Below are 115,343 nucleotides of genomic sequence, written 5' to 3' on the forward strand. Positions count from 1 at the left end.
ATGGCCAGGGCGGCCCGCCTCGCCCGCCTCGGCGAGCCCGGCGCGGTCGCCGATCTCGAGCAGACCCGGGCACGCTTCGCCGGCTTGCTGCAGACCCTCGGCCAGGGCGGCAGCCATGCCGGCGCCACGCTGCCGCCGCTGCCCGCGAGCATGCGGCCCCTGCTGCAGGACCTCGACGCCGAGTGGCAGAAAAACGCCACGCTGGCGGCGCGCCTTGCCGCCCAAGGCGCGCCGCTCGCCGGCACCAGCGCTGCCGTGCGCGCGATCAACGCGGCCAGCGGCGCCCTCGCCGACGCGGCCGACCAGTTCGGTCGCCGTGTGGCGGCGATGAACGGAGACGCTTCTGCGCTGCGTGCGGCCCACGCCCTCCTGCTCCATGCCCAGCGCGCCACCCTGCAGGCAAACACCCTTTTCTCCGCGGATGCAGACCCGGCGGCGGCGGCCAAGGTGCTCGCCGGCGAGGCCGAGCAGCTGCGTCAGCGCTTGGCCGAACTCGAACGCCCGAGCAACGGCAGCGTCCTCGACGAGAGCCTGCGCGCGCTCGGGTCCGCCGCGGCACCGATCCTCCAGGCGATCGAGCGCATCGGCGCCGACGCGGGCGCGCTGCAGCAGGCGAACGCCGCGAGCGCCGGCCTCGCGGCGAACACCCCCGCCCTGCTCGCCGCGAGCACGGCCCTCGGCACGGCGCTCGCCGGGCGCACCGGCGGCTTCGGTCCGCTGCATGCGGGCGCGGCGCTCGCCGCCCTGCTCGCCGTGTTCGTGCTGGCGCAGATGGCGCGCGCCTACGCCGCCGACGCCGCGGCGCGGCGCCTCGTCTCGGAGGCCGAGCGCCGCCAGGCCGAGGATGAGCGCAACCTCACCCAGCAGGCCATCCTGCGCCTGATGAACGAGATGGGCGACCTCGCCGACGGCGACCTCACGGTGCGCGCCACGGTCACCGAGGACATCACCGGCGCGATCGCCGACTCGGTGAACTACACCATCGAGGAGCTCTCGGTGCTGGTACGCCGAATCAACGACGCCGCCACGCGGGTGACCTCGGCCACCGAGTCGGCGCGCCGTACCTCGACCGAGCTGCTCGCCGCCACCGACCGCCAGTCGCAGGAGATCGAGGAAGCCGGCGCCACCGCCGAGCGCATGGCGCAGTCGATGACCGACTCCTCCGCGCGCGCGCTGCAGTCCGCCCAGGTGGCGCGGCGCTCGCTGGAGTCCGCGCGCAAGGGCGCGGACGCGGTGCAGAACAGCATCCGCGGCATGAACGACATCCGCAGCCAGATCCAGGAGACCGCCAAGCGCATCAAGCGCCTCGGCGAATCCTCGCAGGAGATCGGCGAGATCGTCGAGCTCATCTCCGACATCACCGAGCAGACCAACGTGCTCGCGCTCAACGCCGCCATCCAGGCCGCCACCGCCGGCGAGGCCGGGCGCGGCTTCACCGTCGTCGCCGAGGAAGTGCAGCGCCTCGCCGAACGCTCGGCCGAGGCGACCAAGCAGATCGCCGCGATCGTCAAGACCATCCAGACCGACACCCAGGACGCGGTGGGTGCGATGGAGAGCGCCACCCGCAACGTGGTCGAGGGCGCGCAGCTCTCCGACGCCGCCGGCCAGGCGCTCGCCGAGATCGACCAGGTCTCCACCGAAACCGCCAGCCTGATCGAGCGCATCTCGGCCGACGTGCAGGAACAGGCCGCGACCGCCGGCCGCGTCGCCGCGGCGATGAAGGACATTCTCGCCGTCACCGAACAGACCTCGCTCGGCACCCGCCAGACCGCCGTGTCGATCGACCAGCTCGCCGAGCTGGCGGTGGAGCTGAAGGGCTCGGTCTCGGGCTTCAAGGTCTGACCACGCTGGCTGTCGCCCGGAAGAACAGCATGACACACGCCACCGAGCCGGACCTGGGACCGCTGACCTGGGTGAAGGGCGAGATCGACGCCGCGCTGGGGCGCGCGCGCGAAATCCTCGAGCGCGGCTGCGCAGGCAGCGAAGCCGCCGGCCTGCAGTTCGCGCAATCGCACCTGCACCAGGTGCGCGGCGCCCTCGACATCGTCGGCCTCGACGGCCTGACGCTGTTCACCGACGCCCTCGAGCAGCTGCTCGGGGCGATGGCGCGCGGCGAGGTCCCGGCCGACGCCGCGCGCCACGCGCTCGCCCTGCGCGCGCTGGCGATGGTGGGCAACTACCTCGAGGAGCTCGCCGACGGCGCGCCCGACCAGCCGCTGCGGCTGGCCGCGCGCTACCTCGAGCTCGCCGCAGCGCGCGGGCAGCACGACGCCAGCGCCGCCGACCTCTTCCATCCCGATCTTTCGCGCCGCCCGCCTGCGCGTGCGGCGCCGCCGGCGGACACGACCGGGAGCGAGGCGCGGGAGCTGCGCGCGGCACGCAGCCGCTTCGAGCGCGGTCTGCTGGAGTGGCTGCGCAAGGGCGCGGCGGGCGAAGGCGCGCGCGTCATGCGCGACGCGATCGCCGAGGTCGAGGCGCAGCAGCGCAGCCCGGCTGCGCGCAGTCTGTGGTGGGCCAGCCTCGCGTTCTACGACGCCCTGATCCACGGCGGGCTGCAGCCCGACCCGGCGGTGAAGCGCCTGTGCACCCAGCTCGACGCCCAGTTCCGCCGCCTGCTGAGCGGCACGCCCTCGGTGCCGGACCGTCTGCTGCGCGAACTCCTCTACCAGATCGCGCGCGCCCCGGTGCGCACTGAACAGCAGCGTGCGGTACGCGCGTGCTGGCAGCTCGACGCGCAGATCCCGGAGCCGGGGCTGGAGGTCGGCGAGACACCGATCGCGCCGCTGCTCGACGCCCTCGCCGCCCGCCTCGGCGAGGCGCGCGCGCATTGGGAAGCCTTCTGCGCCGGCACCGCGGTGGCCCTGCCCCGCTTCGAGGATGCAGTCGCGGCGATGAGCGCCCCCGCCGAGGCGCTCGGCCGCCCGGGCGTGCGCATCCTGTGCGCCGCACTGCTCGACTTCGCGCGCTGGCTGCGCCGCGATCCGCTGCAGTTCGTCGAGACCTCGGGCATGGAGGTCGCCACCGCGCTGCTGAGCCTCGAAGGCGCGCTCGACCGTCGTCCGCCGCCCGCCGGATTCGGCGCGCGCGCGGAACAGATCGCCGCCCGTCTGCTCGCCCTGCAGCGCGGCGAGCCCCTGTCCGCGGGCGCGATCGTCGCAGCACCGGCGGATGCCCGCCAGGCGCAGGAGCGCGCCGCGCTCGAGCAGGTGGCGAAGGAGATGCTCGCCAGCCTCGCCCACGTCGAACAGGTGCTGGACGACTTCTTCCGCAACCAGGCCAGGCGCGAGCCCCTGCTGCAGCTCCACCAGCCGCTGCAGCAGATCATCGGTGCCCTGAGCATGCTCGGCGAGACCGACGCGCTCGCCCTGGTGCGCAACGCCGCGATCCACATCGCCAGCCTCGCGCGCGAGGACAGCCGCGCCGGCCAGGCCGAGTTCGAACGCCTCGCGCGCGACCTCTCCGCGCTCGGCTTCTACATCGAGGCGATGCCGCGCGGCGGCGCCCGCCTGGAAGAACTGCTCGACCCGAGCCTGGGGCTCCAGGGCAGGCCGGCTGCACAGGAGGACGCGGCAGCGCCCGCTGCCGCGATCGCCGCCACACCTGTGGCGGCACCGGCACCGACGCCCGCGACCGAAGCCGCCGCGGCGGCGCCCGTCGAGATGCCCGAGCCGCCGCCGCCCGCGGCCGCGGAGCCGCCTCCACAAGACCTGGACGCCGCGGCGACGCAGGTCGCAGCGGCCCACCCGGAGAGCCCCGAAAACCTGTTCGGCCTCGACTTCCCCGATCTCGACTTCAGCCCCCTCGAAGAACTCGAGACACCTGCCGCAATGCCGCAGGCCGCGACAGAGCCCGTCGGCACCGATGCGCGGGCGCCTGCCGCCGCCCCCGAACTCGCCGCCACGGTCGCCGCGGAGAGCGCAGCCGCCCCGATGGCCGCAGGGGCGGCGCCGGTGGGCGCGGAGATCGACGCCGAACTGCTGGCGATCTTCATCGAGGAGGCGCACGAGGTGCTCGCCGGGATCGCGGCCGGGCTCGAAGCACTCCGCGACGGCACGGACGAGCCCGCGCAACTGGTCACCATCCGGCGCGGCTTCCACACCCTCAAGGGTAGCGGGCGCATGGTCGGGCTCGTCCAGCTCGGCGACACCGCGTGGGCGGTGGAGCAGGCGCTGAACCGCTGGCTGCAACTCGACTGGGCGCTCACCCCCGCCTTGTTCGCCCTCGTCGCCGAGGGCCATCGGGTGTTCTCCGCCTGGGTGGCGCAACTCGAACATGGCGAGGCCGGCGGTGGCGACACCGCGGCTCTGATCGCCGAGGCGAGACGGCTCCACGAAGCGGCCGAGCCGGTGCACGACGCCGGCATCACCACGCCGAGCGGAGCGCTCCCGCCCCTCCCCGAGCCGATCGAGGAGATCGAGGCGGAACCCGCCGCCATGGCCCCCGCCTCCGCGCCGATGCAGATCGACAGCGTGGACTTCCTGCTCGACGGCGAGATCGGCGGAGCCCCGCCGGCCCCCCCAGCGGGCACGGAGGAGACCACGCCCGTGTTCCCCGCCGCGATCGCGGCGAGCGCAACCGAAGAAGAGCTGATCGAATTCATCGAGCCGCTCGACGAGGGCGCCCCGATCGCGCTGGAAGCCTTCGAGTTCTTCCCGGCGCAGCCGGACGAAGTGAGAATCGAAGGCGGACACGACGAGGTCGCCCCCGCACAGGCGCCCGCCGCAACGCAGGACGACGCGCCCGCCAGCGATGTCGTCGCCAGCCCCGCTGGCGACACCCTGCGCATCGGCGACGGCGAGATCTCGCGTGCGCTGCACGCGCTCTACTGCAGCGAATCGGCCCAGCACCTGGCCGCGCTCGAGCAGGCGCTGCGCGCGCTGCACGCGGGCGACGAGCCCCCCTCGACCGCCGCGATACGCGCCGCCCATACCCTGGCCGGCATCTCGGGCACCGTGCGCGCAGAGGCCGCGCATCGCCTCGGCCGCGCCCTGGAGCACCGGCTGGAACGCCTCGCCGACGCCGCCCGGGCTCCGGACGGGAACGAGCTGGCGCTGTTCGGCGAGGCCCTCGACGCCCTGCGCGCGATGCGCGACGAGATCGCCGCGGGCGGCACGCCGGCGGCGGAGGATGCACTCGTCGCACGCCTGGACGCTCGCGCCGACGAAGACAGCGCAGGCCTGGCCGACCTGCCCGAGGTCCTCGCTCCCGACATCGCCCTCGCTCCCGACATCGCCCTCGCTGTCGACGCGCAGACCGCACTCGACGGCGCGCGCGCCGCCGACCACGCGACACCTCCGCCAGCGGCTCCCGCGAGCCTACCCGCAGCGGTCCCCGCGGCGGAGGCGGGCGCCGTGGACAGTGCGCAGGACGACATCGACAGCCAGCTGCTGCCGATCTTCCTCGAAGAGGCCGCCGAGACCATCGGCGAGCTCCACGCCACCCTGCGCCGCTGGCGCATGCAGGCCGACGACGAAGAGGCGCCGCGTGCGGTCGCGCGCCTGCTGCACTCGCTCAAGGGCAGCGCGCGCATGGCGGGCGCGATGCGCCTCGGCGCCCACCTGCACGAACTCGAATCGCGCCTGGAGGACGGCCTCGCCGCGCGCGAGGCGGCGGCCGGGCTGGCCGAAGCGCTCGCGCACGGCATCGACCGCTGCGAGCAGGTCATCGACGAGCTCGCCCTCGGCGAAGCGGCCCTCCAGGCGCCGGCCGCCCCGATCCGCGCCGAGGAAGCCGGCGCCGGCGCGGAGGCGGCGCCCGAGGTCGAGCCGCTCGCCTCCCCGACCCTGCGTGTGCGCGCCGAGCGGATCGACCGCTTCGTCAACCAGGCCGGCGAGATCGGCGTCGCGCGCAGCCGGGTCGAGGGCGAGCTGCGCAGCCTGCGGCGCTCGCTGCTCGATCTCACCGAGAACGTGATCCGCCTGCGCAACCAGCTGCGCGAGGTCGAGATCCAGGCCGAGGTGCAGATGCAATCGCGCATCGCGCAGGCCGGCACCCAGCACACCGATTTCGATCCGCTCGAGCTCGACCGCTACACCCGCCTGCAGGAGCTCACGCGGATGATGGCCGAGAGCGTCAACGACGTGACCACCGTGCAGCAGGGCCTGCTGCACAACCTGGACGGCGCGGAGCTCGCCCTCGGCAGCCAGGCGCGCATGGCGCGCGAGCTGCAGCAAGGGCTGATGCAGGTGCGCATGCTGCCCTTCGACAACCTTGCCAGCCGGCTCTACCGGGTGGTGCGGCAGAGCGCGCGCGAGCTCGGCAAGCGTGCCGCGCTCGACCTTCGCGGCGGACGCATCGAGGTCGACCGCAGTGTGCTCGAGCAGATGGCCGCGCCGCTCGAACACCTGCTGCGCAACGCGGTCGCGCATGGCATCGAGGCCCCGGCCGCGCGCCTGGCCGCCGGCAAGGCCGAGACCGGCAACATCGAGCTGACGGTGCGCCAGGAGGGCAACGAGATCGCCATCGAGATCGCCGACGACGGCGCCGGGCTCGACCTCGAGCGCATCGCGGCGCAGGCGCGCGCGCGCGGTCTGCTCGGCGCCGACGAGCGCGTCGACGAGCGCCGCCTGGTGAACCTGATCTTCGTCTCCGGCTTCAGCACCGCGCGCGAGGTCTCCGCGGTCTCCGGCCGCGGCGTCGGCATGGACGTGGTGAAGGCGCAAACCGCCGCCGCCGGTGGCCGCGTCGAGGTCGCCAGCCGGCCCGGCGCCGGCACCCGCTTCTCGATCCGCCTGCCGCTCACCCTCGCGGTAACCCAAACCTTGCTGGTGGAGGCGCTCGGCCGCAGCTGGGCCGTTCCCGCCAACATGATCGTGCAGGCCATGGAGCTCAAGCCCGACGCGCTGCAGGCCATGCAGCGGGCGCACGGCATCGAATGGCAGGGCGAGCATTATCCCTACCGCTATCTGCCGCGCCTGCTCGGCGATCGCGAGGCGCGCCCCGCCGAGGCGCGCTACAGCTGGGTGCTGCTGCTGCGCGCCGGCGCGCAGACGCTCGCGCTGCATGTCGACGGGCTGCGCGGCAACCAGGAAGTCATCGTCAAGAACGCCGGCCCGCAGCTCACCCGCGTCGTCGGCATGAGCGGCGCGACCGTGCTTGGCGACGGCGAGATCGTGCTGATCCTCAACCCGGTCGCGCTCGGCGCGCGCGCCGCCACCACCATGGACGAGGCGCACGCGGGGTTGTTCGGTCCCGCTGCCGAGGCGCCGCCGCCGCTGCACCTGCCCACGGTGATGGTGGTGGACGACTCGCTGACCGTGCGCAAGATCACCGGTCGCCTGCTCGAGCGCGAGGGCTATCGCGTGCTCACCGCCAAGGACGGCGTGGACGCGCTCGAGCAGCTCATCGACCTGAAGCCCGACGTGGTGCTCACCGACATCGAGATGCCGCGCATGGACGGCTTCGACCTCGTCCGCAACATCCGCGCCGACGCGCGCCTGCACGACCTGCCGGTGGTGGTGATCACCTCGCGCCTGGCGGAGAAGCACCGCCGTTACGCCCTGGAGGTCGGCGCCGACCACTACCTCGGCAAGCCCTACCAGGAAGAGGAGCTGCTCGCGCTGGTGGCGCGCTACGCACAGGCGGGCAAGGGCTGAGGGGGGCCTCGCTCTTTCTGCGGTGCCAGCCGGGATGCGGCAACGGATGCGCCTCGACGCCCTCCGAACCGCCGCCGATCTCGACTTGCGTCGCTCCTGCGCCCCCGGCGTGGAAGCACGCTGCAGGAGCGACGCAAGTCGAGATATTGCAGTGGAAGACCGCTCCGTCCCGGCGTCTACGCGCCCAGCGCGCGCGCCATGCGCGCGAGCGCTTCGTCCAGCGTCGCGCGCGGGCAGCCGAAGTTGAGCCGCACGAAGCCCGGCGCGCCGAAGGCCGCGCCATCCGAGAGTCCGACGCCGGCGGCCTCGAAGAAGGCCATCGGGTCGGAGACCCCGCGCGCCGCCATCATCGCGCGGCAGTCGACCCAGGCCAGGTAGGTCGCTTCGGGGCGCGTCGTCGTCAGGCCGGGCATCGCCGCGACGGCCTCCAGCACGCGCTCGCGGTTGCCGCGCAGGTAATCCAGCAGCGCCCGCCGCCAGGCATCGCCGTCGCGGTAGGCGGCCTCCGCCGCGACCATGCCGAGCACGTTCACATGCGGCACGATGCCGCGCATGGCGTGGCGGTAGCGCCGGCGCAGCGCGGGGTCGGGAATGATCGCGAAGGCGCAGTACAGCGCCGGGATGTTCCAGGTCTTGGACGGCGCCATCAGGGTGATCGTGCGCCGCGCGATAGCCTCGTCGAGCGCGGCGAGCGGGCGGTGCGTGCGATCGGCGTCGAGCACCAGGCCGCAGTGGATCTCGTCCGAGCACACCAGCAGGTCGTGGCGCGCGGCGAAGTCGGCGAGCCGGCGCAGTTCGGCTTCGTCGAACACCCGGCCGACCGGGTTGTGCGGGCTGCACAGCAGCAGCAGCCGGGTCGTGGGCGTGCAGGCGGCCTCGAGCGCGTCCCAGTCCCATTGCCAGCGGCCGTCGCCCAGCACCAGTTCGGCGCGCTGCAGCACGCGGCCGGTGTTGGCCGGGGCGGTAAGGAAAGGCGGATACACCGGGGTGGCGGTGAGCACGCCGTCGCCCGCTTCGCCGGCGATGGCGCAGGCGAGGTTGAAGCCGGCGACCACGCCCGGCAGCCACACCAGCCAGTCGGGCTGGATCGTCCATCCGTGATCCCGCCGCAGGCCTTCGACCACGGCCTGCTCGAGCGCGGGCCAGGCATCGGTGTAGCCGAACACACCATGGTCGATGCGCCGGTGCAGGGCCTCGATGACCGCCGGCGGCGCGGCGAAGTCCATGTCGGCGACCCACAGCGGCAGCACGTCGCGGCCGGCGTAGCGGCCCCATTTTTCGCTCGGCAGGCTGCGGCGGTCGATGAGGCGGTCGAAGTCGAAGGCGGGGGCGGTCATGGCGGGGCGTCCGGTGAAGGGTGACGGGGCGTCATTGTCCCGCATTCCCCCGAGCGCTCGCTGCCCCGCGGGAGCGACGCAAGTCGCGATCCGGCGCCCGGACGGCGCACCGAATCCCCGGGCTGACGCCTATGTGCCTTGCGCGTCGTTCTTCACCACGCCGAAACGTTGCAGCGTGCGCTCACGCGCAGCGGCGTGATCCACGATCGGTCCGGGGTAATCGACGCCGATCTTCGTCCGGCACGCGGTCTGGTCGATGCCGCCCATGGTCCAGGGGGCGTGGATGAACTTGTCGGGCACGCGCGCGAGTTCGGGCAGGTAGCGGCGGATGAAGCGGCCCTCGGGGTCGAACTTCTCGGACTGAGTGACCGGGTTGAAGATGCGGAACCAGGGCTGGGCGTCGCAGCCGGTCGAGGCCGCCCACTGCCAGCCGCCGTTGTTGGCGGCGAGGTCGTAGTCGTTGAGCCGGATGGCGAAGTAACGCTCGCCCAGGCGCCAGTCGACGCCGAGGTCCTTGGTGAGGAAGGAGGCGACGATCATGCGCAGGCGGTTGTGCATCCAGCCAGTCTGGTCGAGCTGGCGCATCGCCGCATCGACGATCGGATAGCCGGTGCGCGCCTCGCACCAGGCGGCGAAGAGCTCGGGCGCGTCGTCCCACTGCACGGCGTCGTACTCGGGACGGAAGGCACGGTCCACCACCTGCGGGTGGTGCCACAGGATCTGGTGGTAGAAGTCGCGCCAGATCAGCTCCGACAGCCAGGTCTCCGCCCCCTCGCCGCCGCGCGCGCGGGCGTGGGCGGCGAGCTGGCGGATCGACACGGTGCCGAAGCGCAGGTGGGTGGACAGATAGCTGACGCCTTTCACCGCCGGGAAGTCGCGCGCGCGCTTGTAGCGCTCGATGCGCGCGGCGAAGTCGTCGAACAGGCGCTTGCCGCCGCTCATGCCCACAGGCATGTTCAGCTCGGCGAGGTTGGTGGGCGCGAAGCCGATGTCGGCCAGCCCGGGCAGGGTCTCGCCGGCGGGCTTCGGCGCCAGGTGCGCGGCGTACTTCTCCACCGCATACGAGCTGACCTGGAAATCGTCCACCGCCTTCAGCCAGGCGTTCTTGTAAGGCGTGAACACGCTGTAGGGCTTGCCCGTCTGGGTGAGCACCTCGTCACGCTCGAAGACCACCTGGTCCTTGAAGTCCTCGTAACCGATGCCGTCCTCGGCGAGTCGCTGCGCGACCCGGCTGTCGCGCAGGATCGCGTCGGGTTCGTAGTCGCGGTTGGCGAAGACCTTGTCGACGCCAAGCTCGGCGGCCAGGCGCGGGATCTCGTCCTCGGCGCGGCCATGGCGGACGATCAGCCCGCCACCCGTGCCACCCGCGGCACGCGCCATGGCGTCGAGCGCCGCATCCAGCTCGGCCAGGCTGGCGTGGATGAACTCGACGCGGCGGTCGGCGCGCGCGGGCAGCGCGTCAAGGATGGCGGTATCGAAGACGAAGGCGCAATGCACGCGCGCGGCGAAGCGCAGGGCGTGGTGGAGCGCAGCGTGATCGAAGCTGCGCAGGTCGCGGCGGAACCAGACGAGGGCGGAAGACATTTTTTTGTCCAGGACAAAGATGCGCAATTATGACGCATCCGCCACCGTGCCGCCGCAGTCCGGACAAGCGCGAGGCCGCGGGGCCGGAGTGGCGGGCGCCAACTTCAGGAGCGCCGAGGCAGAGGGCGTCGCGGGGGAATCAAGGCGACGCATGTCCGAGGCGCGCAGCGTCGAGTTTGCGTCGTCGCCCCCGCGGCGCCCTCCGCCGAGGGCAGCCCGCAGCGAAGCACAGGGCCGCGAGTGCAGGCGGCGCCCGCCACTCCGGCCCCGCGGCCGCGCAGCACGCGATCGCCCACGCCGCACGCCACACCATCCACCCAGGAAGGGAATTGACGATGCCGGCGACCGATCGCTGCAATCGCGACTTGCGTCGCTCCCACAGAAACCACGCGCGGCCTGCCCGACGGCGGGAGGACCCGCTCGCGCACGCCCCCACGCCAAGAAGACCGGCGTTCGGCGTAGAATGCCGCGCATGGAAACGCCCACGGCCAACTTCACGCACCACTTCCTGATCGCCATGCCCAACATGGTCGATCCGCACTTCGCGCGCACGCTCACCTACATCGCAGAACACAACGAACAGGGCGCGCTCGGCATCATCGTGAACCGGCCGATCGACATGACCCTGGCCAGCCTCTTCGAGCGCATCGAAGTGCCGCTCGAGGCCGAGGGCTTCGCCGCGCAGCCGGTGTATTTCGGCGGCCCGGTGCAGACCGACCGCGGCTTCGTGCTGCACCGCCCGCTCGGCGACTGGCACTCCACGCTCAAGGTCACCGACGAGATCGGCCTCACCAGCAGCCGCGACGTGCTGCAGGCCATCGGCGCCGGTGGCGAACCCAAGGACGTCATCGTCACGCTCGGCTACGCCGGCTGGGCTGCCGGCCAGCTCGAGCAGGAGCTCCTCGACAACGCCTGGCTCACCGTCCCCGCCGACCTCGAGATCGTGTTCGAGCTGCCGCCCGAGGAACGCCTGGTCGCCGCCATGCAGAAGCTCGGCATCGACTTCACCAACCTGAGCGATGTCGCCGGACATGCCTGAGGCGGCCACGGCCGCCCCGTCCCCTGCGGACACCCGCTTCCCCCGGCCCGCCCCGGACACGCTCCCCGCGCGTGGCACCGTGCTCGGTTTCGACTTCGGCCTCGCCCGCATCGGCGTCGCCAGCGGCGAACTCGAGACCGGCCTGGCCAGCGCGCTCACCACCGTGCACGCCGAGGCGAACGACGCACGCTTCGCCGCCATCGCCAGGCTCATTGCCGAATGGCGGCCGGTCGCGCTGGTGGTCGGCATTCCCACCCATCTGGACGGCCGCGAGCACGAGCTCACCGCGCGCTGCCGCCGCTTCGCCAACCAGCTCCACGGCCGCCACGCCCTGCCGGTGTTCACCGCCGACGAGCGCCTGTCCTCGGTCGCCGCCGAAGCCGAGCTCGCCGAGGCCGGCCGCAAGGACTGGCGCGAGCGCAAGGCGGTGCTCGACGCCGCCGCCGCCCGCATCCTCCTGCAAACCTTCCTGGACACACGACGCCATGAAAGACCTTGATGCCGAAGCCCTGTGCCGGCAGCTCGCCGAGCAGATCCGCCCCCACGTCGGCCCCGCCACCGCGCTCGTCGGCATCTACACCGGCGGCCTGTGGCTGGCCGAGCGCCTGCACGCCGAGCTGGGCATCGCCCAGCCGCTGGGCGCGATCGACGTCTCCTTCTACCGCGACGACTACGCCAGCAAGGGTCTGCACGCCAGCCCGAAGAAGACCGAGATCCCCTTCGACGTAGACGGCGCGCACGTGATCCTGGTCGACGACGTGCTCTACACCGGCCGCACCACCCGCGCCGCGCTCAACGAGCTGTTCGACTTCGGCCGCCCGGCCCGGGTCGAGCTCGCCGTGCTGGTCGACCGCGGCGGGCGCGAACTGCCGGTCGCCGCGCGCTACTGCGCCCACACCCTGTCCGTGCCGCTCGCGCGCGAGCAGAACCTCGAGCTGCAGCGCGACCAGGCCGGCCACTTGGGCCTCGAGCTGACACGTCGCGCCTGAGCCGGAGCCGCCCTCCCCTTCCCCCTGCCCACCGCTGATTTCGAGGCACGCCCGATGCGAAACCCCCAGCTCAACCAGCACGGCGAACTGCAGCACCTGCTCACGCTCGACGGTCTGCCGCGCAACATCCTGAACGCCATCCTCGACACCGCCGCGCCCTTCACCGAGGTGGCCGAGCGCGAGGTCAAGAAGCTGCCGCTCTTGCGCGGCAAGAGCGTGTTCAACCTGTTCTTCGAGAACTCCACACGCACCCGCACCACCTTCGAGATCGCCGCCAAGCGCCTCTCGGCCGACGTGGTGAACCTCAACATCAACACCAGCTCGGCCGCCAAGGGCGAGAGCCTGCTCGACACGGTCGACAACCTGTGCGCGATGCAGGCCGACATGTTCGTCGTGCGCCACGCCGCCAGCGGTGCGCCGATGCTGATCGCCCAGCACCTGCAGAACACCGGGCGCGACCACATCCACGTGGTCAACGCCGGCGACGGCCGCCATGCGCACCCGACGCAGGGCCTGCTCGACATGTACACCATCCGCCACTTCAAGAAGGACTTCACCAACCTGACCGTGGCGATCGTCGGCGACGTGCTGCACTCGCGTGTGGCGCGCAGCCAGATCGCCGCGCTGACCACGCTCGGCGTGCCCGAAGTACGCGTGATCGGCCCCCGGACCCTGCTGCCCACCGAGGTCGAGAAGCTTGGCGTGCGCGTGTTCCACGACATGCGCGAGGGGCTGAAAGGGGTGGACGTGGTGATGATGCTGCGCCTGCAGAACGAGCGCATGAACGGCGCGCTGCTGCCCACGCCGCAGGAGTACTACAAGATCTGGGGCCTCACCGCCGAGAAGCTCGCGCTCGCCAGGCCCGACGCGATCGTGATGCACCCCGGCCCGATGAACCGCGGCGTGGAGATCGACTCCGCGGTGGCCGATGGCGCGCAGGCGGTCATCCTGCCCCAGGTCACCTTCGGCATCGCCGTGCGCATGGCGGTGATGAGCATGCTCGGCAGCCGCTGAAGCCGCGGACAGCACAGGAACAAGGACCCACGCATGAACATCCTGATTTCCAACGGCCGCGTCGTCGATCCGGCCAATCGCACCGATGCGGTGCAGAACGTCTACGTCGCAGGAGGCAAGATCGTCGCCCTCGGCCAGGCGCCGGACGGCTTCGTCGCCGAGCGCACGATCGACGCCGGCGGTCTCGTGGTCGCCCCCGGCTTCATCGACCTCGCCGCGCGCCTGCGCGAACCCGGCTACGAGTACCGCGCCACGCTCGAATCCGAAATGGAGGCGGCGATGGCCGGCGGCGTCACCAGCCTGGCGATCCCGCCCGACACCGACCCCGTGCTCGACGAGCCCGGCCTGGTCGAGATGCTGACCTATCGCGCCAAGAAGCTGAACCGCGCCCACATCTATCCGGTCGGCGCACTCACCATCGGCCTTCAGGGCGAGCGCCTGTCCGAGATGGCCGAACTGGTCGAGGCCGGCTGCGTCGCCTTCTCGCAGGCCAACGTGCCGCTGGTCGACAACACCGTGCTGATGCGCGCGCTGCAATACGCCGCCACTTTCGGCTTCCGCGTCTGGCTGCAGCCGCTGGCGCCCTTCCTGTCGCAGGTGGGCCACGCCCACGACGGCGAGGTGGCGACGCGGCTGGGCCTGTCGGGCATCCCGGTCGCCGCCGAAACCGTGGCGCTCTACACCTACCTCGAGCTCGCGCGCATCACCGGCGCCCGCCTGCACATCACCCGCCTGTCCTCGGCCGCCGGCCTCGCGCTCATCGACCAGGCGCGCGCAGAAGGCATGGACGTGACCTGCGACGTGTCGATCAACCATGTGCACCTGTGCGACATGGACATCGGCTACTTCAACCCCAACTGCCACCTCGTCCCGCCGCTGCGCAGCCAGCGCGACCGCGAGGCCCTCGCCCGGGGCCTGGCCGAGGGCCGCATCGACGCGCTGTGCTCGGACCACACCCCGGTGGACGACGACGCCAAGCAGACGCCGTTCTCCGAATCCGAACCCGGCGCCACCGGCCTCGAGCTGCTGCTGCCGCTGACGCTGAAGTGGGCCGACCGCGCCGGGCTGGCGCTGCTGGACGGGCTGGCCCGCATCACCTCGGACGCGGCGAAGATCGTCGGCATCACCAAGGCCGGCCACCTCTCGGTGGGCGCGCGCGCCGACGTGTGCGTGTTCGACCCCGCGACCCACGTCACCATCACCCGCGAGGGCCTCCGGAGCCAGGGCAAGAACACGCCCTTCCTCGGCATGGAGCTGCCGGGCAAGGTGCGCTACACGCTGGTCGAGGGGCAGGTGATGTTCGAGGGCTGAGCCCGGTCAGGCAAACGCCCGCCGGCCCGGCTCGCAAAAAGGGGCAGCCGCTACCGGCCGCCCCTTTTTGCGCTTGAAGCCGGTGCGGAAATCAGCCCCCGAACAGCAGCGGCGCGAAACCGTTGCGCGCGCCGGCGAGCACCATCAGCACGATCTGCAGCACCAGCAGCAGCACCAGCGGCGACAGGTCGACGTTGGCGATGCTCGGGATCACGCGCCGGAACGGGCGCAGGAAGGGCGCGGCGATCGAGTGCAGCAGCGGCGCCAGCGGCGCGTGCGGGCTCACCCAGGACAGCACCGCCGAGCCCAGCACCACCGCGAACACCAGGTAGATCATCATGCGCAGCAGCTCGATCAGGCCCACCCCCCACAGGCCGGCGAGCACGGCGGCGGTGTTGCCGCTGAAGGCCGCGCCGCGCAGGCTGAGCTCGAACATCACCAGCAGTACCTGAACCAGCCAGGCGGGCAGCAGGCTCGCCATGTCGAGACCGAACAGCCCGGGGATGAAGCGGCGCAGCGGGCGCACGATCCAGTCGGTGGTGCTGACCACGAACTGGCCGAGCTGGTTGCGGAAGGAGATGCGCTGCCACTGCATGAAGAAGCGCGCGAGCAGCATCAGCGTGAGGAAGCTGGCGGCGACGTCGATCACCAGCAGCAGGATGTTGGCGAGCATGGTTCAGTCCTTGCCGAGTTCGGCGCCGAGCTCGCGCCCACGCGCTTCGGCCGCCTGCACCGCGGCGACGAGTTCGTCGTGCCAGCCGGCCGCCGCCAGGCTGGCGAGCGCGGCCTCGGTGGTGCCGCCCTTGGAGGTGACCTTCTGGCGCAGCACGGCGGGGGCGTCTTCCGAGCCCGCCGCCAGCCTCGCCGCGCCGAGCACGGTGTCGATCGCCAGCCGGCGCGCGCCGGCCTCGTCGAAGCCGAGGCTGCGCCCGGCGGATTCGAGCGCCTCGATGAAGTGGAAGACGTAGGCCGGGCCGCTGCCCGAGATCGCGGTGACCGCGTCCATCTGCGCCTCGTCGTCGGCCCACACCGTGCTGCCGACCGCGCCCAGGATGCGCCCGGCGGTCTCGCGGCCGGCGGCGTCCACCGAAGGGTCGGCGTACAGGCCGGTGACGCCGGCGCCGATCAGCGCCGGTGTGTTGGGCATGCAGCGCACCAGGCGGGCATGGGGCGCACCCGGCGCACCCAGCCAGCGCCCGAGGTCGGCCAGGCGCAGGCCGGCGGCGATGCTGATGACGAGCTGGCCGCACAGGCGCCCGGCGATCGGTGCCAGCGCAGCCTTCATCTGCTGCGGCTTGACCGCGAGCACGAGCACGTCGCAGGCGAGCGCCGCGTCGTCGAAGGACTCGACCGCACGCACGCCGAAGCGCTGCGCGAGCGCGTCGCGCGCCGCCTCGCCGAGTTCGACGACCTGGATGCCGGCGACGGCGAAGCCGCGCTCGAGCATGCCGCCGATGAGGGCGGTGGCCATGTTGCCGCCGCCGAGGAAGGTGATCTTCATGGATGGACCTGCTGGTTGGGGCCGGAGCACACGCGGACGCGCATCAGGCCGTAGGGGTCGGGGTCGGCGCGGTTCGGGCACGCTCGCCGAAGATCGCCGTGCCCACGCGCACGATGCTCGCGCCCTCGGCGATCGCCGGCTCGAGGTCGTGCGACATGCCCATCGACAAGGTGTCGAGCGCGAGTCCGGCGGCGCGCAGCTCGTCGTGGAGCCCGCGCAGCACGGCGAAGCGCGCGCGCAGCACGGCCTCGTCCGCGCTCGGTTCGGGGATGCACATGAGGCCGCGCAGGCGCAGCCGCGGCAGGGCGGCGACCGCGTGCGCGAGCGCGCCGGCCTCGTCCGGCGCCACGCCGCTCTTGCTGTCCTCGCCGCTGACATTGACCTGGATGCACACGTCGAGCGGCGGCAGATGCACGTCGCGCTGCGCCGACAGGCGCTCGGCGATCTTCAGGCGGTCGATGCCATGCACCCAGTCGAAGGCGTTCGCCACCGGGCGCGTCTTGTTGCTCTGCAGCGGGCCGATGAAATGCCATTCGAGCCCGAGCGCGCGCAGCGCCTCGACCTTGTCCACGCCTTCCTGCACGTAGTTCTCGCCGAAGGCACGCTGCCCGGCGGCGGCGGCCTCGCGCACCGCCTCCGCCGGCCAGGTCTTGCTCACCGCGAGCAGCTTCACGTCCGCAGGGTCGCGCCCGGCACGTCGTGCGGCGGCGGCGATGCGGGCGCGCACCGCGTCGAGGCGTGCAGCGATCGTCGTCATGGTCCGTGGCCTATTTCCTGGGATTTCGGGGCGGCAAAAGTATAGCATCGCTCCATCGCCCACCCCGAGGCCGACCCCGAGCGCCGCCCGCGCAGGCGGCCGTGTCGCCATTCGCGCCGGAATACCATGGACATCACCGAACTGCTCGCCTTCGCGGTCAAGAACAAGGCCTCCGACCTCCACCTCTCCGCCGGCCTGCCGCCGATGATCCGCGTGCACGGCGACGTGCGCCGGATCAACCTGCCGCCGCTCGAGCACAAGGAGGTGCATGCCATGGTGTACGACATCATGAACGACGCGCAGCGCAAGCAGCTCGAGGAGACCTGGGAGTGCGACTTCTCCTTCGCCGTGCCCAACCTCGCGCGCTTCCGCGTCAACGCCTTCCAGCAGAACCGCGGCGCAGGCGCGGTGTTCCGCACCATTCCGAGCAAGGTGCTGACCCTGGAGGAGCTCAACTGCCCGAAGATCTTCAAGGAGATCGCCCACCAGCCGCGCGGCATCGTGCTGGTGACCGGGCCGACCGGCTCGGGCAAGTCCACCACGCTGGCGGCGATGCTCGACTACGTGAACGAAAACGAGTACGGCCACATCCTCACCGTGGAGGACCCGATCGAGTTCGTGCACGAATCCAAGCGCTGCCTGGTGAACCAGCGCGAGGTGCACCGCGACACCATGTCCTTCAACAACGCGCTGCGCGCTGCGCTGCGCGAGGACCCCGACGTGATCCTGGTGGGCGAGATGCGCGACCTCGAGACCATCCGCCTCGCCCTCACCGCCGCCGAGACCGGCCACCTGGTGTTCGGCACCCTGCACACCTCATCCGCGGCCAAGACCATCGACCGGATCGTCGACGTCTTCCCCGCGGCCGAGAAGGACATGGTGCGCTCGATGCTTTCGGAGTCCCTGCGCGCAGTGATCTCGCAGACCCTGCTCAAGACCAAGGACGGCCAGGGCCGGGTCGCGGCGCACGAGATCATGATCGGCACCCCGGCGATCCGCAACCTCATCCGCGAGAACAAGATCGCGCAGATGTATTCCTCGATCCAGACCGGCCAGAATATCGGCATGCAGACCCTCGACCAGTGCCTCGTCGACCTGGTCCGGCGCAACGTCGTGTCGGCCGCGGAAGCACGCGTGAAGGCGCAGAACAAGGACAGCTTCGCCGCCTGAGCGGCATCCACCCGCCCGTCCCGGGCAGGAGCACGCAGACCATGGAACGCGACCAGGCCCTCAAGTTCATGCACGACCTGCTGCGGCTGATGCTGCAGAAGAACGGCTCGGACCTCTTCATCACCGCCGGCTTCCCGCCTGCGATCAAGGTCGACGGCCGCATCGTGCCGCAGTCGAACCAGATCCTGCAGCCGCAGCACACCACCGAGCTGGCGCGCGCGATCATGAACGACCGCCAGGCCGCCGACTTCGAGACCCACAAGGAGTGCAACTTCGGCATCTCGCCGGCGGGCATCGGCCGCTTCCGCGCCAATGCCTTCGTGCAGCAGGGCCGCGTCGCCCTGGTGCTGCGCACCATCCCGCAGAAGATCCCCAATTTCAAGGAGCTCGGCCTGCCGCCGGTGCTCACCGAGATCGCGCTCGCCAAGCGCGGGCTGGTGATCTTCGTCGGCGGCACCGGCACCGGCAAGACCACCTCGCTCGCATCCCTGGTCGATTACCGCAACGAGAACACCTACGGCCACATCATCACCATCGAGGACCCGATCGAGTTCGTGCACCAGCACAAGAACTGCATCGTGTCCCAGCGCGAGATCGGCATCGACACCGAGTCCTGGATGTCTGCGCTCAAGAACACCCTGCGTCAGGCGCCCGACGTGATCCTGATGGGCGAGATCCGCGACCGCGAGACCATGGACTACGCGATCGCCTTCGCCGAGACCGGCCACCTGTGCCTGGCCACCCTTCACGCCAACAGCGCCAACCAGGCGATCGACCGCATCATCAATTTCTTCCCGGAAGACCGCCGCCAGCAGCTGCTGATGGACCTGTCGCTGAACCTGCGCGCGATGGTCTCGCAGCGCCTGCTGCCGATGAAGGACCGCAAGGGCCGCGTACCGGCGGTGGAGGTGATGCTCAACTCGCCGCTGATCGCCGACCTGGTCTTCAAGGGCAACGTGCCCGAGATCAAGGACGTGATGAAGCGCTCGCGCGAGCTCGGCATGCAGACCTTCGACCAGTCGCTGTTCCAGCTCTACGAGGACGACCTGATCGGCTACGAGGACGCGCTGCGCAACGCCGACTCGGTGAACGACCTGCGCCTGCAGATCAAGCTCAACAGCCGCCACGGCGACCCCCTCGCGGCCGGCGGCGGCATCCAGAACCTCGGCATCCTGTAGGGCGGGACACCGCGCGCTTTGTTACTCCTGCGGACGCGGCGTGCGCTCGCGGTTGCTGCCGGCCACCATGCGGTACTCGAACAGGCGGCATTCGAGCGCGCCGTTGAAGAGCGGCGTGCGCCGGCTCGCCTTCAAGCCGATGCGCTTGGGCAGCTCGGGGTCGGCGCTGAACAGATAGCAGCGCCAGCCGCCCCAGCGCTGCTTGAGCGCGTCGCCCAGGCGGGGATAGAAGGCGAGGAGTTCCTCCGCCTCGCCGATACGCACCCCGTAGGGCGGATTCGCCACCATCACCCCCGCGGCGGCCGGCGGCGTGCGCTCGAGAACGTCGGCGCGGTCCAGGCGCACGCAGTCGGCCAGCCCGGCCGCGTCGAGGTTCATGCGGCTGCGCCGCACCCACTCGCCGACCACGTCCGAACCGAAGATCGGCAGCACGCGCGCCGGCTTGCGGCGCTGCTCGGCGGCGCGGCGCAGCGCCGCCCAGGCGCCGCGGTCGTGGATGCGCAGGCGCTCGAAGGCGAAACCGCGCCCGAGGCCCGGCGCGATGTCGAGCGCCATCTGCGCGGCCTCGATCAGGAAGGTGCCGCTGCCGCACATCGGATCGACGAAGGCCTCGTCCGGCTGCCAGCCTGTGAGGCGCAGGATGCCGGCGGCGAGGTTCTCCTTCAGCGGCGCCTCCACCGCAGCAGGCTTGTAGCCACGCTTGTAGAGCGGCTCGCCGGTGGTGTCGACATATAGCGTGGCGGTGTCGACGGTGAGGAACAGGTGGATGCGCACCGCCGGGTCGGCGGTATCCACGTTCGGCCGCCGTCCGGCCACCGTGCGGAAGTGGTCGCACACCGCGTCCTTCACCCGCAGGGTGATGAACTCGAGGCTCTTGAGCGGCGACTTCTGCGCGGTGACGTAGATGCGGATGGTGTCGTCGGCGGTGAACCACTTCGCCCAGGTGACGCTATAGGCGAGCTTGTAGATGTCGACCTCGGCGCGATAGCGCCCCTGCCCCACCCGCCACAGCACGCGGGTGGCGAGCCGGCTCTCGAGGTTGGCGCGCCGGCAGGCGTCCCAGTTGCCCTCCCAGCTCACCCCGCCATGCACCGCGCGCGCCGCGCGCGCGCCGAAAGTCACCAGCTCTTCGGCCAGCAGCGCCTCGAGGCCGCGCGGGCAGGGGGAAAAGAAGGTTTCGGCCATGTCGGGCTCCGGGCGGACAAAAACGGATTGTACCTAGGAGTCTGCGCGGCAGAAGCCAAGCGTCGGTGAGTTAAGTCCTCGCGGGCGTTTCGGGGCCGGTAGACTGTCGAGATGACGAGCTATCTGCCCTATTGCCCGCAGCAGCAGATGCTGCTGCCCCAGGCGCTGCAGGAGTGGCTACCCGAAGGCCACTTGGCGTACTTCATCAGCGACGCGGTCGACGGGTTGGATCTGAGCGCGTTCCACGCCCGGTATGCCGGTGGCGGACCGCGCAACCAGCCGTTTCATCCGGCCATGATGGTCAAGGTGCTGCTGTATGCGTACGCCACGGGCGTGTTCAGTTCGCGCAAGATCGCGCGCAAGCTGCACGAGGATGTGGCGTTCCGGGTCCTGGCGGCAGACAACTTCCCGGCCCACCGCACGCTGAGCGACTTTCGCGCGGTCCATTTGAAGGAGCTGAGCGAGTTGTTCGTGCAGGTGGTGCGACTGGCCCGCGAGATGGGGCTGGTCAAGCTCGGGACGGTGGCCATCGACGGCACCAAGGTCAAGGCAAACGCCAGCCGCCACAAGGCGATGAGTTACGGCCATATGGTGAAGGCGGAGGCCGAGTTGAAACGGCAGATCGAGGCGCTGCTCAATCGGGCCAAGGCCGCCGACGACGCCGAGCGGAACGAGCCCGAGTGGGATGTGCCGGCCGAGATCGCGCGGCGCGAGGCGCGGCTGACGGCGATTGCTGAAGCCCGGGCGCGGCTCGAGCAGCGCCAGCGCGAGGCCGATCAGGCGCGCGGGCGCAGCGACGATGACGAGCGTCGCCCGCGCGGCGGTGACGGCAAACCGAAGGGCGGGCGCTACAAGCGCGACTTTGGAGTGCCCGAGGACAAGGCGCAGGAGAACTTCACCGATCCGGACAGCCGCATCATGAAGCGCGCCGGCGGCGGTTTCGATCCGAGCTACAACGCCCAGACGGCGGTCGACGAGACCGCCCACATCATCGTGGCGGCCGAGCTGACCAACAACGCCAGCGACGCCGGGCAACTGGCGGGGGTACTGCAGGCCGTGCGCGACAACGTCGAACACCGACCGCGCCAGGCGCTGGCCGACACCGGCTACCGCTCGGAGCAAACGTTCCGGGAACTCGACGGGTGCGGGACCGAACTGGTGGTGGCGCTGGGCCGGGAAGGTAAGCGCCGACTCGGCTTCGATCGCGAACGCAATCCGCACACCGCGCAGATGGCCGACAAGCTCGAGAGCGAGGCGGGCAAGAGCGCCTACCGAAAACGGAAATGGATCGCCGAACCGCCCAACGGCTGGATCAAGAACGTGTTGGGATTCCGGCAGTTCAGCCTGCGGGGCCTGGAGCGCGTCAAAGCGGAGTGGAAGCTCGTCTGTATGGCGCTGAACCTGCGCAGGATGAGCACATTGAGGACGGCATGACGGGAAAAGGGGGCAAACCTGTCCCCGTTGCCGTCCGGCATGCGCGCCGCGCCGTCGCAAAGCAACTTGACCACGGCCTCAGTCTCGTGCCGCACCTCGCGGTTCGCCAATCATTCTGCTAGAAAACACGCTCTGGAGTTCTGCCGCGCAGACTCCTAGTGGGCCCATGCGCCGCAGCGCGATCCCCGGGAAGCCGACAAAACGCGGCCCCGCAGGCATGCGATGCCGGTCGGGGCCGAAGCGTCCCGGGCCGAAGGGATGGGCGGCCCGGACGAGGGAGAGGAGATGGCGGGCCCGCTCAGGGGTGCCCGGACTTGCCCGCCTTGACGTCGTGGTACCACTGCTCGTGGTGCTCGCGCGCCCAGGTCTCGTCGACGTAGCCGGTCTTCATCGACTCGTAGGCGCCTTCGGCGCCGAGCGTGCCCATGTAGATGTGGCCGAAGGCCAGCCCCAGCATCAGGATGGCGCCGATCGCATGCACGATGTTCGCGGTCTGCATGTCGGCACGGCTCCAGTCACCCAGGTTCGGGAAGTCCATGATCAGGCCGGAGATCGCCACGGTGAGGCCGAGGAAGGTGACGCCGAACCAGAACCAGGTCTTCTCGCCGAAGTTGAAGCGTCCCGAAGGCACGTGGCTGCCGTCGAGCAGGCCGCCGGCGCGGCGGATCCACTGCGCGTCGATCGGCCGCCAGACGTTGTCGCGCAGGAAGGCGAAGAACATCAGCACCACGAAGACCCCGAACAGCGGACCGACGTAGTTGTGCACCAGCTTGCCGGCGTTGAGCAGCAGGCCCAGCCCGCCATGGCCGATGAGCGGCAGCAGCACGTGCTTGCCGAACAGGATCGCCACTCCGGTGACGGCAAGCAGCAGGAAGCTGATCGCCGTGCCCCAGTGCACGAAGCGCTCGAAAGCCGAGAAGCGCAGCATCTTGCGCCCGGTCTTCTGCCCGTGCAGCTTCATCGTGCCCTTGACCAGCCAGAACAGCAGGATGGCCGAAGGCACGAGAATGAGCAGCCAGCCGCCGTAGAGCGTGACCGGGCCGTTGCGAAGCTGGCGCCAGGTGTTGCCCTCGCTCTGGATCAGCACACCGGCCTCGGGGCTGCGCGAGAGGGTGAAGTGCTCCTCGCCCGAGCGCACCGCGCGCCACACCGGCGCGTTGTTGAGCGGGCGCTCGACCTGGCGCTCGGCCTGGTCCGCCGCGGTACTGCCGTGCTGCGGCGCTGCCGCCTGCAGCGGCAGCGCCGTCGCCCACAGCATGAGCGCGAGCAGCAGCACGGCGAGCCAGCCGCCGCGCTGCCCCCGCATCGCGTGTGTCGTCATGACGATCTCCTCACTGGATGCGGTTGTACTCGTTCTGGCCGCGGGAACGCTCCTTGAGCGCCTTCTCCCAGGCCGCGCGGTCGCCCTTGAACTCGCCGCCTTCCCAGGGGCGGGCGTCGGTCTTGCCGCGGTACTGGCCCTGCTCGTACACCGTGACCTGCGGCACCTCGCTGCAGGCCGACAGGCCGAGCAGCGCAGCGCCGGCCAGCGTCGCGAGCGCGATCGACTTCAGCTTGCCGGTACTCATGACTGCCCCTCCCGCTTGCGTTCCTGGTTGCGTTCCTGTTTGCGCTCACCGCCGCCGTAGGCCGCATCCCAGCCCCACACCTCGGCGCCGGTGCCGCGGCGCAGCACGCGCTCGCGGAAGATGTTGGCCACCACGTCGGCGTCGCCGGCGATCAGCGCCTTGGTCGAGCACATCTCGGCGCACAGCGGCAACTTGCCCTGGGCGAGGCGGTTGGAGCCGTACTTCTCGTACTCGGCGGCCGAGCCGGTCTCCTCGGGGCCGCCGGCGCAGAAGGTGCATTTGTCCATCTTGCCGCGCGCACCGAAAGCCGCCGGGCCGTTGGGGAACTGCGGCGCGCCGAACGGACAGGCATAGAAGCAGTAGCCGCAGCCGATGCACTTGTCCTTGTCGTGGAGCACCACGCCGTCTTCGGTCTTGTAGAAGCAGTCGGTCGGGCACACCGCCATGCAGGGCGCGTCCGAGCAGTGCATGCAGGCCACCGAGATCGAGCGCTCGCCCGGCACGCCGTCGTTCATCGTCACCACCCGGCGGCGGTTCACGCCCCAGGGCACCTCGTGCTCGTTCTTGCACGCGGTGACGCAGCCGTTGCATTCGATGCAGCGCTCGGCGTCACAGAGGAATTTCATGCGTCCCATTGTCTATTCTCCTCAGGCCTTGCTCACGCGGCACAGGGTGGTCTTGGTTTCCTGCATCATGGTCACCGAGTCGTAGCCGTAGGTGGTGGCGGTGTTGACCGCCTCGCCGCGCACGACCGGGGCCGCACCCGCGGGGTAGAACTCGAGCATGTCCTTGCCCTGCCACCAGCCGGAGAAGTGGAAGGGCAGGAAGACCGTGCCCGGCGCCACGCGCTGGGTGACCTGGGCGCGCACCTTGAGCCTCGCCTTGGTGGGCGACTCGACCCAGATGTACTCGCCATTGCGGAAGCCCGCGTCGTTGGCGTCCTTCGGATTCACCTCGGCGAACATCTCCTGCTGCAGCTCGGCCAGCCAGGGGTTGGAGCGGGTCTCCTCGCCGCCGCCCTCGTACTCGACCAGGCGTCCGGAGGTCATCACCAGCGGGTAGTCCTTCGAGATGTCCTTCACCTTCTCCTGCATCGACTTGTACAGGGTGGGCAGGCGCCAGAACTTCATCTTGTCGTCGTGGGTCGGGTACTTGGCGACCATGTCCGGGCGCGGCGAGTAGATCGGCTCGCGGTGCTGCGGGATGGGGTCGGGGAAGTTCCACACCACCGCGCGCGCCCTGGCGTTGCCGAAGGGGTGGCAGCCGTGGTTCTTCATCGCCACGCGGATGATCCCGCCCGAGGGGTCGGTCTTCCAGTTCTTGCCCTCGGCCGCGGCCTTCTCGGCGTCGGTGAGCTCGTCCCACCAGCCCAGTTTCTTCAACAGCACGTGGTCGAACTCGGGGTAGCCCATCTGCAGGTCGGCGCCCTTGGAGGCCGAGCCCGCGCCGGCGAGCAGCGACACACCGTCCTTCTCCACGCCGAAGTTGGCGCGGAAATTGCCACCGCCGTCCATCACGTGCTTGGAGGTGTCGTAGAGGTTGGGCGTGCCGGGGTGCTTCATCTCGGGCGTGCCGTAACACGGCCACGGCAGGCCGAAGTACTCGCCGTCGCAGGGGCCGCCCACCGCCTTCAGCGTCTTGACGTCGAAGGTGTGCATGTTCTTCATGTGCAGCTTGAGGCGCTCGGGCGACTGGCCGGTGTAGCCGATCGTCCAGGTGCCGCGGTTGATCTCGCGCAGCGTGTCCTCGATGCTCGGCTCGTCCCAGCCCTGGGCATCCTTCTCGAGCTTGATGTTCTTCACGAACTGCTCGGCCCAGCCGAACTTCTTCGCGAAGGCGTACATGATGGTGTGATCGGGCTTGGACTCGAAGAGGGGCTCGATGACCTTCTCGCGCCACTGGATCGAGCGGTTCGACGCGGTCGCCGAGCCGTGGGTCTCGAACTGGGTGCAGGCCGGCAGCAGGTACACGCCGTCCTTCCGCACCATCGCCGCCATCGCCGCGGTGGCCGACGGATAGGGGTCGATCACCACCAGGGTGTCGAGCTTCTTCATCGCCTCGACCATCTCGGCGCCGCGCGTCTGCGAGTTGGGCGCATGACCCCAATACACCACCGCGCGCAGGTTGCCGGCGGGCTGGTCGATGAGGTCCTTGTTCTCGAGCACGCCGTCGATCCAGCGCGACACGGTGATGCCGGACTTCTCCATCAGCTCCTGCGAGACGTAGCGACCCTTGACCCACTCGTAGTCCACGCCCCACACGTTCGCCCAGTGCTTCCACGAGCCGGTGGCGAGGCCGTAGTAGCCGGGCAGGGAGTCGGGGTTGGGGCCGACGTCGGTCGCGCCCTGCACGTTGTCGTGGCCGCGGAAGATGTTGGCGCCGCCGCCCGACTTGCCGATGTTGCCGAGCGCGAGCTGCAGGATGCAGGAGGCGCGCACCATCGCGTTGCCGATCGAGTGCTGGGTCTGGCCCATGCACCAGACGATGGTGCTCGGGCGGTTCTCGGCCATGGTGCGGGCGGCGAGCAGCATCTGCTCCGCGGGCACACCGCAGGCTTCTTCCACCTTGTCCGGCGTCCACTTGGCGAGCACTTCCTCGCGGATCTTGTCCATGCCGAACACGCGGTCGTCGATGTACTGCTTGTCTTCCCAGCCGTTCTGGAAGATGTGGTACAGCAGGCCGAACAGGAAGGGAACGTCGGTGCCGGAGCGGATGCGGATGTACTGGTGGGCCTTGGCCGCGGTGCGGGTGAAGCGCGGGTCAACGACGATCATCTTGGCGCCGTTTTCCTTGGCGTGCAGGATGTGCAACAAGGACACCGGGTGCGCCTCGGCCGCGTTCGAGCCGATGAACAGCATCGCCTTGGCGTTCTGCATATCGTTGTAGGAGTTCGTCATCGCGCCGTAGCCCCAGGTGTTCGCCACGCCCGCCACGGTGGTGGAGTGGCAGATGCGCGCCTGGTGGTCGGTGTTGTTGGTGCCCCAGAAGGAGACGAACTTGCGCAGCAGGTAGGCCTGCTCGTTGTTATGTTTCGACGATCCGATGAAATACACCGCGTCGGGGCCGGACTCCTCGCGGATCTTCAGCAGGCGGTCGCCGACCTCGTTGAGCGCCTGCTCCCACGAGATCTTCTGGTACTTGCCGTCGACCAGCTTCATCGGATACTTCAGGCGGTATTCACCGTGGCCATGCTCGCGCAGCGCAGCGCCCTTGGCGCAGTGCGACCCGAGGTTGATCGGCGAGTCGAACACCGGCTCCTGATGCACCCACACGCCGTTGCGCACCACCGCGTCGGCGGCACAGCCCACCGAGCAGTGGGTGCACACGGTGCGGCGGATCTCGGCCTTGCCCTCGGCGCGCGACACGCCCGCGGGCGCCGCGGCGTCGGCGGCGCCGATGAAGTTGTAGGGCAGCTGGGTGGCGAGCGCGCCGGCGCCCACGCCCAGGCCGGAGCGCTTCAGGAAGGCGCGGCGGTCCATGGTCTGGCCGAGCTGGCGCGCGGCGGCGCCGCGCAGGCGACGCGCGCTGGTGGCGGCGGTCGCGGATTTCTTCGTCAACATCCTCGCGTCCTCCTCAGATCCGCGTCGTGCGGTAGTAATTGCGCATGTGCTCGCTCACGCCCTGGTCGGCGACCTCGCGGCGCGCCTCCTCGACCACCTTGGCGGTGACAGGCGACGCCTGGGCGGCGGTCGCGGCCAGCGTGGCGGCGCCAGCGGCACTGCCGGCACCGATCGCGGCCAGGAAGTTGCGGCGCGACAGCTTGGTGTTTTCGTCCTTCATCCTCGCTCTCCCCTCATTCGCGGCGCAGGCGCCCGCCCGCCCCGCATCGTGTCCATGGCGGCCGCGCTCAGCGCGCTTCCGCCTCCAGCATGTCGAACGCCTCGCGCTCGATGTCCATGAAGGCCGCCAGCAGGCCGCCGACCTTCGCGTAGAAATCCGCCCCCGGCGCCGCCGCAAGCGCGCCGGCGAACTGCGCGTACCAGGGCGCGAGGTGGCGGCCGAAGAAGCGCCGCTGGCGCGCCAGCCCCGCGTCGTCCGGCCCGGTCAGCACCAGGTGGCGCATGACCTCGGCGAGTGCGGCGATGTGGTCCTCGGTCTCGGTCACGCCCGCGCGGCGGCCCAGGCCGAGTTCGGCGAGGTCGTCGCGCAGCTCGGCGAGCGGCTCTTCCTGCAGGAAGCCGGTCAGGTACCAGGAGCCGTTGCACATCACCTCGGGCTTGCCGACGCTGACGAACAAGGCGTCGAACTCCTCGGCCACCGCCTGCAGCGGCATCGTCTGCGCCGCCGCGCCCAAAGCGGCCCAGGCACGCGGCAGCTCGCCGCCCTCGCCGCCGAGCGTCCGCCCCGCCTGCGCGAGCGCCGCGAGCAGCGCAGCGTCGGGCGCGGCGTGGAACAGACGGGCGATCAGCGCGTAGTGCTCGGCGCGCGCGCGGTCCTCGTCCGACCAGGTCGGCTGGGGCTGGATGGAAATGCTGGCGTTCGCGGCTGCGCTCATTCGGAGTCGTTCATTCAGTGAGGTCCCAGGCCTTGACGGCCGTTTCGGCCTTCATCATGTCGATCACCCGGCAGTCGGCGCACATGCGCAGGCGCGCGCGCTCGGCCTCGCCGGCGAACATGGCGTGGCCGGACAGGCGGGCGATCATGGATTCGATCAGCGGCGCGGCGCCCATGGCCTTGCCGCAGGCGGTGCAGTGGAAGATGTCGGCTTCGCGCAGGGCGCGCGCGCGGCGCGCACCTTCGGTGCCGTACTCGCCCGGCAGCAGGCGCGGCTCGAGCGTGATCGCGGACTCCGGGCAGGACGCCTCGCACAGGCCGCACTGCAGGCAGTTCTTCTCGACGAACTCGAGGCGGTAGGCGTCGCTGGCGGCGCGCAGCGCGCCCGCCGGACAGGCGCCGGTACAGGACATGCACAAGGTACAGGCGTCGGATGCGATCACCTGGCCGAAGGGTGCGCCCGCGTTGAGCGCGATCGCCGCCGGCAGGCCCGCAGGCGTGGTCGTGGCAGGCGCGTGGGCGACCAGATGGCGGAGCGCGAAGTCCAGCGTCTCGCGCTTCTTCGCCAGCAACCGGAAACGCGCGGGTTCGGCGACGGTCATCGCCGGAGCCCAGTCGTACAGTGCGCGCTCGAGCGCCTGCCAGTCGTCGGCGTCGGCCTCGATCACGCGCAGGTGTTCGCCGCCGTAACCCAGGGCGGAGAGGATGGCCTGGCCATGACCCGCCTGCGCCTCGAGCGGCGCGGCGTCGTGGCTGCCGGCGGCGAGCACCGCCACCTGGCAGGCGCCGAGCGCGAGGCTGCCGAGCATCAGGTCCAGCCCGACCGCGTCGGCGCTCCACACCTCGACCGGGATCACCCGCGCCGGCAGGCCGCGGCCGCGGCGCGCGAGGCGGGCGATCGCGGCGCTGCCGGCCTCGGCGGAATGAAACAGCAGGCAGGCGTCGGTGCCGCCGGCGCGCGCGTATTCGGCGAGCAGGGTCTTCACGCGCTGGCCGAGCTCGGGCACGCGCGGATACTGGAAGGACAGCGCGCCCGAGGGACACACCGTGCTGCAGGTGCCGCAGCCCTTGCACAGATACGGGTCGACCGCGATCACGTCGCCGTTCGAGCGGATCGCCGCGGTGGAACAGGACTCGATGCAGTTGCTGCAGCCGGTCTTCTTCGCCCGGCTGTGCGCACACAGGGCGGCCTCGAAGGCTACGTAGCGCGGCTTCTCGAACTCGCCGACGAACTCCCCCAGCGCCTGCACCGCGAGCGCCTGCTCGAAGGGATCGCGCCCAGGCGCGGCGTAGCCGTCGGGCAGCTCGACGCGACGCAGCAGCGGCTCGGCCGACAGGTCGAGCACGAGGTCGAAGCGTTCGCTGCGCGCGCTGTCCTGGCGCGCGAAGTCGATCGCGCCGATCTCGCCACAGGCGGCGACGCAGGCGCCGTGGCTGCGACAGGCGTCGACATCGACCTGCAGGTCCCAGCCGATCGCGCCCTCGGGACAGGCCTTGACGCAGGCGTTGCAGCGCACGCACAGCTCGAGATCGATCGGGTTGTGCTGCGTCCACTCCAGCTCGAAGGCGCCGAGGTGGCCGCCGAGCCGCACCGGCCTGCCCGACCACACCGGGTACGCGTTGACCGCCGGCAGCTCCACGTCCTTCGAGCGCGCGGTGATCAGCACCGCCGGCTCGAAGCTGCCGGCCAGGCGCTCCGCCCAGCCCAGCGCCGCGCCCGCCTCGCCGATGATCAGCAGGCTGCGCCCGGCGCTCATCTGCACCGCAGCCACCGGCTCGGGGTCGGCCAAGGTGGTGGCCGCCGCGATCAGCGCGGCGAGCTTGGGCGTTGCCGCCGCGGACTCGGCCGACCAGCCGGCGTGCTCGCGCAGGTTGAAGAAGCGGATGCGCTCGCCCGCGCCGGCTTCCTCCGCGAGTTCGCCGAAGAGCGCGGTTTCCTGCGTACAGGCGACATGCACGGTCTTCCCGCCTGCGAGCGAAGTTTGCAGCGCCGGGAGTTCGACGCCGCAGAGCGCGTGATGACACTGCATCGCGACATCCGTGCCCGCGGCAAGACGCCCGGCGTCGAGCGCGAAGCTGCGGTTGCAATCGCACAGGTGGATACGGGAGGTCGGGTCGCGGCGTTCGCTCATGTGTTCTTCCATCGATTCCCTTACGCAAAGCAGTTCATAGGCCAGCCGGAGACTCAGGGAAGACCGCAGGAATCCCCGAAAAGCCATGCCTCGGCGATATCCGGAATCGACGCACGACAATTTGTCGCTCAGGGTGCGTTTTGTCCCGACTCTTGCGGCGGCTCCGACGACACCGCGCCCGACAGATCGTCGACGCATCGCCCACCCGGAGCAGTCGCAGCTTGCGCAGGCGCGCACTCCACCGCAGCGGCCGGTTCCGCGGTGGTCCCCCGTCCCCGCTCGCCGTCGACGGGCGCCGCGTCGACAAGCGCCGTCGCCCCCTCGGGAGCGGGCTGTGCCGTCGCGTCGTCCATCAGCCATTCGCGCGCATGCTGGAGCTTCGCCAGGATCTCCGGCGGGATCGGGTCGGGCTGCGAGTAGTCGTCGATGTAGATGTCCAGCCCGTCCATGCGATTGAAGTGCGGGTCGGAGAACAGTTTCTGCAAGGCCTTGCGACGCAGCGCCTCGCCCACCTCTTCCTTCAGGAAGGCGGTGAAATCCGAGGACAGCGACAAGCTCTCGACCGGCGGCAATTGCGCCTCGGCGCCCCCCGCCGCATCCGCCGCCGCATCCGGTGTGGCCGGCGCGCGCGGCAGCGGATCCGCTGCGTGCGTGCGCAGCGGCGCGGGCGGAGCGCCCGCCGGCTGCGCTGCAGCCTCGGCCTGCGCTACCGCGGCGAGCTTGCGCCGCGACCAGCGCGAGAGAAAGCCGCGGCTCACGTCCGTCTCCGGTCCAGCCCGAGCGGATCGTTGCGCTTGACCTTCTTCTTCGGCTCCGGCTGGTAATGCGTGTTCACGAAATCCCCCACCCAGTCGGCGATCTCGCGCGGCATCGCCACGCCATCGACCTGCTCGCCCGAGTCCAGCCAGCGCGCGGCCTCGCCATAGCTCACCGAAACCGTCGCCGGCCGGGCGAGCTCGCCGTCCATGCGCCACAGCACGAAGACCTTGGGGATGGGCGCGGTGAGGTTGGCGAAGTAGTTCTCCGCCTCGTCGCGGAAGAGCTCGAGCGCGAAGCCCCCGCAGCGCCACTGGCTGCGCTCGGGCTCGTCGACGATGCGCCGTGGCGCCGGCGCGGCGTCGTCGAAGGCCGGCACGACCCCCACCGCCTCCCAGGCGGCATCGACCCAGGGGTTGTTCAGGCGGCGGCGCTCCATGATCACCGCGATGGGGAATTCTTTCATCCTGCTGCACCCGCAAAGGAAGGTCCATGTCTTTCTTAGCATAAGCGCCCGCCGCGCCGTGCGCGAGCGTGGAAACCCGCGGCACGGACCTCAGGCGCCGCGATCGCGACTCGCGTCGCTCCCACCAAGCGGCCGCCGCACCTTCGGAAATCGCGACTTGCGTCGCTCCCACGATGTCCGACCGCCGCGCGTGCGGGAATCGCCACGTGAGTCGCGATCCGCGGTAGCGAATTCCGTGTCGGGGCGAGGCCGCGAGTGCAGGCGGCGCGCGCCGCCGTGGTCCCGAGGGCGGATCACCGCAGCGACCGCACGGCCGGATTGGAGCCGCGACTCCGCCCATGCCTCGCCGGACTTGCGGCTACAATCGCCTGCTCGCGCATCCCCGGCCCCGCCCCGATGACCCCTCCCCACCGTCCCCTGCTGAGCCAGGCCCGCCGTCCACTCACCATCGAGATCCCCGCGGTCGATGAACGCGGCGACACGGTGCCGACCTCGATCGCCGGCGAGCATCCACTCACGCTCTACGTCGACAAGCGCGAGATCGTCACCCTGATGACGCTCGGCGCCGCCCCCGAGGCGCTCGCCATCGGCTGGCTGCGCAACCAGCGCCTGGTGCGCAGCCTGGACGAGATCGCCGCGGTGCAGGTGGACTGGGATACCGACGCGGTCGCGATCACCACGCGCGCCGGCATGCAGGACGCCGAGCGCAAGCTCGGCAGCCGCACGGTCACGACCGGCTGCGGCCAGGGCACGGTGTTCGGCGGACTCATGGACGAGATCGACCAGATCCGCCTGCCGCACGATCGCCAGCTGCGGCAATCCACCCTCTACGCCCTGATGGACGCCGTGCGCCACCACGAGTCCATCTACAAGCAGGCCGGCGCGGTGCACGGCTGCGCGCTCGCCAGGGCCACGCCCGGCGGCTGCGAGATCCTGATGTTCTTCGAGGACGTCGGCCGCCACAACGCGGTGGACGCGATCGCCGGCCAGATGTGGCTCGACGGGCTCGATGGCAGCGACAAGATCTTCTACACCACCGGCCGGCTCACCTCCGAGATGGTGATCAAGACCGCGCAGATGGGCATTCCCTTCCTCGTCTCGCGCTCCGGCCTCACCCACATGGGCTGGCAGATCGCGCAGAAGATCGGCCTCACCATGATCGGCCGCGCCCAGGGCAAGCACTACCTGCTGTTCTCCGGCGCCGACCGCTTCGAGCGCGACTGAAGCGCCACCCCCTCCCACGCACGAAGAGCTCCCACCATGCCTCCCTCCCCAGCCCCCCGCCCCGCCGACCGCCGCATCACCGGGATCCTGCTCGCCGGCGGCCAGGGCAGCCGCATGGGCGGTGTGGACAAGGGCCTGGTCGAGCTCGCCGGGCGGCCGATGGCGGCACACGCGCTCGAGCGCCTCGCCCCCCAGGTCGACGCGCTGCTCATCAACGCCAACCAGAACCTTCCGGCCTGGCAGGCCTTCGGCCATCCGGTGTTCGGCGACGACATCGGCGGCTTCGCCGGCCCGCTCGCCGGGCTCCATGCCGGGCTCCTGCGCGCGCAGCATCCCTTCGTCGTCACCGCGCCCTGCGACTCCCCGTTCCTGCCCGCGGATCTGGTCGAGCGCCTGGCCGCCGCACTCCACGCCGCCGACGCCCAGCTCGCCGTCGCCAAGACCTTCGGGCAGCCGCACCCGGTGTTCTGCCTGTGCCGGCGCAATCTCGCCGATCACCTCGGTGCCTTCCTCGCCGCCGGCGGACGCAAGATCGACCGCTGGTACGGCAGCCTGAAGGTGGTCGAGGTCGCCTTCGACGACGAGGAGGCCGCCTTCCGCAACGTCAACACCCGCGACGAGCTGGCCGAGGCCGCCCGCGACCTGCCCGCCGCCGCCGCGGGCGCGCCGCGCGGATGAGCGCGCGCCCCGCGCAGCCGGCAGGCACCGACGCGGCATCCGCGACCTGCCTCAACGCACGCGAGGCCGCGGCCTTCCTGCAGCTCAACGAGAAGAAGCTCTACGAACTCGCCAACAGCCGCGAGATTCCCGCCGCCCGCGTGGGCGGCAAGTGGCTGTTCCCGCGCGCACTGCTCGAGGAGTGGCTGCTCGAGCAGGCGCATGGCGGCGCACTCAGCGACCGGCTGTTGATCACCGGCAGCGACGACCCACTGCTGGCCGCCACGGTGGGCGCGCTCGCTCCCGTGCTGGGGGGCGATGCCTTCGTCGCCTACAGCCCCACCGGCACCCTGCCCGGGCTCGAGCTGCTCGCGCGCCGCCGCGCCAGCGTGTGTGCGCTGCACTGGGGCGGGGTGGAGCACAGCCTGCAGCAGCACGCCATGCTGCTGCGCCGCTTCGCCCCGCATCGCCATTGGGCGCTGGTGCGCCTGGCGCTGCGCGAGCAGGGCGTGATCCTGCGCCGCGGCCTGGCGGTCGACGGCATCGAGACGCTCGCCGCCTTCGACTATCGCTGGGCGATGCGCCAGGCCGGCGCGGGTTCGGCGCACTTTCTCGAGTCCGTGCTCGCCAGCCGCGGTTTCTCGGCGGCCGACTGCAGCGTGGTCGCCACCGCCCGCAGCGAGCGCGAGGCCGCGGCCCTGGTCGCACGCGAGGACGCCGACTGCGCGCCCGGCACGCGCGCCGCAGCGACCGAGTTCGGCCTCGGCTTCCTGCCCTTGGGCTGGGAGGCCTTCGACCTCGCGCTGCCGCGCGACGTGATGTTCCGCCGCCTCTTCCAGGATCTGCTCGCCGCGCACGGCGACGCGCGCTCTCAGGCGCTGGCGCACCGGCTCGGCGGCTACGACCTCGGCCCGCTCGGGCGCGTGCTCGGCCTCGACTGAGGGCGCGGCACGCGCGGCCTCAGTGCAGCTTGACGTGGGGCTCGGTGCGGCGCGTGATCATGCGCGCCAAGGTGTCGAGCGTCACCTTCACCCAGCCGTGCAGCGCCAGTTCGTGCATCTTGTACAAGGAGGCATACATCAGGCGCGCGAACCAGCCCTCGATGAACAGGTCGCCCCTGGCGAGCCCGCCCATCATGTTGCCCACCGTGCTGAACTCGCCCAGCGACACCAGCGAACCGAAGTCCCGGTAGCGGTAGTCCTGCACCGGCTTGCCGGCGAGGCGGCGCTGCAGCTGCGTGTACAGATGCGAGGCCTGCTGGTGCGCGGCCTGCGCGCGCGGGGGCACGAAGCCGTCCTTTTCCGGCCACGGGCAGGCGGCGCAGTCGCCCATCGCGAAGATGTCGTCGTCTACCGAACTCTGCAGGGTCTGCCGCACCACGAGCTGGTTGATGCGATTGGTCTCCAGCCCGTCGAGCCGGGTGAGGAAATCGGGCGCCTTCACCCCGGCCGCCCACACCACCAGCTCGGCGGGCAGGACGCGACCGTCGGCCAGGCGCACGCCATCGGGCAGCACCTCGGCCACGCGTGCGTCGGTATTCACTTCCACACCCAGCTTGCGCAGCAAGCGCTCGGTCGATCGCGACAGGCGCTCGGGCAAGGCCGGCAGCACGCGCGGCGCGGCTTCGATCAGGGTGAGCCGGACGTCCTTTTCGGCATCGACGCGGTCCAGCCCGTACGCCACCACCTCGCGCGTGGTGTGGTGCAACTCGGCGGCAAGCTCGACGCCGGTAGCGCCGGCACCGATGATCGCCACATGCAACTGCCCGGGGCGCAGCGGCGAACGCTGGGCGTGGGCGCGCACGCACGCATTGACCATGCGCACATGGAAACGCCGCGCATCGGCGACGGTCTCGAGCTTGAGCGCATGCTCGCGCACCCCCGGCGTGCCGAAATCGTTGCTGAGACTGCCGACCGCGATCACCAGCGTGTCGTAGGGGAAGGAACGCGCGGGCGTGACCTCCTTGCCGTCTTCATCGACGAAGGGGGCGACGTGGATCTCGCGCCGGCTGCGGTCGAGCCCGATCATCTGCCCGATGCGGAAGCGGAAGCCATGCCAGTGCGCCTGCGCCAGGTAGGGCACCTCGTGATCGCCGATGTCCATGCTGCCGGCAGCGATCTCGTGGAGCTTGGGCTTCCACACGTGGGTGCGCTTGCTGTCGACGAGGGTGACCTCGACCCGCCCGCCGCGGCCGAACTTGCGCCCCAGGCGTGTCGCCAGCTCCAGTCCGCCGGCGCCCCCGCCGACAATGACGATGCGGTGGGGCGTCCCCGCCGTGGTCTTTTCGATCCTCATTACCGTCTCTCGAGAAAATAATTAATCTCGAGAATCCTAACAGAGCATTCGCCCTGCCATACCGGGCGTTCGCATGGATGCAACAGACTGGACCGACCTCGCCCGCACTACAGGTGCAGATGGTCCGCGATGAAGTCGGCCACCTGCACCGGGTCGTTGAGGTCCAGCCGCGGCAGCGGTGCGGGCAACTCGGCGTCGGTCGCGATGGCGACGATGTGCGGATCGTGCGGATACAGCAGCGGCTCGGCGAGCCCCCGGCGATGCACCTCGATCTTGGGGATCGCCGCGCGCTTGAAGCCCTCGACCAACACCAGATCGCACGGTCCGAGGTGGGCAAGCAGCTCGTCGAGCGTCGCCTCGGGCCCGCCGCGCAGCTCGCGTGTCAGCGACCAGCGCTGGTCCGAGCTCACCATGACCTCGCGGCAGCCGGCCTGGCGATGGCGCCAGGAGTCCTTGCCGGCGTGGTCGATGTCGAAGCTGTGGTGGGCGTGCTTGACCAGCGACACCACCAGGCCGCGCGCGCTCAGCGCCGCGATCACCTGCTCCACCAGCGTCGTCTTGCCGCTGCCGGACCAGCCGGCGAAACCCATCACTTTCATGTCGCTTCCGTTTGTCCTGTTCCGTTCTCCCGTCCGCCGGGCGGCGGCGCGGGGTCCTTGCGATACACCGGCTCGGCGAGCAGGCTCACCGTGAAGGCCGCGCCCCGCCCGGGCGCGCTGTCCACCTCGATGCGGCCGCCGTAGCGCTCGACCAGGGTGTGGCTGATCGACAGCCCCAGCCCGGTGCCTTGGCGCTTCTTGGTGGTAAAGAAGGGATCGAAGATGCGCGCCAGGTCCTCGGCACGGATGCCGCCGCCGGTGTCGCGCACCGTGATGCGCACGCCGCGCGCATCCTGCCGCGGGTCGCGGTCGACCGTCTCCAGCGTCAGCGTACCGCCGGCCGGCATGGCCTGCACGGCGTTGACGATGAGGTTGATCAGCACCTGCTGCAGCTCCTGCAGGTTGATCTGCACCCGCGCGGTGGCGGCCAGGCGCTGCACCACCTTCACCTCGGCGCGCGCCAGATGCTGGCGCGTCAGCACCAGGCAGTCGGCGAGCGCGGCGTTCACGTCGACGTCCTCGACGTAGCCGGCGAACTCGCCCGGACGGGCGAACTGCAGCAGCTTGGTGACGATCAGGCGGATGCGCCCGACCTGCTCGTGGATCAGGCGGATCTCGTTGGCCACCGGCTGCGCCGCGGGGCCGAGTTCCTCGCGCAGCAGGTCGAGATTGCCCTGGATCACCGCGGTGGGATTGCTGATCTCGTGCGCGACGCCGGCGGTGAGCTCGCCGATCGCGGCGAGCTTCTCGCTCATCACCAGGCGGTGCTGTGCGGCGCGCAGCTCGGCGTTGGCGTCGGCGAGGTCGGCGGTGCGCTCGGCGACCTTGCGGTCGAGCGAGGCGTTGAGCGCCTGCAGCTCGGAGCGGCGCGCGGCCTGGTCGTCGAGCAGGTGGTCGAAGGCGGTAGCCAGGCGGCCGAGCTCGTCGCGGCTGGCGACGTCGCCGACGCGCGCCTGCTCGTCGCCGGCGTCGATGCGGCCGATGGTGGCGTGCATGCGCTCGATCGGGCGGAAGATGCCGCGCGCCCAATACAGCGTCAGCAGCGCGCCGGCGGCGCTGACCAGCAGCGCGAGCGCGCCGACCACCAGCAGGGCCATGCGCTTGGCGGCGCGGAAGGGCGCCTCGAGGAAGCCGACGTAGAGCATGCCGACGCGTTCGCCACGGCTGTCCACCACCGGCTCGTAAGCCGACACGTACCAGTCGTTGACCACGAAGGCGGTCTCCAGCCAGGTACGCCCGTGGTCGAGCACATGCGTGCGGACCTCGTCCGAGGCGCGCGTGCCGAGCGCGCGCGCGCCCTCGAACAGGCGCACGTTGGTGGCGATGCGCACATCGTCGACGAAGAGCGTGGCGGTGCCCTCGCTGCCCTCGGGCAGGCTGCCCTCGCGGTAGACGATGGCGTTGAGGGTATCGACGAAGTCGAGGTTGCCATTGAGCAGCACGCCGCCTTCGAGCACCGCGACCAGGTTGCCCGCGGCGTCGAGCACCGGGGCCGCCGCGTGCACCACCAGGCCGCGCTCCTCCTCGCCGCGCGAATCCGGCCGCGCGCGCGCCGTGGCCACCAGGGCAAGGCGGGCACGCTCACGCATGCCGGCGTCGATCGCCGCGAGCTCGGCGGGTGCGAAGCGCTCGACGACGCTGCCGCCGCGGGCGCGGATCGCCTGCTGCACGACGGGCCATCCACCACGCGCGCTCCCCGCCGCCAGCGCGGTCGACGCATGCAGCACGCGGCCATTGACGTCGAGCAGGTTGAGGAAGTCGAGCGCGAGTCCGCCCTTGCGCGCACCGAGCAGCGCGGCCACCGCTTCCGGACTCTCGTGCGCCAGGGTCTGCGCGAGCGCATGCGAGCCGGCGAGCCCCTGCACGCCGTTGCCGACGCCGTCGATCACGCGCTCGAAGTAACCGTGCGCGGTCGCCAGGTCGCTGGCGACCCGCGACACCATCAGGCGGTGGTAGTAGACCTCGCCCCAGTACCACAGCACGCCCATGATCAGCGGGAAGCCCAGCATCAGCGGCGCGAGCACGAGGGCGAGCAGCTTGGCGCGTACCGAGCCGCGCAGGCGTTCGGCGAGCCTCATCGCCCCGCTCCCGCACCGGGCCCCGCCATCCGGCGCAGCCTGCTCGCCCCGACCCCCGCCACGCTCAGGCCCGCCGCTCCGCACGCGCGGCCGCGGCGTCCTCGAGCGCCCACTCGGCGAACTTGCGCTCCAGGGTCTTGCGCGACACGCCCAGCCGGCGCGCGGCCTCGGTCTTGTTGCCCTCGCAGGCGGCGGTCACACGCTCGATGTGGCGGCGCTCGACCTCGGCCAGGCTCGCCTCCAGCTCGCCCGCCGGCGTCGGCAGGGCGGTCGGTGCGGCGGTCGGTGCGGCGCTCGGCTGCGCCGGGAAGTGGCCGAGAATCAGCGAACGCTCGATGTAGTTGCGCAGTTCGCGCACGTTGCCAGGCCAGGTGTAGCCGGCGAGCCGGCTCACCACCTCGTGCGAGAGCGGCAGCGGCGGCACGCCGAGCTGGACGGAAAACTGCTGCATGAAGTGGCGCATCAGCTCGGGGATGTCCTCGGTACGGTCGCGCAGCGGCGGCAGGCCGATGTCCACCACCGCGAGGCGGTAGTAGAGGTCCTCGCGGAAGCGTCCGGCGCGCACCTCGGCGGCGAGGTCGCGGTTGGAGGCGGCGATGATGCGTACATCCACCGGCAGCTCGCGCTCGGAACCGACCGGGCGCAGCTTGCGCTCCTCGAGTACCCGCAGCAGCCGGGTCTGCATCGCCAGCGGCAGCTCGCTGATCTCGTCGAGGAAGAGCGTGCCGCCGTGGGCGTAGTAGAACAGGCCGTTGCGGTTCTCGGTGGCGCCGGTGAAGGCGCCCTTGACGTGGCCGAAGAGCTCGCTCTCGATCAGCTCGGAGGCGATCGCCGCGCAGTTGAGCGGCACGAAGGGACGCTGCGCGCGCGGGCTGGTCCGGTGCAACGCGCGCGCCACCACCTCCTTGCCGGTACCGGATTCGCCCAGCAGCAGCACCGTGCTCGGCATCTGCCCGACGCGGCGCACCAGCGCGCGCAGCTGCTCCATCGCGGGCGAGTGGCCGATCAGCCCGGTGGGCTCGGCGCCCAGGCCGGCGAGCTCGCGGCGCAGCACGAAGTTCTCGCGCGCCAGGCCGGCACGCTCGAAGCAGCGCTTGATCGAGTTGAGGATCTGGTCGACGCGGAAGGGCTTGAGGATGAAGTCCGAGGCGCCGCCGCGCAGCGCGTCGATCGCGGTCTCCATGTCGGCGAAGGCGGTGATCAGGATCACGTCGCCGGCATAACCATGCTCGCGCAGCTCGTGCAGCCACTCGATCCCCGACTTGCCAGGCAGGGCGATGTCGAGGACCAGCAGGTCGAAATGCAGACGCGCCATCAGCACCGCGGCGTGCTCGGCATCGGCGGCCGACTGCACCATGCCGCAGCGGCGCGCGAGCGTGCGCTCGAGGAAATTGCGCATGCCCTCCTCGTCGTCGACCACCAGCACCGAGTGCGCCGGCCACTGGTAGTCGGCGAGCTCCACCGGGCGCGCGGGCTCGGCGCGCCCGACTCCGCCTTGCGCGAGCGCCTTCGCCTCGTCGCCCCGCACGCCGCGCGCCATCTGCACGTCGTCCCCGCCGCCCCCGATCCGTTTCGCGACCATGTTCAGAAGGGCTTCAAGACCACGAGGAACACCACCACGAACAGCACCAGCACCGGGATCTCGTTGAAATAGCGGTACCACACGTGGCTGCGCGTGTTGCGTCCCTCGGCGAAGGCGCGCATCAGGCGGCCGCAATACAGGTGGTAGGCGATCAGGAACACCACCAGCAGGGTCTTGGCGTGCAGCCAGCCGCCGGCGAAGTCGTAGCCGAACCACAGCCACAGGCCGAGGCCCACGGCGAGGATGCCGAGCGGCGTCATGAAGCGGTAGAGCTTCATCTCCATCATCGCCAGGCGCTCGCGGGTGGCGGCGTCCTCGACCATGGCGTGGTTGACGAACAGGCGCGGCAGGTAGAACAGGCCTGCGAACCAGCTCACGACGAAGACGATGTGAAAGGCCTTGAGGGTCAGCATGCGGGAAAGGGCTCCAGGTTCGATCGGGGAAGTTCGCCCGCGGCGCGGCAAAGCGCCGCGGTTCAGACGGGAACGGTCGCGGCGCGCAAGCCGTCGGCCACCGTCGGATAGCGCAGGTGCAGGCGCAGTTCCCGCTTCAGCCGGCGGTTGTCGAGGCGGCGCGACTCGCTCATGAAGGACAGCGCGAGCGGCGACAGGTGGCGGACGATCTCGGCGCGTGCCATGCGTGGCGGGCGCGCCAGGCCGAAACGCTCGGCGACCGCGTCGAAGTACTCGCCCATGCGCAGGCCGGAGTCGTCGCTGGCGTTGTAGGCCCGCCCCGGCCCGGCACGGAACAGCGCCAGGCAGGCGATGCGGGCGAGGTCCTCGGCGTGGATGTGGTTGGTGTGCACATCCTCGTCGGCGGCGAGCACCGGATCGCCGCGACGCAGGCGCTCGAGCGGCAGACGGTCGGCGGCGTAGATGCCGGGCGCGCGCAGCAGGGCGACCCGCACCCGGTTACGGCGGCCGAAGGCGCGCAGGCGGCGCTCGGCATCCACCCGTCGGCGGCCGCGCGCGGTCTGCGCCCGGCACGGCCGCGTCTCATCCACCCGGACACCTGCGCAGTCGCCGTAAACCCCTGTCGTGCTTATGTATACCACCCCCTGTGGTAGACTCGATCGACCTACCAGCGCGGCCAGCAGCCGCGCCATGCGCGGGTCGCCCTCGCCCGTCTGCGGCGGCGGCGCGAAGTGCAGCACCGCGTCGGCGATGCCGGCCAGGCGGCGCAGGCTGCGGCGGTCGTCGAGGTCGCCCGCGACCGGCACCGCGCCGAGCGCACGCAGTTCGGCGGCCGCCTCGGGCTGGCGGACGAGCGCGAAGACACGAAAGCGACGCACCAGCCATGGCAGCGCGCGGCGGGCGACGTCGCCGCTGCCGACGATCAGTATCCTTTTCATCGTTCGATTATCTCACGCACCATGAGCCACCGGATTTCCCTCCAGCCCGGCAACCACTCCTTCGAGGCCGACGACGACCAGACCGTGCTCGAGGCCGCGCTCGCCGCCGGCCTGCTGCTGCCGCACGGCTGCCGCGACGGCGCCTGCGGCGCCTGCAAGGGTCGCGTGCTCGAGGGCGAGGTCGAGCACGGCGAGCACTCGCCCGGCGCACTGAGCGAGGCCGAGCGCGCCGAGGGTCTGGCGCTGTTCTGCTGCGCGAAGCCGCTCGGCGACGTGATGGTGCAGGCACGCAGCGTGACGCGCGCCGGCGACATCCAGGTGAAGAAGCTGCCCTGCCGCGTGCAGAAGCTCGAGCGCCTGGCCGAGGACGTGATGCGGATCGAGCTCAAGCTGCCCGCGAGCGAGAACTTCGCCTTCCGCGCCGGCCAGTACATCGACATCCTGCTCGCCGACGGCCAGCGCCGCAGCTTCTCGATCGCCAACGCCCCGCACGACGCCCGCCATCTCGAGCTGCATGTGCGCCGCATCGACGGCGGCCGTTTCACCGGCCACGTCTTCGAGACCATGATGGAAAAGGAGATCCTGCGCTTCGAAGGGCCGCTGGGCAGCTTCTTCCTGCGCGAGGACTCCGCGCGTCCGATCGTGCTGGTGGCCGGCGGCACCGGCTTCGCACCGATCAAGGGCATCGTCGAGCACGCGATCCGGCTCGGCCTGCAGCGCCCGATCACGCTGTATTGGGGTGCGCGCCGGCGCGACGGGCTGTATCTCGACGCGCTCGCACGCGCCTGGGAGGCGGTGCTGCCCGGCCTGCGCTACGTCCCGGTGCTCTCCGACGAGGCCTGGGCGGGACGCGGCGGCCTGGTGCACCAGGCGGTACTCGAAGACTTCGCCGACCTTTCCGCGCACGAGGTCTATGTCTGCGGCGCCCCCGCGATGGTCGATGCCGCACGCGCCAGCTTTCACAGCGAACGCGGCCTGCCCGAGGACGCGTTCTTCGCCGACGCCTTCACCTTCGCCCAGCCCTCCGCCCGATGACCCGGAACGCCCGATGAGCCAGACCACCCTGCTGACCCGCGAGCCGGTCGTCAACAAGAACCGCGCGATCACCGCCAACCGCCTGATCGCCCACGGCCCCAACATCGCCTCGGTGGTCGAGGCGCTCTCCGCCCAGGCCGCGGTGTGGCCGACCCACCATCCGGTGTTCGTCAGCCTCGGCCGCCTGGTGCCGACGCCCGAGATCATGGAGTGGGCGATCCCCGGGAACGTGGCGATCGAGATCCCGGTGCAGACGCTCGCCCATCCGCACACCCAGGCGCTGATGGCGCGCCTGCGCGATGCCGGCATCGGCATGTGCCTCACCTGGTTCCAGCCCGAGGTCGCCCTGCCCGCCGGCCACGACTGGCGTTTCGTGCTCATCGACGCGCGCCGCCACCCTGCGCCCACCGGCTCGCCCGGCCTGAGCCTGGCCTGGGGCCTGGCTGACATCGGCGCCTTCCGCCAGGCCGTCGCGGCGGGCTACGACGGTGCCTCGGGCTGGTTCTTCCTGCACGGCAACCCGCCCGCCAAGAGCCTCACGCCGGGGCATGCGCAGATCGTGCGGCTGCTCAACCTGGTGCGCAACAATGGCGACATCCGCGAGATCGAGGGCGTCCTCAAGCAGGACGTGGCGCTCTCCTTCAAGCTGCTGCGCTACATCAACTCGGCCGGCTTCGGCCTCATGGTCGAGATCCAGTCCTTCCGCCACGCGGTCAGCATCCTCGGCTACGACGCCCTCAACAAATGGCTGTCGCTGCTGCTGGTCACCGCCAGCCGCGACCCCAGCGCCCCCGCGCTGATGCAGACCGCGATCGCGCGCGGCCGCTTCATGGAAGAGATCGGCGGCGGCTTCTTCGATGCCGTAGAGCGCGACAACCTCTTCATCACCGGCGCCTTCTCGCTGCTGCACACCCTGCTCGGCACCTCGATCCAGACCCTGCTCGAAGAGATGAACCTGCCGCCGCGGGTGAGCGAGGCGCTCCTCTACGGCCAAGGCGACTTCGCCCCCTTCCTGCACCTTGCGCAGTGCTGCGAGAGCTTCGACCCCAAGGCCTTGCAGGCGGCGGTGGACCAGCTCCACCTGAGCTGCGAGCAGGTCAATCGCGCACAGCTGGTCGGGCTCGGTTTCGCCGACAGCCTGCACGGCTGAACCTCGTCCAGCGCCGCACCCCGTTCGTCATTCCCGCTCGACCGCCACATCGTTCACGGCAAGGGGAAGGGCCGACGGGCTAGAATCCGTCGGCCCTTTTTCCAACCGTCCATCGCATGTTCGCCGCCAATTTCAGCGCCTTCGAGCTCCAGCCCCTGCCCGACGGCGCGTCGACGATCCTGCGCATGCTCGCCGCGCAGACGCCGAACTGGGCGGAGATCGCGCTCGTGGCCGCACGCGACCCCGCGCTGAGCCTGGCGCTGCTGCTGGCCGATCCGCTGCGCGCGGGCGAACTCCAGGACGGCCTCAATGCCGCCCTGCGGCGCCGCCTCGAGCGCATCGGCACCGACCTGCTGCGCGCCTGGCTGCTCGGTCTGGGCCACGTCGGCAACCAACCGGACGAAACCGCCGACGCCGCACTGCTGCGTGCCGAATGCGCGCTCCACCTCGCGATCGAGACCGAATATCCGCGCCCCGACGAGGCCTACCTCGCCGGCCTGTGGTTCGGCCTGCCGCGCTCGGCGGGGTGGGTTTCCGGGCGCCGGCCGACGCTGCCGGCCCTTGTCGCCGACTGCGGCCTGCCCGCGAGCCTGGCCGACGCGCTCGAGTTCGACGGCATGGATCCGGCCTGCGCGGGCGCGATGCATCCGCTGCTCGGCCTGCTCGCCGCCGCACGCCGGCTCGCCGGTGGCGACTGGCAGGAGCGCATCACGGAAGTCGCCGAGCTGACCGGACTCGAGAGCGCGAGCGTGGTGGCGCTGCGCACCGACGTCGGCTACATCCTGTCCGGGCATGCGTCCTACCCCGCCCTGCCCGGCCTGCCCAGCGCGGGCACGGGCGCGGCCTGCCCGACCCTGCGCCTCACGGACGACCCCTACCGCTACGCCGGCATGCTCGGCCTGCTCACCGCCGCCTTCGTCGACCTGGACGCGACGACCATCCGCGACCGCCTGGCGATCGCCTGCCCGCTGTTTGGCCTGCACACCCCGCCGGTGCTGCTCGGCAGCGGCGAGGACGGTCGCCTGCGCCCGCTGCTCGGCGCCGCGGCGGGCAGCCCCGACCTGCTGATCGGCGAGCTGCGCCTGCGCCTGGACGACGAGACCAGCTGCATCGCCCTCGGCGCGCGCAGCGAGCAACCCTGCTCGCATTTCGGTGACGGCGGCCCGCCCGGGCGCAGCGTCGCCGACTGGCAGGTCGCACGCTGGCTCGGCCAGCCGGGCTTCCACGTCATCCCTCTGGGCGGCGCGGGCGACACCAGCGTGGCCCTCGTCGCCACCGCCTCCGCGCAGGCGCTCGACAGCGAGCTGCGCTGGCGCTACGCCGCCCTGCTCGGTGCCGCGGCGCGCGCGCTGCGCAGCCACGCCCGCCAGCGCGATGCGATCGCCGAGCGCGAGGCCGCGCTGCACCAGCGCTTCCGCGACCATGTGCGCCGCATCGCCCACGAGGCCAGCAACCCGCTCACGGTGCTCAAGACCCGCATCGACATGCTCGCCCAGGAGCGCTCCGGCGACAGCACGCTGCAAGACGAGATGAGCCTGCTCAACGCCGAACTCGACCGCATCGACAAACTCCTGCGCAGCGCCGCCGAACTGCCTGCCGAGACGGCCGAGATGCGCACCTGCCGGGTGCCCGAGCTGCTGCTGGACATGCGCACGCTGTACGGCGAGCCGCTCTTCGGCAGCCGCCAGATCCAGCTCGAGTTGCGCGCCGCGCGCGACGTGCCGCCGGCCGCGATCCCCGCATCGGCGCTCAAGCAGGTGCTGCTCAACCTGCTGCGCAACGCCTCCGAAGCGCTCCAGCCCGGCCAGCGCCTGGTCGTCTCGGTGCTGCCGCTGGTCAATGTCGACGGCCGCAACTGCCTGGAGATCCGCTTCGTCGACAACGGCCCCGGCCTGCCGGTGGAACGCGCCCAGGATCCGCTCAGCCCGCGCCCGAGCGCAAAGGGGGCGGAGCACCAGGGCCTCGGCCTCTCGGTGGTGCGCGAGATCCTCGCACAATGGGGCGGCACCCTGCTGTGCCGCACCCAGGCGGGCGCCGGCACGAGCTTCCAGATCTTCGTTCCGCTGGAACAAAGCGCCTGAGTGTTGCATCATGCGGCCGAACAAGCCCTCCACATCGCAGCCTCCGGGAGCCATGGTCACTCCGGCCGACAACGGGTTAAGGCCTCGGATCGACGCCACCGCCGGCGACGACGCCGACAGCGTCCGCATCCTGATCGTCGATGACGATCCGGCCCTGCGCCGCACCTTTCCGCATGCACTCGCCCGCCCCGGGCGCCTCTTCGACGAATGCGGCAGCATCGGCGAGGCGATCGGCCGCCTGGAGAAGCAGCGCTACGCGCTGATCCTGCTCGACTACCGTCTCCCCGACGCCAACGGCCTCGCGCTGCTCGACTGGCTGTCCGACCACCAGCGCGACGAGGCGGTGATCATCATCAGCGGCGAGGACGCGATCGACGCGGCGATCGGCGCGCTGCGCGGCGGCGCCGACGACTACGTGCGCAAGCCCTATCACGTGGCGCAGCTGCAGCGCGCGGTCGACGGCGCCCTGCACAAGGGCACGCTCGAACGCGCCAACAAGCTGATGAGCCAGCGCCTGAAGGACTCGGAGCGCCTGCACCGCTACCTGGTGGAGAGCTCGCCCGACATGATCTTCACCCTCGACGGCAGCGGCCGCTTCACCTACATCAACCCGCGCATCAAGGCCCTGCTGGGCTACGACCGCAGCGCGCTGGTCAAGCGCCCCTTCACCACCCTGGTGATGCCCGAGGACCTCGACCGCATCGACACCCTGCTCAGCCAGCCGAGCAGCCTGCCCGGCGAGAGCTTCCACGTCGAACTGCGCCTGCGCTCGCGGCGCGACGGTGGTGGCGAGGGCGGCAGCGTCACCGTATCGCTGACCGGCATCCCGATGGTCACGCAGGAGAACGACCGCCGCGTGATCGGCCTCTACGGCGTGGCGCGCGACATCTCCGAGCGCAAGCGCGCCGAGGAGATCATCTCCTTCCAGGCCTATCACGACCAGCTCACCCACCTGCCCAACCGGGTGCTGTTCAAGGACCGCCTCGAACTCGCGATCGCGCAGGCGCAGCGCCGCACCGGCGCGCTCGCGGTGATGTTCATCGACATCGACCGCTTCAAGCTGGTCAATGACACCTTCGGCCACGCCGAGGGCGACCTGCTGCTGCGTGCGATCGCGAGCCGGCTGTCGGCCACGCTGCGCCGCGGCGACACACTCGCCCGCCTCGGCGGCGACGAATTCACCGTGCTGCTCCCGGACATCAACCAGCCCGAGGACGCCGAGGTCATCGCGCGCAAGGTGCTCGACGCACTCGCCACCCCGGTGCGGCTCAGCCAGGGCGAATTCCGTGCCACGGTCAGCGTCGGCATCGCGCTCTTCCCGCGCGACGGCACCACTGCCGAGGACCTCACCCGCCACGCCGACGCGGCGATGTACCAGGTCAAGCGCTCCGGCAAGAACGCCTTCCGCTTCTTCGACCCCGAGCTCAACACCCGCCATCGCGACCGCATCGCGCTGGAGAACGACCTGCGCGGCGCGGTCGCCCGCGGCGAGCTCGACCTGCATTACCAGCCCCAGGTCAGCCTGGCGACGCGCGGCATCGTCGGCCTCGAGGCCTTGTTGCGCTGGAACCATCCGGGCCTGGGCGCGATTCCGCCCGCGACCTTCATCCAGGTGGCCGAAGAGGTCGGCCTCATCAGCGAGATCAGCAACTGGGTGCTGGAGACGGCCTGCGCGCAGCTCGCACGCTGGCAGGCGGAGGGCGTCGGCGCCCCGCGCGTGTCGATCAACCTGTCGGCCTGCGACTTCCAGCGCGGCGACGTGGTCGGCAGGATCCGCGCCTGCCTCGACCGCCACGGCGTGGCACCGTCGTGCCTCGAGGTGGAGATCACCGAGGGCCTGATGATGGACGACACCGCCGACATCGCCGCCAAGGTGCGCGCGCTGCGCGAGGCCGGCATCAGCGTGGCGATCGACGACTTCGGCACCGGCTACTCGGCACTCGCCTACCTGCAGCGCTTCCCGGTCAGCACGCTGAAGATCGACCGCAGCTTCGTGCGTGACCTCGAAGGCCCGATGACCAACCCGATCATCTCGGCCATCACCGGCATCGCACGCGGCTTCGATCTCGACCTCGTCGCCGAAGGCGTGGAGAATCTCGAGCAGGCCGACGCGCTGCGCGCGCTCGGCTGCGAGGTGATGCAGGGCTACCTGTTCGCCCGCCCCGCCCCGGCCGGCGAGGTGCCGGGCTGGCTGCGCCAGCCCGAACGGCTCTTCCTCGGCGCCGGCAGCGCGGACCTGCAGGCCGCACCGGCGTAAAAAAGCCGGCTTGCGCCGGCTTCGGAGGCACGCGGGCCGGCAGCGCCGGCCCGGAATGCGGCATTACTTGAGCGTCAGGATCCAGTCGACGAGCGCCTTGGCGTCGGCGGCATTGACCTGCGGGTTGGGAGGCATCGGGACCTTGCCCCAGGCGCCCACGCCGCCCTTCTGCACCTTGTCGGCGAGCATCGCCGCGGCATCGGCCTGGCCGGCGTACTTGGCGGCGACTTCCTTGTAGGAAGGGCCGACCAGCTTCTTGTCCACCGCGTGACAGGCCAGGCAGTTCTTGGACTTGGCCAGCGCCTCGGACGCGAAAGCGGGCGAAGCGGAGAGGAGACCAGCAGCGACCGCAGCAGCAACGAGAGCCTTCATATTCCTTACCTCTTGGTGTTGGTTGTTACCGGCAGGTATTAAACCACCGCATGCGCCGGTTTGGGCAGGGCCCGCATACGATGTTGCACATTTGCCGCGCCTGCGCTCACTGGCGCACTTCCATGGCCTCGTCCGCCCGCAGCCCCGCCCGGCTGGCGCGGAAGGGATTGATGTCCAGCCCGCCGCGGCGGGTGTAGCGCGCCCACACCGCAAGCTCCTGCGGCTTGCAGCGCGCCATGAGGTCGCAGAACACGCGCTCCACGCACTGCTCGTGGAACTCGTTGTGGCCGCGGAAGGACACCACGTAGCGCAGCAGGCCCTCGCGGTCGATCGCCGCCCCGCGGTAGCGCACGACCAGGGTACCCCAGTCGGGCTGGCCGGTGACCAGGCAGTTCGACTTGAGCAGGTGCGAGTACAGCGTCTCCTCCACCTCCGGTCCCGCGGCGCGCAGCGTCTCCGGGCAGGGCTGGTAGCGCCCGATGTCGATCTCGAGCGCGTCGATGCAGACGCCCTCGGGGTAGCCGAAGCTGCGCCCGGGGCGTTCCTGCAGCGGCCGCAACACCACCGCCACCGCGGCGCCGGCCGCCGCCGAAAGGTCGCGCGCGATGGTCGCGCGCACTTCCTCGACACTCGCGCAGCGCTGCTGGTTGAACGAGTTCAGGTAGAGCTTGAGCGACTTGGACTCGATCAGTCGCGGCGAAGCCGCCGGTACGCGGAACTCGCCGAGGGCCACCACCGGCTTGCCGCGCGCGTCCAGCCAGGAGAGTTCGTAGGCGTTCCACAAGTCCTCGCCGCAGAAGGGCAGCATGTCGGCGCGCAGACCGAGCTCGTCGCGCTTGAGCTGGCGCGAAATCGGGAACAGCAGCTCGGGCGCGTAGGTGTCGCGGTAGGCGACCGCCTGACCGAGCGGGGAGGATTCGGCGCCGTGGCGGCGCGGGGTGTCGGTGTTCATTCGTGCGGATCCCGCAAGACTTCAGAGGCGATTCGGGGCGAACAGGGATGCCAGATCGACATGGGCCTCGATCGCGTCGGCGAGGCGGTCGAGATCGGCTTCGCGGCGAGCGGCGAGGTCGACCGGCCCGGATCCTTCCAGCGCCTCCGCGTCCAGCCCCGCCCAGGCGAGCAGCGCCGCCAAGGCCGCGGGGGCGTCGAACAGGCCGTGGACGTAGGTGCCGAGGATCTGCCCGTCCGCAGAGCGCGCGCCGTCGGGCCGGGTCGGCATGGCCTCGTCGCCGTGCGCCAACCACAGCGCCGGCCTCGCCAGCGCCGGGCCGGAGCTCACGCCCATGTGGATCTCGTAGCCGGTGACGGCCGCACCGGGTTCACCTGCACACTCGGACCCGTCTTCGCGCGACAGGTTCGCGAGGCGGCCGCGCAGGTTGCGCAGCTGCTTGTGTTGTTCGAGCACCGTGTCCACCTCGAGCAGGCCCAGCCCGGCCATCGTTCCCGGCGCGCCTTCGAGGCCCAGCGGGTCGGACAGCTCGCGGCCGAGCATCTGGAAGCCGCCGCAGATGCCAATCAGCTTGCCGCCATAGCGCAGGTGGCGGCGGATCGCTGTCTCCCAGCCCTGCGCGCGCAGCCAGGCGAGGTCGGCCTGCACGCTCTTGGAGCCGGGCAGCACGATCAGGTCGGCAGGCGGGATCGCCTGCCCGGGGCCGATCCAGCGGAAATCCACCTGCGGGTGCAATCGCAGCGGATCGAGGTCGGTATGGTTGGAGATGCGCGAGTACACCGGCGCGATCACGCGCAGCGCAGCCTCGCCCGCGCGCACGTCGACGGCGCTGTCGGCGAGCGCGTCCTCGGCGTCGAGGAAGAGCCCGTGCAGGTAAGGCAGCACGCCGAACACCGGCCGCCCCGTGCGCGCCTCCAGCCAGTCGAGGCCGGACTGCAGCAGGCCGAGGTCGCCGCGGAAGCGGTTGATGACGAAGCCCTTGACGCGCGCCTGCTCGGAGGGCGAGAGCAGCTCGAGGGTGCCGACGAGGTGGGCGAACACGCCGCCGCGGTCGATGTCCGCAACCAGCACCACTGGCACGTCGGCGGCTTCGGCGAAACCCATGTTGGCGATGTCGCGGTCGCGCAGGTTGATCTCGGCCGGGCTGCCGGCGCCCTCGACCAGCACCGCCGCGTAGGCGCTGCACAGGCGGTCCCAGCTCTGCATCACCGCGGCCATCGCGGTGGGCTTGTAGGCGTGGTAGTCGCGCGCCGACAGGCTGGCGACGGCGCGGCCGTGGATGACGACCTGGGCGCCGATGTCGGTGGAAGGCTTGAGCAGCACCGGATTGAAGTCGGTATGCGGGGCGACGCCGGCGGCGAGCGCCTGCAGGGCCTGGGCGCGGCCGATCTCGCCGCCGTCGATGGTGACGGCGGAGTTGAGCGCCATGTTCTGCGGCTTGAACGGGGCGACCTTGATGCCCCGTCGGCACAGCACGCGGGCGAGTCCGGCGACCAGCGTGGTCTTGCCGGCGTCGGAGGTGGTGCCTTGCACCATCAGCGTGATCGGGGGGGACATGGCGTAGAATCCTGCGGGTTTTGCTCGAAGGGGCGGGATTATCGCCGATTCGGGAGGGTACGGTGGGCGCCCGGGCTTGCGCAGGCTGCCCGGCCCGGCGCGGGCGGGGCCGTGGTGCTTGCGGTTGTGTTCGCTGCTTGGGGTGACTCGCCCAAGTTCCTTTATTGACTGTTCCGATGCCCTCTTCATTGCTGCTCGTCCTCACGCTCAAGATGGCCGCCGGCCTGCTCGCCGATCGCGTATTCGGCGAGGCGAGGCGCTTCCATCCGCTGGTCGGCTTCGGGCGCTGGGCGGGCTGGGTCGAGCGGGCCTGCCGCCGGCTGTTCTTCGGCACCAACGAGACCGGCATGCGCCTGGCAGGATTGCTCGCCTGGGCGCTCGCCGTGCTGCCTTGGGTGGCGCTCGCGCTGTGGCTGCGTACGCTCCATCCGCACGCGCACTGGGGGGTGGACAGCGCGCTGCTCTACTTCGCCCTCGGCGGACGCAGCCTGGCCGAGCACGCGCTGGCGGTGGCGACGCCGCTCGCCGCCGGCGACCTTGACGCGGCGCGCGCGCGGGTGGGCTGGATCGTGAGCCGCGACACCCGCGCGCTCGACGCGGAGGGCGTGGCCAAGGCGGCCACCGAGTCGGTGCTGGAGAACGGCAACGACGCGGTGTTCGGCGCGCTGCTGTGGTTCGTGCTCGGTGGCGGCGCGGGGGTGGTGCTGTTCCGCCTGGCGAACACGCTCGATGCGATGTGGGGCTACCGCACGCCGCGCCACCTGCACTTCGGCTGGGCTGCGGCGCGCATCGACGATCTGCTCGGCTGGCTGCCGGCGCGCCTCACCGCGCTCACCTACGCCTGGCTCGGAGACACCCGGCGGGCGCTCGCGTGCTGGCGCACGCAGGCGCCCGCCTGGGACAGTCCGAACGCCGGGCCGGTGATGGCGGCGGGTGCGGGCGCGCTCGGCGTGCGCCTGGGCGGCGCGGCGACCTACCACGGCCGCGCGGAGCACCGCCCGGCACTGGGCGAGGGCCGTGGCGCCGACGTCGACGCCATCCGCGCGGCGGTAGCCCTGGTGCGGCGTGGTGCGCTGCTGTGGCTGGGGCTGACCGCGGTCCTCGGCGTCGCGACGACGCTGGCGGGAGGCGGCGGTGCTTGAGCACGGCGGCCGCCTGCGCCGCGCCGCCGAGCACTACGGTATCGCGCTTGCCGACTGGATGGACCTGTCCACCGGGATCAGCCCGTGGGCCTATCCGGTGCCGCCGGTGCCGGAAACGGCCTGGCAGCGCCTGCCCGAGGACGACGACGGCCTGGAGGAAGCCGCCGCGCGCTATTACGGCAGCGCCGAATTGCTCGCGGTGGCGGGTTCTCAGCCGGCGATCCAGGCCCTGCCGGCGGTCCTGCCCGGCGCACGCGTCCGCCTGCTGGCGCCAGGCTACGCCGAGCACGCCCACGCCTGGCGCGAGCGCCGGCCACGGTCGATCGACGCGGAGGAGGTCGAGGGTGCGATCGACGACAGCGACGTGGTGGTGCTGGTGCAGCCCAACAACCCGACCGGCGTGCATTTCGACCGCGATCGCCTGCTCGACTGGCATGCCCGGCTCGCCCGCCGCGGCGGCTGGCTGGTGGTGGACGAGGCCTTCGCCGACACCACGCCTGCGCACAGCCTGGTGCCGATCGCCGGTCGCCCCGGCCTGGTGGTGCTGCGCTCGCTGGGCAAGTTTTTCGGTCTGGCCGGGGCGCGCGTGGGCTTCGTGTTCGCACCCACCGAGGTCCGCACGGCGCTCGCCGAACGCCTCGGGCCGTGGACGCTCGCCGGTCCGGCACGCTGGGCGGCGCACCACGCGCTCGCCGACACCGCCTGGCAGGCCGCGCAGCGCGCCCGGCTGGACGCCGCGGGCGCGCGCCTGCACCGCCTGCTGCAGGCGCATGGACTGGAAAGCTGCGGGCCGGCCTTGTTCCAGTACGTCCGCCTGCCGCACGCGGCGCAGGTGCACGCGGCCTTCGCCCGCCGCGGCATCCTGCTGCGCCGCTTCGACGCCCCGCCCGCGCTGCGCTTCGGCCTGCCCGCGGACGAGCCTCGCTGGGCGAGGCTGGAGGCCGCCCTCGCAGACTGCCCGAATCTCCTCAAGGAGCCGTGATGAGTTCTCTCCCCTGCCGTCTTTCCGATGCAGCGGCCTCGGCCGCAGCGGCCACGCTGCTCGCCCTCGGCGGCCCCGCCTCCGCCGCGGGCGTCGAGCTGGTGGACGACACCGGCCGCAAGCTCGCGCTGGCCGCGCCGGCGCAGCGCATCGTCAGCCTCGCCCCGCACGTCACCGAGATGCTGTTCGCCGCCGGCGCGGGCGAGCGCGTGGTGGGCGCGGTGGACTACAGCGACTACCCCGAGGCGGCACAGCGCATCGCGCGTGTGGGCGGCTACACCCGGATCGACCTCGAGGCGGTCGCGGCGCTGCGCCCGGACCTGGTGATCGGCTGGCAGAGCGGCAACCGCGAAGGCGATCTCGCCCGCCTGCAGGCGCTCGGCATCCCGGTCTACCTGAGCGAGCCGCGCAACCTGGAAGACGTGGCGCGCAACCTGGAGCGACTCGGGCAGCTCGCCGGCAGCGAACCCGCCGCCCAGGCCGCGGCGAGCGCCTTCCGCGCGCGCCGCGAGCACCTCGCCGCCACGTATTCGGCACGCGACAAGGTGCGCGTTTTCTACCAGATCTGGGATCGCCCGCTGATGACGGTGAACGACCACCACCTGATCGCCGACGTGATCCGCCTCTGTGGCGGCGCCAACGTGTTCGGCGAGGTCGCCCACCTGACGCCGACGATCGGCGTCGAGGCGGTGCTCGCGGCCAACCCCGAGGTGATCGTGGCCTCGGGCATGGGCGAGGCCCGTCCGGAGTGGCTCGACCAGTGGTCGCGCTGGCCGCAGCTCGAGGCCGCGCGCCGCGACAACCTGTTCTTCATCCCGCCCGAGCTCATCCAGCGCCATACGCCGCGCATCCTCGACGGCGCGGCGCGCCTGTGCGGCCAGGTCGAGACCGCACGCAAGCGCCGCGGCGCCGCCTCCGCGGCGCTCACGCCCCCTGCAGCACCCGCTCCGGCGCGTGCGGACTGAGCGCCGGCGGGCAAGCGTCGCGCAGGCTCTCCAACCAGATCCGGTCGAAATGCCAGGCCAGGAAAGGCAGGCTGTCGCCGAAGAAATGCTGCGCCGCAGAAGGACCCGACGCCTGCAGCCGCTCGGGCATGGCGACGCCGATCGCCACGAGGCGATCCTGCAGGGCGGGGTGGAAGGGGTCGCCGGCGTCCGCGCGCAGCACGCGCTGCGGGTCGATGGCAGCGCTCGATTGGGCGAAGCCGGCGGCAAAACCGTGCCCCATCTCGCGGTAGGGCCGCACGCAAGACGCCTCGTCGCACTCGGCCAGGGCATGCACGCGCGGCAGGTAGTCGTTGGCGAGGAAGTCCGCCTTGCAGCAGAGCTCGACCAGGGTCCCGGCAAGCAGCTCGGCCCCTACCAGGCGCACCGCGGTGCGGTCGGCGACGTACTCCTCCATTTGCGCCAGCAGCAGCATCCTCATGCACAGGGCGTCGCCCTGGGGGTCGAACCAGGGAAAGCCGGACGGCAACGCGGCCGCAAGCTCGTCCAGCGTGCGCATCCACCACGCCTGCAGCCAACCGCTCCGGCCGTGCATCCCGCGCTGGCGTGCGACCATGTGGCCGATCTCGTGGGCGATCACCGCCGCGAGCTGGCGGGGGCCGAGCGCATGGGCCAGCGGCAGGCCGATCAGCAGATCGGTGGCCATCTCGCCGACACCCAGGTGGCGCGGGCGCTGCACGATCGAGGCGTTGATCTCGCCCGTCACGTAGATGCGCCGGATCGGGCTCACCCCCGCCACGTGCGCGAGCGCATCGACCAGCGCGTAGAGCTCGCCCACCCGTTCGCGCGCGACCGCCAGCCCGCAGGGCCGCGGCGCGAGGCTCGCCAGGGAGGCCAGCGTGGCCCAGATCGCGGCGATGCTGCCGAGCATGAAGAGCACCCAGAACAGCGTTTCCACCGGTGTGCCCCGGCCGATCGCCTCCCAGGTCGCCACGGCACCCACGACCGCCCCGCCGAGCAGGACGAGGATCGAACCGGACACGGCGAGCAGGCCGGCGAGCGCGCGCGCGCCCAGATCGCGGGAGAGCCGATCGTAGCGGCCGTCGAGGTCTTCGGAGAGCTGGATTTCGCGCACGGGAATACCCCTGCCGGGAACCGGGTTGTGTCGGATTGTAACCAAACCTTCATGCCATGACACGATCCAGCGCAAGATTCGCCAGCGCCCCCGAGGCCGCGGGAGCGGGTCCGCGGTCGCCAGCGGGCCGAAATGGCTCGCCATTCCGGTGTGGAGCGCTTATAGTGCCGGCTTCGCTGCGGTGCACCAGTCACCCGCCGCGTTTCCTGCAACGATCCGTTCGCCCCCATGCGGCGCGGATCCCTCCCGCAGCCCGGATTGGTGTCGCATCGATGCATGCGACGGGCTCGCGCCGGACCATCGAATGAATCCCCAAGTCACCTTCGCCAGCCTCGGGCTGGCCGAACCCATCCTGCGCGCGGTCTCCGAGGCGGGTTACTCCACGCCCACGCCCATCCAGGCCAAGGCCATCCCGCAGGTGCTCGCCGGCGGCGACCTGCTCGCGGCGGCGCAGACCGGCACCGGCAAGACCGCCGGCTTCACGCTGCCGCTGCTGCACATCCTGTCGCAGACCCACACCCATCCGCACCCGCCCGGGCGCCCGCGCTGCCTGATCCTGACCCCCACGCGCGAACTCGCCGCCCAGGTGCAGGAGTCGGTCGACACCTACGGCAAGCACCTGCCGCTGTCCTCGCTGGTCATGTTCGGCGGCGTGAACATCAACCCGCAGATCAGCGCGCTGAAGAAGCGGGTGGACATCCTCGTCGCCACCCCCGGCCGCCTGCTCGACCACGTCGGCCAGAAGACGCTCGACCTCTCCGGCGTCGAGATCCTGGTGCTGGACGAAGCCGACCGCATGCTCGACATGGGTTTCATCCGCGACATCCGCAAGGTGCTCGCGCTACTGCCGAAGAAGCGCCAGAACCTGCTGTTCTCGGCCACCTTCTCGGACGAGATCCGCGAGCTCGCCCACGGCCTGCTGCACAACCCGGCAGAAGTGGAAGTCGCCCCGCGCAACACCACCGCGGAGCGCGTCGACCAGGCGGTGTACCTGATCGGCCAGAAGCAGAAGCGCGAACTGCTCGCCCACCTGATCAAGGAAAAGCAGTGGTTCCAGGCGCTGGTGTTCACCCGCACCAAGCACGGCGCCAACAAGCTCGCCGAGTACCTCACCAAGCACGACATCGGCGCCGCCGCGATCCACGGCAACAAGAGCCAGGCCGCGCGTACGCGCGCGCTGGCCCAGTTCAAGGACGGCTCCCTGCCGGTGCTGGTGGCCACCGACATCGCCGCGCGTGGCCTGGACATCGACCAGCTGCCCCAGGTGGTGAACTTCGAGCTGCCCAACGTCGCCGAGGACTACGTGCACCGCATCGGCCGCACCGGCCGCGCCGGCGCCGCCGGCAATGCGATCTCGCTGGTCGACAACGAAGAAATCAAGCTGTTGACCGCGATCGAGCGCGTCATCAAGCGCCGCATCGAGCGCGCCGTGGCCGAGGACTTCGTGCCCAGCGCCGGCGGCGAGGCCGCACACGACGCCGACCACCAGCGCGAACCGCTGCAGCGCCGCGGCGGCCGCAACGGCCAGGGCCGCAGCCCCGCCGCCGCGCCCGCGCGCAGCGAGCGCGCAGGCGGCGGACGTGCTCCGGCCCAGCCCGGCGGACGTGCCCCCGCGCGCACCCGCGGCGAGGCCGACGGCAATCGCGCGGCGCGCACGGGCGAGGCGCGCGAGCCCAACGGCAACCGCAGCTCGGCTCCGCGCCCGGACGTCGATGGCAACCGCGCCGTGCCGGCCCGCCGTGTCGAGGTGGACGGCAACCGCGCACCGTCCGCCAACCGCCGCCCGGAGGGTAACGCGCCCCGCCCCGCCGGCGCGAACCCGCAGCGCCGCCCGCAGCCCCGCGCCGCCCTGTTCGCCGCCAAGCCGGGCGGCGACAAGCGCTGAGCAGGACGACCGGAAACGGCGAGGCCGTCGGCGCGGGTCCGAGATTCGCATAACCCGCGCCGACGGCCGCATCGCGACTGGTGTCGCTCCCACGAAAACCGGCATCGCGACCGCGGCGCTCCCGTCCCCACCGCTGCACATCGCTTGCCTTCCTGCCCCAGCTTCGCCTATCCTTCGCTCCGCATTCGATCCGGGTGCCCTGTCATAACTTCATATGACAGGGTGAAACGGGAAGTCCGGTGACGTCGTCCGCCTTGCGCGCGCACGACCATTCCGGCGCAGCCCCCGCTGCTGTGAGCCTGACGAATCCGCCAACACGCCACTGAGCCTTGCGCTCGGGAAGGCCGGCGGAGGAGGAAGACGGCAAGCCAGAAGACCGGCCCGATCGAGTACGGAACCCGCACCCGCCTGCAAGTGGCGTCGTGCGCGGTTCCAGGTTGATGTGAGCCCCGGGGTGTGGGTTCGATCCGACTGGTTTTCCGCCGGCTGCCCGTGTGCGCCGGAAGCTCCAGCCGACTCGTCGTGCAAGCGGTCTCCAGGCAATGCCGTGCCCGGCGTGCGCTCGCGGTTTCACCGCGTGCGTACGCCCACCGGCAGCGCCGCGCCCGCATGCCGCCCCCCCGCCCGCGTGGTTCGCATCGTCGTTCCATGCACTCGTGGGGAGTCATCATGCACATCGAACCCGGCATCCTTTCCGGCGCCAAGATCGCCGCCGCCAACCTCGCCGCCACCGCGCTCGTCGCCGCCCAGGCGCCGCAACTTCTCAGGAAGCCGCAGCGCTTGCTGCGCACCCTGCTCGCAGCCCTGTTCTTCTCCGTCTTCATGCAGAGCTTCCATACGCCCGCCGGCGCATCGGAGCTGCACTTCATCGGCGCCATGCCGATCTACCTGACGCTCGGCTTCGTGCCCACCCTGCTCGGCTTCGGCCTCGGCCTGCTGCTTCAGGGCGGGGTCTTCGAGCCCGCCGACCTGCTGCATCTCGGGGTCAACTTCCTCTCGCTGGCCGTACCGCTGGTGGCGCTGCATGCCACGCTCGGCCGCAGGCTCGCCAGCGGCGCCGCGACGCGGGTGGGATCGGTGCTGAAGCTCGACGCCGCCTACTACGCCGGCGTCGCCGTCATGGTCGGCTTCTGGCTGGCCATGGGCGAGGTCGCCACGCCCTTCGCGGCATGGGCCGCCTTCGCCAGCGCCTACCTCCCGGTGGCGCTGATCGAGCCGGTGCTGACGGTCGCACTCGTCCGCCTGCTGCAGTCGCAGGCGCATCGTCCCCTCGTGCGGCTCTGCTTCGCCGTGCCGGCGCGCGGCTGATGACCGCGCTGCCGGGTACGGTCTGGTTCGTCGGCGCGGGCCCCGGCGACCCCGACCTGATCACCGTGAAAGGCCGCCGCCTGCTCGAGCGGGCGGGCGCGATCCTGTTCGCCGGCTCGCTGGTCGACCGCAGCGCGACGCAGTTCGCGCCCGCCCACTGCGAGATCCGCGACTCCAGGGACATGACGCTCGAGGGCATGAGCGCCTGGCTGCTGGACGCCTGCGCCCGCCATCCCGTCGTGGTGCGCCTGCAGACCGGCGACCCCGGCCTGTACGGTGCCCTGGTCGAGATGACGCGCCCGCTCGACGCCGCCGGCATTCCTTGGCGGGTGGTGCCGGGCGTGTCCTCGGCGATGGCCGCGGCCGCCGCCGCGGGCGAGACCCTGACCCTGCCGGAGGTGACGCAGACGGTGATCCTCACCCGTGTCGCCGGGCGCACGCCGATGCCGCCGGGCGAGGCGCTCGAGGCGCTCGCCGCGCACCGCACGACGCTGTGCATCTTCCTGTCGATCACGCTGCTGCACGAGGTGCAGCGTGCGCTGCGCGCCGCCGGCTGGCCGGAGGACGCCCCCATCGTGGTGGTGCACAAGGCGAGCTGGGCGGGCGCGGAGAAGATCGTGCGCGGCACGCTGGCCGACATCAAGCGCCGTTGCCAGGACGAGAAGATCGCCAGCCAGGCCATGATTCTCGCCAGTCCGGCGCTCGGCGCCCGCCTGTGGCCCGACCTCGCACGCTCGAAACTCTACGACCCGGGCTTCGGCCACCGCTTCCGCAAGGCGTCGATGCCGGCCGCCGCGGCCGGCATCGCCACCGGAGAAACCGCATGAACAAGACCGCCATCCTTCTCGTCGGCCACGGCTCGCGCAACCGCGAGGGCAACAAGGAGATCCTCCACTTCGCCGCACAATGGCGCGAACGCCACCCCGGCTGGCGCATCGAGACCTGCTTCATCGAGCACGCCGACGTGCTGCTCGACGAGGGCCTCGACCGCGCCGCGCACGCGGCGCGCCGTGTCGTCACGATTCCCTTCATCCTCAACGCCGCGGGCCACGTCAAGATGGAGCTTCCGGCTGCGATCGAGCGCGCCCGCGCCCGCCACCCCGGCGTCGCCTTCGCCTGCGCCCGCCACCTCGGCATGGGGCGCGAGCTCTTCGCCGTACTGCGCGGCCAGCTCGACCGCCTGCTGAGGCAGCTCGACATGCCCGACCCGCACACCACCGGCGTGGTGCTGCTCGGCCGCGGCTCCTCGGACGCCGGCGCCAACGGCGAGTTCGCCAAGATGGCGCGCTGGCTCTTCGAGGACGGCGACCACGAGCTGGTCGACCTCGCCTTCACCGGCGTGACCTGGCCGCGACTCGAAACCGTGGTGCAGCGCCAGGCCCGCCTGGGCATGACGCAGATCTGCATCGTGCCGGTGTACCTCTTCACCGGGGTGCTGATGGAGCGCATCCGGGCACAGGTCGAGCGCCTGCGGCGCCAGTACCCGCAGCTCGCCTTCGCGCTCGGCACCCACTTCGGCTTCGACGAGGGCATCTTCGCGCTGCTCGACCGCAGGGTCGACGACCACGAAGCACCCGAAGGCGGACTGCTGGAGTGCGACGGCTGCAGATACCGCCTCGCCGCCGAGGCCGTGCACCTGCACGAGCACAGCCCCACGCACGCCCGTCACGCCCCTGCGCACCACGAGCACGACCATGGCCATGCATACGCTCGCGCCCATGGCCACGCGCACGCCTGAAGCCGAACCCGCCATGCGCACCAACACCGTCACCGAACAGCTCACCGCCGCCGGGCGCGCGATCGAGCACGACTCCTTCGCCATCATCGACGCCGAGGTCGGCCGTCACGCCTACACCGCCGGGCAGTGGCCGGTGGTGCGCCGCATGATCCACGCCAACGCCGACTTCGAGTTCAACGGCCTCACCGAATTCCATCCCGATGCGGTGGACGCCGGCCTGGCCGCCATCCTCGGCGGCGGCGCGCGGATCGTCGCCGACGTCGAGATGATCTGTGTCGGCCTGTCCGCCTCGCGTCTCGCCCACTTCGGCATGCGCACGCACCAGTTCATCTCCGACCCCGACGTCGTCGAGCGCGCCCGCGCCGAGGACAGCACGCGCGCGGTGCAGGCCATGCGCAAGGCGCACCGCCTCGGCCTGCTCGACGGCGCCATCGTCGGCATCGGCAACGCACCCACCGCGCTGATCGAGCTGGTGCGACTGATCCGCGACGAGGGCGTGCGCCCGGCGCTGGTGGTCGGCATGCCGGTGGGCTTCGTGTCGGCGGCCGAATCGAAGGACCGGATGGCCGCGGTCGACGCGGTGCCGTGGATCGTCATCCGCGGCCGCAAGGGCGGCTCCACCCTGGTGGTGGCGGCGATCCACGCCCTGCTCGGGCTGGCCGAGACACGGCAGCGACAGGCCGTCCGGGGCTGAAGCGACACGATGGCGGCAGGACATTCCCTCCCCGACAAGGTGCGCAAGGGCGACGCCAGGCGCGCGCGCGGCAATCGTACCGGCCTCACCACCGGCGCCAACTCGGCCGCGGCCGCGGCGGCCGCCACGCTCGGCCTGGTGCGCGGCGCGGTGCCCGACGCGGTGGAGTGCGTGCTGCCCAACACGACGCGGGTGCGCTTCACGATCCGCGACGGCCAGGTGGACGGCGACCACGCCCACGCGGTCTCGATCAAGGACGCCGGCGACGACCCCGATGCCACCCATGGCGCCCGTCTCACCGCCGACGTGCGCCGCATCCGCGGGGGCGGCGGCGTGGTGATCCTCGCGGGCGGCCCTGGCGTGGGCGTGGTCACCAAGCCCGGGCTCGGGCTGGCGGTCGGCGGCCCCGCGATCAACCCCGTGCCGCGGCGCAACATCATCGACAACGTGCGCGCGGCCGGCGCACCCATCCTCGAGGTCGGCGACGGTCTGGAGGTGACGATCTCGGTGCCCGGCGGCGAGGAGATGGCGCAGAAGACGCTCAATGCCCGCCTCGGCATCCTCGGCGGCATCAGCATCCTCGGCACCACCGGCATCGTCCGCCCGTATTCCACCGCCGCCTTCCGCACCAGCGTGATCCAGGCCATCGATGTCGCCGCCAACCAGGGCCAGACCTGCGTGGTGTTCACCACCGGTGGCCGCACCGAGAAATGCGCGATGCGCGCCTTCCCGGACCTCGACGAGGCCTGCTTCGTGCAGATGGGCGACTTCGTCAAGGCCGCCTTCACCACCGCGGTGAGGCAGGGCATGCGCCACATCGTCGTCGGCGCCATGATCGGCAAGCTCACCAAGATCGCCCAGGGCCTGTCGGTCACCCACGCCTGGCGCGAGGAGGTCGATCGCGAGCTGATCGCCGCCGCCGCTGCCGAGGTCGGCGCGCCGCCCGCGCTCGTGGCCGAGATCCGCGCCGCCGAGACCGCCCGCTTCGCCGCCGAACGCCTGAGCGCGCTCGGCCTGGCCGTGGCCTTCCACCGCGCGCTCGCCGGGCGCGCCATCCGCAGCCTGCGCCAGCGCTACCCCGGCCCGCACCGGCTCACCGTGCTGGCGTGCAACTTCGAGGGCGTGCCGATCGTGAGCGTCGATGAGGCCGACCTGAAGGAGACCACGCATGCCTGAATCCACTGCCCCCGTCTGCAGCATCGTCGGCCTGCTCGACGACGGCTGGGACGGCCTCGGCGCCGCAGCGCGCCGGCGCATCGAAGCCGCCGCCAGCCTCATCGGCGCCGGACGCACGCTGGAACGCATCGCACCGCACGCCCCCAGCGCCCGCCTGCTGAACATGGACGGCGCGCTCACACGCGTGCCGGGCTGGATCGAGGAGGCCGTGCTCGAGGGCGACGCCGCCGTGGTGCTCGCCACCGGCGACCCCTTGTGCCATGGCATCGCCGGCTTCCTGATCGACAAGCTCGGCGCCGCGCGGCTCGAGGTACTGCCCGCAACCTCGACGCTGCAGCTCGCCTTCGCGCGCCTGAAGAGGTCGTGGCAGGAGGCCCGCTTCGTGTCTTGCCACGGCGCCGACGCCGACGAATGGCAGGCCGATCCGCGGCAACCCGGCCCCACGCCGGAGCACGGCCTGTACCGCGTGGTCCGCGCCGTCGCCGAACACCCGCTGGTCGCCTGCTTCACCAGCCCCGCCAACAGCCCCGACCGCATCGCCCGCGCCTTGCTCGCGGCTGGTCATGGCGCGCCGGGCTGCGACGAGGACCTGCGCCTGTCGGTGGTCGCCCGCCTGTGCCTGGACGACGAAGCGGTGTTCGCCGGGCTGAGCCTGCAGGAGGCCGCCAGCCGGCGCTTCCCGGAACCCAACGTCGTGGTGATCGAGCGCACGTGCGTCGGTACCGCGCTGTTCGGCGTCGACGACCTCGACTATGTGCAGCGCACACCCGAGAAGGGCCTGATCACCAAGCTCGAGGCGCGCGCGGTCGCGCTGGCCAAGCTCGCGCTGCGTGCCGACAGCCGGGTGTGGGACATCGGCGCCGGTTCCGGCTCGGTCGGACTGGAGGCCAGCCGCATCGCCCGCCACGGCCACGTATGGGCGATCGAGAAGAACCCCGCCGACGCCGCCAATGCACGCACCAATGCCCGTCGGCTGCGCGCCAGCAACTACAGCCTGTTCGAGGGCAAGGCCCCCGCCGGCCTGGATGCCTGGCCCGACCCCGATGCGGTGTTCATCGGCGGCTCGGGCGGCGAACTCGGCGAGCTGATCACCCTCGTCCTGCGGCGGCTCGTTCCCGGCGGCCGGCTGGTGATGAACTTCGTCACCCTCGAGAACCTCGCCACCGCCACCTCCGTGCTGGCCGCGGCCGACACCGCCTGGGAGGTGACGATGCTCTCGGCCGCGCGCAGCCAACCCATCCTCGACATGCATCGGCTCGCCGCGCAGAACCCGGTGTGGATCGTCACCACCCGCAAGGAGGCTCCATGAATCCGCACCCCGCGAACACGGCTCGCTTCGGCCGCCTGATCGGCATCTCGCTCGGCCCCGGCGACCCCGAGCTCGTCACCCGCCGCGGCTGGGCCGCGCTGCAGTCGGACGCACGCTGGGCGTATCCGGTGAAGAAGGCGGAGGAATCCTCCTACGCGCTCGACATCGTCCGCCGCGGCGGTCTGTCCATCCCCGCGGACGCGGTGGAGCTCGTCTTTCCGATGACGCGCGACGCGGTCGCGCTCGCCAAGGCCTGGGCGCGCGCGGCGACGCAGGTGGTGGCGCTGCTCGCGGAAGGCCGCGACCTCGCCTTCCTGGTCGAGGGCGACGCCTCCACCTATTCCACCTTCCGCCACCTCGCGCGCACGGTGCGCGAGCTCGCGCCCGAGGTCGAGGTCGACACCATCCCCGGGGTCAGTTCCTTCGCCGCCGCCGCGGCGGTGGCCGACCTGGCGCTGGCCGAAGAGGACGAGACGATGGCGGTGATCCCCGCCGCCTACGGCACCACCGTCATCGACCACCTGCTCGACGAGTTCGACACCCTGGTGCTGATGAAGGTGAAGCCGCTGCTCGACGAGGTGCTCGACCTGCTCGAGCGCCGCGGCCTGCTCGCCACGAGCTGCTTCGTCGAGAAGGTGGGGGCGCCCGCGCAGCGCGTGGTGCACGACCTTGCCAGCCTGCGCGGCGCGCAGGTCAATTACCTCTCCCTGCTGCTGGTGCAGAACCCCAAGCGCGCGCGCGGCGAGCTGCGCCGCGGCTGCCGCAAGCGCGCCGCGCAAGTGGAACCGCAAGCCACCGCGCAGGCCCCCTCCCCGGACACCGGAGGCGCCGCCGCGCACCCTGGCGAGTCCCCCGCGGCCACGGCCCTTTCCTGAGGTTCCGCCCGATGCCTTCGCAGCCCCTCCAGCCTCTGCCCTTCCCCTGCACCCGCATCGCCGTGGTGTCGATCACCCGCCACGGCATCGCGCTCGCCGGTCGCGTCATCGCCGCCTTGCCCGGCGCCACGCTGTTCGCACCGCGGAAGTTCGCCGCCGAGGCCGCCGCAGCCGCACCCGGCGCCTTCGCCTGCTACGAGGGCAAGGTGGGCGACCAGGTGCCGGCGCTGTTCGCCGGCTTCGACGGCATCGTCGCCATCGTGTCGCTCGGCGCGGTGGTGCGCCTGATCGCGCCGCATCTCGGCAACAAGGAGACCGACCCCGGCGTGGTGGTGCTCGACGAGGCCGGGCGCTGGGCGATCCCGGTGCTGTCCGGCCACCTCGGCGGCGCCAACGCCATCGCCGCCGCGCTGCAGCAGGCGGTGGGCGCCACGCCGGTGCTGACCACCGCATCGGACGCGCGCGCGACGCTGGCGGTGGACCTGCTCGGCCGCGAGCTCGGCTGGACCTTCGAAGCCAGCCACGACGAGATCGTGCGCGCCAGCGCCGCGGTGGTGAACGACGAGCCGGTGGCGCTGGTGCAGGAGACCGGCAGCACCGACTGGTGGTCGCGCCACGCCAACGGCCGCAGCGGCCCGCTGCCGGCGAACATCCGGCGCTTCGCGCGCCTGGAAGACGTCGAGCCCGAACACTTCGGCGCCGTGCTGTGGATCAGCGACCGCCCTCTGCCCACCGGCTACGCTGCACGCCTCGCCGGCAAGCGGGTGATCTACCGCCCCATCGCTGCGGCGAAGAAGCTCGCGCTCGGCCTCGGCTGCGACCGCGGCACGCCGGCGGCGACCATCACGCGAGCGATCGACGCGGCGCTCGCCCGCATCGGTGCGTCGCGCATCGACGTCGCCGCCGTGGCCAGCATCACGCTGAAGGCCGACGAAGCCGGCCTGCTGGAGGCGGCCACGGCCGCCGGCTGGACGCTGCGGTTCTACCCACCGGCCGTGCTCGCCGCGGTCGACGTGCCCAACCCGTCGGAGACGGTGCGCCGATACACCGGCACGCCCTCGGTCTCCGAGGCCGCAGCCTTGCTCGCCGCCGGCACCGCACTCGCCACCGACCCGGGCGCGCTGCGCGTCGAAAAGCACAAGCTGCGCGGCCCGGACGGCCGCAACGCCACCGTCTCCATCGCCCGCCTTCCCGCCTCCTCGCCCGCCCCGAACTGACGACCACCCCGAGCACCCGGCACCACCGCCGGGGCTCGACGCGCGCCCTCGCGGGCCGCGTTTCGCACCGGAGTCCCTCCCGCATGAACGCCCCCGAAACCATCGTCCCTCCCGGAACGTCCGCCCCCGCCGGCAAGATCATGCTCGTCGGCCTCGGCCCGGGCGCGCACGCCCACCTCACGGAGCGCGCGCGCGCCGCGATCGCCGAGGCCGACACGATCATCGGCTACGTCACCTACATCCGCCTCGTGGCCGACCTGCTCGAGGGCAAGGAGGTCATCCGCAAGTCGATGACCGAGGAGCTCGACCGCGCCATCGAGGCGCTCGAGCGCGCCCGCCAGGGCCGCAAGGTGGCGCTCGTCTCCTCGGGCGACGCCGGGGTGTACGGCATGGCGGGCCCGACCTTCGAGGTGCTCTTCCAGGCCGGGTGGACACCGCCGAGCGGAAAGCCCGGCGACATCGAGGTCGAGATCGTGCCCGGCGCCTCGGCCCTCAACACCTGCGCCGCGCTCGTCGGCGCGCCGCTGACGCACGATTTCTGCGCGATCTCGCTGTCCGACCTGCTCACGCCCTGGCCGGCCATCGCACGCCGGCTCGACGCCGCCGCCTATGCCGACTTCGTGGTCGCGCTCTACAACCCCAAGAGCGGCCGCCGCACCGGGCAGATCGTCGAGGCGCAGCGCATCTTCCTGCGCCATCGCGACCCGGCCACGCCGGTGGCGATCGTCAAGTCCGCCTACCGGCCCAGGCAGCGCATCGAGTTCAGCACCCTCGAGCGCATGGCCGAGGCCGACATCGGCATGCTGACCACGGTGCTGATCGGCAACTCCAACACCTTCGTGCGCGACGGGTTGATGGTGACCCCGCGCGGCTACGCCAACAAGTACGCGGTCGACGGCAGCGAGCGCGCGACCCGCGCGGGCGAACAGGCCGGGCGCTCACTGTCGAGCGGGCTCGACGGCTGGCTGGCGACGATCCGCGCCAGCGGGCGCAACGCCCGGGAGCTGGCCGCCGAATACCGCCTGCCCGAGGACTACATCCGCGCCGCCCTCGCCCACCCACCTGCTTGAGCGCGCACCCTTTACCATACGACTCCGTATGGAATACCCGTATAATCGGCTTCCTTCGACGCCAGACCACACGCCCGGGAGAACCGCGATGTCCAAGCTGCAGGCCCTCTACGACAGCAAGCGCATGACCGCCTCCGACGCCGCCGGCCAGGTCCGCGACGGCGACACCGTGGTCGTGCCCACCGGCGTGGGCGAGCCGCCGGCGCTGCTGCACGCCCTGTCCGCGCGCCGTCACGCGCTGCGCGACGTCGCGGTGAGCCAGATCCTGCCGCTGCGCAAGTTCGCCTATCTCGACCCGGAAACGCGCGCGAACGTGCGCCACGACGCCTACTTCTTCGGCGGTGCGAACCGCGCGGGCGGCCAGGCCGGCTGGGTGGACTACGTGCCGGCCTACTTCTCCGAGCTGCCGATGCTGATCGAGCGCGGCCTGTCACCGGCGGACGTGGTGGTGTCGCTGGCCTCGCCGATGGACGAGCACGGCTACTTCAGCCTCTCGCTCGCGCCCGACTACACCATGGCGGCGATCCGGCGCGCGCGCGTCGTGCTGCTCGAGGTGAATCCGAACGTGCCCTTCGCCAACGGCGACTGCCTGGTGCACATCTCCCGGGTCGCCGGCCTGGTGGAGAGCGACGACGAACTCTTCGAGGTCGGCCTGCCCGAGATCGGCCCGGTGCAGCAGGCGATCGGCAAGTACGTCGCCGAGCTCATCGACGACGGCTCCACACTGCAGATCGGCTACGGCGGCATCCCCGACGCGGTGGTGGTGCAGTTGCAGCACAAGCGCGAGCTCGGCATCCACACCGAGATGCTCGGCGACGGAATCCTGTCGCTGATCGAGTCCGGCGCGGTCACCAACCGCAAGAAGACCTTCATGCCGGGCCGTACGATCGCCACCTTCGCGCTCGGCTCGCGGCGCCTGTATCGCACCATGCACCGCAATCCGGGCATCGAGATGCACCCGGTGGAGTTCACCAACGACCCCTACCTGGCCGCACGCAACGACAAGCTGTGCGCGATCAACGCCACCATGCAGATCGACCTGATCGGCCAGTGCGGCTCGGAGAGCCTGGGCCACCTGCCCTACTCGGGCACCGGCGGCCAGGCGGATTTCGTGCGCGCGGCCAACCGCTCGAAGGACGGCAAGGCCTTCATCGTGCTGCCGTCAACGGCAAAGAAGGGCACGGTGTCGCGCATCGCGCCGGTGCTGTCGCCGGGCACCCACGTCACCACCAGCAAGAACGACATCAACTACGTGGTCACCGAGTACGGCGTGGCGCAGCTGCGCGGCAAGACCGCGAAACAGCGCGCCGAGGCGCTGATCGGCATCGCGCACCCGGACTTCCGTGGCGAACTGCGCGATGCGGCGCGGAAGATGAACCTGCTTTGAGGGGGAGGCTGCGGGCAGGCGCGATAGGCGGTCCGGCAAGGCGATGCGCGTGGGTGGATCTCGACCGCTGCATTCGCGCCTTGCGGCGCTCCTACAAGAGCCGCCGCGTTTCCGGCCCCCTGTAGGAGCGGCGCAAGCCGCGAACACGGCGCCTACAGGATGACCGTGATCTCCTCGCGCCGCACCAGCTCGGCGCCGAAGGTGAGCGCATCGAGCTGAAGCGCATCGCGCGCGGTGACGACACCGAGCGGGCGGCGGTTGGCGTCGACGATCGGCACGTGGCGCACGCCGTTCTCGTACATCAGGTGCAGGGCGTGACCAAAGGGGCGGTCCTCGGTCAGCGTCACCGGGTTGTGCGTCATCACCGCACCCACCGGCGTGGTGTCGGCGTCCAGGCCGGCGGCCAGCACGCCGAAGGCGGCATCGCGCTCGGTGAAGATGCCGGTGAGCACGCCGTGCTCGGTGACCAGGGCGGCGCTGCGCTGCAGGGCGTTCATCTGGCGGACCACCTCGCGCACCGGGGTGTCGGCCGACACGCCGACGAAGGGACGATCGGAAAGGATCTGATGGATCGGACGGCTGGGCATGATCTGTCTCCTGATGCTCGTTGTTGGACGGCACCCCATCCCTAGCTTCAATCGTGCCAGCTTCGGAGGTCGGCGCCGGGCGTTCCGGACGGAACGCCAAGCCGCTGTTCTAGCATGGGATTCTTTCAGCATCGTGACCGCAGGATGACGCCAGGGAATGCCCGCCGGAGCCATTCCTGGACACCATCACGGTGCATCGGCGAGTGCTGGCGCACCATCGGAGGGCGCGCCCGACTTCGCACGCGCCATCGGCTCGCCCATCCGCACCGGGCCGCCCGGCGCCCAGTCGGAGCCGAAGCGCAGCACGTCCTGCGGGAACAGCATCACCACCGTCGAGCCGAGCAGGAAGCGGCCCATCTCGGCGCCCTTCTCCAGCACCACCTCGCCCTCTGCATAGCCGCGCTTGACGATGTCCGGCCGGCGCGGCGGATTGACCACGCCGTGCCACACGGTGGCCATGCTGCCCACGATGGTCGCGCCCACCAGCACCATCACGAAGGGGCCGAATTCGCCCTCGAACACGCACACCACGCGCTCGTTGCGCGCGAACAGACCGGGCACGCCGCGCGCGGTGGCGGGATTCACCGAGAACAGTTCGCCCGGCACGTGGATCATCTGCGTCAGCCGCCCGGCGCAGGGCATGTGGATGCGGTGGTAGTCGCGCGGCGACAGGTAGATCGTGGCGAAGTCGCCGTTCTCGAAGCGCGCGGCGAGCGCCCGGTCGCCGCCCACGAGCGCCGTGGTGGAATAAAAGTGGCCCTTGGCCTGGAAGACCTGGTCGAACTCGATCGGCCCGAACTGACTGATCGCCCCGTCGACCGGGCAGACGAAGTCCGCATCGGCGATCGGCCGCACGCCCTCGCGCAGCGGGCGGGTGAAGAACTGGTTGAAGCTCGCGTAGCTCGCCGGATCGGCGTTCGCGGCCTCGGCCATATTCACCCCGTAGCGCTTCGCGAACCAGCGGATCACCGCGGTCGTCGCCTTGCCCCCCTCGAGGCCGGCGAGCTTTCCGGCAAGCTGGGTGAGCAGGCGCTTGGGCAGGGCGTACTGGAGGGCGACGGCGAGGCGTTCGGACACGGCGGAGATCCTGATCGGTGCGCGCGAGATGCGCGAGGGCATCGATTATAGCGGGCCGGGTTCACACGCTCCGCCCCCCGAACGATCCGTTTCAGGACGAAACCGACGCGTGGAATGCGCGCTGCGGTCGACCGGGCGCCGTGTTCGCGCCTTGGGGCGCTCCTACAGGGGGTCCCGAAACGCGGTCGCTTCCGTAGGAGCGCCCCAAGGCGCGAATGGGCGCTCACGCCCGCTCACCCCAGCAGCAGCGAGCCCGCGATCGCCCACAGCATCAGCGCCACCAGCGCATCGAGCACACGCCACGCCACCGGCTTGGCGAACAGCGGCGCGAGCAGGCGGGCGCCGTAGCCGAGCAGCAGGAACCACACGATCGAGGCGCTGATCGCGCCGACGGCGAAGAGCGGGCGCAGGTCCTCGGCCTGCTGGCTGCCGATCGAACCGAGCAGCACCACGGTGTCGAGATAGGCATGCGGGTTGAGCAGGCTGAAGCCGGCGGCCGCGAGCAGGGCCTGGCCGCGCGACATGCGCTTGTGCTCGGCCAGGTCCAGCGCGCGCCCACCGCGCAGCGCGGAGCGTAGCGCGCGCGCGCCGTACCAGGCGAGGAAGGCCGCCCCACCGTAGCGCGCCACCGTCATCAGGTCGGGGTTGGCGACGAACAGGCTGCCCACGCCGGCGATACCCAGGCCGATCAACAGAATGTCGCACGCCGCCGACACGCCGATCGTCAGCAGCACGTGCTCGCCGCGCAGGCCCTGGCGCAGCACGTGCGCGTTCTGCGCCCCGATCGCCATGATCAGGCCGAGGGTGAGGAGAAAACCGTTGAGGTAGACGTTGCTCATGATGCGTTCCGTTGTCGTCTCGTGTTGCCGTGGCCGCAGCCCTGTTCGCGACTGCGGGCGCTCCGGCAAGAACCGGCATGAGGCGGACCTGCAGAAGCGCCGGGAGGCGCGAATATAGGCGCCAGGCAGGCTTTTATTAAGTAGGATCGATTTATTTCGTTTTCGAGCAATAACGCTAATGATCGATCATCGCTTGCTGGCCTTCGAGGCGGTGCTGCAGGAGGGCGGATTCGAGCGCGCGGCGCGCCGGCTGGCGCTGACCCAGTCCGCGGTGTCGCAGCGGGTCAAGCTGCTCGAGGCCGAGCTCGGCCAGGTTCTGCTGGTGCGCAGCAAGCCGGTGCGGCCCACGCCGGCCGGGCGCAGGCTGCTGCCCTACCTTGCACAGCTGCGCCTGATGGAGGCGGAGGCGCGACGCGCGCTGTCGCCACGCCAGGTGGACGGGCCGCTGCGTCTCGCAGTGGGCGTCAACGCCGATTCGCTCGCCACCTGGTTCATCGGCGCGGTCGCCGAGGTGGTCCGCGACGAGGGCATCGTGCTCGACTGCGTGGTCGACGACCAGGACCACACCCACGCGCTGCTCGCCGACGGCGAGGTGCTGGGTTGCGTGTCCACCCGCGCCGATCCGATGCGCGGCTGCGCCGCCGTACGCCTCGGGGCCATGCCCTATCTGTGCGCCGGCTCGCCCGACTTCCGCGCGCGCTGGTTCCCGCAGGGTCTCACCCCGGCGGCGCTGGCGCGCGCGCCGGCGATCGTCTTCGGCCACCACGACGACATGCACGAGGCCTTCCTGCTGCGCCACTTCGGGCTGGATTCGCGGCGCTATCCACACCACGTCGTGCCCTCGTCCGAGGGCTTCATGGCCTTCGCGCTCGCCGGCCTGGGCTATGGATTCGTCCCCGAGATCCAGGCACGTGCGCACCTTGCGCGCGGCGAGCTGGTCGACCTGGCACCCGAGCGCGAAGAGGTGGTCCTGTACTGGCACCACTGGCAGGTACAGTCTCCGGTGATGGCGAGGCTGGCGCAGGCGATCGGAGATGCTGCAGGGCGGGCACTCGGGGGCGAGCGGCGCGATCCAGCCAGGCCGGGCTGAAGGCCTAATGAGCCCGATGCCTCCCGTGGGAGCGACGCCAGTCGCGATTGCGGTGGCGAGATGAGCGCGGCGCGGACCGACGCGCCGATCGCGACTCGCGTCGCTCCTACGGCCCCCGATGCGCCGCGATGTCTCCCGTGGGAGCGACGCCAGTCGCGATTGCGGTGGCGAGGCGAGCGCGGCGCGGACCGACGCGCCGATCGCGACTCGCGTCGCTCCTACGGCCCCCGATGCGCCGCGATGTCTCCCGTGGGAGCGACGCCAGTCGCGATTGCGGTGGCGAGATGAGCGCGGCGCGAACCGACGCGCCGATCGCGACTCGCGTCGCTCCTACGGCCCCCGATGCGCCGCGATGTCTCCCGTGGGAGCAACGCCAGTCGCGATTGCGGTGGCGAGATGAGCGCGGCGCGGACCGACGCGCCGATCGCGACTCGCGTCGCTCCTACGGCCCCTGATGCGCCGCGATGCCTCCCGTGGGCGCGACGCCAGTCGCGATTGCGGTGGCGAGGCGAGCGCGGCGCGGACCGACGCGCCGATCGCGACTCGCGTCGCTCCTACGGCCCCCCGATGCGCCGCGATGCCTCCCGTGGGCGCGACGCCAGTCGCGATTGCGGTGGCGAGATGAGCGCGGCGCGAACCGACGCGCCGATCGCGACTCGCGTCGCTCCTACGGCCCCCCGATGCGCCGCGATGCCTCCCGTGGGTGCGACGCCAGTCGCGATCGGCGACACATCGGGTCGAGGCGCAATTTCGCCACGGACCCGATGGCAGACGGGTCATCCTCCGCCGAACAGCCCCGCCGCCGCCACCGGATTCGACGGGAACCAGAAATGCACGTACGAGGCGGTGATCGGGCCGCGACGGTAGATCGCCTCGCCCTCGCCGCCGTCGGGGCGGCGCGCGCGCAGCCAGGGCACCAGCGGGGTCTCCGTGCGCGAATAATGAAAGGTGTGGCCGGTGAGCCGACCGCCGGGCAGATCGACTTCCTGCATGCCGAGCGCGGCGAGCCTTTTCTGCATCACCGCCCGGCCGGGCAGCAGGCCGGCGAACGCGTGCTCCACCCCGACCTTGTCGACGATGGCATCGAGCAGGCTCATCAGGCCCCCGCACTCGGCGAGCACCGGCTTGCCGGCGGCCACATGCGCTCGCAGCCCGACCCACAACCCGGCGTTGGCGGCCAGCGCGGCGCCGTGCAGCTCGGGGTAGCCGCCCGGCAGCCAGACGGCGTCGCACTGTGCCGGCAAGCCCTCGCCGGCGAGCGGCGAGAAGAAGGCGAGCTCCGCACCCAGCGCGCGCAGGGTGTCGACATTGGCCGGGTAGAGGAAGCCGTAAGCGGCGTCGTGCGCGATCGCGATCCGCTTGCCGGCGAGCAGTGGCGGAATCTCCGCCACTGCCACGACGGGAAACGCCACCGTCGGCGGCAGCTCCGCGGCGCCGGTGCGCTCGAGATGATCGGCGAGGCGGTCGAGACGCGCACCGAGGTCGTCGATCTCCGCCGCCTGCAGCAGACCGAGATGACGCTCGGGCAGCGCCGCATCCACATCGCGCATCACCGCACCGAACCAGCGCATGCCCGCCGGCAGCGACTCGCGCAGCATGTCGGCGTGGCGCGCGCTGCCAACGTGGTTGGCGAGCACCCCGGCAAAGGGCAACCCGGGCTGGTAATGCGCCAACCCGTAGGCCACCGCGCCGAAGGTCTGCGCCATCGCGCGTGCGTCGATCACCGCCATCACCGGGATGCCGAAGCGGCGTGCGATGTCGGCGCCCGAGGGCGCGCCGTCGTAGAGGCCCATCACACCTTCGACCAGGATCAGGTCGGCCTCGCGCGCCGCGGCGTGCAGCCGCCTGGCGATGTCCGCCTCGCCGCACATCCCCAGGTCGACGTTATGCACCGGCGCGCCGCTCGCCACCGCGTGGATCTGCGGGTCGAGGAAGTCCGGCCCGCACTTGAACACCCGCACCCGCCGTCCCAGCCGCGTGTGCAGGCGCGCGAGCGCCGCGGTGACGGTGGTCTTGCCCTGGCCGGAGGCGGGTGCGGCGACGAAGAGTGCCGGGCACGAGGCCGCACCCGGGTCGACCGTTTCCGGCATCGCGTCCGCCACGCTCACTCGCCACCCTTTCCGTGCACCACCGCACAGCCGGCGTGCGGCAGCGGCGAGGCCTTGGGCTGCTCCTGCGGCTCGAACCAGGCCAGCTTGGGATACAGCCCCACCACGCTGCCGACCACGGTCAGCGAGGGGGGACGCACGCCTTCGTCCAGCACGCGCTGCGCCAGGGTGGCGAGGTCGGCCACCACCACGCGCTGCGCATGGGTGGTGCCGCGCTCGATCACCCCCGCAGGCGTGGTCGGCGGCAGGCCGTGGGCGACGAGCTGGGCGCAGATGTCGGCCAGGCGCGAGATGCCCATGTAGATCACCACCGTCTGATGCGGACGTGCCAGCATCGGCCAGTCGAGGTCGACCTTGCCTTCCTTGAGGAAGCCGGTGGCGAACACCACCGACTGCGCGTGCTCGCGATGAGTGAGCGGGATCCCCGCGTAGGCGGAGACACCCGCCGCCGCGGTCACGCCCGGCACCACCTCGACGTGGATGCCGGCCTCGACCAGCAGCTCCATCTCCTCGCCGCCACGACCGAAGATGAAGGGGTCGCCGCCCTTGAGCCGCACCACGCGCTTGTTCCGCCGCGCCAGCTCGAGCAGCAGCTGGTTGATCTCGTCCTGAGGCAGCGAGTGGTCGGCCGCCTTCTTGCCGACGTAGATGCGCTCGGCCTCGACCGGCGCCAGATCCAGGATGGGCGGCGCGACGAGGTTGTCGTAGACGATGACGTCCGCGCCCGCCACCAGGCGCGCGCCGCGCAGCGTGAACAGCTCCGGGTCGCCCGGGCCGGCGCCCACCAGATAGACCCAGCCCGGCAGCGGGCCGGGACGATGAACCGCGAGATCGGGAACTGCCATTCTTACCACTCCATGCCGGGCATCGCCTTCACCCCCGCGGCGAAGGCGTGCTTGACCGGCGTCATGTCGGTGACGGTGTCGGCAGCCTCGACCAGCGCGGGCGGCGCCCCGCGGCCGGTGACCACCACATGCTGCATCGGCGGCCGGGCGCGCAGGTCGGCGAGCACCCGCTCCACGTCGAGATACTGGTACTTGAGCGCGATATTGAGCTCGTCCAGCACCACGAGGCCGACTTCGGGATTCTGAAGCATTTCGCGTGCCAGCGCCCAGGCGGCTTCGGCCGACGCGACGTCGCGGGCACGATCCTGGGTCTCCCAGGTGAAGCCCTCGCCCATCACGTGCCAGCGCACGCCGGGCTGGGTACGGAAGAAGGCCTCCTCGCCGGTGTCCGAGCGCCCCTTGATGAACTGCACCACGCCGACCTGCATGCCGTGCCCGAGCGCGCGCGCCACCAGGCCGAAGCCCGCGCTCGACTTGCCCTTGCCATTGCCGGTGTTGACCAGCAGCACGCCGCGCTCGGCCTGCGCGGCGGCGATCTTTTCATCGACGACGTCCTTCTTGCGTGCCATGCGGGCGTTGTGGCGGGTGTCGCGGTCGGGGGTCTGGGTCATGTCGGGCCTGTCGTCCTGTTTTCGTTGTGAAGTCGGCGCGCGCTGGCACGCATGCCAGCGGCGATCGTGGTGAAGACATCCTCGGGGAAGGCTGCCGTCAGCCCGGCCGCAAGCCCGTCGAGCTGCGCCAGCACCGCCTCGACGACATCCTCCATGTCGGTCCCGAGGCCGCACTTGTGCGCCATCGCGTTGAAGTGCCTGCGTGCGGCGGCCCGCGGCTACCATTCACGCTCCACCTCGGCGGGCTTGCGGTCGCCGAGGGTCAGCTCGAGCCCGAGCACGCCAGCGAGCGCAAGCAGGCGGTCGAAGGTGAGGCGCTCGGGGCGCGTCTCGAGTTCGGAGAGCCGGTTCTGACTGATGCCGAGCCGGGCCGCGACCTCGGCCTGCGACAAGCCGAGCGCCTTGCGCCGGCCGACGAGCAGCTCGGCGGCCTGTTCCGGAGAGTAAAGCCTGGGCATGGTGTCGTATCGATGATCCCGATAAATCCAGGATATCGCCTTTCTCGATAAACGCAAGAAATCGCCAATGCCGATATCGAGCCCGGCACGCGCTCCGGACACGCCCGCTCAGTCCGGCAGGAACACCACCCTCCCCTCATGCTCGATCCGGCGCAGCGGGTGGCCGAAGGCCTGGCCGAGCAGGTCGGCGCGCAGCACGGCGTCGCGGTCGCCGGCGATCACGCCGCCACGGCCGTCGAGCAGGATGATGTGGTCGGCGTAGCGTGCGGCGAGGTTGATGTCGTGCAGCACCAGCACGCTCCCGCGCGCGGTACCCTGCTCGCGCAGCAGGCGCTGGAAGAGCTCGAGCGCGGCGATCTGGTGGTGCAGGTCGAGGTGGTTGAGCGGCTCGTCGAGCAGGAACAGGCGCGGCGCCTGCGCGAGCAGGGTGGCGATGCCCACGCGCTGGCGCTCGCCGCCCGAAAGCGTCTGCACGTCGCGCTGCTCGAAGCCGGCCAGCCCGACCGACTCCAGCGCCGCGCGCGCGATCGCCACGTCCTGCGGCCCCTCCCAGCCCCAACGCCCCAGGTGCGGGTGGCGGCCGACCAGCACGGTCTCGAGCACGCTCGCCGCGAAGGGGTCGGGCTGCTGCTGCGCGAGCAGGCCGCGGAACCGCGCCGCCTCCAGCGCCGGCCAGGCCGCATAGGGCAGGCCGCCGATGCGCACCTCGCCCACCGTGGGCTCGCGCAGTCCGGCCAGGGTGTGCAACAGCGTGGTCTTGCCCGCGCCGTTGGGGCCGAGCAGCACCAGGCACTCGCCGGCCGCCAGGCTCAGGCTGAACTCGCAGCACAGCCAGCGCTCGCCCACCTCGAGCGCGAGGCGCTCGGCCTCGAGCAAGGGGGCGTCATCCACGGGCAAGGTGCGGCGGGCGGCGTTCATGGCGTGCCGCGCGGGTTGCGCGAGAGCAGGAAGAGGAAGACCGGCACGCCGATCAGCGCGGTGAGCACGCCCACCGGCAGCTGCTGCGGCGCCATCACGGTGCGCGCCGCGGTGTCGGCCAGGGTCAGCAGGGTGCCGCCGGCGAGCGCCGCCGCGGGGATCAGCACGCGCTGGTCGTTGCCCAGCGCCAGCCGCACCAGATGCGGCACCACCAGGCCGACGAAGCCCACCGAGCCCACGAGCGTGACCGCGGTGGCGGTGAGCAGCGAGGCGAGCACATAGAGCGCGACGCGCAGGTGGCCGACGCGCACGCCCAGCGCGCGCGCGCTGAGCTCGCCACGCGCGAGCACGTTGAGGTCGCGCGCGAAGGGCATCACCGCGACCAGCGCCAGCGCCAGCACCGCCAGCGCCGGCCACGGCCGCGCCGCCGCGCTGGCGTCACCCATCATCCAGAACAGCATCGACATCACCCGCGTGTCGGGCGCGAGCGCCAGCATCAGCGACACCGCCGCGCCGCAGCCGGCGGCGACGATGACGCCGGTGAGCAGCAGCCGCGTCTGCGTCCAGCTGCCGTCGCCATGGGCGAGCCCGAAGACGAGCAGCATCGCCGCCAGAGCCCCGGCGAAGGCCGACACATCCACCCAGAACAGCGCCGCCCCGAGCATCATCGCCCCCAGCGCCCCCACCGCCGCCCCGCCCGAGATGCCCAGGATGTAGGGGTCGGCGAGCGGGTTGCGCAGCAGCACCTGCATCAGCGCACCCGCGGTAGCGAGCAGGCCGCCGCAGGCGAAGGCGGCGAGGGCGCGGGGGAGGCGGAGTTCGAGGATGACAGCGGACAGCGCCGGATCCCCACCAGGCAGCAGAGCCGCCCACAACTGCCCCCAACCCGCGCTGATGTCGCCCGCCTTGAGCGCCAACGCAACTGCGCACAGCGCGCCAGCCAGCAGCAGAGCAATCAGCGGAGCAAGCCTGCGTCGGGGCATGGGGAAAAAGCGTTCAGCGCATCAGTCGTGAGTGGGGATGATCGCCGGGCGAGCCCGGCATATGCAGCATCAGCGCTGCGGCTGATACGTCAGCGTGACGAAGACGCCTCGACCCGGCTGCTCGTAGAAGCGCGCTGTCTCGTAGTCGGCATCGAAAATGTTCACCAGCGTACCCTGAACTCGCCAGTCCCGACCCAACGCGTGCTCGGCACGCAGATCGACTGTGGCGTAACCAGCCAGGCGGTTGCGATTGGCCAGGTCGTCGTATCGCCGTCCCTCTGCCACTACCGTGGTACCCAAACGCCAGGCACCAAGGTCGCGATCGGCATCAAGACGCAGCGTCTGCTCTGCGCGGCGAGGCAAGACATTCCCCCGGTTCAGTCCTTCGGACCGGTTCTCGGGGTCAATCAGCGTGAGACTGCCAGAAAGGTCCCAAGACATGAGACGCGTGGCCAAGGTCGCCTCGAGGCCACGGATGCGGGCCTTGTCAACGTTGTTCGCTGCAAAGATCGACGAATCGAAGGCAATGAGATCATCAACAGTGGTGCGGAACACGTTGGCGGACCAGCGCCCCCATGCCGCCACGCCTGCAAGGCCAAACTCCAGGCTACGCGCGGTCTCAGGCTCGAGCGCCGGATTGCCGTAGAACGGGAAATACAACTCGTTGAACGACGGTGCCTTGAACGCGGTGCCATACGCAGCGGTCGCGCGCAGACCATCGGAGAATGCATAGCCCCAGGCGAGGTTGCCGGTATTGTGGGTGCCGAACTGCTCGTTGTCGTCGCTACGCAGGCCAACCTCGTAGTCGTGCGCCCCAGCCTTGCCCTGGTAGAAAGCAAACACGCCACGGTTGTCGCGCTGGGTCACCGGATACGCCGTCGTGCTGGAGACGCGATCGTCCTGATGGTCGACGCCGACGCTGAGCATGCCGGAAGCACCGATTCCGAAGTCGTTCTGCGCCGACAGTGTCCGACGATCCGTATCGAAACGGCCAGCGAATGCCGCGTCCTTGAAGTTGTCGGCATCATCACGACTCTGCCCCGCCGCCAGCGTCAGGCGCCAATGGTCCATCGGTGACATGGAAAAGCGCACACCAAGCGTCTGCTGCACGGATTCGCTGTAGTTCTGAAAGCCGCCGTCGAACTGGCTGTCCGCATGGGTGCGCAACCAGTTGAAGTCGAACTCCGCCCCGCTATCAAAGCGATAGCCAGCACGTGCGCTGCCGGAAAGGTTGTCATAGCCGTCACGATCCGGCTCGGCCGTAAAGCAGCCGCCCACGCCTGCCGCTTCGACGCGGCAGCTATTGAATCCATCGGTGCTCTCGCGGCTCAGGTTGACGCTATACCAAGCGCGCTCACCGCCACCGCTGACGCCAACCGCAGAGCGGAACGTTCGATCAGAGCCCGCACCCACACTGAAGTATGGCTGCACCGCCCCACCGCCTCGACGGGTGAATATCTGGATGACGCCCCCGATCGCCTCGGAACCGTAGAGGCTGGAGCGCGGCCCACGCACGATCTCCACGCGCTCGATGAGATCGACCGGCATGTCCTGAAACGCCGCAGTGCCGGCCGTCGCCGAACCAACCTTGACGCCATCGATGAGAACCAGCACATGGTCGGACTCGGTGCCACGCATGAAGACGGAGGTCGCCTTACCGCGCCCACCGCTATTACCCACGCTGATGCCAGGCAGCCCACGGAACAGGTCGCTGACCGAACGCGCTTGCTGGCGCTCGATGTCCTCACGCGTAATGACGGTAACCGCAGCCAGCGTCTCGTCTGCGGTACGGGCAGTACGCGTCGCAGTCACCACCACCTCCGACATCTGCGGAGTCGAAGACTGTGCGATGGCTACACAGGGAAAAGCAGATGCGATCGCAGCAACTACGGCCGAAATACGGATTTTCATTGTTGGAACTCCCTTCGCCATGCCGCGCGTCCCCGCACGCCATGGCAACTTCACATGGACGCACCGCGACCCGGGTAGAAACGAAGAGAGCAAGACAAACCGCACCCGTCGCCGCCACCCCGCGGCACATCCGCCAATCCGCGTTCCGGCCGGTCTCCGGGCTCGTGCGCTGTGCCGGCCTGGGGCCGGACGGGTGGGTCGCCTTCCCGGGATGTCATCCCAGTGGCTGCATGACGCACCTTGCGCGCACTTACCGTTGCGGGGGCAGCACAGGCATTGCGGCCTCGTTTGCGAGGGGCCGCGCACCTGTTTCCCGTTTAACCCGGGGCGAGAAACGCCCGTGGGCACCGATAACGCGTTGCCCCTTCCGGGGCAGTGGGGGCGGATGATACCGTACGGCCCGGTATCGTGCACTGCAAAAAACGACGACGAATCCTCCATGCAAGGCCAGCAAAGACAATGACCTGCGAACTCATCCTCGGCGGCGCCCGCTCCGGCAAGAGCCGCGAGGCAGAACGGCGTGCCGCCGGCTCCGGGCTGGCGGTCACGGTGATCGCCACCGCCGAGGCGCTCGACGAGGAGATGGCGGCGCGTATCCGCCGTCACCAGGCCGACCGGCCGGCGGGCTGGCGCACGGTCGAGGCGCCGCTGGCGCTCGCCGATACATTGCGACGCGAGGCCGCGGCCGAGCGCTGCCTGATCGTCGACTGCCTCACGCTGTGGCTCTCCAACCTGCTCGCCGACGCCCACACCCTTCCCGCAGGCGCCACGGCCGAAGACCTGCCGCGCTTCCGCCACGAGCGCGACGCGCTGCTCGCCGTGCTGCCGACGCTGCCCGGCCGCATCGTCCTCGTCGCCAACGAGGTGGGGCTCGGCCTGGTGCCGGAGACGCCGCTCGGACGGCTGTTCCGCGACGAGGCCGGACGGCTCAACCAGATGGTGGCGAGCGCATGCCGCCGGGTTGTCTTCGTCGCCGCCGGCCTGCCGCTGGTGCTGAAGGAAGGCTAAACTTCGGGGCGAAGCACACTTTCCGGGAGAGGGCTGTGGGGCCGCCTGCACAGAAGCACAAGATGACGCGGGAAGACTTCCTGGCCTGGGAGGCGGAGCAGCCCGAGCGCTGGGAGTTCTTCAACGGCGAGGCCTTCATGAGGGCGGGGGGGTCGGACGTGCATAACGTCGTGACCGGAAACATGTACATGGCTTTGCGGATCGGGCTGCAGCACACGCGCTGCAACGTCTTCATGTCCGACGTCCGCCTGCGCCTGGCCGGGTCGGACGACCTCTTCTACCCCGACGTCTTCGTCACCTGCACCGACGCCGACCGCGCCCGCCGCCAGGTCAAGGAAGACCCTATCCTCATCGCCGAGGTGCTGTCGCCCTCGACCGAGGCCTATGACCGCGGCGACAAGTTCGCCGCCTATCGCCGCTTTGCGGGGCTGAAGACCGTGCTCTTCCTGTCGCAGGACCGTGCCCACGTCGAGTGCTTCACCCGCGGCGAGGACGGGCGCTGGGTGCTGAGCGAGGCGAGCGGAGAAACGGCCCGCCTCGCCCTGCCCGCCTTCGACTTCGAGCTCGCGCTCGCCGACCTCTATCGCGACCTGCCGGACGCGGACGCCTCCGACCCGGCGCCCATCCCCCCTCCCTCCACACCACCCCCGCCACCTGCCGCATGAAGCCCTACGCCATCGCCTCGCCCGACCCGCTGCTCTCCGCCGCGATCCAGCACAAGATCGACCGCAAGACCAAGCCGCGCGGCGCGCTCGGCCGCCTGGAGGGGCTCGCGCACCAGATCGCGCTGCTGCAGCAGACCCTGGAACCCGAACTGCGCCAGCCGCACATCGTCGTCTTCGCCGGCGACCACGGCGCGGCGCGCGCCGGCGTGTCCGCCTACCCGCAGGACGTGACCTGGCAGATGGTGGAGAACTTCCTCGCCGGCGGCGCGGCGATCAACGTATTCACCCGCCAGCTCGGGCTGGATCTCACCGTGGTCGATGCCGGCGTCAACCACGACTTCGGCAAGCGCCCGGGGCTGATCGACGCCAAGATCGCGCCCGGCACAGCCAACTACATCGAAGAGCCGGCCATGAGCGCCGCGCAGCGCGACGCCGCGCTCGAGCGCGGGCGCGGTCTCGCCCATGCGCTCGCCGACAACGGCTGCAACTGCATCGGCCTGGGCGAGATGGGCATCGGCAACACCGCGTCGGCCTCGCTGCTCACCCACTGCCTGGTGGGCGCCGAGCACGACGCCGAGCTCTATACCGTCACCGGCCGCGGCACCGGCCTGGACGACCCCGGCCTGTTCCGCAAGCGCAGCATGCTCGCCCAGGCGCTGCAGCGCGGTGGTCGACCACACGACCCGCTGGAGGTGCTGGTGCAGTATGGCGGCCTCGAGATCGCCATGATGGCGGGCGCCATCCTCGGCGCCGCCGAGCGCCGCATGCTGGTGCTGGTCGACGGCTTCATCGTCACCTCGGCCGTGCTCGTCGCCCACGCCCTGGCACCCGCGGTGCTGTCGTGCTGCGTCTTCGCGCATCGCTCGCAGGAGCCCGGCCACCGCGTGCAGCTCGACTTCCTGCAGGCCGAACCGCTGATGGAACTCGACCTCCGCCTGGGCGAAGGCACCGGCGCGGCACTCGCCTTCCCGCTCGTGCAGGCGGCGGTGAATTTCATCAACGAGATGGCGAGCTTCGAGTCCGCCGGGGTCAGCGACCAGGCCCGTCGTCCGGGCTGATGCGCGACCAGCTCGAACTCTTCTTCACCGCGCTCGGCTTCTTCACCCGCCTCCCGGTGCCCGCCTGGGTGCCGTGGTCGTCCGAGCGCATGCACCATGCGGCGCGCTACTTCGCACTCGTGGGCTGGGTGGTGGGCGGCGCAGGCGCGCTCGGCTACCTCGCCCTCGCCTGGCTGCTGCCGCCCGCCGTGGCGGTCGTCCTGTCGATGGCGCTCACCATCCGCCTCACCGGCGCCTTCCACGAGGACGGCTTCGCCGACAGTTGCGACGGCCTCGGCGGCGGCTGGGACAAGGCACAGATCCTGGCGATCATGAAGGACTCGCGGATCGGCAGCTACGGCACCATCGGCATGGTGCTGATGCTGCTCGCCAAGGCGGCGGCGCTGGTGGAGCTGGCCGGCCCGGCGGTGCAAGGGGCGGGCGTGGCGCTCGCCCTGCTCGTCGCCCATCCGCTGTCGCGCCTGGCCGCCACCGTGGTGCTGCACCGCCTGCCCTACGTACGCGCCGACGATTCGGCCAAGTCGGTCGCCGTCGCGCGCCCGCTGGCACCGGCCGGGCTCGCGCTGGCCGTCGCCAGCGGCCTGCTACCCCTGCTGCTGCTGCCACCCGCCGCCGCGCTCTGCGCCCTGCTCGCCGCCGCTGCGGTGACGACGTGGAGCGCGCGCCTCTTTCAGCGCCGGCTCGGCGGCTACACCGGCGACCTGCTCGGCGCCACCCAGCAGGCGAGCGAGCTCGCCATCTACCTCGCCCTGCTCGCCGCATCGCGGCTGGCGAGCTGAGCCTGCACCGCCGTGCAATCCCCATGCGGCCTGGGCGGATCTTGACCCAGGACAAAAAAAACTTGCTCCCGACAAGTCGGCAACCCAATATGAGTTGATCTGGAGTCTTTCTCCGGCAAGTCGGACACGTCTTCAGGCGTGCGCGGAAAGCATGGTGGAGCCCCGACCTGAAGCGCGGTTCCGCGCCCTCGACAAGAGGGGCAGGGGGGAGACAAGCCATGCATCACCATCGCGAGCCCGAGCCGGTCGCAGCTGCGCCGCGCCTGAAGGAAATCGTCGTCCATGTCACTTGCGCGCTGATCGTCAGCCACGGCCTGGTGCCCGAGCTGGCGTGGGCGGTCGACATCGTCCCCGACGGCCGCACCGCGACCAGCGTGAGCCCGCTCGGCACGAACGCCGCCGACGTCCGCAACACCGACCGCCTCCTCGGCAACGGCAATGCGGTCAACTCCTTCAGCCGCTTCAATGTCGGCAGCGGCGAGACCGCCAACCTCCACCTGCCCGACGGCGCCGCCGCGCTCATCAATCTGGTGCGCGACCAGAAGACCACGATCGACGGCATGCTCAATGCCATCAAGGAAGGCCGGATCGGCGGCAAGGTCTATTTCGCCAACCCGCACGGCGTCGTCGTCGGCCCGAGCGGCAAGGTCAACGTCGGCAGCCTGCACGTGTCCACGCCCAGCCAGCGCTTCGTCGACGACTTCTTCGACGCCCCGGGCGGCGCCGAGGCCTCGGCCGCCGCCTTGGTCGAGGGCCGCGCGCCGCGCAACACCGCGGCCGAGATCCGCATCGACGGCGAGGTCAACGCCACCGAGCAGGTCAGCCTGTCCGCAGGCTCGATCACGGTGGGCGGCAAGGTGCTGAGCGGCGCGAAGTTCGCCGGCGGCGCCCCCGACTTCAGCGACGTGGTCAACGTGCACGGCCTGGCGACGGGCGGCGCGGTGGTCGAGAACCAGGGCCGCATCGAAATCGTCGGCGACAGCGGCATCGAGCTCACCGGCACGGTCTCCTCGCGCCGGGTGAACGTCGGCGACGACGCCAGCCTGCGCAGCGGCGTGTCGATCGCCGCCTCGGGCGACATCGCCCTGCGCGCGCCCACGATCCGCATCGGCAGCGGCGGCAAGCTGCTCGCCGCGGGCAGCGACACCCACGCGGGCGGAGACGTGACGCTGCAGGCGCAGGCCGTCGGCGGCACGCTCGACGCCTTGTCCGACACCGCGGCGCGCATCGAGGCGAGCGGCGCGACCCTCACCGGCCGCGACCTGCACCTGCAGGCGAGCGCGGAACACCGTAGCACGCTGGCGCCGCTGGTCACCAAGACCACGAGCGCGACGATCGAGGTGGACGGATCCACGCTGGAGGCGAGCGGCCGCGCCACCCTCGAGGCCACCGCCACCGCCGCCATCGCCACCCCGGATGTCGTGCCGCTGGCGGTGGTCGATGTGGACGTCGCGGCGAGCGTGCGCGTCCAGGGCGACACCCGGATCACCAGCGCCGGTCCCGCCCGCCTCGGCGCCACCACCACCACGACCATCGACGCCCGTCCCGGCCTGCCCGACCTCGGCGCGCTGCCGGCCGACGCCGGCGCGGCGATCGTCATCGCCGACACCACCGCCAGCGTGGATCTGCTCGGCAACGCCGAGCTCGCCAGCACGGCGGACAAGACCGAGCTCGTCGCGAGCAACCGCACGACGGTGGACGCGGCGGTCGACGCCTCGGCCGCGGGCAGCAGCGCGGTGGGCGGCAGCGTGGCGGTCAGCGTGGTGCGCAGCACCACCCGCGCGCGCACCGCCGACAACGCGCGCCTGGCCGGCAAGACCGGTGTCGGCGTGCACGCGCAGTCGGATACCCGCGTCACCACCTCGGCCAAGGCCGCGGCCGGCGGCGCCAGCCCGCAGCCGGCAGGCACGAGCAAGACCGAGGGGACGCTCGCGGACTACGAGGACGAGGCCTCGACCTCGGACGGCAGTGTCAGCGTCGCCGCGGCGGTGGCGGTGAGCGACCTCGAGAGCACCACCCTGGCCGCGCTCGACGCCACCCGGGCGGCCACCAGCGAGGGCATGCTCGCGGTCGGCAGCGAGGCACTGACCCAGGCGGACGTAGTCGCCGACGGCAGCAGCACCGGCGCTGCCGTCGGCGTCGGCGCGGCGGTCGCGCTCAACCTCGCGCGCACGAGCGCGGAGGCGCGCATCGGCGGCAGCGCCGACGCACAGGGCATCGAGGTCGTGGCAACCCTGCCCACGGGCGACGAGATCAATGGCTTCACCACCGCCGCCACCTCGGGCGCGGGTGCCAGCGACGTCGGCGTGGCCGGCGCGCTCGCGCTCAACGTCATCGACGCGGGCAGCCGCGCCCGCATCACCGGCAGCGCCGACGCGAAGGGCGGCACCGTCCGCATCGGCAGCGACCACCGCAGCGAATCCTCGGCCAGCGCGACCCCCGCCGAGGACGCCACCGCCAGCGGCGACACCCTCGGCATCGGCGCCTCCGTGGCGGTCAACGTCGTCGCCAACGAGAGCCGCGCCGAGCTCGCCAACGGCGCGCGCCTGATCAACCCGGGCGCCGTCACGGTCGAGGCCGTCGGCGACTACCTCGTCCACACCGAGGCCGAGGCTGGCGCCGAGGGCGGCATCGCCGCCACCCCGGTGGCCGCGGTCGCGGTGGTCGACAACCAGACCCATGCCGTGATCGGCAGCGGCGAACGCGTGCAGGCCGGCGCCAAGGTCGGCGTCACCGCCACCCATTCCAGCACCGTCGAAACCTCGGCCAAGGGCAGCGCCGAGGGCGAGAAGGCGGCGATCGGCATCGCCGTGGCGGTCAATGTGCTCACCGAACGCGTCAGCGCAAGCATCCAGCGCGACGTGTTCACCCCGGGCGCGATCGAAGTGGCCGCGCACAACGCCCACAAGGGCTCGGCGACTGCGAGCGCGAGCGCCAAGGGCGGCAAGGGCGAGGAAGAGGACGGCAGCAGCGCGGAGGACGGCGTGGACCTCGAGGTGCAGCGCCAGTCCGGCTTCGCCCAGGACAAGCAGAAGGACGGCAGCGCGAGCAAGACCCAGCAGCCGGGCTCGGCCGAATCGAGCGAGGGCAAGCTCAGCGTGGCCGCGGCGGTCGCGGTGAACGCGCTCGACAGCCGCAGCGAGGCCTACGTCGCCAGCGCCATCGAGTTGCAGGCCGGCGGCCGGCTCGCGGTCGAGGCCTGGAGCAACACCGACGCCGAAGCCGAGGCCGATGGCAGCGCGGCCGGGAGCACGGCGACGGTCGGCATCGGCGCCGCCGCCGCGGTCAACAGCATCGAGACCCACACCCTGGCCTGGATCGGCGACGCTCAGGTGACCGCGAACGGCATCGCCGTAAGCGCCGGCACGGAAATCCTCGGCGACGACGAGGAGAACCGGCTCAGCGCGAGCGCGAAGGCTGGCGCCGGCGCGGGCAAGGTCGGCATCGCCGGCGCGCTCGCGCTCAACCTGCTCGAGACCCACACCCGCGCCGAGGTGCTCGAAGGCGCGCGCGCGGACGCCGAGGGTGGCGATGTCGAGCTCGAAGCCGACAGCACCACGGAAACCAGCGCCACCGCCCTGCCCGACGAGCCGGTCGACGGCGGCGACTTCGGCGTCGGTGCCTCGGTCGCGCTCAACCTCTTCCGCGAGGACGAGGTGCGGGCACGCATCCGGCGCGGCGCCGAGATCACCGACCTCGACAAGCTGCGTGTGATCGCCAACGCCAGCAGCGACACCCGCGCCACCGCCGAGGCAGGCGCTGCGGGCAGCGTGGCGCTCGACGCCGCCGTGGCCCTGTCCGACCTCAAGCTGAACACCGCCGCCGTGGTCGAGGCCGGCACCGAAATCGTCGCCGCCGGCGCCGTCGAGATCCGCGCCACCTCCACCGGCGAGCACGAGGCCGAGGCGACGGGCGACACCGAATCGGAAAAGGTCGGCATCGGCGCCTCGGGCGCGATCGTGCTCAGCACGACCACGACCACCGCCAGCCTGCAGCGCTCGCTGCAGACGACCACCAGCGGCGAGGAGGGCAATCTCACCATCGACGCCGACGCCACGCGCAGCTACGAGGCGGTGGCCAAGGCCAGCGCCGCCGGCGGCAAGGCCGAGGAGGACACCACCGCCGCCGAGCGCGACAAGGCCAGCACCAGCTCGACCCTGAAGGACAACCAGGACGCCCAGGAGGGCACCCAGACCACCGGCAACAGCAACAAACTGGCGGTGGCGGCCGCGGTGGGCGCGGTGGTCATGGACGACGACGTGCGCGCGGACGTCGGGCGTGCGCAGGGGGCGGACAGCGATCCGGCCGTCCGCCTCGACGTCGGCGGTGAACTCGCGATCGGCGCACACAACCAGAGCGACTTCAGCGCCCGCGGCCTGGGCAACACCCTGGACGTGTCCAAGCTCGAGAGCAGCGCCCAGGTCGGCATCGGTGTCGGTGTCGGGTTGGCGATCGCGCGCAACGACACCGCCGCCACGATCGGCGACGGCACGCTGGTCGCGGACGCGGCGGGCGTGCAAGTTGCCGCCGGATCGTCGCAGAACACCTCGGCGGAGTTCGCCAACAAGCTCGCCGCAGAAGGCGTGGCGGGCGCCGGGGCGGAGAAGGTCGGCATCGCGGGCGCACTTGCGGTGGCATGGTCGCAATCCACCACCTCCGCCTCGCTGGGCGAGGGCGTCCGCATCGGCGATCTGACCACCGGGGAGTACGCCGGCGAAGTCAGCATCACCGCGGACAACACCAGCAAGCTCGCGGCCAAGGCCTGGAGCGCGGCGCTCGCCGGCAAGGTCGGCGTCGGCGCCTCGATCGCCATCCTGCGCGCCAACAACAGCCAGCATGCCTGGATCGGCGAACAGGCCGAGGTCACCGCGGCCGGGCTGCAGCTCGCCGGGCGCAACCATCTGCTGAACAGCTCGCCGAGCTTCGACTGGACGATCCTCGACGACCTCGAGAACCGCTTCACCGAGGCCAACCTGCAGGTGCTGCTCGGCGAAAGCAACTACTACACCGAGACCATCGCCGGCGCCGGCGGCGAGCAGGTCGCGGTCACCGGCTCGTTCTCGGTGAATGTCTTCGACGAACTCACCGAGGCCACGATCGGCGACGGCGCGCGGGTGAACACCAACGGCACGGTCGACCTGGAAGCCGACAACCAGTCCTCCGCGACCGCCTTCGCCGGCGGCGTGTCGGCCGCGGGCAAGGTCGGCGTGGGCCTGGCCAGCGCCGACATCGTCAACCGCAGCCAGACCCGGGCCACGATCGGCGCGGACGCGCGCATCGAGCAGTCCGCCGCGATCGACATCGACGCCACGGCCGCGATGGATCTCGCCGCGGTCACCGCGAGCGCGGCCGCCGCGGGCAAGGCCGGCGTGGGCGGCGTGCTGAGCCTGATCGACTCGGAGAACCAGGTCGAGGCCGCCACCGGCGCACGCAGCTTCCTGCGCAGCGACGGCACCATCGACGTCGACGCCGGCAACACCTTCGATGCCCTCGGCGTCGCCGGAGTGGCCGGCGTGGGCGGAACCGCCGGGGTGGGCGTATCCGCCGGCACCTTCCTGGTCGACAACCAGACTCGCGCCTCGATCGGCGCCGCGGCCGACGTCGCCGCGGCGGGCTCGATCGGCGTGCGCGGCACCGCGGTGCAGGATGTCACCTCGGTCGTCGTCGGCGGCGCCGGAGGCGGCACCGCGGGCGTAGCCGCATCCGCGGCAGTGAACGACTACAACCCGCTCACCTACGCGTGGATCGGCGACGGCGCACGCATCAATCAGGGCGTGAGCGGCGCGGCCCTTGCGGGCCGCAGCCTTGCGGTGCACGCGCACGCCCGCACCGACTTGCTGTCCATCGTCGGCACGGTAGGCATCGGGGGCACCGCCGGCGTCGGCGGCGCCGCCGACGTGGTGGTGATCGACAAGGAGACCGCGGCCTGGATCGGCGAGGGCGTGATCGCCCGCAGCGGCGACAGCCTCGCGGTGGGCGCCAGCAGCGCAGAGGCGATCCGCTCGGTGGGCGTGGGCCTGAGCGCGGGCGGCACGGCCGGTGTGCAGGGCTCGGCTTCGGTGCTGGTGCTCGACATCGACACGCTCGCCTCGGTGAAGACGGGCAGCGCGCTGTTCTCCGACGGCAACCTGGTGATCGCGGCCGACGCCGACAGCGACCTCGACCTGCTCGCCGGCGCGATCGGCGCGGCGGGGACCGCGGCGGTGGGCGCCGGCGCGGCGGTCGCGGTGGTGGACAAGACCACCCACGCCTGGATCGACGACGGCGCCGCGGCGAGCGCGCTCGGCAACGCCGCCGCGGCACAGGTGGCGGACGGCGGCTTCGACATCGACTACGCGGCCACGGCTGCGGGTGAAGGCGAGGTCGCCGCCCCCGGCATCACCCCCTCCGACGGCGAGAACGACCTCGCCGGCGGCAGCGCGGCGCTCGACGCCACACGCACCAGCAGCGCGAGCACGAGCGCGCACCGCGGGCTCGCGGTGACCGCGGTGAACCGCGACGACATCAAGGGCTTTGCGGTCACCGGCGCCGCAGCCGGCACCGCGGCGGTGACCCTGTCGGGCGAAGTGTCGGTGCACCAGACCGACACCCGCGCCTCGATCGGCAGCATCGCGCTCGCCGAGGGCGCCAGCCACACCGGCGTGCAGGTCAACGCCGACAACACCGGCGCCAACGCCGCGCAATCGGTGCGCGTCGCCGCCGGCAACGACAGTTTCCACCTCGGCATCGCCGGCGCGCTGTCGGCCTCGGGCACGGTGGGCGTAGGCGTCGGCGCCGATGTGGCGGCGATGCGGCACGCCACCCATGCGGCCATCGTCGAGCAGAGCGACGTCAAGGCGCGCCGCGACGTCGAGGTCGCCGCCAGTTCCGGTCAGGAGGTGGTCTCGATCAGCGCCAGCCTGGGCGCCTCGGGCACGGTCGGGGTGGCGGGCAGCGTGTCGGTGCTGAGCTTCGACAACGCGACCTCGGCGTCGATCGGCGACGAAGCCGAAGTCGCCGCCGGCGGCAACGTGAGCGTGAAGGCGGACGACCACACCGCCACGACCCTGGTCGCCGGCACGATCGCGCTCGGCATCGGCGGTGGCGGAGTCGGCGCCGGCGTGGGCGTGACGCTGATCGAGAAGGACACGCGCGCCTGGATCGGCGCGGGCGCGGTCGTGGATGCCCTCGGCAAGGACACCGCCGATCTGGTCGTGCGCTCGGGCGAGAGCGTGGACGAGACCGCCACGGCGCGCGGCGTGCAGGTGCAGGCGGAGTCGAGCGAGGATCTGTTCACCGTCTCGGCCGCCGCCGCGGGCGGGCTCTACCTCGGCTTCGCCGGCGCGGTGTCGGTGGCGACGGTGGATTCGGACACCGCGGCCTGGATCGGCGCGGACGCCCGGGTGAACCGGGGCGGTGGCGACGCCGACGCGGCGCAGGACGTCAACGTCGGTGCGCGCAACGAGTTGGCGCTCTTCAACGTCTCCGGCGCGCTCGGCGTCGGCGCGGCCGGCATCGCCGGCGGCGTGGATGTGGGAGTGATCCGCAACGACACCACCGCCTGGATCGGCGACCGCGCCGAAGTGGGCGCCAAGCGCGACATCGGCGTGAGCGCGCTCGCGAACACCGACATCGAGAGCTACGTGGTGAGCGCCGCCGGGGGGATCGGCGCGCTCGCCGGCGGCGTCGGCGTGTATTCCGTGGGCGGTGGGCTGGGCGACGAGGCGCAGGGCCGGCTCGAGTCCGGCGACGACGATGCCGGCAGCTATGTCGATGGCCAGGCCACCGACGGCAGCGTCGCCACCCTGCTCGGGAGCTACACGGACAGCCGCATCGGCGAGGCCGCCGATCGGGTGGAGGACGAGCGTGGCACGCTCGCCGCGAGCGGCCGCTTCACCGCGGCGGAAACCCGCACCCTGCCCGCCGGTACCGCCGCCTTCGTGGGCGAGAATGCGGACCTCGAGGCGGGCAGGGACATCGACCTCGACGCACGCACGGACGTCGAGTTCGATGCGCTCGACGGCGCCCTCGCCATCGGCGCGATCGGCCTCGGCGCCGGCGTGGGGGTCGCGGATTTCGACAACGACACCCTCGCCTCCGTCGGCCGGGGCAGCACCCTGCGTGCCGGCGCCGCCGGCAGCGTGAGCCTGACCGCGGCGCTCGACGAGGATGTGGACGTGACCGCCTTCGCCGGCACCGGCGGCATCGTCGCGGTCGACGCGGCGGTCGCACTGATCGGCTCCACCGGCGCGGTGCAGGCCGGCCTCGACGACGAGGTCGCGATCGAGCGTGCCAATGCGGTCGACATCGCGGCCGACGACACCCGCAGACTGGAGGCCGAGACCACCGGCGTCAGCGTCGGCGTGGTCGCCGCGGGGGCCTCGGTGACCGGCAGCACGATCGGTGGCGGCGCCACCGCCAGCATCGGCGACGAGGTGGCCATCGGCCAGGTCGCAGGCGACACGGTCGGCGAGCTGCATGTGCTCGCCGACGCCAGCCACACCGCCGTCGCCACCGCGCTCGCCGCCAAGGGCGGGCTCGGGCTGGCCGCCAGCGGCACGGTGGCCGACGCGGTGGTCGACACGAACGTCTCCGCAAGCATCGGCGACGACGCCCGGATCAAGGTCGCCCGCACGGTCGAGGTCGACGCGAACAGCGCCGGCGCGGCACGCGCCGACGCCACCGGCATCAACGTGAGCCTGGGCGGGGCGGTCGGCGCCTCGATCGCGCGCGCCACCCTGTCACCCACGGTGTCCGCCACGATCGGTCAACGCAGCCTCATCGACGCCGCCGACTTCACACTGGCCGCGCACCAGGCCCTGCCCGCCGGCGGCGGACGCAGCGCCTTCGCCAGCGCCAGCGGCGCCGCCGGCGGCCTGCTGGTGGGGGCGAACGCCTCGCGCTCCACCGCCTTCAACGACGCCGCGGTGAACGCCAGGGTGGGCGACGACAGCACGCTGAAGATCAGCGGCACCGCCACCGTGCAGACGCACAACACGCACTCCCAGCTCGCCTACGTGTCCGGCGTGTCGGCGGGCTTCGTGGCGGTCGGCGCCAACACCGCCAGCGCGGGCTCGAACACCGACAGCCATGCCGCGCTCGGCGACCATGTCCGGGTCGAGGGCGGCACGCTGAACGTGCTCGCCGACGGCCAGGCCACCAACCATGCCTACGGTGTGGCCGGTGCCGGCGGGCTGGTCTCGGTGCCGTTCTCGGCGAGCTACACCACGACCGTGAGCAGGACGAGCGCCACGACCGGCAGCAAGGCCGCGCGTCAGCCCGGCGACCCGGCGACGATCGCGGTCGACAGCCTGACGCTCGCGGCGACGCAGGGCTCCAGCTTCGACGCCTGGATGAGCAACACCAACGCGTCGCTGGTCGGCGTGAGCGGCGCGCAGACCGAGAACTTCGCGCGCGCCACCACCACCGCGACGATCGGCGCCGAGGGCGAGATCGAAGCCGGAACGGTGCAGCTCGACGCCAGCACGACGCTGAGCAAGGGGGCGCCTGCCGGCCTGCTCGCCGGCACGGGCCAGGCACGCCCGGACTGGAACGTGGAGTCGAGCTCGGGCGGGCTCGCCGACTTCCCCGCCGCCGGCAGCCGCACGATCCTGCTCGCGGACACGCTCGCCGGGATCGGCGCGGGCGCGACCGTTTTCTCCACGAGCGGCAATGCCGCCACGCCGGGGATCCGCGTCGATGCGCGCAACGAGATCGGTGCCAGCGACCGGGTCAAGATGGCCTCGGGCGGCGCGGTGTCGGCAGCGAGCGGCGAGTCGGTCGTGTCGACCGTGTGCCCGCCGGAGCACGCCGCCTGCAACGCGGGCGAACGCCCGGCCGCGACCGTGCGCGTCGGCGACGGCGCCCACGTCGAGACCACGGGCGAGAGCGACATCGCGATGGGCTCGCGGACCAGCGCAAATCTCCATTCGCAGAGCGCGGTGGACGTCTACGGCCTGGTCGGCGTCGCCCCCGAGGGCAGCAGCACCGCGGTGTACGACGGCGATAACCGCATCGAGATCGGCGACGCCGATCTGCGTTCGGAACGCAACATCCGCCTGGCGGCCGGCGCCGCGAGCGACGGCACCGCGAACGCGCTCGGCGCGAGCGCGCGCACCGACGTCTTCAACAACACCGCGATCCCGGTTAACCGCGACCCGGTGGCCGACGCCTTCGTCACCAGCCGCAGCGCGGTGAGCGTCGCTGCCGGCGCCGACGTGGCCGCGGTGCGCAACGTGGCCCTGCACGCCGTGGAAGGCTCGGCGGGCGCCTCGGGCGTGGGCATCGGCAAGGACATCTACCGCGAGACCCTGGCGGCGATCGCGAGCTGGTTCAGCAACCTCTTCGGCGGCGGCGACGTCTCCTTCGAGACCCGCACCGGACGCTCCGGCGTAAGCCAGGACAGCACGGTCGACGTCCGCGGCACCGTGCGCGTGGGCATCGAGCGCAGGCAGCGCCTGCACATCGACTACGACGGTTCGGTGATCGAGCAGACCGACGGCATCGGCATCGCATCGACACGGATGCAGGACATCTACGCGGACATCCTGGCGCGCATCGAGACGCTGCGGGCGCTGATCCGCGACTATGCGGTCGGCCCGGGCGACACCACCAGCGATGCGGCGATCGCCACCGCGGCCTACCGGGCGGAGATCTCCTTCCTGGAGCACAAACTCCACGAGATGGGCTTCGGCGGCAACCCGGACGAGCCCGGCTTCAACGACAGCAATCCGCGCCAGATGGCCGAGGACCGCGTGGGCGCGCTCGATGGACAGCTGGGCGGCCTGCGCACCACGCGCACGCAATTGCAGGCCGAGAAGACCACGATCGAGGGCCAGGTCGCCACGCTCAACCAGCCACTCGACGAGGACAACGGCACGCGGACGGCGCAAAACACGACGCTGAGCAACCAGATCACCGGGTTGAACGCGCAGATCGCGGCGCTGGATCCGGACGACGACGACTACGCGACCGATCTCGCCGCCCTGCGGGGCCAGGTCGCCACCCGGCAGGCGGCCATCGACGCCAACAACCGCGCGATCACCGCCAACAACCAGCAGATCGCGCTCAACAACGCGCCGCTCGACGCCAAGAATGCCCAGATCGCCGCGGTGAACACCGAGATCGGCAGCCTCGAGACCACGGTCGGGAAGATCCGCCAGGGCATCGCCGCCGGCGACTACGGCGACGCCAGCGGCGCCGGCCTGCAGGCGAAGTTCCTGCGCATCGGCGACAGCGTGGCCCGGCTGGGCGACATCGACGTGCGCGCCGACCGCCTCACCGGCACCGGCGAGCTCGACGCGCCGGGCGACGCCGGCATCCACATCATCAACGAGGGGCCGTCCTTCCTCACTCTGGGCAAGCTCGAGATCGCCTCGGACGCGGGTGGCCGGCTGGTCTTCAACGGCGTGGAGGTGCGCGACAACGCCGGCATCGCCGCGATCAACCGCGGCGCGGGCACGGCCGCGTTCGCGCGGATCGTCACCGCCGAGGCGGGCAGCGACGCCCCCGCCATCCTGGTCGAGAACCGCTTCAATCCGCTCGACGACGCCGACGCCACGCGCGCGATCGGCGCCGGCGTGGCGCCGGTGGCCCCCGACATCGTGCTCACCGACGCGATCACCAACCTGCGCGGCCTGGTCGGCATCCACAGCGAGGCCGGCGGCATCCGGCTCGAGCAGACCGCATCGATCGCGGCCAACAGCGTCGAAGTGCAGGCCCTCAACGGCGACTTCGTGCAGAGCTACACCGACAGCTTCACCCACGTGGCCACCTCGCCGCTCAAGGAGGTGGTCGGCTCGGGGGGAACCCGCTCCATCGTGCAGGACACCAGCGGCAGCGGCAGCATCGTCGCCAACGGCAGCGTGCTGGTCGCGGCGCGCTACCTCAACATCAACGGCACCATCCAGAGCGGCCTCCCCGAGTGGGGCGTGCACGTCCCCGCGCAGGCCCAGGTGGAGCTGCCCGACGGCAGCAGCGTCGACCTCGCCACGGCGAAGGCCTGGTACGAAGCGCTCGACCCGAGCGCGCGCGCCCAGCCCGGCGCCGAGTTCTTCAAGCTCTCCAACGCCTCGGTGAGCGGCCTCACGTCCGCGCAGCAGGGGCAATGGACGCAGGTGACGGTCAACTACAACGCGCGCGAGGACCGCCTGGAGCTCGCCGGCGTGCAGGTGCAGGGCGGCTACATCGAGCTGTTCGGGCAGATCTTCAACACCAAGGCCGGCGGCGGCAAGCTGCGCGTGCTCGACGGCTACGGCCAGATCGAGGTGCGTAACGACAGCGGCAAGACCCTGCGGGTGAACACGCTCGACGCCGGGCGCGGCGCGGAAGGCAGGATCGTCATCACCGACCTGTCGGTGGACGCCAGTGGCGACACGGTGCCGGGCACGCCGCGCACCTTCACGCGCGCGGCGGGCGAGGCGCGCAGCGGCGTCGATGCCTACACGCCGACGACCAACCTGCGCTACGTGATGGCCACCGGCTTCAACTCCGTGCGCACCGACGAGTACCTGTACTCGCAGAACGGCTGGTTCGGCATCACCGCGGCCCCGGTGCAGGACCAGTACAGGGTCGGCACCACCGCGAACACCCTCGATCCGCTGCTGCAGGGCGAGTTCCTGCGCGTGCAGAGCCTGACCAACCCGGACGCGTTCGTGCCCACGACGACCACGGTCAACGGCTTCCGGTCCGTCACCCAGGGGGCGAGCTGGAAGAAGTGCAACTGGTGGACCTTGTGCGCCAATGCGACGTACTACATGCAGTACTTCGTCACCACCGGCAACAAGACCACGGTCACCGGCAGCGTACGCGCCGACCACCCGATCCCGATCGAGTACATCGGCTTCGACACCGCCCGCATCGCCATCGACTCCGTCGGCGACGTGGTGCTCGCCGGCAGCCTCAACAACCGCAGCGGCACGACCTCGGTCGACACCGACGGCCACCTGTCGCAGGGCAACGCGACCGCCACCGTCGGCGGGCGCACGATCGAGCTGTCGGCCGGCACCGGCATCGGCAGCACGACGCCCGCGGGCGAGCCGCAGCAGGCCCTGCGCATTCGCCAGCTCGAAGGCGGCGTGGTCCATGCCGACACCACCAGCGGCTCGATCCACCTCGACCAGGTGGTGGGCAACCTGAACGTGGGCCGCATCGGCAGCGCCGGGGTGGACAGGGTGACCCTGGAGTCCGCCGGCGACATCCTCGCCAAGGATGCCGACGCCCTGGTGCAGGCGCGGCGCATCGACCTGGTCGCCGAGAACGGCCGCATCGGCACGCTGGATGAGGCCGGCAACGGCACGCCGCTGCGCATCCGCAGCGGCGACAGCACCAGCCTCGACCCCGACGTGCTCGCCCGCCACGGCCTGTCGGCGCGCGCGCGCGGCAACATCCACCTCGCCAACGAGGCCGACCCCGACCCGGCGGCAGCAGGCACCTATACCGGCGATCTGCTGCTGATCGGCGTGGAGTCGGGCGCGGGCGACGTGCGCATCCGCACCAGCGGCAGCGCGATCGACAACAACCCCTACGGCTCGGTCGACACGCGCACGGAGGACCAGCTCGCCGCGCTGTGGGACGAGCTGCGCCTGCGCGTGAAGGCCGACCCCGACCCGAACGACGGCGTCGCGGTGGGTGCCGATGCCAAGGCACAGGAGGCGGTCGCCGCCTTCGCCAACGGTCGCAGCAACAACTACCGCCTGTACTGGCAGCTCCGCGGCCGCCAGGCCGACGGCGGCGCGGCCTACGACCCGGGATACCAGTACGTGCCCACCGCCACCGAGCGCCGGGTGCTCGCCGATTCGGGCATGAGCGACGCCGAGATCGCCGCCTTCGCCGCCAACCGCAGCGCGCAGTACCACGCGCTGCACGCCGAGGTCGGCGGCTACACCACCGCCTTCGACGAGGATTTCCGCTACGTCGCCACCGACGCCGAGCGTGCCGCGATCACCCGCGGCTCGAGCTGGACCGAGGCGCAGCTGCTGCTGTCGGTCGGCGCAGGCCTGATCAAGAAGGTCACCGACACCGTCACCACGATCCAGGAACCCAACGTCGTCGGCCGCAAGGTCACGCTCATCGCCGACGGCGACATCGGCGCCTATGGTCCGGACCTGGTGATCGACACCACCGCCGGCATCGACACCCTGAGCAAGGCCGAGCGCGCCGCGCTGGCCGCGGCCGAACGCGGCGACGCCCAGGTCGACGACCCGGACAACCCGCGCATCGTCACCCTGCGCCAGCCGCAGGCGGTGAACCTCGCGGTCGCGCCCGACGGCGCGCTGAGCGCGCGGGCGGGCGGCCATGTCCTGATCGGCGCCGAGCAGGACCTGCGCATCGACCGCATCGTCGCCGGCGGGGAGACGCGGATCAAGGTGGCGGGCGGCCTCAGCGGTCTCGCCAGCGCGACCGACGCGGTCAACGTGAAGAGCGGCGGCCGCCTCATCCTGGAGGCCGCCAGCGCCGGCATCGGCGGAACGCTGGACCCCGACGGGCTGTTCCTGACCCCGTTCGGCATCCAGCTCACCTCGCCCGACGCCGGCCTGATCCTGCGCGCCGGTGGGCACGCCTGGGTCGCGGCCGAGTCGGGCCTCTTCGTCGACACGGTGTTCGCGCTCGGCGACGTACGCCTCGACGCCAGCGGCGCCATCCTCGACTTCCAGCTCACCGAGGCGCCCCTGGCGCCCGAGCTCAATCTGCTCGCGCGCAATGTGGCGCTGGCTTCGCGCACGGGGGCGATCGGCTCGTCCGTCAATCCGTTCGATGTCGCGGTCTCGCACGAGGACGGACGCATCTCCGCCAGCACCGCTCGCTTCGGCGAAGGTGCGCACCTGAACGGGCCGATGGGCGAGTTCTTCAACATCGCCAATGTCACGTCGGGCGACGCCGTCGCGCTGTCCTCGGCCACCTTCATGTTCATCGACGGCCGCGTCACCGGGCCGGGCCCGATCAGCCTGGTGTCCGGCGCCAGCATGGTGCTGACCCCGTTCGCCGACATCCACGCCACCACCCTCGGCGTGTTCCTGCAGGCTTCCGACCTGCTGATGCAGGAATCGGCGGACGGCGCAGACGCGGCGCGCATCCAGGTCGACGTCGGCACCATCGACCTGCGCACCGTGGGCCACCAGGCTGCACCCGACGCGCCCCGCAGCGGTGGCGACGCGGTCATCACCGGCATCTTCACCGGCAACCCGACCGAGAGCGCGATCCTCATCGACGCCTTCGGCAGCGTGCTCGACGGTGGCGACAAGCGCCTCGACATCATCGCTCGCACCGCCCCCGCCGCCACCCTGACGATCCGTGCCGGCGGCCAGATCGGCGGCAACCCGCTCGAGATCGACGTGCTCCACTTCAACGCCGACTCCGGCGGCCTCATCCACCTCGACTCGCCGGGTTCGCTGGCCATGGGTGACGTACGCGCCGAACGCGAGATCGACATCCGCGCCGCCGGCTCGATCAGTGCGGACTCCGTCACCAGCGTGACCGAGGACGTACGGCTCGCGGCCGATGGCGGCGACCTGCGCGTCGGCGCCATCGCGGGACGCGACGTCGAACTCGGCGTTCAGGGTGGCAATGCGGAGATCGGCTCGATCGACGCGCGCGACCTCGGGCTCCGGGTGGAGAACGGCGACGCTCGCATCGGTTCGATCGACGCCCGCGACGTCGACCTCGGCGCGCGCGATCGCCTCGACATCGATCGTCTCGACGTCGGCCGCAGCCTGCGACTGGGCGGCAACCACATCGTCGCCCGGGTCTTCGCCAGCGGTGGCGCGCCGATCGTCGGCTCCATCGGGGGCTATGGCGGCGGGATGGCCTCGGTCGCGGACCTGACGCTGAGCGGCCCGGGCGGATTCCACTTCGACGACATCGCCGCTCGAACCGGCCGGCTCGACCTGCCCCTCGGCACCCTGCAGGTCGATCGCTTCCAGGTCGGCGAGCGCATGGTCGTCACCAATCCGCAAACTCGGCTGCTGATCGACCAGCAGAACTTCCGCCTGCAGGGCTACGACGTGCAGCTCTACTCCGGCGGGGCCCCCTTCGCCCTGGCGCTCGATCGCAACCTGATCGCCACCGACAGCTTAGTCATCGACCGTCGCGCCTCGCACGAGGTGCGCGGACCCGATGGCCCGCTGGCGAGCGTGGTCGAGTACACCGAGCGCGTGCTCGCCGACATCCATCTCGCCCCGCCGGCTGCCGGAGCGCCCCGCGAGGACGGGGAAGAGAGCCTGGTCCGCATCGCCCCCACCCCCGTCGCGCTCGGAACGGAGGGAGAATGAGGCCGAAACGACCAATCCCCTCCAGTGGAGAGCCCGCAATCGTGAAACCCATGCTGATCCTGGCTGCAGCGCTCTCGGCGGCCCCCGCCCTGGCCCAGACCCTGCCCTCGGCGGCGAATCCCGGCGCGTTGCAGCAGCGCCGGATCGACGAGGAGGAGCGCCGCCGCCAGCTCGAACAGCTCGAGCGCCGCGAGATCACCGATCCGGTCCGGCGCGAAGCCGCACCGCCGCCGGCTGCCCCCCCGGCAGGCGAGGCGGTGCGCTTCACGGTGCGGGAGATCCGCTTCACCGAGTCGGCCATCCTGCCCGCCGAGGCGCTCGCCGAGCTCGCCGGGCCCTACACCGGGCGCGAGGTGAGCCTCGCCGAGCTGCGCGAGCTCGCCGCGCGCATCGACGCGGCCTACCGCGAACGGCGCGTGGTCACCGCGCGCGCGGTGATCCCGCCGCAGGACGTCTCCGACGGTGTCGTCGACATCCGCCTGGTGGAAGGCCGCGTGGGCGAGATCGCGGTAGAGGGCAACGCCAGCACCGACGCGGAATTCATCACCCGGCGCATCGGCCTCGTCGCGGGCGAGCTGGTCGACCTGCCGGTGCTGGAGCAGGACCTGCGCCGCTTCAACCGCACCCAGGACGCGCAGCTGCGCGCGGACCTGGCGGCGGGGCAGCGCTTCGGCACCTCGGACCTCAGGATCCTGGTCGAGGAGCCGCCGCGCCACAGCCTGCGCCTGAGCCTCGACAACGGCGGCAGCGAGGGCTCGGGCGAGTGGCGCACCGGCCTGCAATACACCAACCGCAGCCTGCTCGGCTTCCGCGACGAGCTGAGCCTGGGCGTGGTCGGCGCGAAGGGGCAGGAGAGCTACTCGGCAGGCTACAGCTTCCCGGTGAACCGCAGCGGCGGCCGCCTCAGCCTGGCGGCGTACAAGGACCACGTCGAGATCGTCGAGGGCCCGCTGCGCGACCTCGACATCAGCGGCCGCTCCACCGGCACCATCGTCGCGCTGCGCCAACCGGTGCATCTGGGCGAACGCTCGCGCACCGACCTGGTGCTGGGCAGCAAACGGCGCGAGACGCGCAACTGGATCAGCAGCGTACCGCTGCAGGAGACGCAGACGGTGGACGGCCACCTCGGCGTGGAGCACCAGGCGGCCGACGACCACGGCTACTGGCTCGCCACCTACACCCTCACCGGCGGTCGCGCCAAGGGCTTCGAGCGCAGCAACTACACGCTCGGGCGCGCCTTCGTGCGCCGCGTCCACGCCCTGGCCCCGGGCTGGTCGGCGCAGGCCGGCCTCAACTACCAGCACAGCGGCCACAGCCCGCTGCCGAGCGGCGAGCAGCTGCAGATCGGCGGCGAGTACAGCGTGCGCGGCTACCCGGTGGGCGTATGGTCGGGCGACCGCGGCTTCATCGCCAACCTGGAACTGCATCACCCGCTCGGCGAGCTCGCCGCGAGCGAAGGCCTGCCCGGCGTGCGCGCCACCGGCTTCTTCTTCGCCGACCACGGCCGCGTCACCCCCGACCGCGCACCCAACTCGCTCGAACCGAACCACCGCCAGCTCGGCAGCGCGGGCTGGGGCGTGCGCGCCGCGCTCGGCGAGCGGGTGGACGCCCGCCTCACCTTCGCCCGCGCCTTCAACCGCCTGCCCGACGAGGACCGGCGCTACGAGGTGCATTTCATGCTGGTGGCGGAGTTCATGTAGTCCACCCGCATCCGTGCCTTCCGTCGCTCCTGCAGGGCCCCGCCATGCTTCCCGAGACTCCGATGGGAGCGCCGCAAGTCGCGATCGCGGCGTACGGACAGGTCGGTGCATGTTCCATGCGCCGCATCGCGACTTGCGTCGCTCCCACAAAAACCATCGGGGCCGCATCGCGACTTGCGGCGCTCCCACAAAAACCATCGGGGCCGCGTCGCGACTTGCGTCGCTCCTACGAAAACCATCGGGTAGGGCGTGGCATGATCGGGGGGTCAGATCTCATCCACCCCGCCCCCGATGCAACTTCACCTGATCCGCCACCCCCGCCCGGCCGTCGAGCCGGGAATCTGCTACGGCCAGACCGACCTCGGCCTGGCCGAATGTCCCGCCACGGTGGCGGACCGCCTGCGCCCGCTGCTGCCAGAATCCTTCACCCTGCACGCCAGTCCGCTTGCGCGCGCACGCCTGCTCGCCGAAAAGCTCGGCACCCCGCGCCTCGACAATCGCCTCAAGGAGATCCACTTCGGTGACTGGGAGGGGCGCAGCTTCGACGAAATCGGCAGCGCCATCGACGACTGGGCCGCCGATCCGCTCGGCTTTCGGGCGCCGGGCGGCGAGTCGCCGCGCGAGATGGCCGCGCGGGTACTGGCGTGGCTGGAGGAGCATGGGGTGGCTGCGCGGACGCCGGATGCCGGTTCGGAGTCCGTGCTTGCGCCAAAGGCGGAGATCGCGAAAGCCGAGGCCTGCCCCCCATCTCCAGAAGATCCCGCGCACCTCGTCGTCGTCGCCCACGGCGGCCCGCTGCGCGTGCTCGCCGGCTACCTGCTGGGAATGCCGCCCGAGCGCTGGATCGGGCTCGACTTCGTCTGCGGGCAGGTGACGCGGATCGATGTGGAAAGCTGGGGCACGGTCCTGAAGTGGTTCAATCGCTGAGGCCGCACGCGCGGTGTACAAATTCGGTATTCGGCATTTGGCTTGCAAGCCGCCAGGGCTGCACGTGAACGCAAGCGTCCATCCCATTCCGTTTCCACACTCGACTGCGGTCGAGGCCTGCAATTGACCATCGGCATCCGCCCCGACATGACGATCCTCTGGCTCATCACCGACAACAAGCCCGGCCACCGCAGCCAGCTGCAGGGCCTGGCGCAGGCGCTGGCGGCGCGCACCACGGTCGAGACGCACTGGATCGACGCACCGAGTGGGCGCAGCGCGCTGTGGCAGTGGTCGAGTGGGCGCTTCCCGCCCGGCGCCGGACTGCCCGACCCGGACCTCATCCTCGTCGCCGGCCACCGCACCCACCTCGCCGGCCTCGCAGCCCGACGCGCGCGCGGCGGCAGGCTGATCGCACTGATGCGGCCCAGTCTGCCGCTGGGCTGCTTCGACCTGTGCGTGATCCCGCAGCACGACGCACCGCCGGCCCACGCCAAGGTCATCGCCACCCGCGGCGTGGTGAACACCGCGCGCCCGAGCGCCGAGCGCGCCGACGATCGCGGCCTGTTCCTGATCGGCGGGCCGTCGAAGCACCACGGCTGGGACACCGCCGGCCTGCTCGCCCAGCTCGACGCCATCCTCGTGGCCACACCCGCCGTGCGATGGACGCTCACCACCTCGCGGCGCACGCCCGCCGACACCGAACCCGCCCTGCTCGCGCTGCGCGAACGCGGCGTGGACGTGCGCCCGGTGCGCGACACCCCGCCCGGCTGGGCGATGGAGCAGGTCGCGCGCAGTGCGCAGGCCTGGGTGACGGAAGACAGCGTGTCGATGGTGTACGAGAGCCTCACCGCCGGCGCCGCCACCGGCCTGCTCGCCGTGCCGCGCCTGGGCGAGACGCGCATCACCGCCGGCGTCGCCAACCTGCAGCGCGAGGGCTTCGTCACCCCGTTCGCCGATTGGCAGCGCACCGGCCGCCTGAGCACGCCCCCCGAGCGCCTGGCCGAAGCCGAGCGCGTGGCCGAGGCGGTGCTGGCACGGTTCGGAGCGTGAGCACAAGTTCGAGCCCCCCGCACCGCGACGGTTTTCTGTAGGAGGCGTCCATATAAGCGCCGCAAGGCGCGAAAGCGGCGGTTGAGCTTCGTCCGCCCACGTCGCGCACCCGACGGCCGTATTCGCGGCTGGCGCCGCTCCTACACGAAACATCGCGTATACAAGGCGGGCCCGCCGCCGGCCTACAATACCGCTATCCCCCGAACCGGATCGGAGCACCGCCATGGGCCTCGCGCTGCGCAAGGAAAAGCACTACACCTACGCCGACTACCTGCAGTGGCCGGACGAGACACGCTACGAGCTGATCGACGGCGAAGCCTTCCTGATGTCACCTGCACCGCTGGTCGAGCATCAGGAGGTCGCCGGCGAGGTCTACTATCAGCTTCGCAACCAGCTCGACGGCCAGCCCTGCCGCCCCTACATCGCCCCGGTCGACGTCCGCCTGCCGCGCAAGGACGAAGCCGACGCTGCCATCGACACCGTGGTGCAGCCCGATATCCTCGTGGTATGCGACCCGCGCAAGATCGACCGCCGCGGCGTGCGCGGCGCGCCCGACTGGGTGCTCGAGGTGCTCTCCCCCAGCACCGCCGCCCACGACCAGATCGCCAAGCGCCGCACCTACGAGCGCGCCGGCGTGCGCGAATACTGGCTGGTGCACCCGGGGGACCGCACCCTCACTGTCTATCTGCTCGACAACGGCCAGTACGGCCGGCCGGAGATCTACGAGCTGAAGGACGCGACCCCGATCGGCGTGCTGCCGGGCGTGTCGATCGCCTGGGACGCGCTGGTCGCACGCCTGCCCAAGCCGGAGTATTGATCTGGCCGACCCGGCTTCGCTCCCGCCACAGGAACCGCCTGGCTTGATCGCATCTCATATGCGATACATAATTCGCACTCCGCAAGCGAGGAAGCCATGGCACAGAGTTCAATGCTCCACATCCGCGTCGACGACGAAACGAAGACCCAGGCCACCGAGGCGCTGGCCGCCATGGGCCTGTCGATGTCCGACGCCGTGCGCATCTTCCTCAAGCGCGTCGTCAACGACCAGGCCTTCCCGCTCGAACTCAAGGTCCCCAACGCCGAAACGCGCGCCGCCATGGAAGAGGCGCGCGCCATGATGAAGGCACACCAGGCACGTTTCGAATCGACCGACGCCCTCTTCGATGAGCTCGAAAAAGCCCGCTAAAACCAAGCGAGCATCGCTGCCGCGCGCCGCGGATTTCAGCAAGGCCTTCCACAAGGACTGGGAACGATTCAGCCGCTCCGGCCGTTTCGACCTCAAGCGGCTCAAGGAAGTCATGCTGCTGCTCATCGCCAACGACGCCCCGCTCGGCCCGGAGTGGTTCGACCACCCGCTCAAGGGCGAGTGGGCCGATCACCGCGAATGCCACGTCGGCGGCGACTTCCTGCTCATCTACAGCGCCGATGACCGACAGATTACCTTCGTCCGGGCGGGCACCCATGCGGATCTCTTCGAGGGATGAGGCACGAATGAAAGCCCTCAAGGTCCTGCAACTTCTCCCCGCGCTGGACAGCGGCGGCGTCGAGCGTGGCACGCTCGAGATCGCGCGCGCGCTGGTCGCGGCCGGGCACGAATCGGTGGTGCTGTCCAGGGGCGGGCGCCTGGTCGGGCAGTTGCAGGACGAAGGCTCGCGCCACCTCGCGCGCGACCTCGGGCGCAAGTCGCCGACCACCTTCCTGCACTACCGCGCGCTGCGCAGGCTCTTCGAGGCCGAGCGCTTCGACATCGTCCATGCCCGCTCGCGCCTGCCCGCCTGGGTGGTGTGGCTGGCCTGGCGCGGCATGCCGGCCGACGCCCGCCCACACTTCGTCACCACGGTGCACGGCATGCACTCGGTCAGCCGCTACAGCGCCATCATGTGCGCGGGCGAGCGCGTGATCGCAGTCAGCGACACGGTGCGCGACTACCTCCGCAGCCACTACCCGCCGACACGCTGGCCGCATCTGGCGGACGAGCACATCACGGTGATCCCGCGCGGCATCGACCCGGCGGAGTTTCCGCGCGACTATCCGCCGTCGGACGAATGGCTGGCGCGCTTTCATGCCGAATTCCCGCAGATCGGCCAGCGCAAGGTGCTGACGCTGCCCGGGCGGCTGACGCGCCTGAAGGGTCATCACGACTTCATCACCTTGGTCGCCAGGCTGGTCGCCGAGGGCATCGACGTGATCGGGCTGGTCGTCGGCGGCGAAGACCCGAAGCGGCCGGGCTACGCGAAGGAGATCCGCGAGCGCGTGCAGGCGGAGGGGCTGGGCGATCGCATCGTGTTCACCGGCCACCGCAGCGACGTGCGCGAGATCTATTCGGTATCGGATTGCGTGCTGAGCTTGTCGAGCACGCCGGAATCCTTCGGGCGCACGGTGCTCGAGCCGCTCGCGATGGGGCGGCCGGTGGTGGGGTACGCGCATGGCGGGGTGGCGGAGATCCTCGCCGAGCTGTTCCCGCATGGGGCGGTGGGCAATGGGGACGTCGCCGCCGCTACCGTGCGGGCGGCGGACGTGATCGCCGGACGGACCCCGGTGGTGGAGCACAACAGCCGCTTCCTGCTCGCGAACATGCAGGCGCAGACGCTGAAGCTTTACAGGAGCCTCGCATGACCGAGTGGCTCGCCCTCTCCGCGGCGCTCGCCGCCGGCTGGTTCTCCAACCGCTACGCCTGGTGGCGCAAGCCGGTCGATCTGCGCCATCCGCGCGTGCTGATGTACCACATGGTCAGCCCGCACCGCCCGGGCGCGAAGTTCAACGGCCTGCGCGTCCCCCCCGAACGCTTCGAGGCCCAGCTCGACTGGCTGAAGCGCAAGGGCTGGACATTTTTCACCGTCGGCGAGCTGTGGGCGCAGTGGGACGAGCTGCCCGAGAAGAGTGTCGCGATCACCTTCGACGACGGCTACGCCGACAACCTGCATAACGCCCTGCCCTTGCTGGACAAGTACGACGCCAAGGCAACGATCTACATCGTCGTCGACCGCCACGACCGCGACTGGTCCACCGCCAAGAAGGCGCACCACAACACCGGCGAGCTCGCGCGCGAACCCAAGCTGAGCGACGACGAGCTGCAGCGCCTGGTCGCGAGCGGCCGCATCGAGATCGGCTCGCACACGCTCACCCACATCAACATGGGCACGACTTCGGCGGCAGACAAGCGCCACGAGCTGGCCGAGTCCCGCCGCCTGCTGCAGGCGCAGACCGGCCAGGCGGTGGCGAGCTTCGCCTATCCGTTCGGGATCTACGGCGAGGAAGACGTCGCGCTCGCACGCGCGGCCGGCTACACGACCGCAGTGACGACCATCGACGGCATCGACGCACGCACCCCGCGCCCCGATCCGCTGCAGCTCAAGCGCATCAAAATCAGTGGCAAGGACAAGCTGCTCGCGTTCGCGCTGCGCATGCGCGGCGGGAAACGGGGGTGGAAGAAGTGAGGCCGCTCGCCATCTGGCTGCTCAGCGACGGGGCCCCCGGGCACCTCAGCCAGAGCCGCGGCATCGTCGATGCGCTCGCCACCCGGCGGATGGTGGAAACGCGCACCATCGAGCTGAAGATCCGCAGCCCTTTCTGGAAGCGCCTGGGCCGCCTGCTGCTGCCGCGCATCCGCGACACCGACACGTGGCTGCGGCGGATCTACGGCCTCACCCCACCCGCCGGCCAGCCCGCGCTGATCGTCTCGTCCGGCGCCAACACCCTGCTCGCCAACGCCCTGCTCGCGCGCCGGCACGGCGTGCCCAACGTGTATAGCGGCACCCTCAAGGGCTACGACCCGGCCGCCTTCGCCGGCGTGTTCACCGTGGTGCCGCTCGGTGTCGCGTGCAATCACGTGCTGCCCCTGCCGCCGGTGCCGGGCGAGCTCGCCCGTCCGCTGCCTCCCCCGACCGGCGAACCACGGATCGCGGTACTCGTCGGCGGCGATGGCGCTGGCTATGTCTTCAAGGAAGCCGACTGGCGCGCCTTCGGCGCCGGCCTCGCCGCGCTCGCCCGCCGCGACGGCGCCCGCCTGCTGCTCACCACGTCCCGCCGTACCGGCGCTGTCGCCGAAGCCTGGCTGCGCGAAAGCATCCCCGTCGAACTGATCGCCGACGCCGTGTGGTGGTCGCAGGCGCCGCGCAAGGTCATGCGCGATTTCCTCGGCGCGGCAAGCGCGATCGTCGTCACCGAGGACAGCCTCAGCATGGTGGCCGAGAGCCTCTACTCCGGCCGGCCGGTGGTCTCGGTCTCGCCCGTGGTCGCCCAGCCCAACGCCAACGATGGCGCCGCGTTGCAGGCTTATGCAGAGCGCGGCCTGCTGGTGCGCCAGCCGCTCGCGGGCCTCGCCTACATCGCATTCCCCGACTGCAGCACGCCCGTGCCCGACGTGCAGGCCGAGATCGCCGACGTCGTCCTCGCGCTGCTGGAGCCGACAACACCATGAAGAAGGTGCTGATCTGGGGCCGCTACGGCAACTACGGGCCCGACTACCCGCGCAACCGCGTCATCGAGTCGGTGCTGCGCAGCCTCGGCTGCGAGGTGAGCCGCTTCCTGCCCGCGCTGTCGGCCACCGCCGACCTCGAGTACGCCCTGCGGAACCTCCTGGAGCGCAGCCACCGCCCCGACCTCGTCTGGGTGCCGTGCTTCCGCCAGCGCGACCTCGCCGCCGCCGCGCGCTACGCCCGCCGCCAGCGCGTGCCGCTGGTCTTCGACCCGCTGATCAGCGCCTACGACAAGCAGATGAACGAAAAGCACAAGTTCGCCGCGGACAGCGCAAAGGCGCGCAAGCTGCTGGAGTGGGAATCGCGCCTCTTCCAGCTGCCCGACTGGCTGATCGCCGACACCGAGGGCCACGCCGACTACTTCCACGCCACCCACGGCGTGGCGCGCGCGCGCATCCGCGTGATCCCGGTCGGCGCCGAGGAGTCGCTGTTCACCCCGCAGCCCTGGCCGCACAAGCCCGCCGATGCGCCGCTGGAACTCGCCTTCTTCGGCACCTTCATCGGCCTGCAGGGGGTGGATGTGCTGGCGCAGGCCATCCTGCACTACGACGGCCCGCCCACCCACTGGCGCCTGATCGGCGAAGGGCCGATGAAGGCGGAGTGCGAACGTCTCCTCGCGCCGCTTGCCGGCGCCACCGGCCCCAGCCGCGTCAGCTTCGAAGGCTGGGGCCCGCTGCCCGAGCTCCCCGGCCGGCTCGCCAGCGCCGACGCCATCCTCGGCATCTTCGGCACCAGCGACAAGGCGCTGCGGGTGATTCCGAACAAGGTGTATCAGGGGCTGGCGATCGGGCGGGCGGTGCTCACCGCGGCAACGCCGGCCTTCACGCCCGAACTACGGGCGGACGAGGAACACGGTGTTTTCTGGGCGAAGGCGGGCAATCCGAAGAGCATCGTCGACGCCGTCCGGCGACTGCATCAACACCGTGAGGCGCTCGCTTGCTATGGGGATGCAGCACGAGCAAGCTACGAATCGCATTACTCCAACCGCGTCATCGCACAGGTGCTGCGGGACATCCTTCAGGCCTGACCCGTCCGCAAACTCGCCATGCAGCCGCTCGTCTCCATCATTATCACCAACTACAACTACGGGCGCTTCCTCGCCGAGGCGATTGAATCGGCGCTGGCGCAGACCTGGCAGGATTGCGAGATCCTCTTCATCGACGACGGCTCCACCGACGGCAGCGTGGAGATCGCCCGCCGCTACCCGATCACCGTCCTCACCCAGAACAACTCCGGCGTCTGCATCGCGCGCAACAATGCACTGAGCCTAGCACGCGGCGAAAACGTGATGTTCCTGGATGCGGACGACCGCCTGGTGCCCACCGCGGTCGAGCACATGCTGGCACGTCTGCGCGACGCGCCGGCGGACGTCGGCTACGTCTATGGCCAGATGGAGTATTTCGGCGTCAAGACCGGCCTGTTCGCCTCGCAGCCCTTCGACCCGCGCAAGCTCGCCAAGGCCAACTTCGTCTGCGCCACCACGCTGCTGCGCAAACAGGTCATCGTCGATGCCGGTGGATACGACGACGGCTTCCGCATGTTGCGGGAAGACTGGGAGCTCTACCTGAGGCTGTGGTCGCGCGGCTATCGCGGGGAGTTCCTCCCGGAGGTGATCCTGGAGTACCGCAAGCACAAGGGGCCGACCGTGGGCACCTCACCAACCAAGGCGCTGACGATCGCGATGCTGATCAAGCTGTATCCGGGGCTGATGTGGAGGCATCTGCTGAAGCATCCGTGGCGGTATGGGTCTAGGCTGTTGTTTGGCAACCTAAGGGACCGGGTTGGTCGTTATGGTGCGCACGCTCAGGAGTCCAGCCTAACGCGCCTCGACCCGGTCCTCACGGCACAAACCACCGGCACTCCCTTCCAGCCCCCTCTCGAAAGCTGATCCCCATGCAACTCCCGAACGCCGTGGAGCGGCCGCTTTACTACGTCAATACGGTCGCGATCTTCTGGTTTCTCGCCTTCATCGTCGTCGGCCCCAAATACACCATCGGGTCGAGCCTGCTGCTGCTGCTCGGCCTGATCACGCTGCCGTTCAACCTGCTTCCTGCGCGCGCGACCCTGAAAGAACAGGCGCCATGGATCATCGGGCTATCGATTTATACCCTGTACCTCATCCTCTACCGGACATTGGAGGGGCTTCCACCGGAAAAGCTTGACCCACCCTTCCGTTTCCTAGCAGCAATTCCGATCCTGATCCACCTGCGAAGGTATGGATTTCATCCGGCAGCGATCGGGCTAGGCGCGGCGGTGGGCTGTCTGATCGGCGGCTCAGCAGGCATGGAAGAGATCATCTCAGGCAAGGCAACTCGTGCAGGCTCCACCATTGCACATCACCCGATTCCTTACGGAACGCTGATGGCCATGCTCGCGATGTGCGCCTTGTATTTTTCGCTGCGCTCGAAAGAATTGATTCTGCGTGGCGTTCTGCTGACTGGAACTGCAACCGGGCTGATTGCAGTGCTACTTTCGGGCACGCGAGGCCTCGTACCAGCGGTCCTGATTGCTCTTGCCTATCTCGGCCTTCAAAGCCTTGAGAAACTCCGGATAAACAAGGCGAGAACCACGGGACTGGGGCTATTGATCGCCGCAACGCTTGTCGTAGCTGTCTATCAATTCCCAATGGTACAAACCCGCATTGACGACACAAAGGCGGAAATTTCCGCAATCCAGTCCGGGCAGCTAGGCACCTCATTCGGCTTACGGCTGCAGATGTGGCACTCGGCCCTTTACCTGGCCTCGCAGAGTCTCTTGACCGGTGTCGGCACCGGCCAGGAAAAACGGGGAGCGGCAGCCGCTGAATTTTTAGAAGAGAAAGGGTACAACCCCGATCTCTTCAAATGGTTCGAGCACCTTCACAGCGAATACTTGGATACTCTGGCCAGCTACGGGCTGCTCGGACTCGCTGCGCTGCTCGCATTGTTTGTCGGTGCGGTCCGGCGCGTCCCGCTTCCAGGACGAGCGCCCTTGGTGATGGCACTCGCAGTCATCACGATCGAAGCCTTGACCGAGACCGTCTTTGTCGACACCAAGCTCACCATGGGCTTCGTTTTCCTCGTGACCGCCCTCAGGGCTCAGGCGTACGCTCAAACTCCCGCGACATCCGACCGTCACCGAGGCCCAGCGCCCTTGTCGAGGCCACAAAACGGTTTGTAGTACAGCGCGTCCGCAAGCCGTCTTAGCAGACGACGTAGCCTCTTTGCCAGTGCGGGCGCACGCGCGTTTGCGCGCAATCCATGCCGATCCGGGTCGAGGGAAGAAGCGGCCGCCGTCTCATGCAAGGAGGCACAAGGCGGCTGCACGCAGGAGACCTGCAGGCCCCAGACCATGTCGAGATCGAGCCAGTCGTCCACCAGAAAGCGGATCGGCTTTTGTCGCGCCAGCAGGAGCCCGGCCCCTGCCCGGTTGATCAGATAGGCATGCGCCAGCCAGGCATTTCGCACCCGCGTCAGCCGATGCCCCGCGCCCAAGGGAATCGCCCCTCGCTTCAGGTAGCGATCCGCGGCGCTGAGCAGCAGCACCCGTGGTGCATCGGCTGCAAGCCAGGCCTGCAGCCGCACGTCCTCCAGCAGCGCGACGGTTTCCGGCAGGACCAGCGCGTCGTCCTCCAGCACCACCACGAACGGGGCCCGAGTCTCCAGAAAGCGCGCATAGGCTCCGAGGTGCGACAAGGTGCATCCCACCTCGCCCGGTGAAGGCGGACGCCCGTACCACGTGCAAAAAAAATCGTGATCGACGCGCTCACGCAACACCGCGTCGGGCAAACGGCGCCCATCGACCGCTTCGAACCGCTCGTATCTGCTCAACCCCACCTGGCACAGGTTCTGCGCAATCCGTTCCCATCGCACTGTAGCGCCAGCGAGATTGACGACAAAGATCGGCGAACCGTCCATCACCGCAGGCGCCCTGCGCACGCGTCCGAGACCAGTTGGCAAACACATCGATCCAGCAATTGCGCAACCACCTCGTTCGAATAATGCTTGATCGCTGCCTGACGCCCGTTGCGAGCCAGGCGTTGGCGCAAGGCCCGATCGTCATGCAGGCGACGCAGCGCGGCCGCGAGCGCGGGCGGATCGGCCGGTGGCACGACGAGCGCCGTCTCGCCATCCGCATAACAGCTCGATGGCCCGTCGATCGCCGTGCCGATCAGGGCCTTGTTCCATGCAAAGCTCTCCAGGATCACGATGCCCTGCGTCTCCCACTCCGAGGTGAAGCACATCACGTCGAGCGAGTTGAAGAACGCCGGCTTGTCCGCCGGATCGAGCCAGCCCAGGAACCCCACCCGATCGGCCAACCCCAGTTCGTCCGCCCGCTTCTGCAGCGCCGCACGCTCCTCCCCATCGCCCGCGATCTGCGCCCGGAACGCCACTCCGTCCACCGCAAGCAACGCAAGCGCATCGAGCAAATGCCGAAACCCCTTGTTGGGCACCATACGGCCGATCGCGCCGATCGAGAACACACCATCCGTAGGGTCTGCCAGCACCTCTTCCGGCGGGATGCTCACCGCGTTGCTGATCACGAACGACGGTTTCGCTCCACCCGTGGCCGCCTCGACGATCTGCTGCATGTAGGGCGTGATGCAGAAGAAGGCGTCCGCCTTGAGCGTGCGCTTGATGTTGTGGCTGTGGTTGAAGGCGATCACCGGTACCGTCGGCGGCGCCGCCCGCTTGAGCATGTGGATCGCCCGACCGCTGTGGGCGATCACCGCATCGATGCGACGGGCGCGGAGAAGACGCGACGCCTTCCAACTCGCGATCAGGTCGTAGTGTCCGGAGTTGCGCAGCGTGACGACATCAAGCCCCGGGCCGACGAAGTCCGCCGGCACGTTGGGCAGATCGACCGGGTCGATCAGCAGCGTGACCGAATGCCCCTCCTCCGCGAGCAGACGGGCGGTCTTGAGCGTCGCGCCCCAACGCCCGCCGGTCGAGTCGCCGTAGACCGCGTTGAGAATGTTCATTGAAAGTTGATCTCGGGCCGCGTAAACCTAGAATTATAGCCGCACGATCGTTCGATTCGCCGAAGCGCTCCCGCGTGACGGCAGAGCCTCTGCACTCGCATGAAGGCAGCAGCGGCGCTATGGCATCGCAGACCTGCGCGAGGGGCTGCAGGCCCCCAGCCTCCGCACGTCCGTATAGAATCTGACCCTCCCCATGTATTCACCAATCTATTCATCGCATGTCACGTCACGCCGATGCCATCCGTCTCCAGCTCGCAAAAGCGCCGCTTCCCGGACGACAACTCTTTGAACTGATTGGAGTCAGTCAGCCGACGGGCTCGCGCGCCCTGAGGGCGCTCGGCAGCGAGATCGTTCGGCTCGGTGCCGCGCGATCCATTCAGTACGCGCTGCGCGACAACGCCAGAGGGTTGCCGGACATCCTGGTTCATCGGATCGACGCGGAGGGGCAGATTCGACGACTCGGAACGCTCATCCCTGTCCGGCCCGAGGGCTTCGTGATGCTTCAGGAGAACGGTGAGGCCCTGCACAGCGACGGGCTCCCGTGGTGGCTGTTCGATATGCGCCCCCAAGGCTATCTTGGGCGAGCCTATGCAGCGCGGCACGGCGCGGCACTCGGACTGCCGGAGCGCCTGAACGACTGGACGGATACGCACGTCCTGCGCGCCTTGCTGGCACATGGTCACGACCTCGTAGGCAATCTTTTGCTGGGTGACGTTGCGCGGGAACGCTTTCTCACCGCCCCCCCCCCCAGCCCAATCGAAGAAGAAGGCAAGGCGGCCCAATATGCACGGCTGGCAGGGGAAGCCGCCAGAGGCGAAGTGCCTGGATCCTCCGCAGGCGGCGAGCAACCCAAGTTCACCGCCTTCGCGGCAACACCGAACGGCCCCTGCCACGTCATCGTGAAGTTCAGTGAAGTCGTGGAAGGGCCGGTGAGCGAGCGCTGGAGGGACCTCCTGCTGGCCGAACATCTCGCCCTCGAGACACTGCGAGAAGCCGGCATTCCTGCCGCTGTCACGCGCGTCGCCGACCATGGAGCCCAGCGCTTTCTCGAAGTGGAGCGTTTCGATCGCGTGGGCCCGACCGGTCGGCGTGCGCTGATCTCCCTGGCCGCGATGGACGCGGAATTTATCGGCGCCGGAACCGGCGGCTGGCCCGGCATCGCGCAGCGCCTGGCTAAAGCAGGGCAGATCGTTACCGAAGCCGCGGACGCGGCAAACCTCCTGTGGTCATTCGGCACCCTGATCGGCAACACCGACATGCACAGTGGAAACCTGTCGTTCATCTCGGAGCACGACCGGCCTTATGCCATCGCGCCAGCCTACGACATGACACCGATGTGCTTCGCCCCCCGAATTGGCGGAGGCTTGCCCGACACCATTGCAGACGCGGCGCTTCATCCCGGTATCGCCAACGAAGTCTGGCGGCGCGCCGAGCCGCTGAGCCAGGCCTTCCTTCACCGTCTCCGGGCGGCGAGCGGGTTCTCCCGCCGCTTTGCTCCCTGCATCGCGGCACTGGAAGATCACATCGCGCGGGTTGGCCGCAAGATCGCCAGGCTGGGTTAGGGCACCGGCAAGGCATTGAGCGGCGACCGCGATGGTCTTGCCGCCCACGGATCCCGCCTCAGAACCAGTCGCTATCGTCGTCCAGGAAAGTCCGCACCGCGGTCAGCCCCCCTCCCGAACTCGCCTCCAAGGCCTTCAGCAGCAAGGTCGACGACGCCACCGGTGAGATGATCGGCGTTCACATCCAATTCGCACACAAAACCCCACGGGCGGCACACCCGTCACGCTCCTCGACGAATACGTGCGCAACTCGATCATCCGGTTGGGCATGGAAGCGATCATGCTCAGCCAGTGCAACAGCTTCCGCACCCGCGAGCAGGAACTTCTAAACGCGCAGATCCAGAACCGCGTTGCCATCCGCGAGGAAGAAAGCCGCCTCGCCCACCTTCACGACGTCATCGCCTGCACCCCTGATGCGAGTAGCATCGACAATCGCCAGGTGGTTTCGGTTGAACGAGGCGCCGAGCGCTTCCTGTTGCCGGCGGCGCAGTTGGTCGCGTCCGAAATCCAGATTAGCGAGTTGAAGCTTGCCGAGGTGCGTCGCGAGCGCGACCGCATCGCCAGTGCGCTCAAGCGCGACTACTACTGCCAGGCTCAACAAACCCTTCAACAACCCACCACGGGCCGAACCTTCCTCGAGGAGATCAAGCACATCCAGGCTGCGGTCTGCCAGAGCCAGGGCAAATCCATCGACGCGGTGGAGCAGACCTGGAACGAGATCGACGTCGAGCGCGCAAACGGGAGCAATACCTACCTGCAGTCGATGCGCTTCGCCTCCCCCCGAAGGCACGGAGACTAGACAGCGCAAGCCCGCGGACTGACACTCGGCATCGTGCTGGGCGGCATGCTGGGCATCTTGATCGCCCTCATCCGCTCCTGGTGGCGCTGCGGGTTTGGTAGCCCCCAATACATAAAGGCTGATCCCCATGTGCGGAATCTCAGGTCTGTCTCGCCGGCCGTCCGCATCGTCTATGCGCAGCCCGGAGGCCTGCCCGACCACAGACCGGTGAGCGTGCTGAACTCTCCTCGACGAGCAAGCGGGCAAGCTGGTCGCGGCAGCGGAAGCTGGCGAGACCAGCGAATTGACCCCGACGCCCCCGCTCAGCCACGGAAAACCACAGAAAACCACAGAAAACCACAGGCTGTTAGCAAGCATGGCGTGCAAACGGACCTCTCACAGCGCCACACTCTTACGTTCGTCCAGTTCATCCCGAGGGTACTCGAGTGAGATAATGCGATTTTCCTCGCACAACCTCACCGCATGCAGAACATACAGCCGCTCACCCAGAACCGCGATGAAGACGAGATCAGCCTGCTCGAACTGTGGCGGATCCTCATGAAGCGCAAGGGGCTCATCCTCGCCTGGTTCCTCGGCTGCCTGGCTGCCGGCGCGGCGTTCGCCTTCCTGAAAGCGCCGGTGTACGAGGCGGACATCAAGCTGCGCATCGGCCAGGTAAAAGGCAATGCGGACACACCACCCGCGCTGCTTGACGCCGCCGAAGAGCTCTCCTCCCGCATCCTCGCCCAGTACGGCGAAGACATCGCTCAAGGCATCAAGCGCGAACGGCCCTTCATCTCCAAGGCAGTGGTTCAGAGGGGCGGCACCACCACGCTGGAACTGACAGCCGAAGCGGATAGCCCTGCAGACGCGGCACACCTCCTCGAGGACGTGGTCGACGACATCCGCAAGGCTCATACGAAGGTGTACGAGGACAACCTCAAGCCGATCACCGAGCGCCTCAAGAGCCTGGGGGAGCAGAGGCAGGCGCTGCAACAGCAGTACCGGGACATCACTGCGCTCGTCGACCAGCTCAAGGAACGCGATACCGTGCAGGCCTCGCTGGTGATGATCGAGCGCGGCCCGATCGCCACCGCCATCAACGAACTCGACGCCGAACGTCTGCGCCTGTCGCAGCAGAT

General features: G+C 70.7%; 90 protein-coding genes and 2 riboswitches (2 of these 92 only partly in view). Of the genes, 52 read left to right on the top strand and 38 right to left on the bottom strand.

The genetic code is table 11. The features are described from left to right. Positions 1-1,842 carry the 3' portion of a methyl-accepting chemotaxis protein gene (locus tag ACZ5PP_RS10180; RefSeq protein ID WP_464827022.1) on the top strand. The gene continues 273 nt to the left of window position 1, outside the view, so 1,842 of the gene's 2,115 nt are visible here — the last part of the coding sequence; the start codon falls outside the window, past its left edge; it ends in the stop codon at positions 1,840-1,842. Between the two features lie 29 nt (positions 1,843-1,871). Next, positions 1,872-7,595, top strand: coding sequence for a hybrid sensor histidine kinase/response regulator (locus tag ACZ5PP_RS10185; RefSeq protein WP_464827023.1), 5,724 nt, complete (start codon positions 1,872-1,874; stop codon positions 7,593-7,595). A gap of 176 nt (positions 7,596-7,771) precedes the next feature. Here the strand turns inward: ACZ5PP_RS10185 and ACZ5PP_RS10190 are convergent, their stop codons facing one another. Next, positions 7,772-8,932: a MalY/PatB family protein gene (locus tag ACZ5PP_RS10190; protein WP_464827024.1), complete on the bottom strand. Its 1,161-nt coding sequence runs from the start codon at positions 8,930-8,932 to the stop codon at positions 7,772-7,774. Positions 8,933-9,061: 129 nt separating this feature from the next. Then, positions 9,062-10,516: a cryptochrome/photolyase family protein gene (locus ACZ5PP_RS10195; RefSeq protein ID WP_464827025.1), complete on the bottom strand. Its 1,455-nt coding sequence runs from the start codon at positions 10,514-10,516 to the stop codon at positions 9,062-9,064. A 463-nt stretch (positions 10,517-10,979) separates the two neighbouring features. Here ACZ5PP_RS10195 and ACZ5PP_RS10200 point away from each other — a divergent pair, with 463 nt between their 5' ends. Genes ACZ5PP_RS10200 through ACZ5PP_RS10220 form a run of 5 tightly spaced genes read left to right on the top strand, consistent with a single transcriptional unit; the run spans position 10,980 to position 14,869 of the window. Then, positions 10,980-11,555: a YqgE/AlgH family protein gene (locus tag ACZ5PP_RS10200; protein ID WP_012586072.1), complete on the top strand. Its 576-nt coding sequence runs from the start codon at positions 10,980-10,982 to the stop codon at positions 11,553-11,555. Then, entirely contained in the window at positions 11,548-12,054 is a 507-nt protein-coding gene (gene ruvX / locus ACZ5PP_RS10205; protein WP_273423960.1) for a Holliday junction resolvase RuvX, read from the top strand. The genes ACZ5PP_RS10200 and ruvX overlap by 8 nt, the downstream gene beginning before the upstream one ends. Further along, complete coding sequence (gene pyrR / locus ACZ5PP_RS10210) at positions 12,041-12,544, top strand: bifunctional pyr operon transcriptional regulator/uracil phosphoribosyltransferase PyrR (RefSeq protein ID WP_012586074.1); 504 nt, start codon at positions 12,041-12,043, stop codon at positions 12,542-12,544. The genes ruvX and pyrR overlap by 14 nt, the downstream gene beginning before the upstream one ends. A 54-nt stretch (positions 12,545-12,598) precedes the next feature. Continuing rightward, complete coding sequence (locus ACZ5PP_RS10215) at positions 12,599-13,558, top strand: aspartate carbamoyltransferase catalytic subunit (RefSeq protein WP_012586075.1); 960 nt, start codon at positions 12,599-12,601, stop codon at positions 13,556-13,558. A 33-nt stretch (positions 13,559-13,591) separates the two neighbouring features. After that, positions 13,592-14,869, top strand: coding sequence for a dihydroorotase (locus ACZ5PP_RS10220; RefSeq protein ID WP_012586076.1), 1,278 nt, complete (start codon positions 13,592-13,594; stop codon positions 14,867-14,869). 91 nt (positions 14,870-14,960) lie between these two features. Here the strand turns inward: ACZ5PP_RS10220 and ACZ5PP_RS10225 are convergent, their stop codons facing one another. Genes ACZ5PP_RS10225 through ACZ5PP_RS10235 form a run of 3 tightly spaced genes read right to left on the bottom strand, consistent with a single transcriptional unit; the run spans position 14,961 to position 17,127 of the window. Then, the gene (locus ACZ5PP_RS10225) at positions 14,961-15,542 is read right to left on the bottom strand and encodes a YggT family protein (RefSeq protein WP_012586077.1); all 582 of its coding nucleotides are present in this window, start codon (positions 15,540-15,542) and stop codon (positions 14,961-14,963) included. Positions 15,543-15,545: 3 nt separating this feature from the next. Next, entirely contained in the window at positions 15,546-16,370 is an 825-nt protein-coding gene (proC, locus tag ACZ5PP_RS10230; protein WP_464827026.1) for a pyrroline-5-carboxylate reductase, read from the bottom strand. A gap of 43 nt (positions 16,371-16,413) precedes the next feature. Beyond that, positions 16,414-17,127 (bottom strand): YggS family pyridoxal phosphate-dependent enzyme, encoded by a 714-nt coding sequence (locus ACZ5PP_RS10235; protein WP_464827027.1) that lies wholly within the window; start codon positions 17,125-17,127, stop codon positions 16,414-16,416. 126 nt (positions 17,128-17,253) lie between these two features. Between ACZ5PP_RS10235 and ACZ5PP_RS10240 the strand changes: the two genes are divergently transcribed. After that, complete coding sequence (locus tag ACZ5PP_RS10240) at positions 17,254-18,297, top strand: type IV pilus twitching motility protein PilT (protein ID WP_004309695.1); 1,044 nt, start codon at positions 17,254-17,256, stop codon at positions 18,295-18,297. Positions 18,298-18,338: 41 nt separating this feature from the next. Beyond that, positions 18,339-19,475: a PilT/PilU family type 4a pilus ATPase gene (locus ACZ5PP_RS10245; RefSeq protein ID WP_004309696.1), complete on the top strand. Its 1,137-nt coding sequence runs from the start codon at positions 18,339-18,341 to the stop codon at positions 19,473-19,475. Between the two features lie 21 nt (positions 19,476-19,496). Here the strand turns inward: ACZ5PP_RS10245 and ACZ5PP_RS10250 are convergent, their stop codons facing one another. Continuing rightward, positions 19,497-20,660, bottom strand: coding sequence for a THUMP domain-containing class I SAM-dependent RNA methyltransferase (locus tag ACZ5PP_RS10250; protein ID WP_464827028.1), 1,164 nt, complete (start codon positions 20,658-20,660; stop codon positions 19,497-19,499). A gap of 111 nt (positions 20,661-20,771) precedes the next feature. Between ACZ5PP_RS10250 and ACZ5PP_RS10255 the strand changes: the two genes are divergently transcribed. Beyond that, on the top strand, positions 20,772-22,094 hold the full coding sequence (locus tag ACZ5PP_RS10255; protein ID WP_004301215.1) for an IS1182 family transposase: 1,323 nt from the start codon (positions 20,772-20,774) through the stop codon (positions 22,092-22,094). Between the two features lie 298 nt (positions 22,095-22,392). On the opposite strand, the gene ACZ5PP_RS10260 is transcribed toward ACZ5PP_RS10255, so the two are convergent. The 9 genes from ACZ5PP_RS10260 to ACZ5PP_RS10300 form a co-directional block, all read right to left on the bottom strand. Further along, a complete protein-coding gene (locus ACZ5PP_RS10260) occupies positions 22,393-23,415 on the bottom strand; it encodes a formate dehydrogenase subunit gamma (protein WP_012586081.1) in 1,023 nt (340 codons plus the stop codon). 10 nt (positions 23,416-23,425) lie between these two features. Next, positions 23,426-23,662, bottom strand: a complete 237-nt coding sequence (locus tag ACZ5PP_RS10265) for a hypothetical protein (RefSeq protein ID WP_004323744.1) — start codon at positions 23,660-23,662, stop codon at positions 23,426-23,428. Further along, a complete protein-coding gene (gene fdh3B, locus ACZ5PP_RS10270) occupies positions 23,659-24,297 on the bottom strand; it encodes a formate dehydrogenase FDH3 subunit beta (RefSeq protein WP_464827029.1) in 639 nt (212 codons plus the stop codon). Before fdh3B ends, ACZ5PP_RS10265 begins: the two co-directional genes overlap by 4 nt. A gap of 12 nt (positions 24,298-24,309) precedes the next feature. Next, positions 24,310-27,222: a formate dehydrogenase subunit alpha gene (locus tag ACZ5PP_RS10275; RefSeq protein ID WP_043745043.1), complete on the bottom strand. Its 2,913-nt coding sequence runs from the start codon at positions 27,220-27,222 to the stop codon at positions 24,310-24,312. 13 nt (positions 27,223-27,235) lie between these two features. Next, positions 27,236-27,442: a twin-arginine translocation signal domain-containing protein gene (locus ACZ5PP_RS10280; protein ID WP_004323741.1), complete on the bottom strand. Its 207-nt coding sequence runs from the start codon at positions 27,440-27,442 to the stop codon at positions 27,236-27,238. Between the two features lie 67 nt (positions 27,443-27,509). After that, complete coding sequence (locus tag ACZ5PP_RS10285) at positions 27,510-28,157, bottom strand: TorD/DmsD family molecular chaperone (RefSeq protein ID WP_004323740.1); 648 nt, start codon at positions 28,155-28,157, stop codon at positions 27,510-27,512. 10 nt (positions 28,158-28,167) lie between these two features. Next, positions 28,168-30,288 (bottom strand): 4Fe-4S binding protein, encoded by a 2,121-nt coding sequence (locus ACZ5PP_RS10290; RefSeq protein ID WP_464827030.1) that lies wholly within the window; start codon positions 30,286-30,288, stop codon positions 28,168-28,170. Between the two features lie 128 nt (positions 30,289-30,416). Beyond that, entirely contained in the window at positions 30,417-31,046 is a 630-nt protein-coding gene (locus ACZ5PP_RS10295) for a DUF3306 domain-containing protein (protein WP_464827031.1), read from the bottom strand. After that, positions 31,043-31,510, bottom strand: a complete 468-nt coding sequence (locus tag ACZ5PP_RS10300) for a DUF3305 domain-containing protein (RefSeq protein ID WP_004327934.1) — start codon at positions 31,508-31,510, stop codon at positions 31,043-31,045. The genes ACZ5PP_RS10295 and ACZ5PP_RS10300 overlap by 4 nt, the downstream gene beginning before the upstream one ends. Positions 31,511-31,906: 396 nt before the next feature. On the opposite strand from ACZ5PP_RS10300, the gene ACZ5PP_RS10305 reads away from it, so the two are divergent. Genes ACZ5PP_RS10305 through ACZ5PP_RS10315 form a run of 3 tightly spaced genes read left to right on the top strand, consistent with a single transcriptional unit; the run spans position 31,907 to position 34,332 of the window. Continuing rightward, on the top strand, positions 31,907-32,734 hold the full coding sequence (locus tag ACZ5PP_RS10305; RefSeq protein WP_004327932.1) for a formate dehydrogenase accessory sulfurtransferase FdhD: 828 nt from the start codon (positions 31,907-31,909) through the stop codon (positions 32,732-32,734). Between the two features lie 36 nt (positions 32,735-32,770). Further along, positions 32,771-33,412 (top strand): molybdenum cofactor guanylyltransferase MobA, encoded by a 642-nt coding sequence (gene mobA / locus ACZ5PP_RS10310; protein WP_287478084.1) that lies wholly within the window; start codon positions 32,771-32,773, stop codon positions 33,410-33,412. Then, positions 33,409-34,332, top strand: coding sequence for a helix-turn-helix transcriptional regulator (locus ACZ5PP_RS10315; protein WP_040829653.1), 924 nt, complete (start codon positions 33,409-33,411; stop codon positions 34,330-34,332). The genes mobA and ACZ5PP_RS10315 overlap by 4 nt, the downstream gene beginning before the upstream one ends. Positions 34,333-34,351: 19 nt before the next feature. On the opposite strand, the gene ACZ5PP_RS10320 is transcribed toward ACZ5PP_RS10315, so the two are convergent. From ACZ5PP_RS10320 to ACZ5PP_RS10345, 6 genes are all read right to left on the bottom strand, one after another. Next, positions 34,352-35,686, bottom strand: coding sequence for an NAD(P)/FAD-dependent oxidoreductase (locus ACZ5PP_RS10320; protein WP_043745035.1), 1,335 nt, complete (start codon positions 35,684-35,686; stop codon positions 34,352-34,354). Positions 35,687-35,793: 107 nt separating this feature from the next. Continuing rightward, positions 35,794-36,285 carry a molybdopterin-guanine dinucleotide biosynthesis protein B gene (mobB, locus tag ACZ5PP_RS10325; RefSeq protein ID WP_043745032.1) on the bottom strand — a complete coding sequence of 164 codons (492 nt, stop codon included), beginning with the start codon at positions 36,283-36,285 and terminating at the stop codon, positions 35,794-35,796. Beyond that, entirely contained in the window at positions 36,282-38,363 is a 2,082-nt protein-coding gene (locus ACZ5PP_RS10330) for a sensor histidine kinase (RefSeq protein ID WP_273423978.1), read from the bottom strand. Before ACZ5PP_RS10330 ends, mobB begins: the two co-directional genes overlap by 4 nt. Positions 38,364-38,427: 64 nt before the next feature. After that, a complete protein-coding gene (locus tag ACZ5PP_RS10335; RefSeq protein ID WP_043745024.1) occupies positions 38,428-39,945 on the bottom strand; it encodes a sigma-54-dependent transcriptional regulator in 1,518 nt (505 codons plus the stop codon). A 2-nt stretch (positions 39,946-39,947) separates the two neighbouring features. Next, on the bottom strand, positions 39,948-40,358 hold the full coding sequence (locus ACZ5PP_RS10340; protein ID WP_043745021.1) for a CopD family protein: 411 nt from the start codon (positions 40,356-40,358) through the stop codon (positions 39,948-39,950). Between the two features lie 62 nt (positions 40,359-40,420). Then, the gene (locus ACZ5PP_RS10345; RefSeq protein ID WP_043745019.1) at positions 40,421-41,296 is read right to left on the bottom strand and encodes an SDR family oxidoreductase; all 876 of its coding nucleotides are present in this window, start codon (positions 41,294-41,296) and stop codon (positions 40,421-40,423) included. A 21-nt stretch (positions 41,297-41,317) separates the two neighbouring features. Here ACZ5PP_RS10345 and ACZ5PP_RS10350 point away from each other — a divergent pair, with 21 nt between their 5' ends. The 4 genes from ACZ5PP_RS10350 to ACZ5PP_RS10365 all read left to right on the top strand — a co-directional run bounded on the left by ACZ5PP_RS10350 (position 41,318) and on the right by ACZ5PP_RS10365 (position 47,819). Further along, complete coding sequence (locus ACZ5PP_RS10350) at positions 41,318-42,331, top strand: CDP-6-deoxy-delta-3,4-glucoseen reductase (protein ID WP_043745016.1); 1,014 nt, start codon at positions 41,318-41,320, stop codon at positions 42,329-42,331. A gap of 13 nt (positions 42,332-42,344) precedes the next feature. Continuing rightward, positions 42,345-43,481 carry an EAL and HDOD domain-containing protein gene (locus ACZ5PP_RS10355; protein ID WP_273423977.1) on the top strand — a complete coding sequence of 379 codons (1,137 nt, stop codon included), beginning with the start codon at positions 42,345-42,347 and terminating at the stop codon, positions 43,479-43,481. A gap of 116 nt (positions 43,482-43,597) precedes the next feature. Continuing rightward, positions 43,598-45,562 carry a sensor histidine kinase gene (locus ACZ5PP_RS10360; RefSeq protein WP_043745013.1) on the top strand — a complete coding sequence of 655 codons (1,965 nt, stop codon included), beginning with the start codon at positions 43,598-43,600 and terminating at the stop codon, positions 45,560-45,562. A gap of 52 nt (positions 45,563-45,614) precedes the next feature. Beyond that, complete coding sequence (locus tag ACZ5PP_RS10365) at positions 45,615-47,819, top strand: EAL domain-containing response regulator (RefSeq protein ID WP_004321995.1); 2,205 nt, start codon at positions 45,615-45,617, stop codon at positions 47,817-47,819. A 63-nt stretch (positions 47,820-47,882) separates the two neighbouring features. On the opposite strand, the gene ACZ5PP_RS10370 is transcribed toward ACZ5PP_RS10365, so the two are convergent. The 3 genes from ACZ5PP_RS10370 to ACZ5PP_RS10380 all read right to left on the bottom strand — a co-directional run bounded on the left by ACZ5PP_RS10370 (position 47,883) and on the right by ACZ5PP_RS10380 (position 50,700). Next, positions 47,883-48,191: a c-type cytochrome gene (locus ACZ5PP_RS10370; RefSeq protein WP_273423975.1), complete on the bottom strand. Its 309-nt coding sequence runs from the start codon at positions 48,189-48,191 to the stop codon at positions 47,883-47,885. 106 nt (positions 48,192-48,297) lie between these two features. Beyond that, positions 48,298-49,143: an NADPH-dependent 7-cyano-7-deazaguanine reductase QueF gene (queF, locus tag ACZ5PP_RS10375; protein ID WP_043745007.1), complete on the bottom strand. Its 846-nt coding sequence runs from the start codon at positions 49,141-49,143 to the stop codon at positions 48,298-48,300. 21 nt (positions 49,144-49,164) lie between these two features. Next, entirely contained in the window at positions 49,165-50,700 is a 1,536-nt protein-coding gene (locus tag ACZ5PP_RS10380) for a cobyric acid synthase (RefSeq protein ID WP_464827032.1), read from the bottom strand. A 176-nt stretch (positions 50,701-50,876) separates the two neighbouring features. Between ACZ5PP_RS10380 and cbiB the strand changes: the two genes are divergently transcribed. Genes cbiB through ACZ5PP_RS10395 form a run of 3 tightly spaced genes read left to right on the top strand, consistent with a single transcriptional unit; the run spans position 50,877 to position 53,789 of the window. Beyond that, positions 50,877-51,842 (top strand): adenosylcobinamide-phosphate synthase CbiB, encoded by a 966-nt coding sequence (gene cbiB, locus ACZ5PP_RS10385; protein WP_464827033.1) that lies wholly within the window; start codon positions 50,877-50,879, stop codon positions 51,840-51,842. Next, positions 51,835-52,824, top strand: a complete 990-nt coding sequence (gene cobD, locus ACZ5PP_RS10390) for a threonine-phosphate decarboxylase CobD (protein ID WP_464827034.1) — start codon at positions 51,835-51,837, stop codon at positions 52,822-52,824. The genes cbiB and cobD overlap by 8 nt, the downstream gene beginning before the upstream one ends. Next, positions 52,824-53,789, top strand: a complete 966-nt coding sequence (locus ACZ5PP_RS10395; RefSeq protein WP_004326983.1) for a cobalamin-binding protein — start codon at positions 52,824-52,826, stop codon at positions 53,787-53,789. Before cobD ends, ACZ5PP_RS10395 begins: the two co-directional genes overlap by 1 nt. Here ACZ5PP_RS10395 and ACZ5PP_RS10400 read toward each other — a convergent pair. Beyond that, positions 53,749-54,903, bottom strand: coding sequence for a M48 family metallopeptidase (locus ACZ5PP_RS10400; protein ID WP_464827035.1), 1,155 nt, complete (start codon positions 54,901-54,903; stop codon positions 53,749-53,751). The genes ACZ5PP_RS10395 and ACZ5PP_RS10400 overlap by 41 nt on opposite strands. A 304-nt stretch (positions 54,904-55,207) precedes the next feature. On the opposite strand from ACZ5PP_RS10400, the gene ACZ5PP_RS10405 reads away from it, so the two are divergent. The 11 genes from ACZ5PP_RS10405 to ACZ5PP_RS10455 all read left to right on the top strand — a co-directional run bounded on the left by ACZ5PP_RS10405 (position 55,208) and on the right by ACZ5PP_RS10455 (position 67,562). After that, entirely contained in the window at positions 55,208-56,788 is a 1,581-nt protein-coding gene (locus ACZ5PP_RS10405) for a DEAD/DEAH box helicase (RefSeq protein ID WP_464827036.1), read from the top strand. Between the two features lie 174 nt (positions 56,789-56,962). Then, a riboswitch (cobalamin riboswitch) is annotated at positions 56,963-57,187 on the top strand. Positions 57,188-57,457: 270 nt separating this feature from the next. Then, a complete protein-coding gene (locus ACZ5PP_RS10410) occupies positions 57,458-58,096 on the top strand; it encodes an energy-coupling factor ABC transporter permease (protein ID WP_004306985.1) in 639 nt (212 codons plus the stop codon). Further along, entirely contained in the window at positions 58,096-58,923 is an 828-nt protein-coding gene (gene cobM / locus ACZ5PP_RS10415) for a precorrin-4 C(11)-methyltransferase (RefSeq protein ID WP_004306982.1), read from the top strand. Before ACZ5PP_RS10410 ends, cobM begins: the two co-directional genes overlap by 1 nt. Then, complete coding sequence (locus ACZ5PP_RS10420) at positions 58,920-59,834, top strand: sirohydrochlorin chelatase (RefSeq protein WP_464827037.1); 915 nt, start codon at positions 58,920-58,922, stop codon at positions 59,832-59,834. Before cobM ends, ACZ5PP_RS10420 begins: the two co-directional genes overlap by 4 nt. 13 nt (positions 59,835-59,847) lie before the next feature. Continuing rightward, complete coding sequence (locus ACZ5PP_RS10425) at positions 59,848-60,528, top strand: precorrin-8X methylmutase (RefSeq protein ID WP_374616151.1); 681 nt, start codon at positions 59,848-59,850, stop codon at positions 60,526-60,528. A 9-nt stretch (positions 60,529-60,537) separates the two neighbouring features. Further along, positions 60,538-61,704, top strand: a complete 1,167-nt coding sequence (locus tag ACZ5PP_RS10430) for a cobalt-precorrin-5B (C(1))-methyltransferase (protein WP_043744995.1) — start codon at positions 60,538-60,540, stop codon at positions 61,702-61,704. Beyond that, the gene (locus ACZ5PP_RS10435; RefSeq protein WP_004306973.1) at positions 61,697-63,013 is read left to right on the top strand and encodes a bifunctional cobalt-precorrin-7 (C(5))-methyltransferase/cobalt-precorrin-6B (C(15))-methyltransferase; all 1,317 of its coding nucleotides are present in this window, start codon (positions 61,697-61,699) and stop codon (positions 63,011-63,013) included. Before ACZ5PP_RS10430 ends, ACZ5PP_RS10435 begins: the two co-directional genes overlap by 8 nt. Beyond that, positions 63,010-63,888, top strand: a complete 879-nt coding sequence (cobI, locus tag ACZ5PP_RS10440; protein ID WP_004306972.1) for a precorrin-2 C(20)-methyltransferase — start codon at positions 63,010-63,012, stop codon at positions 63,886-63,888. Before ACZ5PP_RS10435 ends, cobI begins: the two co-directional genes overlap by 4 nt. A gap of 11 nt (positions 63,889-63,899) precedes the next feature. Beyond that, positions 63,900-65,105, top strand: coding sequence for a cobalt-precorrin 5A hydrolase (locus ACZ5PP_RS10445; protein WP_043744992.1), 1,206 nt, complete (start codon positions 63,900-63,902; stop codon positions 65,103-65,105). 83 nt (positions 65,106-65,188) lie between these two features. Next, positions 65,189-66,175: a precorrin-3B C(17)-methyltransferase gene (gene cobJ, locus ACZ5PP_RS10450; protein ID WP_012586104.1), complete on the top strand. Its 987-nt coding sequence runs from the start codon at positions 65,189-65,191 to the stop codon at positions 66,173-66,175. Between the two features lie 88 nt (positions 66,176-66,263). Beyond that, positions 66,264-67,562, top strand: a complete 1,299-nt coding sequence (locus tag ACZ5PP_RS10455) for an acetyl-CoA hydrolase/transferase family protein (protein ID WP_004306966.1) — start codon at positions 66,264-66,266, stop codon at positions 67,560-67,562. A gap of 152 nt (positions 67,563-67,714) precedes the next feature. Here ACZ5PP_RS10455 and ACZ5PP_RS10460 read toward each other — a convergent pair whose 3' ends face one another. From ACZ5PP_RS10460 to ACZ5PP_RS10470, 3 genes are all read right to left on the bottom strand, one after another. Further along, positions 67,715-68,149: a CBS domain-containing protein gene (locus ACZ5PP_RS10460; RefSeq protein ID WP_004306963.1), complete on the bottom strand. Its 435-nt coding sequence runs from the start codon at positions 68,147-68,149 to the stop codon at positions 67,715-67,717. Between the two features lie 186 nt (positions 68,150-68,335). Continuing rightward, a complete protein-coding gene (gene asd / locus ACZ5PP_RS10465; protein WP_012586105.1) occupies positions 68,336-69,226 on the bottom strand; it encodes an archaetidylserine decarboxylase in 891 nt (296 codons plus the stop codon). Positions 69,227-69,459: 233 nt separating this feature from the next. Then, positions 69,460-70,065 carry a LysE/ArgO family amino acid transporter gene (locus ACZ5PP_RS10470; protein ID WP_004306959.1) on the bottom strand — a complete coding sequence of 202 codons (606 nt, stop codon included), beginning with the start codon at positions 70,063-70,065 and terminating at the stop codon, positions 69,460-69,462. A gap of 178 nt (positions 70,066-70,243) precedes the next feature. Between ACZ5PP_RS10470 and ACZ5PP_RS10475 the strand changes: the two genes are divergently transcribed. Beyond that, positions 70,244-71,155: a LysR family transcriptional regulator ArgP gene (locus ACZ5PP_RS10475; RefSeq protein WP_464827038.1), complete on the top strand. Its 912-nt coding sequence runs from the start codon at positions 70,244-70,246 to the stop codon at positions 71,153-71,155. A gap of 776 nt (positions 71,156-71,931) precedes the next feature. On the opposite strand, the gene ACZ5PP_RS10480 is transcribed toward ACZ5PP_RS10475, so the two are convergent. From ACZ5PP_RS10480 to btuB, 8 genes are all read right to left on the bottom strand, one after another. Beyond that, a complete protein-coding gene (locus tag ACZ5PP_RS10480) occupies positions 71,932-73,245 on the bottom strand; it encodes a cobyrinate a,c-diamide synthase (protein ID WP_040828919.1) in 1,314 nt (437 codons plus the stop codon). 14 nt (positions 73,246-73,259) lie between these two features. Then, positions 73,260-74,108 (bottom strand): uroporphyrinogen-III C-methyltransferase, encoded by an 849-nt coding sequence (gene cobA / locus ACZ5PP_RS10485; RefSeq protein ID WP_276658672.1) that lies wholly within the window; start codon positions 74,106-74,108, stop codon positions 73,260-73,262. A gap of 2 nt (positions 74,109-74,110) precedes the next feature. Continuing rightward, positions 74,111-74,719, bottom strand: a complete 609-nt coding sequence (cobO, locus tag ACZ5PP_RS10490) for a cob(I)yrinic acid a,c-diamide adenosyltransferase (RefSeq protein ID WP_004306950.1) — start codon at positions 74,717-74,719, stop codon at positions 74,111-74,113. Further along, positions 74,716-74,874: a hypothetical protein gene (locus ACZ5PP_RS10495; RefSeq protein ID WP_187283012.1), complete on the bottom strand. Its 159-nt coding sequence runs from the start codon at positions 74,872-74,874 to the stop codon at positions 74,716-74,718. Before ACZ5PP_RS10495 ends, cobO begins: the two co-directional genes overlap by 4 nt. A 63-nt stretch (positions 74,875-74,937) precedes the next feature. Beyond that, positions 74,938-75,177, bottom strand: coding sequence for a helix-turn-helix domain-containing protein (locus ACZ5PP_RS10500; protein WP_004306946.1), 240 nt, complete (start codon positions 75,175-75,177; stop codon positions 74,938-74,940). Positions 75,178-75,285: 108 nt separating this feature from the next. Then, a complete protein-coding gene (locus tag ACZ5PP_RS10505) occupies positions 75,286-76,095 on the bottom strand; it encodes an ABC transporter ATP-binding protein (protein ID WP_464827039.1) in 810 nt (269 codons plus the stop codon). Further along, positions 76,092-77,078 (bottom strand): FecCD family ABC transporter permease, encoded by a 987-nt coding sequence (locus tag ACZ5PP_RS10510; RefSeq protein WP_464827040.1) that lies wholly within the window; start codon positions 77,076-77,078, stop codon positions 76,092-76,094. The genes ACZ5PP_RS10505 and ACZ5PP_RS10510 overlap by 4 nt, the downstream gene beginning before the upstream one ends. A gap of 69 nt (positions 77,079-77,147) precedes the next feature. After that, positions 77,148-78,989 carry a TonB-dependent vitamin B12 receptor gene (btuB, locus tag ACZ5PP_RS10515; RefSeq protein ID WP_464827041.1) on the bottom strand — a complete coding sequence of 614 codons (1,842 nt, stop codon included), beginning with the start codon at positions 78,987-78,989 and terminating at the stop codon, positions 77,148-77,150. 131 nt (positions 78,990-79,120) lie between these two features. Next, positions 79,121-79,356: riboswitch (cobalamin riboswitch) on the bottom strand. A gap of 92 nt (positions 79,357-79,448) precedes the next feature. On the opposite strand from btuB, the gene cobU reads away from it, so the two are divergent. The 17 genes from cobU to ACZ5PP_RS10600 all read left to right on the top strand — a co-directional run bounded on the left by cobU (position 79,449) and on the right by ACZ5PP_RS10600 (position 110,060). Continuing rightward, positions 79,449-79,997, top strand: coding sequence for a bifunctional adenosylcobinamide kinase/adenosylcobinamide-phosphate guanylyltransferase (gene cobU / locus ACZ5PP_RS10520; RefSeq protein WP_464827042.1), 549 nt, complete (start codon positions 79,449-79,451; stop codon positions 79,995-79,997). A gap of 62 nt (positions 79,998-80,059) precedes the next feature. Then, positions 80,060-80,662 (top strand): Uma2 family endonuclease, encoded by a 603-nt coding sequence (locus ACZ5PP_RS10525; protein ID WP_464827043.1) that lies wholly within the window; start codon positions 80,060-80,062, stop codon positions 80,660-80,662. Then, on the top strand, positions 80,659-81,720 hold the full coding sequence (gene cobT, locus ACZ5PP_RS10530) for a nicotinate-nucleotide--dimethylbenzimidazole phosphoribosyltransferase (RefSeq protein WP_464827044.1): 1,062 nt from the start codon (positions 80,659-80,661) through the stop codon (positions 81,718-81,720). The genes ACZ5PP_RS10525 and cobT overlap by 4 nt, the downstream gene beginning before the upstream one ends. Next, entirely contained in the window at positions 81,720-82,499 is a 780-nt protein-coding gene (locus ACZ5PP_RS10535) for an adenosylcobinamide-GDP ribazoletransferase (RefSeq protein WP_464827045.1), read from the top strand. Before cobT ends, ACZ5PP_RS10535 begins: the two co-directional genes overlap by 1 nt. Before the next feature lie 218 nt (positions 82,500-82,717). Next, complete coding sequence (locus ACZ5PP_RS10540; protein WP_464827046.1) at positions 82,718-98,746, top strand: leukotoxin LktA family filamentous adhesin; 16,029 nt, start codon at positions 82,718-82,720, stop codon at positions 98,744-98,746. Positions 98,747-98,796: 50 nt separating this feature from the next. Next, on the top strand, positions 98,797-100,446 hold the full coding sequence (locus ACZ5PP_RS10545; protein WP_464827052.1) for a ShlB/FhaC/HecB family hemolysin secretion/activation protein: 1,650 nt from the start codon (positions 98,797-98,799) through the stop codon (positions 100,444-100,446). Positions 100,447-100,737: 291 nt separating this feature from the next. Beyond that, a complete protein-coding gene (gene cobC / locus ACZ5PP_RS10550) occupies positions 100,738-101,373 on the top strand; it encodes an alpha-ribazole phosphatase family protein (RefSeq protein ID WP_464825974.1) in 636 nt (211 codons plus the stop codon). A gap of 123 nt (positions 101,374-101,496) precedes the next feature. Continuing rightward, entirely contained in the window at positions 101,497-102,423 is a 927-nt protein-coding gene (locus ACZ5PP_RS10555; RefSeq protein WP_464825975.1) for a mitochondrial fission ELM1 family protein, read from the top strand. A 223-nt stretch (positions 102,424-102,646) separates the two neighbouring features. Then, the gene (locus ACZ5PP_RS10560) at positions 102,647-103,240 is read left to right on the top strand and encodes a Uma2 family endonuclease (RefSeq protein ID WP_012586119.1); all 594 of its coding nucleotides are present in this window, start codon (positions 102,647-102,649) and stop codon (positions 103,238-103,240) included. Between the two features lie 96 nt (positions 103,241-103,336). Then, complete coding sequence (locus tag ACZ5PP_RS10565; RefSeq protein WP_012586120.1) at positions 103,337-103,609, top strand: type II toxin-antitoxin system RelB/DinJ family antitoxin; 273 nt, start codon at positions 103,337-103,339, stop codon at positions 103,607-103,609. Next, entirely contained in the window at positions 103,587-103,907 is a 321-nt protein-coding gene (locus ACZ5PP_RS10570) for a type II toxin-antitoxin system YafQ family toxin (protein ID WP_012586121.1), read from the top strand. The genes ACZ5PP_RS10565 and ACZ5PP_RS10570 overlap by 23 nt, the downstream gene beginning before the upstream one ends. Positions 103,908-103,914: 7 nt before the next feature. Continuing rightward, positions 103,915-105,039, top strand: coding sequence for a glycosyltransferase family 4 protein (locus ACZ5PP_RS10575; protein WP_464825976.1), 1,125 nt, complete (start codon positions 103,915-103,917; stop codon positions 105,037-105,039). Further along, positions 105,036-105,860 carry a polysaccharide deacetylase family protein gene (locus ACZ5PP_RS10580; RefSeq protein WP_004305081.1) on the top strand — a complete coding sequence of 275 codons (825 nt, stop codon included), beginning with the start codon at positions 105,036-105,038 and terminating at the stop codon, positions 105,858-105,860. The genes ACZ5PP_RS10575 and ACZ5PP_RS10580 overlap by 4 nt, the downstream gene beginning before the upstream one ends. Then, positions 105,848-106,843 (top strand): ELM1/GtrOC1 family putative glycosyltransferase, encoded by a 996-nt coding sequence (locus ACZ5PP_RS10585; protein WP_464825977.1) that lies wholly within the window; start codon positions 105,848-105,850, stop codon positions 106,841-106,843. The genes ACZ5PP_RS10580 and ACZ5PP_RS10585 overlap by 13 nt, the downstream gene beginning before the upstream one ends. Beyond that, entirely contained in the window at positions 106,840-107,928 is a 1,089-nt protein-coding gene (locus ACZ5PP_RS10590; RefSeq protein ID WP_464825978.1) for a glycosyltransferase, read from the top strand. The genes ACZ5PP_RS10585 and ACZ5PP_RS10590 overlap by 4 nt, the downstream gene beginning before the upstream one ends. 18 nt (positions 107,929-107,946) lie before the next feature. Beyond that, positions 107,947-108,789: a glycosyltransferase family 2 protein gene (locus tag ACZ5PP_RS10595; protein WP_276658589.1), complete on the top strand. Its 843-nt coding sequence runs from the start codon at positions 107,947-107,949 to the stop codon at positions 108,787-108,789. 5 nt (positions 108,790-108,794) lie between these two features. Further along, positions 108,795-110,060 (top strand): O-antigen ligase family protein, encoded by a 1,266-nt coding sequence (locus tag ACZ5PP_RS10600; RefSeq protein WP_276658590.1) that lies wholly within the window; start codon positions 108,795-108,797, stop codon positions 110,058-110,060. On the opposite strand, the gene ACZ5PP_RS10605 is transcribed toward ACZ5PP_RS10600, so the two are convergent. Beyond that, on the bottom strand, positions 110,015-110,797 hold the full coding sequence (locus ACZ5PP_RS10605) for a glycosyltransferase family 25 protein (protein ID WP_276658591.1): 783 nt from the start codon (positions 110,795-110,797) through the stop codon (positions 110,015-110,017). The genes ACZ5PP_RS10600 and ACZ5PP_RS10605 overlap by 46 nt on opposite strands. Then, on the bottom strand, positions 110,797-111,861 hold the full coding sequence (locus ACZ5PP_RS10610; RefSeq protein WP_464825979.1) for a glycosyltransferase: 1,065 nt from the start codon (positions 111,859-111,861) through the stop codon (positions 110,797-110,799). Before ACZ5PP_RS10610 ends, ACZ5PP_RS10605 begins: the two co-directional genes overlap by 1 nt. Positions 111,862-112,079: 218 nt before the next feature. On the opposite strand from ACZ5PP_RS10610, the gene yjjJ reads away from it, so the two are divergent. The 3 genes from yjjJ to ACZ5PP_RS10625 all read left to right on the top strand — a co-directional run. Further along, on the top strand, positions 112,080-113,423 hold the full coding sequence (gene yjjJ, locus ACZ5PP_RS10615; RefSeq protein WP_464825980.1) for a type II toxin-antitoxin system HipA family toxin YjjJ: 1,344 nt from the start codon (positions 112,080-112,082) through the stop codon (positions 113,421-113,423). Between the two features lie 241 nt (positions 113,424-113,664). Next, complete coding sequence (locus ACZ5PP_RS10620) at positions 113,665-114,222, top strand: hypothetical protein (RefSeq protein WP_464825981.1); 558 nt, start codon at positions 113,665-113,667, stop codon at positions 114,220-114,222. Positions 114,223-114,684: 462 nt separating this feature from the next. Beyond that, positions 114,685-115,343, top strand: the 5' portion of a protein-coding gene (locus ACZ5PP_RS10625) for a Wzz/FepE/Etk N-terminal domain-containing protein (RefSeq protein WP_464825982.1). Its footprint extends 184 nt past the window's final position; the window shows 659 of its 843 coding nt (coding positions 1-659); its start codon is at positions 114,685-114,687; its stop codon lies beyond the right edge, outside the window.

This window comes from Thauera sp. DNT-1 (assembly GCF_055393985.1).

Bases quoted from the DNA above. Each gene is read 5' to 3' on its own strand.
- ACZ5PP_RS10245 (WP_004309696.1), top strand. From the start codon at position 18,339: ATGGAACGCGACCAGGCCCTCAAGTTCATGCACGACCTGCTGCGGCTG.
- mobA (WP_287478084.1), top strand. From the start codon at position 32,771: ATGCCTCCCTCCCCAGCCCCCCGCCCCGCCGACCGCCGCATCACCGGG.
- ACZ5PP_RS10540 (WP_464827046.1), top strand. From the start codon at position 82,718: ATGCATCACCATCGCGAGCCCGAGCCGGTCGCAGCTGCGCCGCGCCTG.
- ACZ5PP_RS10420 (WP_464827037.1), top strand. From the start codon at position 58,920: ATGAACAAGACCGCCATCCTTCTCGTCGGCCACGGCTCGCGCAACCGC.
- ruvX (WP_273423960.1), top strand. From the start codon at position 11,548: ATGCCTGAGGCGGCCACGGCCGCCCCGTCCCCTGCGGACACCCGCTTC.
- ACZ5PP_RS10600 (WP_276658590.1), top strand. From the start codon at position 108,795: ATGCAACTCCCGAACGCCGTGGAGCGGCCGCTTTACTACGTCAATACG.
- ACZ5PP_RS10595 (WP_276658589.1), top strand. From the start codon at position 107,947: ATGCAGCCGCTCGTCTCCATCATTATCACCAACTACAACTACGGGCGC.
- cobI (WP_004306972.1), top strand. From the start codon at position 63,010: ATGAATCCGCACCCCGCGAACACGGCTCGCTTCGGCCGCCTGATCGGC.
- ACZ5PP_RS10605 (WP_276658591.1), bottom strand. From the start codon at position 110,797: ATGGACGGTTCGCCGATCTTTGTCGTCAATCTCGCTGGCGCTACAGTG.
- btuB (WP_464827041.1), bottom strand. From the start codon at position 78,989: ATGAAAATCCGTATTTCGGCCGTAGTTGCTGCGATCGCATCTGCTTTT.
- ACZ5PP_RS10470 (WP_004306959.1), bottom strand. From the start codon at position 70,065: ATGAGCAACGTCTACCTCAACGGTTTTCTCCTCACCCTCGGCCTGATC.
- ACZ5PP_RS10560 (WP_012586119.1), top strand. From the start codon at position 102,647: ATGGGCCTCGCGCTGCGCAAGGAAAAGCACTACACCTACGCCGACTAC.
- ACZ5PP_RS10355 (WP_273423977.1), top strand. From the start codon at position 42,345: ATGAGCCAGACCACCCTGCTGACCCGCGAGCCGGTCGTCAACAAGAAC.
- cobC (WP_464825974.1), top strand. From the start codon at position 100,738: ATGCAACTTCACCTGATCCGCCACCCCCGCCCGGCCGTCGAGCCGGGA.
- cobO (WP_004306950.1), bottom strand. From the start codon at position 74,719: ATGACCCAGACCCCCGACCGCGACACCCGCCACAACGCCCGCATGGCA.
- ACZ5PP_RS10345 (WP_043745019.1), bottom strand. From the start codon at position 41,296: ATGAAAAGGATACTGATCGTCGGCAGCGGCGACGTCGCCCGCCGCGCG.
- ACZ5PP_RS10220 (WP_012586076.1), top strand. From the start codon at position 13,592: ATGAACATCCTGATTTCCAACGGCCGCGTCGTCGATCCGGCCAATCGC.
- fdh3B (WP_464827029.1), bottom strand. From the start codon at position 24,297: ATGGGACGCATGAAATTCCTCTGTGACGCCGAGCGCTGCATCGAATGC.
- ACZ5PP_RS10610 (WP_464825979.1), bottom strand. From the start codon at position 111,861: ATGAACATTCTCAACGCGGTCTACGGCGACTCGACCGGCGGGCGTTGG.
- mobB (WP_043745032.1), bottom strand. From the start codon at position 36,285: ATGAAAGTGATGGGTTTCGCCGGCTGGTCCGGCAGCGGCAAGACGACG.
- queF (WP_043745007.1), bottom strand. From the start codon at position 49,143: ATGAACACCGACACCCCGCGCCGCCACGGCGCCGAATCCTCCCCGCTC.
- cobJ (WP_012586104.1), top strand. From the start codon at position 65,189: ATGAACGCCCCCGAAACCATCGTCCCTCCCGGAACGTCCGCCCCCGCC.
- pyrR (WP_012586074.1), top strand. From the start codon at position 12,041: ATGAAAGACCTTGATGCCGAAGCCCTGTGCCGGCAGCTCGCCGAGCAG.
- ACZ5PP_RS10335 (WP_043745024.1), bottom strand. From the start codon at position 39,945: ATGGTCGCGAAACGGATCGGGGGCGGCGGGGACGACGTGCAGATGGCG.
- ACZ5PP_RS10495 (WP_187283012.1), bottom strand. From the start codon at position 74,874: ATGGAGGATGTCGTCGAGGCGGTGCTGGCGCAGCTCGACGGGCTTGCG.
- ACZ5PP_RS10260 (WP_012586081.1), bottom strand. From the start codon at position 23,415: ATGACGACACACGCGATGCGGGGGCAGCGCGGCGGCTGGCTCGCCGTG.
- ACZ5PP_RS10365 (WP_004321995.1), top strand. From the start codon at position 45,615: ATGGTCACTCCGGCCGACAACGGGTTAAGGCCTCGGATCGACGCCACC.
- ACZ5PP_RS10580 (WP_004305081.1), top strand. From the start codon at position 105,036: ATGACCGAGTGGCTCGCCCTCTCCGCGGCGCTCGCCGCCGGCTGGTTC.
- ACZ5PP_RS10225 (WP_012586077.1), bottom strand. From the start codon at position 15,542: ATGCTCGCCAACATCCTGCTGCTGGTGATCGACGTCGCCGCCAGCTTC.
- ACZ5PP_RS10190 (WP_464827024.1), bottom strand. From the start codon at position 8,932: ATGACCGCCCCCGCCTTCGACTTCGACCGCCTCATCGACCGCCGCAGC.
- ACZ5PP_RS10430 (WP_043744995.1), top strand. From the start codon at position 60,538: ATGGCGGCAGGACATTCCCTCCCCGACAAGGTGCGCAAGGGCGACGCC.
- ACZ5PP_RS10305 (WP_004327932.1), top strand. From the start codon at position 31,907: ATGACCCCTCCCCACCGTCCCCTGCTGAGCCAGGCCCGCCGTCCACTC.
- ACZ5PP_RS10265 (WP_004323744.1), bottom strand. From the start codon at position 23,662: ATGAGTACCGGCAAGCTGAAGTCGATCGCGCTCGCGACGCTGGCCGGC.
- ACZ5PP_RS10350 (WP_043745016.1), top strand. From the start codon at position 41,318: ATGAGCCACCGGATTTCCCTCCAGCCCGGCAACCACTCCTTCGAGGCC.
- ACZ5PP_RS10320 (WP_043745035.1), bottom strand. From the start codon at position 35,686: ATGAGGATCGAAAAGACCACGGCGGGGACGCCCCACCGCATCGTCATT.
- ACZ5PP_RS10360 (WP_043745013.1), top strand. From the start codon at position 43,598: ATGTTCGCCGCCAATTTCAGCGCCTTCGAGCTCCAGCCCCTGCCCGAC.
- ACZ5PP_RS10370 (WP_273423975.1), bottom strand. From the start codon at position 48,191: ATGAAGGCTCTCGTTGCTGCTGCGGTCGCTGCTGGTCTCCTCTCCGCT.
- ACZ5PP_RS10525 (WP_464827043.1), top strand. From the start codon at position 80,060: ATGACGCGGGAAGACTTCCTGGCCTGGGAGGCGGAGCAGCCCGAGCGC.
- ACZ5PP_RS10250 (WP_464827028.1), bottom strand. From the start codon at position 20,660: ATGGCCGAAACCTTCTTTTCCCCCTGCCCGCGCGGCCTCGAGGCGCTG.
- ACZ5PP_RS10535 (WP_464827045.1), top strand. From the start codon at position 81,720: ATGCGCGACCAGCTCGAACTCTTCTTCACCGCGCTCGGCTTCTTCACC.
- ACZ5PP_RS10480 (WP_040828919.1), bottom strand. From the start codon at position 73,245: ATGCCGGAAACGGTCGACCCGGGTGCGGCCTCGTGCCCGGCACTCTTC.
- ACZ5PP_RS10475 (WP_464827038.1), top strand. From the start codon at position 70,244: ATGATCGATCATCGCTTGCTGGCCTTCGAGGCGGTGCTGCAGGAGGGC.
- ACZ5PP_RS10460 (WP_004306963.1), bottom strand. From the start codon at position 68,149: ATGCCCAGCCGTCCGATCCATCAGATCCTTTCCGATCGTCCCTTCGTC.
- cobA (WP_276658672.1), bottom strand. From the start codon at position 74,108: ATGGCAGTTCCCGATCTCGCGGTTCATCGTCCCGGCCCGCTGCCGGGC.
- ACZ5PP_RS10280 (WP_004323741.1), bottom strand. From the start codon at position 27,442: ATGAAGGACGAAAACACCAAGCTGTCGCGCCGCAACTTCCTGGCCGCG.
- ACZ5PP_RS10380 (WP_464827032.1), bottom strand. From the start codon at position 50,700: ATGTCCCCCCCGATCACGCTGATGGTGCAAGGCACCACCTCCGACGCC.
- ACZ5PP_RS10505 (WP_464827039.1), bottom strand. From the start codon at position 76,095: ATGAACGCCGCCCGCCGCACCTTGCCCGTGGATGACGCCCCCTTGCTC.
- ACZ5PP_RS10455 (WP_004306966.1), top strand. From the start codon at position 66,264: ATGTCCAAGCTGCAGGCCCTCTACGACAGCAAGCGCATGACCGCCTCC.
- proC (WP_464827026.1), bottom strand. From the start codon at position 16,370: ATGAAGATCACCTTCCTCGGCGGCGGCAACATGGCCACCGCCCTCATC.
- cobT (WP_464827044.1), top strand. From the start codon at position 80,659: ATGAAGCCCTACGCCATCGCCTCGCCCGACCCGCTGCTCTCCGCCGCG.
- cobU (WP_464827042.1), top strand. From the start codon at position 79,449: ATGACCTGCGAACTCATCCTCGGCGGCGCCCGCTCCGGCAAGAGCCGC.
- ACZ5PP_RS10435 (WP_004306973.1), top strand. From the start codon at position 61,697: ATGCCTGAATCCACTGCCCCCGTCTGCAGCATCGTCGGCCTGCTCGAC.
- ACZ5PP_RS10275 (WP_043745043.1), bottom strand. From the start codon at position 27,222: ATGTTGACGAAGAAATCCGCGACCGCCGCCACCAGCGCGCGTCGCCTG.
- ACZ5PP_RS10445 (WP_043744992.1), top strand. From the start codon at position 63,900: ATGCCTTCGCAGCCCCTCCAGCCTCTGCCCTTCCCCTGCACCCGCATC.
- ACZ5PP_RS10405 (WP_464827036.1), top strand. From the start codon at position 55,208: ATGAATCCCCAAGTCACCTTCGCCAGCCTCGGGCTGGCCGAACCCATC.
- ACZ5PP_RS10410 (WP_004306985.1), top strand. From the start codon at position 57,458: ATGCACATCGAACCCGGCATCCTTTCCGGCGCCAAGATCGCCGCCGCC.
- ACZ5PP_RS10570 (WP_012586121.1), top strand. From the start codon at position 103,587: ATGAGCTCGAAAAAGCCCGCTAAAACCAAGCGAGCATCGCTGCCGCGC.
- yjjJ (WP_464825980.1), top strand. From the start codon at position 112,080: ATGTCACGTCACGCCGATGCCATCCGTCTCCAGCTCGCAAAAGCGCCG.
- ACZ5PP_RS10425 (WP_374616151.1), top strand. From the start codon at position 59,848: ATGCGCACCAACACCGTCACCGAACAGCTCACCGCCGCCGGGCGCGCG.
- ACZ5PP_RS10235 (WP_464827027.1), bottom strand. From the start codon at position 17,127: ATGACGACGATCGCTGCACGCCTCGACGCGGTGCGCGCCCGCATCGCC.
- ACZ5PP_RS10590 (WP_464825978.1), top strand. From the start codon at position 106,840: ATGAAGAAGGTGCTGATCTGGGGCCGCTACGGCAACTACGGGCCCGAC.
- ACZ5PP_RS10315 (WP_040829653.1), top strand. From the start codon at position 33,409: ATGAGCGCGCGCCCCGCGCAGCCGGCAGGCACCGACGCGGCATCCGCG.
- ACZ5PP_RS10195 (WP_464827025.1), bottom strand. From the start codon at position 10,516: ATGTCTTCCGCCCTCGTCTGGTTCCGCCGCGACCTGCGCAGCTTCGAT.
- cobM (WP_004306982.1), top strand. From the start codon at position 58,096: ATGACCGCGCTGCCGGGTACGGTCTGGTTCGTCGGCGCGGGCCCCGGC.
- ACZ5PP_RS10240 (WP_004309695.1), top strand. From the start codon at position 17,254: ATGGACATCACCGAACTGCTCGCCTTCGCGGTCAAGAACAAGGCCTCC.
- ACZ5PP_RS10395 (WP_004326983.1), top strand. From the start codon at position 52,824: ATGAGTTCTCTCCCCTGCCGTCTTTCCGATGCAGCGGCCTCGGCCGCA.
- ACZ5PP_RS10565 (WP_012586120.1), top strand. From the start codon at position 103,337: ATGGCACAGAGTTCAATGCTCCACATCCGCGTCGACGACGAAACGAAG.
- ACZ5PP_RS10185 (WP_464827023.1), top strand. From the start codon at position 1,872: ATGACACACGCCACCGAGCCGGACCTGGGACCGCTGACCTGGGTGAAG.
- ACZ5PP_RS10340 (WP_043745021.1), bottom strand. From the start codon at position 40,358: ATGCTGACCCTCAAGGCCTTTCACATCGTCTTCGTCGTGAGCTGGTTC.
- ACZ5PP_RS10500 (WP_004306946.1), bottom strand. From the start codon at position 75,177: ATGCCCAGGCTTTACTCTCCGGAACAGGCCGCCGAGCTGCTCGTCGGC.
- ACZ5PP_RS10290 (WP_464827030.1), bottom strand. From the start codon at position 30,288: ATGAGCGAACGCCGCGACCCGACCTCCCGTATCCACCTGTGCGATTGC.
- ACZ5PP_RS10285 (WP_004323740.1), bottom strand. From the start codon at position 28,157: ATGAGCGCAGCCGCGAACGCCAGCATTTCCATCCAGCCCCAGCCGACC.
- cbiB (WP_464827033.1), top strand. From the start codon at position 50,877: ATGCCCTCTTCATTGCTGCTCGTCCTCACGCTCAAGATGGCCGCCGGC.
- ACZ5PP_RS10215 (WP_012586075.1), top strand. From the start codon at position 12,599: ATGCGAAACCCCCAGCTCAACCAGCACGGCGAACTGCAGCACCTGCTC.
- ACZ5PP_RS10545 (WP_464827052.1), top strand. From the start codon at position 98,797: ATGCTGATCCTGGCTGCAGCGCTCTCGGCGGCCCCCGCCCTGGCCCAG.
- ACZ5PP_RS10330 (WP_273423978.1), bottom strand. From the start codon at position 38,363: ATGAGGCTCGCCGAACGCCTGCGCGGCTCGGTACGCGCCAAGCTGCTC.
- ACZ5PP_RS10255 (WP_004301215.1), top strand. From the start codon at position 20,772: ATGACGAGCTATCTGCCCTATTGCCCGCAGCAGCAGATGCTGCTGCCC.
- ACZ5PP_RS10510 (WP_464827040.1), bottom strand. From the start codon at position 77,078: ATGCCCCGACGCAGGCTTGCTCCGCTGATTGCTCTGCTGCTGGCTGGC.
- ACZ5PP_RS10200 (WP_012586072.1), top strand. From the start codon at position 10,980: ATGCCGCGCATGGAAACGCCCACGGCCAACTTCACGCACCACTTCCTG.
- ACZ5PP_RS10575 (WP_464825976.1), top strand. From the start codon at position 103,915: ATGAAAGCCCTCAAGGTCCTGCAACTTCTCCCCGCGCTGGACAGCGGC.
- ACZ5PP_RS10300 (WP_004327934.1), bottom strand. From the start codon at position 31,510: ATGAAAGAATTCCCCATCGCGGTGATCATGGAGCGCCGCCGCCTGAAC.